Origin of the sequence: Limnohabitans sp. (assembly GCF_030158565.1) — a bacterium.
Classification (GTDB): Bacteria; Pseudomonadota; Gammaproteobacteria; order Burkholderiales; family Burkholderiaceae_C; genus Limnohabitans_A.
Genome location: NZ_JAOASQ010000038.1, coordinates 1 through 111,332 on the forward strand (window position 1 = coordinate 1; position 111,332 = coordinate 111,332).

Here is a 111,332-nt window from a genome sequence, read left to right on the forward strand (position 1 = left end):
ACCAGCAGCGCGAAGACTTCAAGCGCCTGGGCGTGCTGGGCGACTGGGAGCGCCCTTACCGCACCATGGACCCGGCCAACGAAGCGGGCGAAATCCGCGCCTTCAAGCGCGTGATCGAGCGCGGCTTTGTGTACCGGGGCCTCAAGCCCGTGTACTGGTGCTTCGACTGCGGCTCGTCGCTGGCCGAATTCGAGATCGAATACGCCGACAAAAAGAGCGACACGCTGGACGTGGCTTTTGAAGCCGACAACAACGCTGCGCTTGCCGCCGCCTTTGGCCTGCCCAAGCTGCCCGGCGAGGGCAGCAAAAAAGCCTTTGCCGTGATCTGGACCACCACCGCCTGGACGATTCCTGCCAACCAGGCGCTCAATGCCCACCCCGAGCTGGAATACGCGCTGGTGGACACGCCCCGTGGCGTGCTGCTGCTGGCCGCCAGCCTGGTCGAGAAATGCCTGGAGCGCTACAAGTTGGAAGGCACCGTGATCGCCACCGCTGTGGGCGAGAAGCTGCGCGGCCTGGTGTTCCGCCACCCGCTGCACGACACCGTGACCGCTGAAGAAGGCGGCCCCTACAGCTACCGCCGCACATCGCCGCTGTACCTGGCCGATTACGTGACCGCCACCGACGGCACGGGCATCGTGCACTCGGCCCCGGCCTATGGCGTGGACGACTTCAACTCCTGCGTGGCCCACGGCCTGAAATACGACGACATCCTGAACCCGGTGCAGGGCAACGGCGTGTACGCGCCCGAGTTGCCCTTCTTTGGCGGCCAGCACATCTGGAAAGCCTGCGCCCGCGTGATCGAGGTGCTGGGCCAAAGCGACCGCCTGATGTCCACCGTGGAAATCACCCACAGCTACCCGCACTGCTGGCGTCACAAAACCCCCGTGATCTACCGTGCCGCCGCCCAATGGTTTGTGCGCATGGACGAGGGCGAGGGCGTGTTCACCAAAGACAAGGCCCCCAAGACCCTGCGCCAGCTGGCCTTGGACGCCATCGAGCAAACCCAGTTCTACCCCGAGAACGGCAAAACCCGCCTGCGCGACATGATCGCCAACCGCCCCGACTGGTGCATCTCGCGTCAGCGCTCGTGGGGCGTGCCGGTGCCCTTCTTCCTGCACAAGGACAGCGGCGAGCTGCACCCACGCACCATGGAAATCCTCGATCAGGCCGCTGACATCGTCGAAAAAGGCGGCATCGAAGCCTGGAGCCGCGTGACGGTGGAAGACATCCTGGGCGCAGCCGATGCGCCCAGCTACACCAAGAGCACCGACATTCTGGAAGTCTGGTTCGACTCCGGCTCTACCTTCCGCCATGTGCTGCGCGGCAGCCACAAGGACGCCTATGGCGTGCCCCCCTTCCACGCCGAAGGGCCTGAGGCCGACCTGTACCTGGAAGGCCACGACCAGCACCGCGGTTGGTTCCACTCGTCGCTGCTGCTGGGCTGCGCGCTGGAAGGCCGTGCGCCCTACCGGGGCCTGTTGACCCACGGCTTTGCCACCGACGGCCAAGGCCGCAAGATGAGCAAGTCGCTGGGCAACACCGTCGAGCCGCAAACCATCACGTCCAAGATGGGTGCAGAAATCGTGCGCCTGTGGGTGGCCTCGACCGACTATTCGGGCGACCTGAACATCGACGACAAAATCCTGGCCCGCGTGGTCGACGCCTACCGCCGCATCCGCAACACCCTGCGCTTCTTGCTGGCGAACGTGAGCGACTTCGACCCGGCCACCGACACCGTGCCCGACGACCAGCTGCTGGAGATCGACCGCTTTGCCCTGGCCCGTGCGGCCCAGTTGCAAGCCGACATCCGCGCCCACTTCGACGCGTACGAATTCCACCCCGTGGTCAGCAAGCTGCAGGTTTACTGCTCGGAAGACCTGGGCGCGTTCTACCTGGACGTGCTGAAAGACCGCCTGTACACCACCGCGCCCAAATCGCTGGCCCGCCGTAGCGCACAAACGGCGCTGTACCGCATCACCCACGGCATGCTGCGCTGGATGGCGCCGTTCCTGTCCTTCACCGCCGAGGAAGCTTGGAGCAGCTTCGGCAGCTCCGAGTCCATCTTCATGGAGCAATTCAGCGACTTCGGCGCCCCCGACACTGCACTGCTGGCCAAGTGGGGCCGCATCCGCGACATCCGCGATCTGGTCAACAAGGACATCGAAGTGGTCCGCGCAGCAGGCCAAGTGGGCGCATCCCTGCAAGCCGACATCACACTGACGGCACCTGCAGATGACCACGCCCTGCTGTCCAGCCTGGGCGCAGACATCAAGTTCGTGTTCATCACCTCCAAAGTCACCTTGCAAGCAGGCGATACTTTGGCCGTGCAAGTGGCGGCCAGCCAGGCCGTCAAGTGCGAGCGCTGCTGGCACTACGCCGACGACGTGGGCCATGACGCCGCGCACCCCACCATTTGCGGCCGCTGCGTGAGCAACCTGCATGGCGCGGGTGAAACCCGCCAGATCGCCTGACCCTCAAGGAAGCACGCATGGCCAGCTCGAAAAAATTTGCCAAAAGCGGCTCAGGCCAAGGCTTGGTGCTCTGGCTGGGCATCGCCCTGCTGGTGCTGCTGATCGACCAGTTCACCAAGGTCTTGGTGCTGGGCGCTTTCCAGCTGGGCGACAGCACACCGGTCACCTCGTTTTTCAACTTGGTGCGGGTGCACAACCACGGCGCGGCGTTTTCCTTCCTGGCCGGTGCGGGCGGCTGGCAACGCTGGTTCTTCACAGGCATTGGCGTGGTCGCAGCCCTGTTCATGTTGTGGATGCTGCGCTCGCATGCCGGTCAGACCCTGTTTTGCCTGGCCATCTCGCTCATCCTGGGCGGCGCTGTGGGCAACGTGATCGACCGCCTGCTGCATGGCTACGTGGTCGACTTCCTCGACTTCTTCTGGGGCAGCTGGCACTTCCCCGCCTTCAACGTGGCCGACAGCGCCATCACGTTGGGCGCAGGCCTGCTGATCCTCGACGAAATTTTGCGCGTACGGCGCGGGCGTTGAAACGCATCGCACGCACCTTGAGCCCCACTGCGTTGGCCATAGGGCGGTGCGGATGGCCGATTTGCTGGCGCGAAGCGACTGATGAGGCCGTCTGCAGCGCCCTATGGCCAACACCCTCAACGTCCAGATCTCAGGTAAGCTCTTCCCCCTGATTGAAAAAACGGAGACGCCCATGCCTGGCTTGTTGCCCCACATCGACCCTGACGGTCTGCTCGAATTTTCGGTGGTCTACACCGACCGCGCCCTGAACCACATGTCCAAGCGCTTTGGCGGTGTCATGACCGACATCTCGCGCATGCTCAAGAACGTTTATGGTGCCCACTCGGTGGCGCTGGTGCCTGGCAGCGGAACCTTTGGCATGGAGTCGGTGGCCCGCCAGTTCGCCACGAACCAACACGTCATGGTGATCCGCAACGGCTGGTTCAGCTTCCGCTGGACACAAATCTTTGACATGGGCCAGATCCCCAAGAGCCACAGCGTGCTCAAGGCCCGCCGCATCGCGGCTGGCTCGCAAGCGGCCTGGGCACCTGCACCGATTGAAGAAGTCAAAGCCGCCATTGCCGCTGAAAAGCCCGCACTGGTGTTTGCACCACACGTGGAAACCGCCGCCGGCATGATCTTGCCCGACGATTACCTCAAGGCTGTGGCCGATGCCGTGCACGCTGTGGGCGGTTTGCTGGTGCTGGACTGCATTGCCTCGGGTGCCATGTGGGTGGACATGAAAGCCACCGGCGTGGACCTGCTGATCAGCGCGCCGCAAAAAGGCTGGAGCAGCTCGCCTTGCTGCGCCATGGTCATGATGAGCGAACGCGCCCGTCAAGCGATTGACGGCACCACCAGCACCACCTTCGCCATGGACCTGAAAAAATGGCTGCAAGTGATGGAAACCTACGAAGGCGGTGGCCACATGTACCACACCACCTTGCCCACCGATGCTTTGCTGCGCCTGCAAGAAGCCATGCTGGAAACCGAAGCCTATGGCTTTGCCAAAGTGCGCGAAGAACAAATGGCGCTGGGCCGACAGGTGCGTGCTTTGCTGCTGGAACACGGCTTCCCGAGTGTGGCTGCACCGGGCTTTGAAGCACCCGGCGTGGTCGTGAGTTACACCACCGACCCTGACATCCAGAGCAGCAAGAAGTTCCTGGCCCTGGGCTTGCAAACCGCCGCAGGCGTGCCGCTGCAGTGCGATGAACCGGCCGACTTCCGCACCTTCCGCATGGGCCTGTTCGGTCTGGACAAATGGCACCAAGTGCCGCGCACCCTGCAAATCTTGCGCGAAGCGCTGGAGACCATCGCACCCAAGGCCAAACTGGCCGCGTGATCGGACGCGCTGAGCGCCCACAAAAAAACCGCTGCCCTTGAGGGTCAGCGGTTTCTTTCATTCAGCGCCGTGTGGATGGGCATCCGGCGCCGAAGCGCCGACGCCCAAGGCTCACAACGTGATGATGGTGCAACCCGTGGTTTTGCGCGCTTCCAAAGCGATGTGCGCGTCCTGGATTTGTGCCAGCGGGAAGGTCTGGTCGATGTGGATCTTGACCTTGCCGCTGGTCACGGCTTCGAACAAATCGTCGGCCATCTCTTGCGTGCTTTCGCGCGTGGTGATGTGGCTGAACAAAGTCTGGCGCGTCACATAGATGGAGCCCTTGGGGCCGAGGATGCCCGGTGCAAACGGCGCCACGGCACCGGATGCGTTGCCAAAGCTGGCCATCAAACCAAAGGGGGCCAGGCAGTCGAGCGACTTGTCCCAAGTGTCTTTGCCCACCGAGTCGTAAACCACTTTGACGCCCTTGCCACCGGTGATCTCTTTGACCTTGGCCTGGAAGTCATCGGTCGAGTAGTTGATGCAGAACTCCGCGCCATTGGCCAAGGCCAGCGCGCATTTGGCATCACTGCCTGCGGTGCCAATCAGGCGCAAGCCCAGGGCCTTGGCCCACTGGCTGGCGATCAGGCCCACGCCACCGGCTGCGGCATGGAACAGCACAAAGTCACCGGCTTTGAGGCCGCCCTGGGGGAGTGTGCGCTTGAGCAAATATTGTGCTGTCAGGCCCTTGAGCATCATGGCCGCACCCGTCTCAAACGAGATCGCATCGGGCAGCTTGCACACGCACTTGGCGGGCATCACGCGCACTTCGCAGTAGCTGCCGGGCGGCTGGCTGGCATAGGCTGCGCGGTCACCGACTTTGAGGTGCGTGACGCCCTCACCCACGGCTTCGACCACGCCCGAGGCTTCCATGCCCAGCTTGAGCGGCATGGGCAAGGTGTACAGGCCGCTGCGCTGGTACACGTCGATGAAATTCAGACCAATGGCCTTGTGGCGGATGCGGATCTCGCCGGGGCCCGGTTCGCCGACGGTCACGTCGACGAGTTTCATGACTTCGGGACCACCGTTCTGGTCGATCTGGACTGCAAGGCTCATGGCTTTCTCCTGAAAGGGTAAAAACAAACGATGCGTGACTGTGCCACGAATTGCATGCCCGACAAGCGCACATGGACAGCTTGGCGACAACGGGAAAACCCGAATACCGATACAGTCGCCGCATGTCTCAAAAACTCTCTCCCGTCACGGCCTTGCTGTTGACCGTGCCGCCGCTGCTTTGGGCAGGCAATGCCGTCGTGGGGCGTATGGTGAATACCTTGGTGCCCCCCATCACGCTGAATTTCTTGCGCTGGGCTGTGGCCTTCGTGATCTTGCTGCCTTTGGCCGCTTGGGTTTTGCGCTCGGGCAGCGGCTTGTGGGCGCATTGGCGGCGCTTTGCGCTGCTCAGCCTCTTGGGCGTGGGCTGCTACAACGCCTTGCAATACCTGGCCTTGCAAACGTCCACCCCGCTGAACGTGACCCTGGTGGCCGCCAGCGGGCCCGTGTGGATGCTGGCCATCGGCGCATTGTTTTTTCAGGCGCCTGTGCGTCGCGCGCAAATTCAAGGCGCCGTGTTGTCCATTCTGGGTGTGCTGGTGGTGCTGTCACGGGGCGATTGGGCTCAGCTGATGGCTGTGCGGCTGGTGGTGGGCGACTTGTTCATCTTGCTGGCCACCGCCTTTTGGTCTTGGTACAGCTGGCTGCTCAGCCGCAAAGACGAGCCCGAAGCCATCCGACAGAACTGGGCCGCCTTCTTGCTGGCGCAAGTGGTTTTTGGACTGGGGTGGTCCGGTTTGTTTGCTGGCATGGAGTGGGGCTTGACCGATGCCCACATCACCTGGGGCTGGCCTTTGGTGAGCGCCCTCGCCTTTGTGGCCGTGGGCCCTGCGGTGCTGGCCTACCGTTGCTGGGGGCTGGGCATCCAGCAAGCCGGTCCTGCTGTGGCCGGTTTCTTTGCCAACCTCACGCCCTTGTTTGCAGCCATCTTTTCGGCCGCGTTTCTGGGCGAGTTGCCGCACGCCTACCATGCACTGGCGTTTGCACTGATCATCGGCGGCATCTGGGTGTCGTCAAGGCAGCGCTGAAACCCGCGGTGCCATGTCATCCCCGGCAAAGACCCGGGGCCGAATGCGACATATCACCCCGGGGGAAGACCCGGGGCCGAATGCCTGATGTCACCCCGGGCGAAGACCCGGGGTCCATCTCAATCTGCCGGCTTAGAAACTGCCCGGGTACGCGCCCCCATCGGCCAACACGTTCTGGCCCGTCATGTAAGCCGCATGCTGGCTGCACAAGAAGGCACAAATCGCACCGAACTCCTGAGGGTTGCCATAGCGCCCGGCGGGAATCTGCGCTTGCTGGATGGCACGCATTTCTTCCACGGTCTTGCCCTGCTTTTGCGCCATCGCAGGCAGCGTGGCGCGGATGCGGTCGGTGTCGAATTTGCCGGGCAACAGGTTGTTGATGGTCACGCCCTGGCCTGCGATCTTGCTGCGCGAGGCACCCGCCACAAAACCAGTCAGGCCGCTGCGTGCGCCGTTGGACAAGCCCAGCACATCGATGGGCGCCTTCACAGCGCTGGAGGTGATGTTGACGATGCGGCCAAAGCCGCGTGCGGCCATGCCGTCCACCGTGGCTTTGATCAGTTCAATCGGGGTGAGCATGTTGCCGTCGATGGCCTTGATCCAGGCGTCGCGATCCCAGTCGCGGAAGTCGCCGGGGGGTGGGCCGCCTGCGTTGGTGACCACGATGTCGTAGTCCTTGCCGGGGCCACCGGCCACGTTCCAGATGGCTTCGCGGCCCGCTGAGGTGGTGATGTCATGTGCCACCGCGATCAATTTCACCTTGCCGCCTGTTTCGGCGCGCAAGTCGTCGACGGCCTTGTCCAGCACCTCAGCGCCCCGCGCCACCATGACCACGTTCACGCCTTCGAGCGCCAAGGCGCGTGCGCAACCCCAGCCCAAGCCTTTGCTCGCGCCCCCCACCAAAGCCCATTTGCCTGCAATGCCCAAATCCATTTTGTTCTCCTGAAAATCAATTGCTGCGGCCGGCTGGCCGCGTCACAAAAAACACACCACTGACCACCAAAGCGGTGCCAGCGATGACCCACACATTGAAGGGCTCGTCCAAAATCAAAACGCCCATCAAAATCGTCGACATGGGGCCGATCATGCCCGTCTGCGCCGTCAGGCCCGGGCCAATGCGCTCGATCGCCATCATGACCAGCAACACCGGCAAGGCGGTGCAGGCCGTGGCATTGAGCAGCGACAGCCACAGCACCGGCTCGGCCACTTGCGCAGCGGCCCAGGGCCGCAGCAGGGCAAACTGCAACAAGCAAAAAAAGCAAGCGGCCGAAGAGGCCAACCCCGCCAGCCGCAAAGAACCCAAGCGTTGCACCATCTGGCCACTGTAGGTGAGGTAAACGGCATAGGTGAATGCGCTGGAGAACACCAAAAAGGCGCCCAAAGCGGCATGCGTGCCGGCCAGGCTGACTTCGTGCCCGAACACCAGCAAAACCCCGGAGTAACTGATGGCCATGGCCATGCCCTGGCGGGTGCTGATGCGCTTTTTGAACAAGAACCAACCCAGCACCAGCACCAGCGTGGGGTTGAGGTACAGGATCAAGCGCTCCAGCGAAGCGCTGATGAACTCCAGGCCCCAAAAGTCCAAAAAGCTCGACAGGTAATAACCGCTGAAACCCAAGCCGATCACACCCAGCCCGTCGCGCCCAGTCAACGCGGCCTTGCCACGCCCTGCCCACCAGGCCATCAGCAAAAACATGGGCAGCGCAAACAGCATGCGGTACATCAAAAGCGTGATCGCATCCACGCCATGGCGGTAGGCCAGTTTGACGATGATGGCCTTGCCACTGAAGGCGATGGCACCGGTCGCCGCCAGGATCAAACCAGCGGAGGCTTTGTGCGGCTGTCCCTGCACCATCAAAAGCCCACCGCCTGCCCGTCCCGGCGCGGGTCGCTGGCGGCCATATAACCCTCCACACCCGGATCGCCCATGCGCCAGATGAATTGGCCAGCGCCAAAGTCCTGGTAGGAGTCGTTGATGATGTCGAGCTGGTGACCGCGCTCGGTCAGTGCTTGCACGGTCTGGGCGTTCATCGCGGCTTCCACGTTGATGTTCAGGCCCGTGTTGTAGCGCCAGCGCGGCGCATCGCAAGCGGCCTGCGGGTTCTGCTTGTAGTCCAACATGCGCACCAGCGTTTGCATATGACCCTGGGGCTGCATGTTGGCGCCCATCACACCGTAGCTCATCACGGGTTGGCCGTTTTGGGTCAGGAAAGCCGGGATGATGGTCTGAAATGGCCGCTTACCGGGCATCACCAAGTTGGCCGTGTTGGGCCCCTTCGCGTTGGTGCTGAAGCCATGGCCGCGATTTTGCAAGCTGATGCCATAGGTCGGCTCCACACAACCGGAGCCAAAACCCATGAAATTGCTCTGGATGAAGCTGACCATCATGCCGCTTTCGTCAGCCGCCGTGAGATAAATCGTGCCGCCCTTGACCGGGTTGCCCGCCTGGAAATTTTTCGCCTTCTTCATGTCGATGAGCTTGGCACGGCTGGCCAGGTAAGCCGGGTCAAGCATCTGCTCGGGCGTGACTTCCATGTAGCGCGGATCGGCCACATAGCGGTACACATCGGCAAACGCCAGCTTCATGGCTTCGATCTGCAGGTGCTGCGAATCGACCCCGTCCACCGCGTGACTGGCCAGGTCAAAGTTGGACAAGATGCCCAACGCGATCAAGGCGGCGATGCCCTGCCCGTTGGGCGGGATCTCGTGCAGGGTGTAGCCCCGGTAGTCTTGCGCAATCGGCTTGACCCACTCGGGCTTGAAGTCGGCCAAGTCTTTGGCGGTGATGCTGCCACCGTTGTCTTTGGCAAAACGCTCAATCGCTTCGGCGATCTCGCCACCGTACAAGGCTTGGCCTTTGGTGGCGGCGATGGCTTTGAGACCTCGCGCCGCGTTCTTGAACTGGAACAACTCGCCCACCTCGGGCGCACGGCCCCAAGGCAAAAAGCTCTGCGCAAAGCCCGGCTGCGATTGCAGCTCGGGTGTGGCCGCCGCCCATTTTTGTTGCACCACCACTGGCACCAGATAACCGCGCTCGGCCACCTCAATGGCGGGCTCCAGCAAGTCGGCAAAAGGCAGCTTGCCGAAACGCTCACTCATGGTCACCCAGCCTGCGACGGCGCCTGGCACGGTGACCGAGTCCATGCCGCGCTTCGGAGGCGCGACCGCATCCGCGCCATATTTGCGGTGAAAGTATTCGGGCGTCCAGGTCGATGGCGCAGGGCCCGAAGCATTGAGCCCATGCAGCTGTTGCCCATCCCAAAGAATGGCAAAAGCATCAGAGCCCAGACCGCAGCTCACAGGCTCGGTCAAGGTGATCACGGCCGCAGCGGCGATGGCGGCATCGACCGCGTTGCCGCCTTTGAGCATCATGCGCAGGCCCGCTTGCGCCGCCAAGGGGTGTGAGGTCGACACCACATTGCGGGCAAACAAAGGCAAGCGTGTGCTGGTGTAAGGGTATTGGTTGTGAAACTGCATATCAGTCCGTAAGTCGCCAAAAATTCGTGGCCCAAGGCCAGCCAATCCTTGATTTTGTCAGAGCCGGCAAACCATGGTGCTAGCAGAGGTGACACGGGGGCCGCCATGAAAAACGGCCTCGCGAGGAGGCCGTTGGGATCAAGAAGACAAGCAGGGCTCAGTCTTCCACGAATGCTTCTTCGCGTTTGGATTTGATCGATGGCAAAGCCACGATGATCAGCAACAAAACAGCGGCAGCCAACAAACCAGCCGACAAAGGACGTGTCACAAACACACTCCAGTCACCACGCGAGAGCAACATGGCACGGCGCAGATTCTCTTCCATCATCGGGCCCAGGATGAAGCCCAACAGCAAAGGCGCTGGCTCCATGCCCAACTTGATGAAGGTGTAACCGATCACACCGAACATGGCCACCATCCAGATGTCCCAGGTGTTGTTGTTGGTCGAGTACACACCGATCGCGCAAAACAGCACGATGGCCGGGAACAACCAGCGGTAAGGCACGGTGAGCAATTTGATCCAAATGCCGATCAAAGGCAGGTTCAAAATCACCAACATGGCATTGCCAATCCACATCGATGCGATCAGACCCCAGAACAATTCGGGGTTGCTGGTCATCACCTGCGGGCCGGGCTGAATGTTGTGGATGGTCATGGCACCCACCATCAAAGCCATCACGGCGTTGGGCGGAATGCCCAAGGTCAGCAAAGGAATGAAGGATGTCTGCGAAGCCGAGTTGTTGGCCGACTCAGGGGACGCCACGCCACGGATGTTGCCTTGACCGAAAGGCACTTCGCCCGGACGCAACTTGGTTTTCTTCTCAATGGTGTAAGCCGCAAAAGCAGCCAGCAAAGCACCGCCACCAGGCAAGATACCCAGAGCGGAGCCCAGCGCCGTGCCGCGCAAGACAGCAGGCACCATGTTCTTCAAATCTTCACCTGTAGGCATCAGACCCGTCACTTTGGCGGTGAAGACTTCGCGCTCGTCTTCAGGCTTGGACAAGTTGGAGATGATCTCGCCGTAGCCAAAAACGCCCATGGCGATGACGATGAAACCCACGCCGTCTGTCAGCTCAGGAATATCAAAGCTGAAACGAGCCACACCGGAATTCACGTCGGTACCAATCAAGCCCATCAACAGGCCCAGCACAATCATGCCGACCGCTTTGATCAGCGAGCCTGAAGCCAGCACCACGGCGCCAATCAGGCCCAAGATCATCAGGGAGAAGTACTCGGCGGGACCAAATTTGAACGCCACCTCGGTCAAAGGCGCCGCAAATGCAGCCAAGATCAGGGTGCCTACGCAGCCAGCGAAAAACGAACCCAAACCCGCCGCCGCCAATGCAGGACCTGCACGACCTTTGCGAGCCATCTGGTAGCCGTCGATCATGGTCACCACCGATGAAGCTTCACCGGGCAGGTTGACCAAAATGGCCGTGGTCGATCCACCGTACTGGGCACCGTAATAAATACCGGCCAGCATGATCAGCGCAGCCACAGGGGGCAAGGCATAAGTAGCTGGCAGCAGCATGGCGATGGTGGCCACAGGCCCCACACCAGGCAACACACCGATCAGCGTGCCCAACAGGCAGCCAATGAACGCGTAAATCAGGTTCTGAAAGGTGAAAGCCACCCCAAAACCCAGCGCCAAGTTGTCAAACAATTCCATGTTCTGTTACTCCTCAACCGGTGATGAATGTGGGCCAAACGGGAAACTGCAACTTGAGCAGCAACACGAAAGCGGCATAGCTGCCGATGGACAGAATGCTGGACAAAACCAAGACTTCCTTGAGGTTGAAGGTCTCACCCGCAAGGCTGACAACGATGGTGGTGCCAAAGATGGCCATGATCAGACCCATGGCCGGGACACCCCAGCTGGGCAAGCCGCCCAACAAGATGCCAAACAACAAGTTGCCAGCGATGATGAAAAACAAAGGCTTCCAAGCCCATTTGCCAATCTTTTCGCCGTCTTGTGTCTCCACCGTCAAGGCCTTGAACATCACAAAGCCACCGATCACGGCCAATAAGATGCCCAATAACATGGGGAAGTAACCTGGCCCCATGCGGGCGCCAGAACCGATGCTGTAATTTGTAGCGCCATATGCAAAAGCTGCACCCGCTACTGTAAAAAGCAGACCTGAAAAAAAGTCTTTTTGACTCTTGATGTTCACGACATATCTCCTCTGATTGAGTTGGCATGATTTTGCGTGAAGATGCACTGCGGATGGATGTGGGTTACACCTATGTCCCGCAGAGGACAAATCGATGGTTTACCCTGATTTCAAGCGGCCATGCCAACGCATGGACCGCCTGTTTTGACTTCACTTGCTCAGCGGCTTGAACACCCTGAGCCATTTGGGTGCAGGCAGACCCCATTTGTCCTGGATGCGCTCGGCAGCCGCCAGCAACTCTTCGCGCTTGGGTCGGCTGCTGGTGCGCTGGGCCAGCACGATCGCATTGCCTTCGCGGGTGGGTTTGAAGGCCCACACCGCGTCTTCGCCAAAAGCCGCGCAAATCTTCTCGACGCTGGCCGGGTAGCTGGACGAGCGGCCAAACAGGTTGACCGTCATCACCCCTTGCGGGCTGAGCAAATCGCGGCAGTGGCGGTAAAAGTCGGGCGTGTCCAGCACGGGCGCGGCCGCGTGTTCGTCGTACAAATCCACCTGCAGCGCATCGACGGTGCCACGCCATTCGTCGGACTGGATTTCCAGCGCTGCATCGGCCAGCACCACGCGCAAACGTTCATCGTCTGGCGGCAAGCGGAACCAGCCACGACACGCATGGAGCACACCCGGGTTGAGCTCGATGGCGGTGGTGGTCATCTTGAGCTTTTTGTAGCAAAACTTGGTGATGGTGCCTGCGCCCAGGCCCAGCTGCATGGCGTGCGCACCCTTGACTTCGTCGTGCGAAAAAAACAGCAGCCAGCCGAACATGCGCTGCACATACTCCAGCTCGATGTCGTAAGGCCTGTCGAGGAACATGGAGCCCTGGATCCACTCGGTGCCCAAGTGCAGGTAACGGATTTCGCCGTCTTCAGAAAAATTGACTTCGGGCAGTTCGATTGCTTTTTTTCGGCTCATGCCATCATTCCATGGGTGTTCATCACCGCCTGCCAGGCGCTGAGTTTTTGTTCAAAAGTCCACGACGCATTGGCCGGACTGGTCGATGGTAGGCGATGAAGCGTCACACGCTCGGCCAAACCCGCGCTGAGCAGCGCTTTTTCGACCGCTTTGGCGTGTCGGAAGCTCTCGCCGCCGTTGTGCAAAATGCCGCGCAACTGCGGGCAACGCCCAAGCAGACCCGGGAAATCGTTCAGCTGCGCATGGCGGATTGCACTGTCCAGACTGCCTTCGCGCTCGCAATGCGCATACACATCCCACACACCCACGCCTTGGGCCAGCAAGCCTTGGCAGCGCTTGGCGTAATCGCCGTCAGCCGGCCAAGGGGCATCGGGCCACAGCGCCCGCATGATGCGCCAGAAATGGTTTTGCGGGTGCGCGTAATACTGCTGCGACTGCAAAGACTTCACGCTGGGAAAACTGCCCAACACCAAGATCCGGGTGCAGGCATGCACCAAGGGCGGCAAACCCTGCAAACGTTCGGGCTGTTGAGCATCGTTGGACAACCTCATCCCCCCGTCAAAGACAAGGCCGACAGCTTGGGCAAAACCCGCAGGGCATTGCTTGTGCTGGCTTGCGCGAGATCGTGGTGCGCCAGCCCACGCAAATCCGCCAGCACCTGCGCAATGCGCGGCAACTCGGCCGGACTGTTGCGGCCTTGCGCCTGGCCCAGCGCCCGCTGCTCAGCCGTCTGGTACAGCCAATGCGGCGGCATGTCGGGCGCATCGGTTTCCAGCACCAAAGCCGCAAGCGGCAAATCGCACGCCAATCGGCGCAATTGCAAAGCCCGCTCGTAAGTGAGCGCACCGCCAAAGCCCAGCGCGAAACCCATCGCCACAAAATGCCCGGCCTGCTGCGCACTGCCATTGAAGGCGTGCGCGATGCCAGACACCACCGGGCATTGGCGCAGGCCTTTGAGCAAGAGGTCGGCCGATCGGCGCACATGCAAGATCACCGGCAATTGGTGTTTTTGCGCCAGCATCAATTGGGCGGTGTAGAACCGCCACTGCCGCTCGCGCATGGCGGGCTCGCACAAGGCAGGCACAAAAAAATCCAGCCCTATTTCGCCCACCGCCACCAAGCGCGGGTCGCCCTGGCGCTCGGTCAAGGCCTGGTCCAGCGCCAGCACGTCTTCTTCACTGGCCTGGGGCACATACAAAGGGTGAATGCCCAAGGCATAGGCATCGCCTTGCTGGGCCGCCAGCTGCGCCACGGCCGACCAATGGGAGCGCTCCACCGCCGGGATCACACACAGCGCCACGCCTTGTGCGCGGGCCTGCGCCCGAACCGCACTGCGGTCGGCGTCAAACTCCGCCGCGTCCAGGTGGCAATGGGTGTCGATCCACATCGCAGCTCAAACAGCTGGTTGCAACACGCCTTTGACCAGATGCAATTGCCGGTCGCAGCGGGCCGCCAAGGCCTGGTCGTGCGTGACCACCACAAAAGCAGTGCCGCGCTCGCGCGCCAATTGCAGCATCAGCGCGAACACACCATCGGCCGTCTCGCGGTCCAGGTTGCCGGTGGGTTCGTCGGCCAGCACGCAAGCCGGATCGTTGACCAGCGCCCGGGCCAAGGCCACGCGCTGGCGCTCGCCGCCCGACAGCTCGGCTGGCCGGTGGTGCACGCGATCGGCCAGCCCCACGCGGGCCAACCACTGCGCCGCCACGGCGGCAGCCTGGGCGCGGTCCTGGCGGCGGATCCACAAGGGCATGGCCACGTTGTCCAGCGCGCTGAACTCGGGCAAGAGGTGGTGGAACTGGTAGACAAAACCCAGGTAACGGTTGCGCCACTGGCCTTGCTCGGCCGCGCTGAGCGCCGAGAGCAATTGACCCTGAAGCTGCACGCTGCCTAGCGTGGGCGCGTCCAGCCCACCCAGCAAATGCAAGAGCGTGCTCTTGCCCGAGCCCGAAGCGCCCACAATCGCCAAGGTTTGCCCCGCATGGACTTCCAGGTCCACGCCCTGCAAAACGGTCACATCCAGACGGCCTTCGGTGAAGCGCTTGGTCAGGCCCTGGGCTTTCAAGACAGTTTTATTCATAACGCAGCGCCTCGGCAGGGTTGACCTGGCTGGCGCGCCAGCTGGGGTAGAGCGTGGCCACAAAAGCCAGCACCAAAGAGATCAACGCGATCGGCACGATGTCGCTGGCCAGCGGCTCGCTGGGCATGCGGCTGATGAGGTAAATGTCGCGCGGCAAGAAGCTGGCATTGAACAGCTTTTCCAGCGCGGGCACGATCACATCGATGTTGAAGGCCACCAGCAGGCCCAGCAACAAACCGCTCACCGTGCCGATCACGCCCACCGTGGCGCCCTGCACCACAAAAATGCCCATGATGCTGCGGGGGCTGGCCCCCAGCGTGCGCAAGATGGCGATGTCGGCGCGCTTGTCGGTCACCGTCATCACCAGCGTGCTGACCAGGTTGAACGCGGCCACCGCCACGATCAGGGTGAGGATGATGAACATCATGCGTTTTTCCACCTGCACCGCGGCAAACCAGGTCTTGTTTTGCTGCGTCCAGTCGCGCACCCAAAAGCTGGCACCCAGTTGCAGTTGCAAATCACGCGCCACCCCACGGGCCTCGTGCAAGTCCTTGAGCTTGAGGCGAATGCCCGTCGGCCCCTCCAGGCGGAACATGCGGGCCGCGTCCTCCACGTGCATCATGGCCAGCGTGGAATCGTATTCGTAATGCCCGGAATGGAAGGCCCCGACCACCTGCATTTGTTTCATGCGCGGCACCACCCCAGCCGGGGTCACCTGACCCGAGGGCGAGACCAAGGTGACCGGATCGCCCAGTTGCACCCCCAGGCTTTGCGCCAAGTCTGCGCCCAGCACCATGCCAAACTGACCGGGCAGCAAGCGCATCAGGCTGGCGCGTTGTGCGTCCGAGGCCATGTCGGTCACTTCGGGCTCCAAAGCCGGATCGATGCCACGCACCAGCACGCCTTTCATGTCTTCGCCACGCGCCAGCAAGGCCTGCGCCGTGATGAAAGGCGCCGCGCCCACCACCTGGGGATGCGCTTTGAGCTTGGCCAGCAGCGCAGGCAGGTCCTGCACCGCACCGCCATCGGCGGCGTACACCTCGATGTGCGAAACGACGCCCAACATGCGGTCACGCACCTCTTTTTGAAAGCCGTTCATCACACTCAACACGATGATGAGCGCCGCCACCCCCAGCGCAATGCCCAGCATGGACACGCCCGAGATAAAGGAAATGAACCCGTTGCGCCGCGTCGCGCGGCCCGCACGCGTGTAGCGCCAACCCAGCACGAGTTCGTAGGGGATATTTTTGAAAAAAGACATAAGCCCCTATTGTGACCAATCGGCCCATGCCTCGTGAAAAGATGTGTGTCCTCAACTGGGTGGACAACGGGCTTTCAGCGGCTGGCCTTGTCCAGCGCCTGGTCGATGTCCCACAGGATGTCGTCCAGGTTCTCCAGACCCACCGAAATGCGCACCATGTCGGGCGGCACGCCGGCGGCCAGTTGCTGGGCTTCGTCGAGCTGGCGGTGCGTGGTGCTGGCCGGGTGGCTGATCAGCGTGCGTGTGTCGCCGATGTTGACCAGGTGGCTCATGAACTGGGCCGACTCGATGAACGTCACGCCCTGTGCCAAACCGCCTTTCACCCCAAACGACAACAGGCCAGACGCGCCGCGCATCTGGCGCTGCATCAGGGCGTGCTGCGGGTGGTCGGGCAGGCCGGGGTAGTTGACCCAGGCCACACGCGGATCGGCTTGTAAAAATTGGGCCACGCCCAAAGCGTTGTCGCAGTGCTTTTGCATGCGCAGCGGCAAGGTTTCGACGCCTTGCAAAATTTGCCAGGCACTCATGGGGCTGAGCGCCGCACCGAACACGCGCAGGCTTTCCATGCGGCAGCGCATGGTGAAGCCAAAGTCGCCAAAGGTCTCGTAAAACTTCACGCCGTGGTAGCCCTGTGAGGGCTCGGTCATGCCCGGGAACTTGCCGTTGTCCCACGGAAATTGGCCGCCCTCCACCACCAGACCACCCAAGGTGGTGCCGTGGCCCGCCAGGTATTTGGTGGCCGAATGCACCACGATGTCAGCGCCCAGCGCCAGCGGGTTGCACAGCAGCGGGCTGGGCACGGTGTTGTCGATGATGAGCGGCACGCCGTGCGCGTGGGCCACCTCGGCCACGGCGGCGATGTCCAGCACCACCATGCTCGGGTTGCCCAGGCTTTCGGCGTACACCGCGCGGGTGTTGGGGCGCATGGCAGCGGCAAAGGCCTCGGGCTTTGTCGCGTCCACAAAGGTGGTTTCGATGCCGAACTTAGCCAGGCTCACGGCCAGCATGGTGACCGAGCCGCCGTACAAAGCCCCGGCCGCCACCACATGGTCGCCCGACTGCAAGATGGTCATCAGCGCCATGGTTTCGGCCGCCATGCCCGAGGCACTCGCCACGGCAGCGCGCCCACCTTCGAGCGCGGCCACGCGTTCTTCGAGCACCGCCACCGTGGGGTTGCTCAGGCGCGAATACACATTGCCAAAGGTCTGCAGGTTGAACAGCGATGCCGCGTGCTCGGCGCTGTCAAACACAAAGCTGCTGGTTTGGTAAATCGGCAAGGCGCGTGCGCCGGTGGCCGCATCGGGAATCTGCCCGGCGTGGATGGCCAGGGTTTCGGGGTGGAATTGGCGGTCGGTCATGGTGTTCGGGTCATCAATTTGTTTCAAATGGCAAGGGGAAAGAAACCTTCACACCAGCCGCCGCGCCGAGATGATGCCGGTGTTCACACCCACCCAGTTCAGGCCGCCAAACAGACGGGCGTGTTCGATCTTCACGCAGCGGTTGGTGACCGAATCCATGCCCGCCAGCCGGGCCAGCGCATCGGCCTCGGGGTTGGCCACGCCCAGTTGCTGCCACAGGCAACGCGCGCCGATCTGCACCGCTTGCTCGGCAATGGGCAACACGTCTTCGGCGCGGCGAAACACGTCGACCATGTCCACCTTAAAAGGGATGTCGCCCAGGCTGGCGTAACAGGTCTCGCCCAGCACGGGCGTGCCCACATAGCGCGGGTTCACGGGCACGATGCGAAAGCCATGCGACTGCATGTACTTGGCCGCAAAGTAGCTCGGTCGGTGCCATTCAGCCGACAGGCCCACCACGGCGATGGTGGTGCATGTTTTGAGGATGCGCCTGAGCGCGTGCAAATCGTTGTGCATGGAGGTCCTTCTTTTTTGCCGTGCTGGTCTGTGGCAGCTTGGCGGATGGTCTATTTTCTGTGAGCGTTGGCCTGCAAGCGATGGCCGGTCAATAACGCGCCTGCCCACTGCGCTTCATTTGCCGCGAGGCCCAGGTGGCACACAGCGACAGCACGCCGCACACCGCCATCACCCCCAGGTAGTGGCCGCTGTGGTCAAACACCGCGCCCGCCAACACAGGCCCCAGCAAGTTCCCCAGAGCCGCGCCGCTGTAGAGCGTGCCCACCACGCTGGCCACCGATTTGCCGCCAAAGTAATCCATGCAAATGGCGGGCAAAAGCGACACGATAGAGCCATAACTCAGGCCAAACCAGAGCGCAAACAAGGCCAACAGCACATGCCCACCGGCCATGGCCCACAGCACATACGACGCGCCCATGGACAGCTGCATCAGCACCAGGGTTTGCGCCCGCCCCAGCCGGTCGGCCACCACACCGATGGCAAAGCGCCCGACCAGGCTGCCCACACCGATCAAGCCCACCAGGCCCACAGCCAGCGCCTCACTCAGGCCCAAATCGCGGGCCGATGCAGACACGTGCGCGAAAGGAATGAACATCACGGGCGAAGCCAGCACCGTGGCCAAGTAGAACCAGCGAAAGGTCGATGTGCGCAAGGTTTCACGCAAGCTCAGGCCCGAGGCTGAGCCGCCAGCGTCTGCTCCGGTGGCCGCAGGCGCACGTTTGAGCAAAGCCGCCGCCAGCAGGCCCAGCACCAGCACGCCCAACGCCAACACCCGCATGGCCTCGCGCCAGGGCATGGGGCCAATGGCCATGGCCACCAGCACCGGCACCAGCAAGGTGCCCGCGCCCACGCCCGAACTGGCAATGCCCCCGGCCAAACCGCGCCGGGTGGTGAACCAGGGCTGCACGCTGGCAATCGACGGGGTGTAGACCAGGGCAATGCCAGGCCCACCAGCAGGCCGTAACTCACGTACACCGCCAACAAAGACGTGGCCCAACTGGTAGCCAGCAAGCCCAGTGCAATCAAAGCCATACCGGCCGAGCACACGATGCGCGGGCCAAAACGGTCGGCCAGCATGCCGCCGCCAGCACCCATCACAAAATACACAAAGCCCGAAAGGCCAAAAATCCAGGACACATCGGCCCGCTGCGCCGAAAACTCACCCGCAAACGATTCAAAAAACGCCGCGAACGAATACGACACCCCAAAGATCAGCGCCAGGCACACAAACGTGGCCCAAACCACCACCCAGGCGTAGGGGGTTTCTTTCATGCGGTCTCCTGTCTTTGGGTTTTGAGGGTCATTGTGCCTTTGAACAGCCCCCTCAGCCTGCCAGGCCGTTCAGGGGCCTGCGACAATCATGCCCCATGCACCTGATCATTCCCTACGCTGCCAGCCACGCCCTAGCAGGCCCAGAGGCCTTGGCCGATTTGCAGTTGCCCCATTTACAAACCTTGCTGGCAGTTTTGCAGCGCCAGCCTGTGCAGCAAGACAGCGAGGACACGCCACTGCACATGCCGCACGAACGCTTGCACGCCCAAGCTTTGGGCTGGAATGATGGGCTTGCCGCCCTGCCCTGGGCCGCTTGGCAAACCGCGCAAACGGGCACGACACCACAGGCCTGGATGACGCCTTGCCATTGGCAGATCGGCATGGACCAGGTGGTCATGCTGGACCCGACCAGCCTGTTCCTGTCGGACGATGAATCGCAGCAATTGCTGCAGGCCATGCAGCCGTTTTTGCAAGAAGACGGTTTGCAGGTCACCTGGCACAGCGCACTCAAGTGGCATGTTCAGGGTGCGCTGCTGACGGACCTGGCCTGCGCATCGCTCGACCGGGTGATCGGCCAAAACATCAAACGCTGGATCCCCGAGAGTCCCGCCGCACGCCCCTTGCAGCGCCTGCAAAGCGAGATGCAAATGCTGCTCTACAACCACCCGGTGAACAATGCCCGCGATGCACGCCGGCAGATCTCGGTCAACTCCTTCTGGCTGCATGGCGCGGGCACACTGCCGACGGCTGCAGCCCCTGCCCGGCACGTGGCGTTGCCCGAAGCCCTGCGCCACAGCGCCTTGCGCGGCGATGTGCAGGCTTGGCGGCAAGCCTGGCAAGGGCTTGACGCCACCGCCGTGGCCGATTTGCTCACGCACTTCAAAGCCACAGGCCAGGCCACGCTCAGCCTGTGCAGCGAACACGCGGCCCAAACCTATGAGGCCGCCCCCGCCGCCTGGCACCAACGCATCACGCGACTGTTCAACAAGACCACACCTGCAGCGGCACTGGCCGCCCTGATCACCCCATGAATTTGCTCACCCGAGATGTGCCCCCCCGCAGCGCCTGGGCGCTGGAACAAGCGGGCATCCACCCCCTGCTGGCCCGCCTGTACGCCGCCCGTGGCGTGCAATCCAAAGACGAACTCGACGACGCGCTGAACCTGCTGTTGCCCCCGGCAGGCATGTTGGGCACGCAGGCAGCGGCCCAGTTGTTGGCCGACGCCATGGCAGACAACAAGCGCTTGTGCATCGTGGCCGATTACGACTGCGACGGCGCCACCGCCTGCGCCGTGGCGGTGCGCGGCCTGCGCATGCTGGGTGCGCAAAACGTGAGTTATCTGGTGCCCGACCGCGTGGTGGACGGCTATGGCCTGACGCCGCCGATTGCCCAGCGTGTGCATGCGCAAGGTGCCGATGTGCTGATCACGGTGGACAACGGCATCGCCAGCGTGGCGGGCGTGCAAGCGGCGCAAGCCCTGGGCCTGCAGGTGCTGGTGACCGACCACCATTTGCCCGGCAGCGAACTGCCCACGGCAGAAGTCATCGTCAACCCCAACCAGCCCGGCTGCAGCTTCACCAGCAAGTCCATCGCCGGTGTGGGCGTGATGTTTTATGTGCTGCTGGCCCTGCGCGCCGAGCTGCGCCAGCGCGGCGTGTTTGACGCCAGCACCCAGCCGCGCCTGGACGCACTGCTGCCCCTGGTGGCACTGGGCACCGTGGCCGACGTGGTCAAGCTCGACCCCAACAACCGCCGTCTGGTGGCACAAGGTTTGCGCCGCGTGCGGGCGGGCGCCCTGCCGCCCGGCATGGCGGCGCTGATGCGTGCGGCAAGCCGCGAAACCGCCAAGGCCACGACCTTTGACTTCGGCTTTGCCCTGGGCCCACGCATCAACGCCGCAGGCCGCCTGGCCGACATGACGCTGGGCATCGAATGCCTGCTGACCGACGACGCGGGCCGCGCCGACGAGCTGGCCAAGCAGCTGGACGCGATCAACCGCGAACGCCGCGTGATCGAGGGCGACATGCGCGAGATGGCCATGGAGATGGCCGAGTCGCTGTTTGACGAAGGCGACGAGCCGCCGCCGGCCATTTGCGTGTTCGACCCGGATTTTCACGAAGGCGTGGTGGGCATCGTGGCCTCGCGCATCAAGGACAAGCTGCACCGCCCCACCTTTGTGTTCGCGGCCAGCAGCGCGCCGGGCAAGGAGCATGAACTCAAAGGCTCGGGCCGATCCATTGCGGGCTTTCATTTGCGCGATGCGCTCGACCTGGTGGCCAAACGCGCCCCGGGCGTGCTGCTGCGCTTTGGCGGTCATGCCATGGCGGCGGGCTGCACGGTGGCCGAAGAACACCTCGATGTGTTCGAAGAAACGCTCAACCAAGTGGCCATGGAATGGCTGGACGCCGCCACGCTGCAGCGCCGCCTGGAAACCGATGGGCCATTGCCCGCCGAATACCGCCGGGTCGATCTGGTGGACATGCTGCACCACGAAGTCTGGGGCCAAGGCTTTGCGCCGCCCGTTTTTTGCGAAGAGATCGAGATCGTGTCACAGCGCCTGGTGGGCGAGAAACACCTGTCGCTCAAGATGAAGCACCAGGGCCAGCCGGTGGACGGCATCTGGTTTGGTCGCACTGAGCCTTTGCCCTCGAAAGTGAAGCTGGCCTACCGGCTCGATGCCGATGAGTGGCAAGGCCAAAAGCGGGTGCGCTTTCTGGTGGAAGGCGCCGAGGGCTGAAATCAGTCCGCGCTGGAGAGCTTGAACTCCAACGCGTTGAGCACAGGCGCAGAGACCAGGCCCGACACATCACCGCCGAGCTTGGCGATCTCGCGCACCAAAGTGCTGCTGATGTGTTGCACGTTCGCGCTGGTGTGCAAGAACACGGTATCCACAGCGGGCGCCAGGTGGCGGTTCATGCCCGACATCTGGGTTTCGTAGTCGTAGTCGGTCACCGAGCGCAGACCGCGCACGATCACTTGCGCCTTTTGGGCGCGCACAAAGTCCACGATCAAGCCATCAAAAGGCACCGCCTTCACATTGGCGCAATCGTGCAAGGCCGACTGCGCCAGGTGCAGGCGCTCGTCCAGGCTGAACAGGGTTTTCTTGTGGTGCGCAGTGGCCACCGCGATGATGACTTGATCGAACAATTGGGCCGCACGGCGCACCACGTCCTCATGGCCCAGCGTCAGCGGGTCGAAGGTACCGGAGTAAACAGCGATCACGGGGTGTTTCATGGTGGAGTCCTCGGTTCAGTCTGCACAAATTATGCAGTGCGTTTATGCCGTGCGCTGCAGCAAATGGGCGTGCACGGCACCGGCCTTCAGGTGACGCTCCAGCTTCAGACCCCAAACACCGAGCGCCTCGTCGGTCCAGGCCACGGGCGCTTCCAGGTACACCCAGCCGCCCAGCGGCACCGCGGCTGCGGCCGCCTTGAGCGCGGACTCGAACCAGGGGCCGTCAAACGGCGGGTCGATGAACACCAGATCCACGCTGCCTGCGGGCAGGCGTTGCAATGCCGCGATGGCATCGCCGCGCTGCACCTGGACCATGCCCGCCTGCAAGCGCAGCACATGGGCTTGCAAGGCGCTCACCAAGGCGGGGTCTTGCTCCAACATCAACACATGGGCCGCACCACGCGAAGCGGCCTCCAGCCCCAGCGCGCCCGTGCCGGCAAAGGCATCCACGCAGCGCCAGTCGCTCAGGTCTTGACCCAGCCAGTTGAACAAGGTTTCGCGCACGCGGTCGGGCGTGGGGCGCAGCCCGGGTTTGTCGATGACTTTGAGGCGTGTGCGGCGCCATTGGCCACCGATGATACGCACTTCGTGTGCGGCATGGCCTTTGGGCTTGCCTGCTTGGGCTGAAGGGGGCGCGGACGCACGCGCGGCCTGGCGCGGCGCAGGAGAAACTTTGGATGAACGCATGGGGCCAAGTGTAAAGGCCCGCCTGCGGCCCTTGCGGCCCTTGCTTCATGCTGGCACGCGCCAACGACACCCACCAACAAAGAAGCCTGCACAGGTGCAGGCTTCTCGTGGGGTGAAGCGCTGGCCGGACAAACTGTCCGGCTGGCGGGTATCACTTGCCTTGTGTCAGTTTGGCGTCGACCTTGGCAGCAGCTTTGTCGGTCATTTTTTCTGCGGCAGGGGCCACTTTGCTTTCAGCGGGGGCTTGTGCCGCTTTCGCTTCGGCCTTGTGGGCTGCTTTCTTTTCGGCTTTCGCAGCTTTGGCCTGGGCTTTGGCTTCGGCCTTGGCAGCAGGTGCTACGGCGGCTGCGGGTGCAGCAGCTGTCGCAGGCGCGGCGGGGGCTTGGGCGAATGCACCGGCAGCGAAGAAACCGGCGATCAGGGTGGCGAGCAGCTTGTTCATGAGAAGAGTCCTTCTTTCAGTTTTCAGTCCAACACCTTGTTGGACTTGCAACTACAACGCGGCCCGTCTGCGCCCTGATGACCCAAGTGCCGGGCCAGTTGTAACGGCATGTGTGTTGCGTGCGATCCACTCGCGCCGCACGGTGGACTGGATGCACATGACTTGCGTCAAACAAATCGCACACCGCACTTGGCGCAACCGCCCATGCGGCCTACAGTGAAACCATTCACTGAATGGAAAAGTCATGAGCCACAACACATCTGAAGCCCCCATCACCCATTTTTCCAATTGCCATGTGGGCATCTTTGCCCAGCTCGATCGCATGGGCGATTTGCCCGCGCTGCTGGGGCCTGCCGCGCAGGCGCGCAAAATTGCCGAGCAGTCTCTGGCCTTCTTCAGCACAGGCATGTACACCCACCACAGCGAAGAAGAAAAAGACCTGTTCACGGCCGTGCGCGCCAGCGCTCAGGCAGGCGCTGAACGCATGCAGGTGGACGCCCTGATCGAACAACTCACACAGGACCACCGCAGTCTGGAAAAGATTTGGGAATCGCTGGAGCCCAGTTTGCGCAAAGTCGCCAAAGGTCAAGATGCCATGCTGGACGTGAGCGCCCTGCAGGCCATGGTCCAGCGCTACCAGGCCCACGCCAAACTGGAGGAACAAGCCTTCCTGCCGCTGGCGCAAAGCATCCTGGGCCGCAACGACAACCACATGGCGGCGCTGGGCCTGACCTTGCACATGCGCCACGTGCCGCCTTTTGCGGCGCACATCTGAAGACTCAGGGCTGCGCGCCCAGCACCACCGTGACCATGCGCTCGGGTTGCAGCACCCGGGCCATGGCGCGGCGCACATCGTCGGCGCTCACACGCCCGACTTGTGCCGTCCAGGTGTCCAGGTAGTTCAGCGGCAAACGGTTCCACGCGATGTTGGCCACGTTGTCGAGCAGCTTGCGGTTGCTGTCAATGCGCAAGGCAAAGCCACCAATCAGGTTGGCCTTGGCCGCTTGCAACTCGGCTTCGGTGGGGCCGTCCTTGACGAAGGTCTGCACCACCTCTTGCGCCACGGCGATGGCCTGCGCCGCTTGGTCTGGCCTTGTTTGCAGGCCCACCGTGAAGGCCCCCGCATGCAGCCCCGGCGCGAAATAGCTGTACACGCTGTAACTCAGGCCCCGCTTTTCTCGCACCTGCTCGGTCAGGCGTGACACGAAGCCGCCACCGCCCAAAATGTGGTTGCCCACCAGCATGGGGAAAAAGTCCGGATCGTTGCGCTTGTAGCCGGGCTGGCCCATCAGCACATGGGCCTGTGCAGAATCGAAAGGCACGCTCACCGCTTGCGCGGCCTTCAAGGGCTGCACTTCAGCCACTGGCGGCATGTCCTGGCAAGCCGACATGGCCGGCCACAAGGCCAGCAAGCGCTTGACCAGCGCGTCAACTTGGGCGCGCGACAAATCACCCACCACGCTGACCGATGCATTGCAGGTGCGCAATGCTCGCGCGTGCAAGGCTTTCAGGTCAGCGGCCCCGATGCGCGACAAGGATTCGGGCGTGGTTTTGTAGCCATAGGGGTGGCTGCCATAGACGGCCGAGGCATAGCTGTTTTGCACCACCGTGCCAGGCTGCGTCAAAGACTCGCGGATGGCGGCGGACAAACGTTCGCGGTCACGCCCCCATATCGCTTCAGGAAAGGCCGGATGCGCCATTTGACGGGCCGCTAGAGCCACCGCCTTGTCCAGCAAGTCCGGGTAGCTCAGGCTGCGCAGCGAGAAACTCAAACGGTCTGCGCCAGCCCCGGCGCCAAAGCTGGCCCCCAGATCGGCCCAGGCTTCACCCAACTGGTTTTCGTCCATGGCCCGGGCATAGGGGCCTGCGCCTTGGGGATCGGCGCGCAAGCCACTGGCCATTTGCCCGGCCATGACCGAGGCCAAACCCGCCTGCGCGGCCGGATCGCGCCGGCTGCCAGCGTCCAGATCAATCTGCACATCGACCATCGGGATGGCATGGCTTTCCACCAGGTAAACACGGGCTCCGTTGGGCTGGGTCCAGTGCTGGATGGGCAAGGCCGCTTGTGCCCACGTGACCGCCAGCAAGGCAGCGCCCACACACGCTTGATGCAACATGTTCTTGACTTTCATGACCGCCCCTTCAGTGCCGCGCACCGGCAGCGGGCTTGCGTTTGACTTGGCCCGACAGGGGCTGTGGACGCAAAACCGCCACGGTGAGGCTGTCGTCACCAAAATACTTTTGCGCCACCGCCTGCACTTGCGCAGCGGTGACCCGGCGCAGACGCGCCATCAATTGTTCTCCGTGATCGGGCGGCAAGCCCAGCGTCCAGGCCACACCCAGTTCACGGGCTTGGTTGAAGACCGAGTCGAGTTTGTAGATTTCGCTGGCGACCCACTGGGTCTTCACGCGCTGCAGCTCGCTTTCGGCCACGCCTTCTTTGGCCACCTTTTGCACTTGTGCGCGCAAGGCGGCTTCCAGCGCCTCGGTGGTCTGGCCTTTGGCGGGCACACCTTCGAGGTAGAAAAATTGTGGCCCGCGCCCCATCAAGCCGTTGTAAGCGCCCACGCTGTCGGCCAGGCGCTGCTCACCTTGGGTCAAAGCGCGCTCCAGGCGGGCGCCGCTGTAACCGTCCAGCACAGCCGCCAGCACCGTGAGGGCCAGGGCATCGTCGTGCTCGGCAGAAGGCTGCAAACTGGCCAAGCGAGGCACTTTGAAAGCCAGCGCCACATACGACTGCTCGGCCGGGGCCTTGAATTCAAAGCGGCGCAGGCCTTGCTGCGCAGGCTCTTGCTGGGGCTTGCGATCGGCCACGCTGCGCGCGGGGATCGCGCCGTAATATTGGTCGGCCAAGGCTTTGACCTGCACAGGGTCCACATCTCCGGCCACGACCACGACCGCATTGCCGGGCACATACCAGCGGCGGTAAAAATCACGGGCATCTTGCGCCGTCATGGCCTCCAGATCGCTCATCCAGCCCACGATCGGGCGGCGATAGGGCGATGCAGACAAAGCGGTGGCCGCCAGCATTTCGTGCAGCAAGGCCCGGGGGTTGTCTTCGGTGCGCAAGCGGCGCTCTTCCTTGACGACCTCCAGCTCTTTGGCAAATTCCGCATCGGGCCACTGGTTGTTGGCAAAGCGGTCCGACTCCAGACGCATCACCGCCTCCAGCTGGTGCGCAGGGATCTGCTGGAAGTAACCTGTGTAGTCCTTGGAGGTGAACGCGTTTTCACGCCCGCCCAAAGCCGCCACACGCCGCGAAAACTCACCAGCCGCCAAATTGGGCGTGCCTTTGAAGAGCATGTGCTCCAGCACATGGGCCACACCGCTGGTGCCATCCACCTCGTCCATGGAGCCCACCCGCAACCACACCATGTGCACGGCCGTGGGTGCCCGGCGATCGGGCTTGACCCACAAGGTCATGCCATTGGCCAAGGTGTAGGTGTGCACTTGCGCTGCGGGCTTCACCATTGCGGCCTGGGCCGCAGGGGCCTGCGACCAGGTGGTCAAAGGCACACTCCAAAGCACGGCCAGACAAGAAATTCCCAAGAGAAAGTTCGGTTTCATAGAATGCATGATCCTTGAAATCCAGACCATGTTCAGTTTCTTCCGCAAAAAATCCCCGCCAGAGCCGGCGAAATCCTCCCCAACCGCCGAAAACACGGCCAGCGCCAGCACGCCTGCTGCGGTGCCCGCGCCTGAAGCCCCCGCCCGCCAGGGCTGGCTGGACCGCCTGAAAAACGGTCTGCGCAAGACCGGCTCCAACATCGCCACGGTGTTCACGGGCACGCGCATCGACGACGAACTCTACGAAGAGCTCGAAACCGCCTTGCTGATGGCGGACACCGGTGTCAAAGCGACCGAACACCTGTTGCAAGACTTGAAACGCCGCGTCAAGGAAGCCAAGGCCACCGAACCCGCGCAGGTCAAAGGCCTGCTGGCCGAGGCCATCGCCGACTTGCTGCGGGTCTTGCAAAAGCCCCTCGAAATTGGCGCCCACCACCCCACGGTGATCATGGTGGCTGGCGTCAACGGGGCGGGCAAAACCACCTCGATCGGCAAACTCACCAAACACCTGGCCGATGGCGGCCAAAGCGTCTTGCTGGCCGCAGCCGACACCTTCCGTGCAGCAGCGCGTGAACAGTTGGCCGTCTGGGCCGACCGCAACACGGTCGAGATCGTCAGCCAGGAAGGCGGCGACCCAGCGGCCGTGAGCTTTGATGCCGTGACCGCAGGCCGCGCGCGCGGCCGCGATGTGGTGCTGGTGGACACGGCAGGCCGCCTGCCCACCCAGCTGCACCTGATGGAAGAGCTGAAAAAAATCAAGCGTGTGGTGCAAAAGGCCGAGGCCACGGCACCGCACGAGGTGCTGCTGGTGATTGACGGCAACACCGGACAGAACGCCCTGGCCCAAGTGAAAGCTTTTGACGACACACTGGGCCTGACGGGCCTGATCGTGACCAAGCTGGACGGCACGGCCAAGGGCGGTGTGCTGTGCGCCATCGCCCGCGAAAAACCCATCCCGGTGTACTTCATCGGTGTGGGCGAAAAACTGGAAGACCTTGAAACTTTTGACGCCAGCGAATTCGCGCAGGCCTTGCTGAGCTGAAGCCATGACCACCGCCCGGCTGAACTCGCCGGGCCACAAGCTGGCCGCCTTCGCCCGCCACGGCGTTGACCAAGCTGCCGTGCTGGGCCGCGCCCCCTCAGGCCTGCTGATGGCGCACTGATCGCTCTACCTGTTACACCTGCTCACGGCTTCTGTGTTTCAGGTATTAGCACTCACTCTCAGGGAGTGCTAATATGTATGGATTGAAAGGAGTTCTGGTATGACTACTCAAACCATTTCCCCGGCCACCGCGGTGACACTGAGCAATCCATGGGCCGTGGTGCCTTCGCTGGGTCACCTTGACGCGTACATCTCTGCGGTCAACCGCATGCCCATGCTCACCCTTGAGGAAGAGCAAGAAGCCGCCCGCCAACTCAAAGCCAACGACGATTTGGAAGCTGCCCGCAAGCTGGTGCTCTCGCACCTGCGTCTGGTGGTGTCCGTGTCGCGCCAATACCTGGGCTATGGCCTGCCACACGGCGACCTGATCCAGGAAGGCAATGTGGGCCTGATGAAGGCCGTCAAGCGTTTCGACCCAGACCAAGGCGTTCGTCTCGTCAGCTATGCGCTGCACTGGATCAAGGCCGAAATCCACGAGTACATCCTGAAAAACTGGCGCATGGTCAAGGTCGCCACGACCAAGGCCCAGCGCAAGCTGTTTTTCAACCTGCGCTCCATGAAGCAAGGCTTCAAGGCCGAAGCCGAAGAAGGCACGCACCGCGACACCTTAACGCCCGAGCAGGTCGACTCGATGGCGCACAGCCTGAATGTCAAGCGGGAAGAAGTCATCGAGATGGAAATGCGCATGTCCGGCGGCGATGTGCTGCTCGACCCCGCGCCATCCGACGATGGCGAGCAGGCTTTTGGCCCCATTGCGTACTTGGCCGATGGCAGCCACGAACCCACCGCCATGATCGAAGCACACCAGCGCGACGTGATGGCCAGCGATGGCCTGGCTGCTGCGCTGAACGCGCTGGACGAACGCAGCCGCCGCATCGTGGAAGAGCGCTGGCTCAAGGTCAACGACAACGGCTCAGGTGGCATGACGCTGCACGACCTGGCAGCCGAGTACGGCGTGAGTGCCGAGCGCATCCGCCAGATCGAAGTGGCGGCCATGAAGAAGATGAAAAAGGCGCTTGTCGAGTTCGCATAAAACCCGATGACCCTGAATCACCGTACCCGGCCATGGCCGGGTATTTTTTTACATGCCCAGTCAATCTTTTGTCGTTTGCCAAGGCTTGCAGCGTCTGCGCTAAAGTGGCAGCTGTTGAGATGTTTTGGAGATCCCCTGATGCGCTTGCACACCCTGCCCTTTCTTTCCCGCCGTTCCTTGTTGAGCGCTGCGGCCCTGGCCTTCGGTCTGGGCACTGCCGTGGCACAGGCCGCTGGCGAGTGGCCCAGCCAGCCTCTCAAGCTGGTGGTCGGCTTTCCGGCTGGCTCCAGCCCCGATTTGACAGCACGCGCACTGGCCGAACCTTTGGGCAAGGCCTTGGGGCAAACCGTGATCGTTGAAAACAAAGTAGGCGCAGGCGGCAACATCGCTGCCGACTTTGTGGCGAAGTCCACCGATGGGCACACCGTGGGTTTGATGATCAACGGCAACATGACGATTGCCCGCATCCTCAATCCCAAAGTGCCTTACGACCCTTTGAAGGATCTTGCACCGGTGAGCCTGATCGGCACCGCCCCCCTGCTGCTGGCTGCACCGGCCAATGCCTCAGGCAGCACACCCGCCCAATGGCTGGCAGATGCCCGCCAAGCTGGCAACAAGCTGAGCTATGGCTCCCCAGGCGTAGGTACCGTGGCGCATCTGGGCATGGAGTTGCTCAAGGCGCAAACGGGCATTGACCCGGTGCATGTGCCCTACCCTGGTAACCCACAAATCATGAACGCCATGATGGGCGGTCAAATCCAGTTGGCGCTGCTGCCACCCGCCATGGCCCTGACACAGGTGCGCGCCGGCAAGCTGCGCGCCATCGGAACCACCAGCACCGGCCGCAGCACGCTGGCACCCGATGTGAGCAGCCTCGCCGAGATCGGCGTCAAGAATTACCAGCTGGAGATCTGGAACGCCGTGGCTGCGCCAGCGTCAATGCCGTCTGCCGTGCTGAACAAACTGTCGGCGACCGTGAGCGAGATCGTGCGTTCACCCGAGATGCGTGCGCGTTTGTTCCAGCAAGGCTGGCAGGTGGTGGGTTCATCGCCCGAGGGTTTGCGCAACCGCATTCAGGCCGACACCAAGGCACTGGGCGACATCATCGTGCGCCAGAAAATTCAGATCAATTGATCCGATCCGGGGCGCCAGCGCCCCGACAGTCACCTGACGTCACTTGAGCAAGATCTTGACGTCTTCGGCCAAGGCCGCTGCGCCGCTGCCATAACGGTTGTACAAGCGGACCCGACCTTGCGGGTCGAAGGTGAAGCTGCCTGCAGAGTGGTCCATGGTGTAGCTGGTGGGCGTTTTGCCTTCGACCTTCTTGTAGTAAATCTTGAAGTCTTTGGTGACCTTGGGCAATTGCTCCAAGGTTGGACGCAAAGCCACAAAATTCGGATCAAAGTTGGCCATGTAGGCCTTGAGCAGCTCGGCCGTGTCGCGCTCAGGGTCCACCGTGATGAACACGCCTTGCAGCCGCTCACCGTCCTTGCCCAGCAGGCGTTTGACCTCGGCCAGCTCCTGCATGGAGGTCGGACACACATCGGGGCATTGGGTGTAACCAAAAAACACAATCACGGCCTTGCCTGCAAAGTCCTTGAGCGTGCGGACCTGACCATTGTGGTCTGCCAGTTCCCAGCCTTGGGCATAGTCAGCGCCTGTGATGTCCACGCCGCGGAATGCGGGCTTGTCCTGACCGCAACCGCTCAGAGCCAGCACAGCTGTGAGCGCGAATCCGCCGAGCAATTGACGTTTGTTCATGGGTACTCAGAAAAGGTAGTGGTCCACCAAGAGCGCCGCGAACAAGGCGCTGAGGTGAATCAAGGAGAACCGGAAAGTCTTGCGGGCCAATTCGTCAGAATAAGCACGGAACAAGGCCACGGCATACGCGATGAAGCCGATGCTCAAGACCACCGCCACGATCAGGTAGAGCCAGGAACTCATGCCGTACACAAAGGGCATCAGGCATGCGGCCATCAAAACCACCGTGTACAAGAGGATCTGCAAACGTGTGAATTCGTTACCGTGCGTCACGGGCAGCATGGGCAGGCCCGACTTGCGATAGTCCTCGACGCGGTAAAGCGCCAGCGCCCAAAAGTGCGGAGGGGTCCACAAAAAGATGATCAAAAACAAGATCAGCGCTTCCGGGCCCACATCGCCGGTCATGGCGGCCCAGCCCAGCACCGGCGGCATGGCGCCGCTGGCGCCACCGATCACGATGTTTTGCGGCGTGAGCGGTTTCAGGATCACGGTGTAGATGATGGCGTAGCCCACAAAGGTGGCAAAGGTCAGCCACATGGTCAACGGGTTGACCATCAGGTACAAAATGGCCGAGCCCACCGCACACAGGGCAGCAGAAAACAACAAGGCCTGACGGTCGCTCAGCTCGCCTTTGGCGGTGGGACGCCAAGCGGTGCGCTTCATTTTCGCATCGATGGTTTTTTCAACCAGGCAGTTGAAAGCCGCCGCCGCTGCGGCCACCAACCAGATGCCCAGACAAGCCCAAAAACCCAACAACACCTCCGGTAAACGTGGCACGCCAGGCACCGCCAGCACCATGCCGATCAGTGCGCAAAAAACGATCAGTTGAATGACACGGGGTTTGGTCAGCGCGTTGTATTGGCGCCAGACGGAGGGAGAAGCAGTCGCAGCAGTCATGCAGCAGGCCTTGTGTCAAAAGAAGAACGCTCACCTGCGTCGGTGCGCGGTGAACTCACAGAAATATCTGAACGGCTGATGCCCAGCGCCCAGGTCAACACCAACACCAGGGCCGATGCCCCGCCGGTGTGCAACACCGCGGCCACCAAAGGCCAGTCCAACACCACATTGCTCAGGCCCGTGGCCAACTGCAATGCGGACAAAATCAACAAGGCTTGCGCCAAGCGCTGCATGCCTGCAACCCGACGCAGACGCCAGCCCACACTGATGAGCACCGCCAACACAAGCCAAGCTGCACTGCGGTGGATGAAGTGGATGGTGGTCAAAGCCGCAAAAGGCAAGACCTGCCCCTCCACGGTGTGGCCCAGATCGCGCCACAGCGCGAAGCCCTGCCAATTGAGCGAGGGCACCCAAGTGCCGTTGCAAAACGGAAAGCCTGTGCACGCAAGCACCGCGTAGTTGGTGCTCACCCAGCCGCCCAAAGCAATTTGCAGCCAAAGCAAGCAAAAGGCCAGCCACAGCCCACGGCGCAGTGCAGGTGACACCGCAAGGCTTTGCCAACCGTCATACCGCACCGCCTGAGCGGCCAGCAAAGCCAGCAAGCCGATGCCAAACAGCAAATGCAAAGTCACGATGGCAGGAAACAGTTTCATCGTCACTGTCAAGGCACCGAAAGCGCCTTGCAGGCAGACCCACAGCAAAGTGAACGTTGGCCAACCGGGGTTCACGGCTTGCGCTGGGTCTCGACGGCGCTGGCGCCAGGTCATCACCGCCAAGCTCAGGATCAAAACCCCCACACCTGTGGCCAGGTAGCGGTGCACCATCTCGACCCATGCCTTGCCATGCGTGACAGGGCCTGTGGGCATGGCCGATTGCGCCGCCTCGATGTGCAGCTGCGCACCCACCGGCGTGGCACTGCCATAGCATCCTGGCCAATCGGGGCAGCCCAGGCCCGAGTCGGTCAGGCGGGTGAAGGCACCAAACAAGATCAGATCGAAGGTCAGGAACAAGGTCAGCATGGTCAGGGCTTGCAGGCGCCGCCCTGCAGACGCGTGTCGATGGCGCAAAACCCACCACGCCAGGGGCAGCACAGCCAATGCCAGTCCGACACCCATCACTTGCAAGATGGGATTGAGGTTGTACAGGTCCACCGTGCTCATGTGCATCACCGGCCAGCTTTATCCCAGAAGGCTGAGGCACGCATCAAACGGTCCAAATCCTTCTTGGCTTTGGAGGCGCCCGCCACATCCATGTGCGCTGGAAAGCGCATCATGAAATGACCCATGGGGTCGATCACATACAAATGGTCTTCGACCGAACGACCTTCAGCGGGACTCAGCCAAGTTTTCACAACATCTGGCAGTACGCGAAGAACGTGGGCCTGATTCAAGGCGGGCAGCAAAGTAGCGTCCACCGGCGCGTCATCTGTGAGTACCCAGACACGCTCGAGCCTGTCCTTTTCCTTGCCCATGATTTCACGCAATTGCCGCTGAAAATAGAGGTTCTGTTTGCAGGCCTCTGCACAAATTGCCGAACTCACCGAGACCAGCAACCACTGGCCTTTCAAGGTGGACAAAGTGACTTCTTGCCCTTGCAGATTGAGCGCACGAGCGGTCGGCAGGTCAACCTGTGGCGTGATCAACTCGCCGTAATGCCGACGGGCCTCGGGTCGGACCACGTAATAAGTGAAATACGAAGCGATGACAGGCGCAGCACAGGCCAACAAAAGTGCCAGCATTTTCCAGCGGCCTGAATGGGTGCGCTGCGCATCTGCTTGCGCGACATCAGCTGGCAGCGGCAAAGCGTGCACGGTCATGCCCAAAGGTACATCAGACAATTCGTTTTTTTCTACGTGCTTGGACAATTTGAAACCAGACATAAAGTGATGCGATCAGGGCGCAAAGCCCGAACCATTGAAAAGCATATCCTTGGTGTTTTTCCACACCCGACGCCACCACAGGCCAATCACGCGCAAGCCCTTCGGAAGCTGTGCCAGTTTGGATCAGTGTGAAATTTTTCAGATCCAAACCAGTTTGCTGTCGAAAAGCGCCAAAGTCTAGATTTTGCCGTATGGCACCGGCTTCCACCCCGCCGAAATCGTACAGCCGTGACGGCCAAGGGGCCAATATCCCAGTGACTTCGACCATCCCCTCGGGCGTCTGCGTCAAAGGCAGTGCTTGTCTGTCATTGAAATCCCGTGGTGCCCAACCACGCTGCACCAGAACGACAGTGTCTGCTGAATCGAGCTGCATCGGCGTCATGACGTAAAAGCCAGCACGCCCGTTCATCTGTCGGTTTTCCAGGTACACCGTGTGCGCTTTGAGCCATCGTCCCCTGAGCACCATTGGTCGGTGCATCAGAGCGTTCAACTCTGTGGGCGAGATGGATGCGGAGAGACTGCGTCCATCGAGTACCGTCATGGCGCCGCGCTCGTCTTTGGCGGCCTGCAGCGCCAACTTTTCGGACCCACGGCCGACTTGCCACATGCCCAAGGAAAAGGTCAAAGCCATACCCAATGCGGCAGCCGCAAAAATCAAAATGCTTTGGAAAGCCGGTCGGGACAGAGTCATCGGATAATGCTGCTCATGAAAATACTGGTTGCACTCGCTTTTTTGGCCATCTTGGCCAGCCTCGTTTCCGCCCTGCTTTACATGATGCGCAGTGGCACCCCGCGACAAGAGGGGGAGCCAGCGCGCAAGGGCAGCATGGCCACCGCTTTGGCACTGAGGGTCGGCTTGTCGATTGTGCTCTTTATCTGCGTCTTGATTTCCTGGAAGATGGGCTGGATTCAACCCACAGGCATTCCTGCTGGCGCCTGATCCATTGAGGACTCAGCAACAAAAAAGCGCCCTGGGGCGCTTTTTTGTTGAGGCTGGAAGGCCTTACATCCAATAAACCAGGATGTACAGACCCAACCAGACCACGTCCACGAAGTGCCAATACCAAGCAGCGCCCTCGAAACCGAAGTGACGCTCAGGCGTGAAGTGGCCTTTTTGCAAACGCAAGGTGATGAACAAGAGCATCAACATGCCCACGAACACGTGGAAACCGTGGAAACCGGTCAACATGTAGAAGGTGGAGCCGTAAATGCCCGAGGACAACTTCAAATTCATGTCATTCCAGGCATGTGCGTACTCGTAGCCCTGGACAAACAGGAAAACAATACCCAGCAGCACAGTCATCCACATGAACTTGATGGTTTTACTGCGTTCACCATGTTGCATGGCATGGTGAGCAATGGTCAAGGTCACGCCTGAGGTCAGCAGCAAAGCCGTGTTGATGGTGGGCAGCCAAAACGGGCCCATCGTTTGGAAGGGCTCGACAATGCCCGCAGGAGAAGTGGTCGCACCTGCAACCATGCTTGGCCAAACCGCTTTGAAGTCTGGCCAGAGCAATGCGTTTTCAAGGCTGCCCAATGCAGGCACCGAGTGGGAACGAGCCCACCACAAAGCGGTGAAAAACGCACCGAAGAACATCACTTCAGAGAAGATGAACCAGGTCATGCTCCAGCGGTAAGACAAGTCGATCTTGCGACCGTATTGACCACCTTCGCTTTCAGCGATGGATTCTTTGAACCATTGGTACAAAACCGTCAACCACCAAATCAGGCCGAAAAACAGCGCATACATGCCCCAGCCTGAGCCGTTGATCCATTGGCCTGCGCCCAAGATCACGAAGAACAAACCAATGGCCGCCATCACCGGGTGACGCGACTCATGGGGTACGAAGTAATAAGGCGTAGTGCCGTGTGCTGTGGAACTCATACTGACTCCTGCTCTCTTTTCTAAATCGAATCTTGGGGTTTAAAGACCCGTGGGTTGAACCACGACCCAATTGACCAGGGCAACGAGCCCCAGCACAAACAACAAAGCGGCTGCAATGCCCACACCTAGGATGTGGAAGGGATTGAGCTTTTCAATGTCTTTTTGGTACTCCGCGTTTTTGCGGACACCGATGAATGACCACAACACGGCCTGCACCGTGCGGATCAAAGAGCCTTGGCGCTGTTCACTCATGAACCGGCTCCTGGCTGTTTGTTCACCACTGCGGCAACTGGTGCTGCAGGCGTCTTGCCGCCGACTTCAAAGAAGGTGTAGGACAACGTGATCGTGGTCACGTCTTTGGACAACTTGGGGTCGATCACGAAAGCCACAGGCCAACGTTTCTTTTCCCCGGGCTCGAGGGTGTACTGGTTGAAACAAAAACACTCGAGCTTGTTGAAATGGCTGGCCGCTTGATTCGGTGCATAGCTGGGAATGGCTTGAGCCGCCATGCGGCGATTCTGGACATTCTGGAATTCATACATCACGGTGTTGAGCTCACCCGGGTGCACCTGGATCGAGCGCTTTTCCGGCTTGAAATCCCAAGGACCCCGTGCATTCGCATCAAATTCGACCGTGATGGTGCGGCTCAAATCAACTTGTGTGTTGGCTGGTAATTTGACCTGCGAGCCTGCTGTGCCATTTCCAGGCACCATGCGCTCGGAAAGGGACAGGATGTTGATCCCGGTCATCTCACAAATGTGCTTGTAAATCGGAATCAGTGCGTAGCCGAAGCAGAACATGCCAGCGGTCACAACCACCAGCTTGCCCACCATCTTCAGGTTTTCACTGCGCAAGTTCATCAGATCAACTCAGCGTTGCAACAAGACCAGCTTGGCCACAAAACCGACCAGGATGGCCAATGCCACCGTGGCCAAAATCAGGCCCAAGCGCACATTGCTTTTCTTTTGTTCAGGTGTCATGGCCATGGTCGAATCAAGCAATCACGCGGGTCGCTGTGGCGTCCAGCTTGGGAGGATTCTCAAAAGTGTGGAATGGGGCAGGCGATGGCACTTCCCACTCCAGACCTTCTGCTGCTTCCCAGGGTTTCTGAGGCGCTTTCTCGCCTTGACCACGCATGGCAGGCACCACGATGAACAAGAAGAAGTAAACCTGAGCAAAACCGAAGAAGAAGGCACCTACGGATGCGATCATGTTGAAGTCGGTGAACTGCATGGGGTAGTCGGCGTAACGACGTGGCATGCCCGCCAGACCCAGGAAGTGCATCGGGAAGAAGGTGACGTTGAAGGAGATCAGCGACCACCAGAAATGCAGTTTGCCGCGGCCTTCGCTGTACATCACACCGGTCCACTTGGGAGCCCAGTAGTAGAAACCAGCGAACAAGGCGAACAAGGAACCGGCCACCAGCACGTAGTGGAAGTGGGCCACCACGTAATACGTGTCTTGCATCTGAATATCGATAGGTGCCATCGACAAAATCAGACCGGTGAAGCCGCCCATGGTGAACACGAAGATGAAACCCACTGCAAACAACATGGGCGTTTCAAAGGTCATGGAACCGCGCCACATGGTGGCGATCCAGTTGAAGATCTTCACGGCGGTCGGCACAGCGATCAGCATCGTGGCGTACATGAAGAACAGCTGACCGGTCACAGGCATGCCGGTCGTGAACATGTGGTGCGCCCAGACGATGAACGACAAAATCGCGATCGACGAAGTGGCGTACACCATGGAGGCGTAGCCGAACAGCTTTTTGCGCGAGAAGGCAGGCACGATCTGGCTGATGATGCCGAAGGCCGGCAAGATCATGATGTACACCTCGGGGTGACCGAAGAACCAGAAGATGTGCTGGTACATGACCGGATCACCGCCGCCAGCAGGGTTGAAGAAGCTGGTGCCAAAGTGGCGGTCTGTCAGCGTCATGGTGATCGCGCCAGCCAACACAGGCATCACGGCGATCAGCAGGTAAGCGGTGATCAACCAAGTCCATGCGAACATGGGCATCTTCATCAAGGTCATGCCAGGTGCGCGCATGTTCAGGATGGTCACGATGATGTTGATCGAACCCATGATGGACGAAGCACCCAGGATGTGCATGGCAAAAATACCAGCATCCATGGAAGGACCCATTTGCAGGGTCAAAGGTGCATAAAGAGTCCAACCGGCAGCAGGTGCGCCGCCAGGCATGAAGAACGAACCCACCAGCATCAATGCGGCAGGAATCATCAGCCAGAAGCTGAAGTTGTTCATGCGGGCAAAGGCCATGTCGGAGGCGCCCACTTGCAAAGGCAGCATCCAGTTCGCAAAGCCCACGAAGGCCGGCATGATCGCACCGAACACCATGATGATGCCGTGCATGGTGGTGAATTGGTTGAACAACTCAGGGTTGACGATCTGCAGGCCAGGCTGGAACAGCTCGGCGCGGATCAACAAAGCCAACACGCCACCCACCATGAGCATGGCAAAGCTGAACAGGAGGTACAGGGTACCAATGTCTTTGTGGTTGGTCGCGTAGACCCAGCGACGCCAGCCCGCAGGTGCGTGCCCGTGGTCGTCGTGGGCATGATCGTGATGGTCGAGAACGGCACTCATCTTGATTTCCTCTTATTTAATGCGGTACTGACTTACTTGCGTGCGGCCAACACTTCGGCTGGTTGCACGATCTGCCCGGTCTTGTTGGACCAGTTGTTTTTGGTGTACGTGATCACTGCAGCGATCTCGGTGTCCGACAATTGCTTCCATGCAGGCATGGTTCCATTGTTTTGACCGTTGAGCAAGACAGCAATTTGTTTGGCCTTATCGGCATCCAGAACAACGGCTGCTCCATCCAATGCCTTGATCGAACCAGCGCCCTTGCCGTTGGCTTGGTGGCAGGCGGCGCAGTTGGCGGCATACACTTTTTCGCCACGCTTGGCCAAGTCATCCAGGGCCCAGACTTTGGCTGGATCATCGGCTTTGGCGGCTTGTTTTTTCTTCTCGGCATCAACCCAAGCGGTGTAGTCAGCAGCAGACAGCACTTTCACGTGGATAGGCATGTACGCGTGCTCTTTGCCGCACAGCTCAGCACACTGACCGTAGAAATCGCCGGTCTTTTCGGCGCGGAACCAAGTGTCACGCACAAAACCAGGGATAGCGTCTTGTTTGATGCCGAATGCGGGCACCATGAAAGCGTGGATCACGTCGTTGGCAGTGGTGATCACGCGCACTTTTTGACCCACTGGCACCACCAAAGGATTGTCCACTTTGAGCAGGTAATTGTCGCCTTGTGGCTTACCGGCATCCGACATGGCGCGATGCGAGGAATCCAGGGTAGAGATGTAGCTCAGACCTTCGCCTTGACCCTTGATGTAGTCATAGCCCCATTTCCACTGGTAGCCCGTGACCTTCACGGTCAAGTCGGCGTTGGTGGTGTCTTTTTGGGCCACCAGCACCTTGGTGGCGGGCAGCGCCATCAAGATCACGATCAGGAAAGGCACAGCGGTCCAGACGACCTCCACGGTGATGGATTCGGTGAAGGTCGCAGGTTTGTGACCCACCGACTTGCGGTGCTTCCAGATGGAATAGAACATGACCGCGAAAACGGCGATGAACACCACGGTACAGATGATCAACATCATCCAGTGCAACCAGTGCTGCTCTTCAGCGATTTTGGTCGCTGGCGCTGCAAAGTTGAGCTGATTGACCGAAGGGCCACCCGGCAAGTCATTGACGGCATGAGCGGCAGTAGCCAGCCAAGCGCCTGCAAAAATGCCCGCGCGCGACAGCAGCGAAGCCAATTTGTTGGAAATGATCTTCATAGTTCTCACTAACTTCCAAGTCTCTGTTGAACCCACACCAGCGGCATGCCAAGCGACCGCCTGAAACGCCACAGGCCTCACGCGGTGCGCAAGGCCCTTCTGATTTCTCGCGCCAGCAATTGCCGGAGCTCCGGGCGTATGAAACGCCCCACCTGCACCGAACGACCCTGGCCTGACAACTCGATCAGACTGTGGTCGCCCGATTCAGGCTCGACCCTCACCCATTGACGCGCAAACTCTGCCCGCTCGCGCCGGCCTGCAGTTTCCAGCTCAACGACCAGATGGGGCCCTTGCAATGAAATCCACTCACCGTCGGTCGCGTGGCGGGCATAGGCCAGAAAAGCCCAACCCACCAGAATAAGCTCCAAACCCGCAAACGTCAGCACCAGCGTCGCCCCCTGAAACCAAAAGAATAAGCCAATGGCCAAGGAGACTGCACACAGAGAGCCGTAAAACCACCCCAACTGGGATGGCGTTACCGAACAATTGCGCCTGAGCCGCCAATCAATGGAAGGCCCGGACACCTGCGCGAACTGGTAAACCGGATTTGACACGCGTCAACTTTCAATAACCTAACGCGCCCAAGGGCGCGCAATTTGGCTAAATAACTGCGGATTTTAACCGAGTTACGAGGGGCTTTTGATAAAAATCAAACCTTATCGGACAAGTCAGAAGACCGGCGCAGCATTTGGCGCATCTGATCCAGCCCGATTTCCGTTTGCGCAGTCACCGCCGCATGCGGCTGAGGCTTGAGCGCATGGCCATAAACGATTTCAAAGCTCAAAGACAGACGCCCCGCATCCTCAGGCTTGGCCAAGGCCATCAGGGCATCGGCCAGTTGCTGGCGCCAACGCCGCCCACGCAAACCTGCAAAGCGCTGCGTGTTGAGGTTGCGCCCCAATTCGCGCAACTCGGCCAGCAAACGCTCGGGCGTTTCATACGTCAAAGTGATGCGTTCCATGTCCATGACCGGCTCGGCAAAGCCCGCCTGCACCAGCATGTCCCCCCAATCGTGCATGTCGGTGAACTCGTGCGCAGGCGCAGGCCAGCCTTGTTGCGCATACAGCCCACGCAATTCGCGCAAAGTGTCCGGGCCGAAACAGGAAAACATCAAAAACCCATCGACCGCCAACGCCTGGTGCCACTGCTTGAGCAAACCCTGCGGCGCAGGCGACGCGTGCAACTGCATATTGGCCCAGACCATCTGAACCGACGCTTCTGGCGGCAACCCCATGTGCACGCGCGGCCCCGTCCAGTGGGCAGGCTGCCACCAAGCGGCCTTCAGGGCGTCTTGCGCGGCGTTGGCCTCCGCCGCGAGGGCGCTGGTCAGCCAGACATCGCCCTCGCGGTAGCGTTGCTGCAAAGCCTTGTGCGCCTGCAGTCCGCCGCGCAAAGGCTCCCAATGGGCCCACCGGCGCGGTTGCAGCTTGATGAAATCCAGGCGCTCTTGCATGCGCGACGCCACCTCCTCATGCAACCAGGGCGATACCGAGGTCGCCACAGGATAGGCCGCCCAGCGGGCAGCGGCGACAGGATCAAGCGAAGGGGGACGTTCGGGTGCGGACATGGCCAGGGGAAAGAGAACTTCAAAGCCAAGAACACGCGCACAGGCAACCTGGCGCACTTGTCCTCAGGACGTTGGCGGCAGTATATTGATTAAATGTGGTCCAAGTTGTTCAAGGGGATGGCCTCACCGTTGGCCCTGCACCGGCCAGGCGGGGTTTGGCGCTGGCTACCCAGCCGCTGCGCTGTGTGCCGCAGCTGGCCGCAAGCGCCCTTGTGCGACACCTGCATCAGCCACTTTGCCCAGCCCTTGGCGCGGTGCGCAACCTGTGCCCTGCCCCTGACGGCCACCTCGGTGCTTCGGCCACAACGCTGTGGCGCGTGCCTTCAATCGCCTCCTCCGCTGGACCTGTGCCTGACCGCCACCGCTTATGCCTGGCCTTGGGTGGACCTGATCGCTCAGCTCAAATTTCACCAACAAGCTGGGTGGGCAGCGCCTTTGGCCACACTCATGCTGAGTGCGCCTTGGGTCGAAGACACGCTGGCCCAAGCAGACACCGTGCTGCCCATCCCGCTTTCACCCGAACGCCTGGCCGAGCGGGGGTACAACCAGTCGCTGCTGCTGGCGCGCCAGTTGTCCCCCGACAAAACGGACGATCGCTTGTTGCTGCGCACCCGCCACACCCCGTCCCAACGCAGCTTGCCACGCGCCGAACGACTGGCCAATTTGGTCGGGGCTTTTGCGGTGGACCCCCTGCGTGCCGCAGAGATTCGGGGGCAACGCATTGTGCTGGTGGACGATGTCATGACCAGCGGCGCTTCACTGCACACGGCCGCACAAGTTTTGCGCCAAGCCGGTGCGGCCCACATCAGCGCCGTGGTGTTGGCCCGCACCGAAGCCGACACGGCGTGAAAACCACTTGCCATCAACGGGCACAATACCGCCCATGTTTCATATCGTCCTGGTCGAACCCGAAATCCCGCCCAACACGGGCAACGTCATCCGCCTGGCGGCCAACACCGGCTGCACCCTGCATTTGATCGAGCCACTGGGCTTCTCGATGGACGACAGGCACATGCGCCGGGCGGGCCTGGACTACCACGAGTACGCCGCTTTGTGCCGTCACGAGAATTGGGAAGCTTTTTTGGCCAGCGAGCAACCCGTTGCCGATCGCATGTTTGCGCTGACCACCAAGGGCAGCCGCGTGGCGCACACGGTGGCGTTTCAGGCCGGTGACTGGCTGGTGTTTGGGGCCGAGACGCGCGGCCTGTCGCCCGAATTGCGCGAAACATTCCCCCTGGCACAGCGCATCAAGCTGCCCATGCGCGAAGGCCAGCGCAGCCTGAATTTATCGAATGCCGTGGCCGTGACCGTGTTCGAGGCCTGGCGGCAAAACGGCTTTGGCGGCGCCCTGTTGGACGCCCCCCACACTCAAACGTAAAGACGCGCCAGCGATTCGGCCACACACACTGGCTTGTCGCTGCCCTCGCGCTCGACCGTCACATTCCACTGCACCTGCAGCCCGCCCTCAATGGGTGTGGCCGAATGCAAATGCAGATGACCCCGCAAACGGCTGCCCACCAGCACCGGGGCCATGAAGCGGACCTTGTTCAGACCATAGTTGACACCCATGCGGGCTTCGGTCACTTCAACGGTCTTGTCAAAAAACTGGGGCAACAAAGACAGCGTCAAAAAGCCATGCGCAATCGGGCCGCCAAAAGGGCCTTGCTTGGCACGCTCCACATCGACGTGGATCCACTGGTGGTCGCCGGTTGCATCAGCGAACTGGTTGACTTGTTGCTGGGTGATCTCCACCCATTCGGTGGTGGCCACGTCCTGGCCGACGCAAGCGGCCAGATCGGCCATGGTTTGAAAGGTTTTCATGACACCCACTTTAGTCAGGCCTGCGCTTTCGGGCTGTCCAGGCTGTGACAGCCCTGCAGCACCGACCTCAGGACGCAGTTGCTGGAGTTGTTGGCGCAGCTGTTCCAGCTGATCGCGGTAATTCTGCGCATCGCCGTAATCCACAAAACCACTGTAATAAGGATGCGCTTGCATGACGCGGCGCGCATGTTTGATCGGGCACCAATACTGCTCGGTCAGACCCACCACCTCGCGCATGTAGGCCGCCAAGCCATTGCCATACGAGCAATAAGCGCAGTTGATTTTCTCCAGCACGTTCAGATAAGCCAGGTGCGCCCGGTCAAAGACAAAGTAATCCGAGCGCTTGACGCGTGGCATGCGGTACAGCGGAAAGCACACCCACTGGTACAACGTCACAAAAGCATCGAGCAGCAGCATCGGCAAGAGCACCGGGTAGATGAAAGGCACGATCAGCACATGCCGCCAGTCAGCGGTCAGCACATACTTGAACACCCCTTCCTTGAAGCGCCTTTGCTGCGCCAGAACTTCGGTTTCAAACCGGACCTTGCGGTTCTCAAAATCAGCCTGCAACTGCTGGCGCCGTTGCTGAAACTCTTGTTCGATCTGCGCCTCCAGCGCCCGGATGCGTTTGACAAATTCACCAATGTTGTCGTCCATGGTCGTCCTTTGAATCTCGGTTACCCGATGGCATGCATTTTCATGACCTGGGTCAAGCCCATCTGCGCAACACTGCGGCACATTGGTCAACAGCCACCATGACACAGAACCACCTTAACACCCTTGAGGGCCTGAGCACAGTGCAAGCAGCCACGCGCCTGGCCGAAGACGGCCCCAACGACATCACGCAAACGCCTCGGCGCTCTTTGCCAAGGCGCTTGCTGGACATGCTGCGTCAACCCATGTTCGCCCTGCTGGTGGCCGCAGCCGTGCTCTACATGGCACTGGGCGACTTAACGGAAGGTCTGACGCTGGGCGTGTTTGTGCTCGCGGTGCTGGTCCTGACTTTCTACCAGGAAGGCAAATCCGAAGCCTCCATCCAGGCGCTGCGCGACTTGACGCAAGCGCAGGCCCAAGTGATCCGATCAGGTCAAAAACTGCAAGTGCCTGCCCGCAATGTCGTGACGGGTGACTTGCTCGTCTTGTCCGAAGGTGACCGCGTGGCCGCCGATGGGCAATTGCTGAACGCCAACAACCTGCAAATCGACGAATCGCTGTTGACCGGTGAATCGGTGCCCGTCAACAAGTCCACCGACGACAGTGACAACGCGGTCCATGCGGGCAGCTTCGTCGTGCGGGGTCAAGGCCTGGCCCGCGTCACCGCCACCGGCCAACGCAGCCAGATCGGGCGCATTGGCCAATCGCTGGGCCAGCTGACATCGGGCACCACGCCGCTGCAGGCGCAAACCGCGCAGCTGGTGCAAAGGCTGGCGATCATCGTGCTCGTCTTGTGCATCACCATGGTCCTCACGCTGGGCCTGCGCTCGGGCCAGTGGATACCGGCCTTGCTCTCCGGCATCGCCTTGGCCATGGCCATCTTGCCTGAGGAATACCCGGTGGTGCTGACCATCTTTCCGGCACTGGGCGCACACCGCCTGACGCGTGAAGGCGTGCTGACCCGGCGCATCAACGCGATCGAAACGCTGGGGGCCACCACGGTGCTGTGCACCGACAAAACCGGCACCCTTACCCAAAACCGCATGACCGTGACAGCCATGGCGGTCGGATCGGCGGATGCGCCGCTGATCGCCTCGCTGGCCACGCCCACCACTGCACTGCCCCAGGCTTTTCATCCCCTGCTGGAACACGCCATCCTGGCCAGCGCACCCGAGCCCTTCGACCCGATGGAGACGGCCTTTCACAGCTCAGGACAAACCCACTTGGCGCAAACCCCGCACCTGCACGGCGACGACTGGCGACTGGTGCAAAGCTACGCCCTGAGCCCGCAACTCAAAGCCATGTCACACGTCTGGCAATTCGACGAAGGGCTGGACCGCGTCGTGTCCGCCAAAGGCGCCCCTGAAGCCGTGATGGACCTGTGCCACCTGAGCGAGGCCGATCAGCAAGCCTGGTCCCACACCATCGACAGCATGGCCGCACAAGGCCTGCGCGTCTTGGCCGTGGCACAAAGCCGATTTGAAGGCAATGACTGGCCCGAAACAGCCCACGCCTTCGCCTTTGAATGGCTGGGCCTGATTGGCCTGACCGACCCCTTGCGGCCCGAGATCCCGCAAGCCATGGCCGAATGCCAGTCGGCCGGCATTCGCGTGATCATGATCACGGGCGACTACCCGGCCACCGCACAGGTGATCGCCCAGCAAGCCGGTTTGCCGCCCGGCCAGACCTTGACCGGCGATGCACTCGATCAGCTCAGCGACGAAGCCCTGCACGCCTTGCTGCCCCAGGTCAGCGTGTGCGCCCGCATCTCGCCCCACCAGAAGCTGCGCATCGTGCAAGCCCTGCAAGCCCATGGCGAAGTGGTGACCATGACCGGTGATGGGGTCAACGATGCCCCGGCCCTGCAGGCGGCGCATGTGGGCGTGGCCATGGGCCTGCGCGGCACCGATGTGGCCCGCGAAGCCGCCGACCTGGTGCTGGTGGACGACAACTTTGCATCCATCGTGCGCGGCATCCGTGTGGGGCGCCGCATCTTTGGCAACCTGCAAAAGTCCATGCGCTACATCTTTGCCATCCACATCCCGATCGCCGGCATCGCCCTCGCTCCGATGGTAATGGCCTGGCCTGCCCTGATGCTGCCGCTGCATGTGGCCCTGCTGGAGCTGGTCATCGATCCGGCTTGCTCCATCGCCTTTGAAAATGAACCGGCCGATGCCAACGTGATGCAACGCCCACCCCGAGATACCCGCGCCGCGCTGTTTGGCGCGAAAGACATTGCTCTGGCTTTGGCGCAAGGCCTGCTGGTCCTGGCCTGCGTGGGCTTGAGCTACGCCTGGGCCAAGGGCTGGATCAAGGGCGGCGCCACGCCCGCATTGAGCGAAGAAGAAACCCGCGCCATGGTCTTCGTCACGCTGGTGTTGGGTTATGCCGCGCTGATCGTGGTCAACCGCGCACCACCTGGCCAGTTTCTGGCCAGCCTGCGCGTGCCAAATCCATCGGCCTGGGGCGTGATCTTGATGGCTTGGGCTTTGGTAGTGCTGGGCATGCAGTGGCCGTGGCTGGCCATGGCCCTGAAATTTGCGCCCTTGACAGTCTGGCCGTGGGCCGTCGCGCTGGGCTCGGGCGGGCTCAGCCTCTTGGCGATGGTGAGCCTGCATTGGCTCTTGGACCAGCACCAGGCCCGTCGGCCTTGAATGAAAAACGCCCAGACCGGGGAAGCCGGTCTGGGCGTCATGGATGCAGAACGCTCAGTGGCTTTTCGCCGTCACTTCGGGTTCAGCGTAAATGGTGCCGCCAAACTTCAAAGCTGAATGTTCACGCTTGGACTGGAGCAAGGGGTAAAACATCTGGTGGTACCAGCGCTCCTGACCAAACAGCTTGTCATCGATCAAGCCCACCTTGGCGGGGTATTGGCGTGTGATGTGGGCGCTGCCAAACAAGATGTCCCAAAAGAACAGCAGGTTGCCAAAGTTGCCTTTGTAGTGACCGATGCCATCGTTGTTGGTGATGGCGTGGTGCGCCCAATGCGTGGCCGGTGTCGAGATGGTGCGCTCCAACACCCACATGAGCGGATGCAAAGCACGGATGCGGTACAGCGGCTCGTCCCAACGCCATGCACAGTGGGCACCCAGAATCACAAACAACTTGACCGCGATGTACAGGGCATAAACCAGACCGCCAAAACCCAGGAACAGCAATGCACCGGCAAACCACAAGCCGGGCATCATCAGGTAATAAAAGAAGTTGTTGCGGAAGGTCACACGGATGCTCATGTACTCGGCCGAGTGGTGCGCGCGGTGCAGGGGCCACAAAAATGGCGAGTGCGACAGGCGGTGCCACCAATACTGCGTCATATCGTCAAAGATCAAGAGCACACCCACCATGCCCCACCAGGGCATGTCGGCCAAGACACCTTTGAACTCAGGGAAAAATGCATGCCCGAGCTTGGAGGTCACCAAAATGGCCAGCGGCTGCGTGACCGCCAGAACACTCAGGAACATCAGCACTTCAAGCTTGGTGTCATTGGTGGTGGCATTGACGTTGTGCTTGTAGCGTCGGCTCACGAACTCCATCATGGCAAAGCCCAAGATGGTGCAAACCACCAAGGCGTTTTGAATCTGCGCAGCAGTCATCGTCTGTTTCCTTTTGTAGGCTTTGACTGTTTAGACTTTCAACGGTCAAAGTATCACGAAGATAACCCTTTAGGCCCCAAGCATCCATTCGGGTAATCCCCGCGTATGCATGCGCAAGCTCAAACCATCTTTTGTGATGGATTCAAGGGACTGTGCGCGGCCACTGGCGAACAGGTCATACAAAGGCGAAGACGACAACACCGTCATACAACTGCCACAGTTTCGTCATCGCCATTTCATTCGAAAAGACGAAATTAAGCTTTTTGAATGGCACGTTGGCCCAAGACCATGCACCACCCCCATCAGATCAACGAAGACCAAATGCGCCAACTGCGCGAAGACCTGCTGGACAGTCTGGACGAAGAACTCGAACTGGAACTGGACGACCGCATCACGGAAAGCGGCGCATGCAGCCCCGAAAGTGTGAATACACGTGTGCGCTATTTCCGTGAATTGCTGCGCCTGCAATCTGAACTCGTCATGCTGCAAGACTGGGTGGTCAAAACCGGCCACCGCATGGTGATCCTGTATGAAGGCCGCGATGCCGCCGGCAAAGGCGGCGTGATCAAGCGCATCACGCAGCGCCTGAACCCTCGCGTGTGTCGCGTGGCCGCCCTGCCCGCCCCCAACGACCGCGAAAAAACCCAGTGGTACTTCCAGCGCTACATCTCACACTTGCCCGCAGCAGGCGAAATCGTGTTGTTTGACCGCAGCTGGTACAACCGCGCGAGGGTCGAAAAAGTCATGGGCTTTTGCAACGACGAGGAATACGAAGAATTCTTCCGATCCGTGCCCGAGTTCGAGAAGATGCTGGTGCGCAGCGGCATTCAGTTGGTGAAGTATTGGTTTTCCATCACCGACGACGAACAGCATGCCCGCTTTTTGGGCCGCATCCACGATCCGCTGAAACAGTGGAAATTGAGCCCTATGGACCTGGAAAGCCGCCGCCGCTGGGAAGACTACACCCAGGCCAAGGAGACCATGATCGAACGCACCCACATCCCCGAAGCCCCATGGTGGGTGGTGCAAGCGGTGGACAAGAAGAAAGCACGTCTGAACTGCATTGACCATTTGCTCGGCCAAGTGCCTTATCACGAGATCGAGCACCCCCAGATCAATCTGCCGGGTCGCGTGCGCAACCCGGACTACATACGTCACCCGGTGCCACAAGACATGATCGTTCCAGAGAAATACTGATCAGCGCAAGATCATCCCGCCTGGGGCTCCAGGCGGCTGACAGGCAAGACCAGCATGAAGGTCGATCCCTGCCCCACATGGCTTTCGATGCGCAACTCTCCGCCATGGCGTTGCGCCACATGTTTGGTGATGGCCAGACCCAAACCCGTGCCCCCCGTCTCGCGCGAGCGGCTGCGGTCCACCCGGTAGAAGCGCTCGGACAAACGTGGCAAATGTTCGGGCGCAATGCCCGGGCCCGTGTCGTTCACCGACAAGATGACTTGCTCGGCGTCACGTGTCCAAGCCACCCGGATCGTTCCCCCGGCTGGGGTGTAGCGCACCGCATTGCTCACCAGGTTGGAAATCGCACTGAGCAACTCCGACCGCACACCCAACAAAACCCATGCGGGAGCAGGCTCGAACAAGAGCTCGTGCACACAACGGCGTTGGTCACTGTCTTGCCCAGACAGCATCGCCGACAAAGCCTGTGCATCCGAAGCGACCTGGGTCATCATTTCCTGCACGGAAATTTTCTCATTCATGCCGGGCGGCAAACTGCCCTCCAGCTGCGACAAGGTCAGCAAATCGGCCACCAGACTTTGCATGCGGGAAGCTTGCACCGCCATCAGGTCCAGATAACGCTGACGCTCGTCCTCGGGCAAAGGGATCGATTGCAAGGTTTCCACAAAACCGCTCAACACCGTCAGCGGGGTGCGAATTTCATGCGATACATTGGCCACAAAGTCGCGCCGCATGGCATCGGCCAAGGCAATCGAAGTGATGTCCCGCGTGAGCAGCAACTGACGCCCCTCACCGTAGGCATGCAGCTGAACCGACAGCTTGACACTGTGTGCCACCGACTGAGAGCGGCCTTCAATCACCACCTCGGCATCGTGCTGGGTCTGCGCAAAATACTTGGCAAAAACCGGATCGCGCACCAGATGCACCACATGCTGCAAGCGGTCACGCCGGATGTCCAAGCCCAAATGTGCAGCGGCTGTGTCATTGAACCATTCAATGCGGCCCTGATCGTCCAGCAAGGTCACCCCATTGGGCGAGGCCTGAATGGCCTGCAGAAAATGCTGCAACCGTTGCTCATGCACCGCCACTTGTTTGTCGCGTTGTTTGATCAAACGCTGAATGCGTTGTGCAATCTCCAGCCAAAGGCCGCGCCACGCAACATCGCTGTTCAGATCGGGCCCAGCCAGCCAGCGCTCCAGCCTCTGCAACTTCCAGACCATCGCGCCAAAGCAGAGGCTGGCCGCAGCCAGCGCGGATGCAGCTGCGACGAATGCGCCCGACAGCCACCAGCCAAGGCCCGCGGCCAGCGCTGTCCAGAGCAGGAGTGAAAAAACCGGCATGAGCATGGCGAGATTCCCGATCAGACCGCTGGCGAACCGGTCAGGCGGTAACCCGCCCCACGGACGGTCTCGATCATGGCACCCGCCTCACCCAAAGATTCACGCAAGCGTTTGACGTGCACGTCCACCGTGCGCTCTTCGATGTACACATGGTCGCCCCAAATTTTGTCGAGCAACATGCCACGGGTGTGCACGCGTTCGGGGTGACGCATCAGGTACTGCAAGAGCTTGAATTCGGTCGGCCCCACCTTCAACGGCTTGTCTTGCCAGCTCACGCGGTAGGTGTCCGCATCCAGTTGCAACTCGGCGATCTTGACCAGCCCACCGGCAGACTCTGGCACACGGCGGCGCAAGACGGCGCGGATACGGGCCAGCAGTTCGCGCGGCGAAAAAGGCTTGACGATGTAATCGTCCGCGCCAGCATCCAGCCCGGCCACTCGGTCGGCCTCATCGCCACGCGCGGTCAGCATCAGGATGGGCACGGCCTTGGTGCGCGCCGCAGAGCGCCACCGACGTGCCAGCGCCAAACCACTCTCTCCGGGCAACATCCAGTCCAGCAAGATCACATCGGGCAAGACTTCATCCAGCTCACGCTGGGCGGACTCGGCGTCCATGGCCCACACCGGTTGAAAGCCGTTGTGGCGCAAGTTCACCGAGATGAGTTCCGCAATCGCCGACTCGTCTTCGACAATCAGAATTCTGGGCAGGCTTCTCATTTGACGGCTTGTTCAATGTCCGACAAAGCGGTGTGACGCACATCAGCGCCCTTGACCACGTAAATCACAAACTCGGCGATGTTCTTGGCGTGGTCACCGATGCGCTCGATCGCTTTGGCCACGAACAGCAAGTCCAGGCTGGCCGAGATCGTGCGAGGGTCTTCCATCATGTAGGTGACCAGTTTGCGCACAAAGCCATTGAACTCGGCATCGATCAGGTCGTCTTCTTTCAAGATCACCAATGCGGTGTTGACATCCAGACGCGCGAAGGCATCGAGCGACTTGCGCAGCAAGCCAGATGCCAAATCGGAGGCGATGCGCAGCTCGGACGATGGCAAATTGCGTGGGCTGCCCTGATCGAGAATCTGCTTGACCATGCGGGCAATGCGCTCGGCCTCGTCACCAGCGCGCTCCAGGTTGCCAGTGATCTTGGAGATCGCCATCAGAAGACGCAAATCGCGTGCGGTGGGCTGGCGGCGGGCGATGATCGAAGCCAATTCGGCATCGATCTCGACTTCCATGGTGTTGACCTGCTTTTCGCTGGCGATCACCTGATCGGCCACTTCGGCGCTGAACTGGGCCAGGGCGTAGACCGCGTGACGGGTCTGCGACTCCACCAAACCACCCAACTCCAGAACCCGCGAGGACACGTTGGTCAGGTCGGCATCGAATTGACTTGAAATGTGCTTGTCCATGTTTTGCTCCTGATCAGCCGAAACGGCCGGTGATGTAGTCTTCGGTTTCCTGGCGGGCGGGCTTCATGAAGATCTGTTCGGTCTGACCAAACTCCATCAACTCACCCAGGTACATGTAGGCCGTGAAGTCCGACACACGCGCCGCTTGCTGCATGTTGTGGGTCACGATGGCCACGGTGTGGTCTTTCTTCAGCTCGCTCACCAGCTCTTCCACCTTGGCGGTCGAGATGGGGTCCAGGGCCGAGGTGGGCTCGTCCAGCAAGATGACTTTGGGCTTGACCGCCACGGTGCGCGCAATGCACAAACGCTGCTGCTGACCACCCGACAAGGACAAACCGCTTTGCCCGAGCTTGTCTTTGACCTCTGTCCAGATCGCCGCCTTGGTCAGCGCCCATTCCACGCGCTCGTCCATGTCCGAGCGGCTCAAGTTTTCATACAAGCGGATGCCAAAAGCGATGTTGTCGTAGATCGACATCGGGAAGGGTGTGGGCTTTTGGAAGACCATGCCCACACGGGCACGCAGCAAGTTCAGGTCTTGCTTGCTGTCCAGAATGTTCTGACCATAAAAATTGATCTCGCCTTCGGCACGTTGACCGGGATACAGGCTGTACATGCGGTTGAGCGTGCGCAGCAAGGTGGACTTGCCGCAACCCGAAGGGCCAATGAAAGCGGTGACCTTGTTTTCGGCAATGTCCAGGTTGACATTCTTCAGACCCTTGAAGGCGCCATAAAAAAAGTTCAAGTTGCGGATTTCAATCGCGTTTTTCAATGGCAGGTTTTGCGTTGTGGGCATTGGAAATTCCATCCATTCAAAAAGATTAGCCTTGGGCTTTTTCGCGGAAAAACACGCGGGCCAAGATGTTCAGGATCAAAACTGTCAAGGTGATCAGCAAGGCGCCGCCCCAGGCCAGACGCACCCAGTTGTCGTAAGGGCTCATGGCGAACTGGAAGATCACCACCGGCAAGTTCGCCATCGGGGCGTTCATGTTGGTCGAGAAGAACTGGTTGTTCAAAGCGGTGAACAGCAAAGGCGCCGTCTCGCCGCTGATGCGGGCCAGTGCCAGCAACAAACCGGTCATCACGCCTGATTTGGCCGCACGCAAAGTGATGAAGGTGGCCACCTTCCAGCGCGGTGCACCCAAGGCAAAGGCCGCTTCACGCAAGCTGCCGGGCACCAGGCGCAGCATGTTTTCGGTGGTGCGCACCACCACGGGCACCGCGATCAAGGACAAGGCCAAAGAACCGGCCCAGCCCGAGAAGTGCTGCACCTGTGCCACCAGCACCGCATACACAAACAGACCCAACACGATGGACGGGGCAGACAACATGATGTCGGTCACAAAGCGGGTGAGCTCTGCGGTTTTGCTTTGGTCGCCGTATTCGGCCAGGTACACCCCGGCGAAGATGCCGATGGGTGTGCTGACAAAAGCCGTCACCAGCACCATCATCAAGCTGCCCACGATGGCATTGGCCAAGCCACCGCCTTCGGAGCCGGGGGCCGGTGTGGATTGCGTGAACATGGCCCAATCCAGTGCGGCCAAGCCATTGGACAGCAGCACAAACAAGATCCACAGCAAGACGAACAGGCCCAGGCCCATCGCCGTCAAAGACAAAGTCAAACCGATCCGGTTGGCCACTTGTCTGCGTTTGTAAATTTTCAGATCCATCGTATTTCTCCAGTGCGGGGCATCAGGTCTTGGTGCCCTTGGCTTTTTCTGCGCGGATCAACATGATCTTGGCAGCGCTCAAGACGATGAAGGTGATCACGAACAGCAAGAAGCCCAATGCGAACAAGGTGGACAAGTGAAAGTCCGCCGCTTCACCAAACTCGTTGGCCAAGGTCGAAGCGATGGTGGTGCCGGGCGAAAACAAGGAAGCGCTCAGGCGCTGCGAATTGCCAATCACGAAAGTCACCGCCATGGTCTCGCCCAAAGCACGGCCCAAGCCCAACATGACGCCACCGATCACACCCTTTTGGGTGTAAGGCAAGACGATGCTGCGCACCACCTCCCAGGTGGTGCAGCCCAGGCCATAAGCCGACTCGCGCAAGATGGGCGGCACGATCTCAAACACATCGCGCATGACGGCGGCGATGAAGGGCACGATCATGAACGCCAGCACAATGCCCGCGGCCAAAATGCCCACACCGTTCATGGCACCACCAAACAGGCTGCCGATGATGGGCATCTGACCCAGCGTCGATTGCAAGGCGGGTTGACCATACTCGGCAAACAGCGGCGCAAAGATGAACAGACCGAACATGCCGTAAATGATGGACGGCACGGCCGCCAGCAACTCGATGGCCGTACCCAATGGACGGCGCAAATAAGTCGGGCAGGTTTCGGTCAAAAACAAGGCAATGCCAAATGACAAGGGCACGGCAATCAGCAAGGCGATCAATGCGCTGACCAAAGTACCGAAGATGGCAATCGCGGCGCCAAACTCTTCATTGACGATGTCCCACTCGACACGCCAGATGAACTGGAAACCGAATTTGGCCAATGCCGGCCAGGCATTGATCAGCAAGGAAATGATGATGCCCATCAGGGCAAACAAGACCAGCAGAGAAAAACTCAGGGTGATCTTGTGGAAAAAGAAATCCTGGATGCGTTGACGCTTCACGACGGACAGCATGTTGTGATCGGGCGCATGGCTGGCCTGTTCGATCGGGTCCATTTGAATTCCTTGTGACAACTGCATGGTGTTTACCACTTTGAACAAAAACCCCTCACCCCGGAAGGTGAGGGGTCAGGGGGCCGGACACCCGGCCTCCAGAACACATCACTTGATCTCGGTCCAGACCTTGCTGCGGATCTGGCTTGTGAGACTGTCTGGCAGCGGCACATAGTCCAGGTCAGAAGCCATCTTCTTGCCGTTCTTGAAAGCCCAGTCAAAGAACTTCAGGACTTCATCCGAAGAAGCTTTGTCGGCAGGCTTTTTGTACATCAAGATGAACGAGGCGGTGCTGATGGGCCAGCTGTCATTGCCCTTGGCGTTGACCATCGACACACCCATGCCTGGCACGCTGAACCAGTCGGCGCCGGCAGCGGCAGCCGCAAAAGTCAGGTCGTCAGGGCTGACGTATTTGCCGGAGGCATTGAGCAACTGCAAAAAGTTCATGTTGTTTTTCTTGACGTAGGCGTATTCCACGTAACCCACAGCGCCTTTGACGCGGTTGACGTTGGCAGCCACGCCTTCGTTGCCCTTACCACCCACAGAAGAGTCCGCTGGCCACTTGACCGCAGCGCCCTTGCCCACTTTGTCGGACCAGTCTTTGCTGACCGCGCTCAGGTAGTCGGTGAAGTTGAAGGTGGTGCCCGAGCCGTCGGCGCGGTGCACCACGGTGATGGCTTGGTCAGGCAAGCTCTTGCCAGGGTTCAAGGCAGCCAGTTTGGCATCGTTCCATTTGGTGATGGTGCCCAGGTAAATGTCGGCCAGCACAGGGCCGCTGATGCGCAGCTCGCCTGGCTTGAAGCCTTGCAGGTTCACCACAGGCACTGTGCCGCCGATGATGGCCGGGAACTGCACCATGCCGTCTTTGTCCAGATCGGCACCCGACACGGGGGCGTCAGACGCACCAAATGTCACCGTTTTGGCACGGATTTGCTTCAGACCGCCCGAAGAACCAATCGATTGGTAGTTCAAGCCTGTGCCCGTGGCGGCCTTGTAAGCCTCCGCCCATTTGGCGTACATGGGGTAGGGGAAGGTGGCGCCAGCGCCGGTGATGTCGGCAGCCCAGCTGGTGGCGGCCAAAACGCTCAAGCCCACGGCGGCAATCACGGATTTCATTTTCAACATTTCAACTCCTGGTTCAGGGTCATCAAAAGACAGGAGGTCAGGAATTTGACCGCCCTTTCATTCATGGAATCGAATTTAACGGTCGATTGTGACAAGAATGTGTCAAACAAAAAACGGCTGTGTTTCAGCGCACGGAAGCCAAGGGCGGTCATCGCCATGATGGCCTTATATGCCGAGCACCCCGGTCCACGGCCCAAGCCATTGCGTATTTTTGGATTCAAAACATGTCATGCTGACGCTCGTCGACCCTGCAGCACTCATCCCACTTTCTGTGGCATTGGGCATCGGTCTGCTGGTCGGCACGGAAAGAGAGCGCCACAAAGGCAGCGGTCCCCACCGCCGTTCCGCGGGCATCCGGACCTTCACAGGCGCGGCCATGCTGGGCTTTGCAGCGCAAAGTCTGGACGCGCCGTGGTTGGTGAGCGCGGCTTTGCTGGCCCTGGGCGCCCTGACCATGAGCGCTTACCAGCAATCGAGGCAACACGATCCGGGCCTGACCTCGGAAGTCGCCATTTTGCTGACCTGTCTGTTGGGCGCACTGTCGGGCGCATCCCCCGAATTGGCGGCCATCATGGGCATCGCCCTGGCGGCCATCTTGGCCGCGCGTGAGGAAATGCACCGCTTTGTGCACCAGGTCATCACAGAACAAGAGCTCAAAGACGTGATCATTTTCCTGGCAGCGGCCATGATCTTGCTGCCGCTGAGCCCAGACCATGACACGGGCCCTTTTCAAGCCATCAACCCGCATGACCTGGCGCGCTTTGTGGTCGCGGTCATGAGCATCAGCGCCTTGGGCTACATGGCCAAACGCATACTGGGCATGCGGGCTGGCATGGCCCTGACCGGTTTTGCCGGTGGTTTCATCTCCAGCACGGCCACCATCTTGGCCATGGGCCAGGCCGCCCAACGCGAGCCACACGTGCTGCATGCCGCCGCCATGGGCGCGGTGCTGTCCACGGTCTCGACCATGGTGCAGCTGGGCTTGTTGCTGGCCCTCTTTTTGCCCAGCCTGCTGCCACACATGCTTTTGCCCATCAGCCTGGGCTGCTGCACGGCGGGTCTTTATGCGCTGTGGCTGTACAAAGCCCATGAACCGGAATGCATGCCACCGAATCTGGACCTGAGGGGGCATGCCTTTGAGCACAAGACCACCTTGATCCTCAGCCTGGCGGTGCTCAGCATCACCGTCATGACCGCCGCCTTGAACCACTGGCTGGGCGAACCCGGCGTGCTCATCGCCAGCATGCTCGCAGGCCTGGTGGACGCGCACTCCAGCGTGGCCTCCATGAGCAGCTTGGTCCACCAAGGGCACGCCTCACTGTCCCAAGCACAGCTGGCCATTTTGTTGGCCGTCAGCACCAACAGCCTGAGCAAGTCCGCCGTCGCCATCGGTGCTGGCGGCAAAGCCTTTGCAGTCTTGATCCTGCCCGGTCTGCTGCTGGTGATCGCAGCAGTGTGGCTGGGCGCATGGGCCAAGCTGTGGCTCGCCAGCACCATCGGACCACTTTGACAAGGAGAAAACGCATGAGCCACATCGACTGGTCCGACTGGCGCGTGTCCGCCGGGCACCCTGTGAATTTGTCCGACAGGCCCACTTGGCCCGCCGCGCACACGGAGGCCGAAAAGCCACTGTGGCCCGCACGCATGGCCGAACTGGCAGACCAGCTCAACCGGCTGCAAGCCACGCTTCATGCCAGCAAAACACGCGCATTGCTCTTGGTGCTGCAAGGCATGGACACCGCAGGCAAAGACGGCTGTATCCGCAGTGTCTTTGCACACATCAGCCCCTTGGGCGTGCGGGCCGAGGCTTTTGGCGTGCCCCAGGCGCTGGAACAACAGCACGATTTCCTTTGGCGCATCCATGCCAAAACCCCGGCACTGGGGGAGATGGTGATTTTCAACCGCAGCCATTACGAAGATGTGCTGGTGCCCGTTGTGCAGGGCACCCTGCAGCGTGCCCTGTGTGAAAAAAGACACCACCACATCCGGCACTTTGAAGCCTTGCTCCACGACAGTGGCGTTGCGGTCGTCAAATGCTATTTGCACATCTCCAAACAGGAACAGAAAAAGCGCCTGCAAGCCCGACTGGACGACCCTTTGAAACACTGGAAAGTCCAAGCCTCTGACTTTGAAGACCGCCGGCACTGGCGGGCCTACATGCACGCGTACGAAAACGCCATGCAAGCGACCTGCAGCGACGAAGCGCCTTGGTATGTGGTGCCCGCCGATTCGAAGCCTTACCGCGATCTGTTGGTGGCCGAACTGCTGGTGCATACCCTGCAGGGCATGTCCTTGGTGATGCCCAGACCGAAGCTGGATCTGGCCGATTTCAAAATGAGGTGACCCATGCCGCACAGCACACGGGCCAAAAGCAGGGCCGTTCAGAACCTGCTGCCCAACCCAGAACAACAAGCCTGGTGGTTTGTGAAACACCTGCTGCGGACCTCGCTGCAAGACACCCGGTCTTTGCTCCTGACCTGGACGCACACCCGGCAAACAGAAACCTTGCACCAGGCACGGGTGGCGTGGCGGCGTCAAAAATCCCTTTTGAAGTTTTACAGGCCCCTGCTGCCTGAACCGCCTCAGCGCCACAACGATGCGCTGCAAACTTTGTGGCGCCTGACGGGGCAGCTGCGCAATCTGGATGTGGCGCTGGAATGCACCCTGCCCGCCTGGCGCCATGCCCACCCGGATGCGTGCACCCACGAGTGGGCAGGCCTGGTGCAGCAACTGCACCAAGATCGTCAACTGGCGCGGCATGCATTGGCCAAGGAAATAGCAAGACCCCGCACCGCCGCCAGGTTCCAGCAACTGCGCACCTGGATGAAACGCTTGGACAGCGTCACCCTGAAGGTTCGGCGCAAATCCTTCGAGCAATGGGCCCAACACAGGCTGCGGCGTTTGCATCAAAAGATCAAGTCCCAACAGCATCCCTTCACGCCTGAGCGACAGCACCGATGCCGCATCCTCCTCAAGCAAGAGCGGCATGCCCTGGAGAGCCTGCTGGCGAACCACCCCGACAAAAAACGCCGTGCGCGGCTCAAGCGCAACAGAAAAAAACAAATAGTGTGGGGCCACGACCAAGACATGCAAACGGCGCTGGAGCTGATCGAAGGGCTGGGGCACTGCCCTGAATTGACAAAGGCTTGGCGTGCATCGATGTGACCCTTTGGATTTCATGCGTGAAAAGGCTTGTCATCAATTTTTCAAATATCCGTCACATAATCCGGGCCACTGCTGCCACCGACTCCACCATGCAAACCCAATCCCTCTTCGCCGCCATTGATCTGGGATCCAACAGTTTTCGTCTTGAAATCGGTCAACTGGAGGCGGGGCACCTGCGGCGTGTGGAATACCTCAAAGAAACAGTGCGCCAAGGCAATGGCCTGGATGCAGAGCGCCATTTGAGTGACGCCGCCATGCAACGCGGCTGGGACTGTCTGGCCCGATTTGCAGAACGGATTGCGGGCTTCCAGCCCCACCAAGTGCGCGCCGTGGCCACACAGACCATGCGCGAAGCCCGCAACCGAGAGGTTTTCTTGGCCAAAGCCAAAGACATTCTGGGTTTTCCGATCGAGGTCATCGCGGGACGCGAAGAAGCACGCCTGATTTACCTGGGCGTTTCACACCTCTTGCCCCAATCCACAGAGCGCCGACTGGTGGTGGACATTGGCGGGCGCTCGACCGAATTGATCCTGGGCCAAAACGTCCAAGCCCAGACGCTGGAGTCTTACCGCGTGGGCAGCGTAGCCTGGTCGATGAAATACTTTCCCGACGGGCAATGGACCAACTCGGCATTCAAGGCGGCAGAGATTGCGGCCAAAGCCATTTTGGACGAGGCGCAAATGCTCTACCCGCGTTCAAGCTGGGACACCTGCTACGGTTCATCCGGCACCGTGGGCGCGGTGGCCGATGTGCTGGCTCTGGCGGGTTGGCCTGAAGGCCTGATCACACGCGATGGGCTGGACTGGCTCAAAGACAAACTGCTCAAGGCACAAAAACCTGAGCACCTCAAAATCGAAGGCATCAAAGAAGACCGCCGTCCGGTCATCGGCGGCGGCTTGGCCGTCTTGCGTGCCGTTTTTGATCTGCTTCAAATTGACGAGATGGTGGCCGCACAAGGCGCCCTGCGCCATGGTGCCTTGTACGACCTGCTGGACCGCGAAAGCCCGCAAGACGATGTGCGAACACACATGGTGGACTGGCTCACACAACGTTTTGGATCTGATCTGGTGCAGGCTGAACGCGTATCACGCACAGCTCAAACATTGCTGACACACATGCTGGGCCAAGACAGCGATGACAAGGAAGCTGTGCGCCATTTGCGCAAAGTGGATTGGGCCGCCCAACTGCACGAAGTGGGCATGCGCATCTCGCACAGCGACTACCACAAGCACGGCGCCTACATTTTGGACAACACCGACTTGCCGGGTTTCACGATCGACGAATTGCACCGCCTGAGCCAGCTGGTGCTGGGCCACCGCGGCAAGCTGCGCAAACTCGATGCGCCTTTGCAAGACCCCTTATTTGTTCAGCAGCTCATGGCCTTGCGCATGAGCGTGATCCTTTGCCATGCCCGCCGCGACCCGGACACCTCGTCGATGACGCTCCATGTGGACACGGCCAAACAAATCGCACGACTCAAAATCAGCGCACCATGGGCAGAGCAATGGCCACAATCGACCCATTTGCTGCGCGAAGAATGCATGGCCTGGCTCAAAACCGGCTGGGAGCTCAAGGTGCAATTCATCTGAGAGACAGCGCACACACGCCAACATGGCGGTCGTTGATTTCCTTTCATCAACGGTATAAACTGTATGCACTGTTTTTCAAGGAAGCCCCATGACCGCCTCATCCGTAAAAAGCCGAACCACAACGACGGCCAAAGCACCCGCCAAGAAAACCAAACCATCAGCAACTCGCAAGACACCACCAAGTTCCGTCAAGCCTTCGGCCAAACCCCTCCAGGCCACGCCGGTTGAAGTGCCCCTGGCCACCACTGAAAAATCCAAGCCCGCCAAAGAGAAAAAAGTGAAAGTCGTGCGCGACAGCTTCACCATTCCCAAGACCGAATTCACGCAAATCGCCGACATGAAAAAACGCGCCATGGCGCTGGGCGTCGAGATCAAGAAAAGCGAATTGATCCGTGCCGGCCTGCAAATCATTTCGGGTTTGCCAGACGCCAGCTTCAAAAAAGCGTTGGCTGCCATTCCTACGGTGAAAACAGGCCGCCCCAGCAAGGCTTGAGGGTTTACAGCCGATCAGGCACGGTGACCGACATGATCACCGTCTGGTCGACGCCGTCGCGCAGGCGGCTTCGCAACCACCAGACGGCACCCTTGCGAACAGGGCAAGGAGACTCTCCCATCTGCAACAAGCGGGAAGCCACCGCACCCAGTGCAGGCTGGTGCCCCACCAAAACCACCGGGTATTTGGCATGGGGCCAGCCTGCCGTTTCCAGCAAGTCATCCACCGATGCCCCCGGCGACAAGGCATCGCGCACTTTGTACCGGCGCCCCAAAGCACGCACCGTCTGTTCGGCCCGCACGGCAGGGCTGCTGAATATCCGCACGCCATCGGGCAGCTGGCGATCGAGCCAGACCGCCATCCGCGCGGCATGCTTTTCACCACGCGTGGTCAAAGCCCTTTGCATGTCATCCTGACCGGCCTCGGCATCGTGGGCTTCGGCGTGTCGCCACAAGATCAAGTCCATGCACTGCACTCCTAGGCTGCTGCGCTGTAGCGCGCCATCAAAGCGTTTTGTGCGCCATGCCCCGGAGCGTTCAGACCCACACGGTGGTAACGACCATCGGGGGCCAGATCCCAGGCATCCTTGCTGTCATGCAAATAGGCCAGCAAGCATTCATCGATGATGCGTTGGCGCAAGATGGGGTCATCGACTGGCCAAGCCAATTCAATGCGCCGCATCATGTTGCGACTCATCCAGTCGGCACTCGACAAATACAAAGACTCTGTCTCACCCGCACGGAAATAAAACACGCGCGAGTGCTCCAGAAAGCGCCCAATCACCGAGCGCACCCGGATGTTTTCACTCACCCCGGGCACGCCCGCAGGCAACATGCAAGCACCGCGCACAATTAAATCAATCTTCGCGCCTTGCTGACCTGCCGCCAGCAAGGCTTCGATCAGAGGCACATCGGTCAAGGCATTCATCTTCAGGACGATGCGGCCACCCCGGCCAGCTTTGGCCGAAGCACCCACCGCACGAATGCGCGAGAGCATGTCGGCGTGCAGGGTGAAGGGCGCCACCAGCAAGCGTTTCATCTTGGGCAAGCGACTTTGGCTGGCCAAATGGCCAAACAGCTGGTCCATGTCGGCCGTGATGGCGGGATCGGCCGTGAGGTAACTGATGTCGGTGTACAGCTTGGCAGTGCGCGGGTTGTAGTTGCCCGTGGACAAATGCCCGTAGCGCCGCAGTGAGCGGCCTTCCCGACGGGTGATCAGCAGCATCTTGGCGTGGGTCTTCAGGCCCACCACACCATAGACCACCTGGGCGCCGATCGACTCGAGCTGCTCGGCCCAGTTGATGTTGGCTTCTTCGTCAAAACGGGCTTTGAGTTCCACCACAGCAGTGACCTCTTTGCCCTGACGCACGGCTTCACACAGCAAATCCATCATGGCCGGGTCACTGCCCGTGCGGTAAATGGTCTGTTTGATGGCCAGCACGTTCGGGTCCGACACCGCCTCGCGCAAGAACGCCAGCACACCGTCAAAACTTTCAAAGGGCTGATGGAACATCACATCACCCTGGCGCAGCCGCGCCAGAACCGAGCCGTGGCTGGGCAACTGTGCCGGAAAGCTGGCCTTGTAAATCGGGAACAACAAATGCGGCGCCTGCGCCAGATCGATCAGCTGCATCAGGCGCACCAGGTTCACCGGGCCATTGACACGGAACACCGACGGCTCTGGCAACTGGAATTCTTTGCGCAAGAATTCGGCCAATCGCAGCGAACAATCGGACGAGACCTCCAGCCGCACCGATTGACCGTAGTTCCGGTGCTGCAAGCCTTCTCGCAAAGCCGTGCGCAAGTTGCCGATGTCGTCTTCATCGACCGCCAAATCCGAGTGGCGCGTGACCCTGAACTGCGAGAACTGCCCCACCACACGGCCTGGAAACAGCTCACTCAAATGGGCACGGATCACGCTCGACAAGAGCACAAAAGAAGTGGCGCCATCGCACAACTTGGCCGGCAGTGGAATCAATCGGGGCAAGACCCGTGGAACCTTGACGATGGCGATCTCGTTGGAGCGGCCAAATGCATCCTTGCCAGACAACTGGACAATGAAGTTCAAGGACTTGTTGGCCACCTGCGGAAAGGGATGAGCGGGATCGAGCCCCACCGGCACCAACAAGGGCTGCACTTCGCGGTGGAAATAACTGCGCACCCAGCGGCGTTGCTCGGCATTGCGCTCGCCGTGCGAGAGGATGCGAAAGCCCTGACGCTCCAGTGCGGGCAAGAGATCGTCGTTGTACAGCGCGTACTGCCGCGCCACCATGGCATTGGCTTGCTCGGTGATGGCCGCCAGGCTTTCGTGTGTGTAAGGGCCAGAACGCAAACCCTGCAAGGCGCCCATCACATGCGGCTCGGCACGCACTTCAAAAAACTCGTCCAGGTTGGACGAGACAATGCACAAATAGCGCAGGCGCTCCAGCACAGGCACATCGGGCCGGTGCGCCCAATCGAGCACGCGCTCATTGAAGGCGAGGATGCTCAGGTCGCGGTCCAGCAGGGATGACTGGACCTTCTCGCTCAAGTTTGCAGGGAATTCAGAACGCATGTGTTTCTTTCCAACTCTATGGGTTCTGATGTTAGAAATCACTCAAGTCAGCTTGATGACAATTATGTGAACGTAGCGTGTCCGGCTTCTGTGCCCTGACGCACATTGACGAGATGGGCTGCAAAGCTTTGGGCCGTCTGCGGCCAATCAAAGTGCATGGCGCGCTTGCGGGCTTCGTTTCGCGGCACCTGCAAAGCATGCGTCACGGCATGCCCGAGGTCTTCATGCAGCACACCACCGGCCACACCCGCTTGGTCTGCACCCAAGACCTGCAAGGGACCATCCACCGGATAAGCCGCCACCGGCGTGCCGCAAGCCATGGCTTCGAGCATGACCAGCCCAAAGGTTTCGTTTTTGGAAGGAAAAACAAACACATCACTGGCCGCATAAATTTTGGCCAACTCGGGGCGTGGCAACACCCCCATCCAGACCACATCCGGAAAGCGCTGACGCAAGTTGTCTTCCAGCGGCCCCACCCCACACACGATGCGGGTGCCTGGCAAGTTCATGGACAAAAAGGCTTCGATGTTTTTTTCATAGGACACCCGCCCCACAAACAAGGACAAGGGCCTTGGCAAATGGGCCAAAGCGGGCAAGTCCAGCGGCTGCTCGTGGTATTCGAACAAGCCCAAGTCCACCCCATGGGTCCAGGGCTTGAGCTGGGCAAACCCTCTGGCCTTGAGCATGTCGAGCACACCTTGCGTGGGCACCATCACCCCCGCAGAAGGCCGGTGAAAGTGGCGAAACAAGGCATAGCCCCAAGACAGTGGAACCCGCAAAGCGGCATGCAAAATTTCCGGGAACTTGGTGTGAAAGGCCGTGGTGAAGGCCCATTTGTTCTTGCGGCAATAACGCCGCGCTGCCCAGCCCAGCGGGCCTTCGGTGGCCAGGTGGATCGCATCGGGCTGCAATCTGTCCAACATCTCGGCCAAGGGCTTGGCGGGGCGCACCGCCAGATCAATGCCCTTGTAGCCCGGACAAGGCTTGTTGCGAAACAGGCCGGGATGGATCACTTCCACCTGCACGCCCAAGGGGGCCAGGGCCACCACCAACTCTTGCAAGGTGGTGACCACGCCGTTGATTTGCGGATGCCACGCATCGGTGATCAAGGCCAGTTTCATGCGAGCGCCTCCGTGACATGCATTTCACGCACAGTGACCGCTGCACCTGCGCCCCAATGCACGATCTCCAGGCGCCCGTCCATGTGCTCCACCAAGGCCGTTCGGCTTTCGACCCAATCGCCGTCGTTGCAATACAGGATGCCGTTGACATCACGGATCTCGGCGTGGTGAATGTGGCCACACACGGCACCGTCATAGCCTCGGCGCTTGGCCTCCTGTGCCACCGCCACTTCAAAGTCGCTGATGAAGTTCACGGCTTTCTTGACCTTGAGCTTCAAATAGGCCGACAAAGACCAATACCCCAAACCCATGCGGGCACGCCAACGGTTAAGGTAGCGGTTGAGCTTCAATGTCAATTCATACAACCAGTCCCCGACATAAGCCAGCCACTTGGCACACTGGATCACACCATCGAAATGGTCACCATGGATGACCCACAGCTTGAGACCGGTGGCCGTGGTGTGCACCGTGTCATGAACCACCTCGACGCCGCCAAAAGCATGCCCCACAAAGTGCCGCGCAAACTCGTCGTGGTTGCCCGGCACATAAATGACGCGGCAGCCCTTGCGCGCACGACGGAGCAACTTCTGCACCACATCGTTGTGGCTTTGAGGCCAGAACCATCGGCGGCGCAGTTGCCAGCCATCGACGATGTCCCCCACCAGATACAGCGTGTCACAGCGGTGGTGTTTTAAGAAATCCAGCAAGGCATCGGCCTGAAATCCGGGGGTTCCGATGTGCAGGTCTGAAATGAAAATCGCCCGCAACCGTGGGCGGTCTGCAGGCGAATCGTCCTCTTCGAGCGGTGCGCCAACGTCGGCGGGCACATCGGCCACAGCACCGGCAAGCGGTCTTGTGGCCATGGGCGATGCCTCAAACAGCAAGGCCGTTTGCAGGTCTGCGGTCGGCACGCGCATCAAACGCTCCCCGAGAAGTGACGGCGGTAGCGCGCTGGGATATCGGCGGTTTGCATCATCATGGGCAAATCGGCCGTGTTGAAATCCGGGTCCCATGCGGGCGCCCCCAAAATCTTGGCCCCCAAGCGCAAATAACCTTTGATCAGCGCTGGCGGCTCGATCGACAAGTCATGTTCCAGCGCATCCACCGGCAAGGGCAGACGCGGGCGCACATGGTATTGGATAGATGCCAGATGCGTTTCGCGCAGCTGGTGCCAAATGCTGGCCGCCGCGTGGCCAGTGACCAGGCCGTTGTGCAACATGGGGATGCTGGCGCAACCGATCATCACATCCAGCCGGTTGCGCTCCATGAATTCGAACAAGGCCCCCCACAGCGCCATGATCACGCCCCCCTGGCGGTGCTCGGGGTGCACACAGCTGCGGCCCAGCTCCACCATGCGGCTGCGCATGTCGCGCAAGCGGGTCAAGTCAAACTCGGTGTCGCTGTAGGTGCTGCCCGCGCGCTTGGCCTGCTCAGGGGTCAACACGCGGTAGGTACCGATCACTTGACCAGTTTCAGATTCGCGCACCAACAGGTGCTCGCAATAGTCATCGAACAAGTCGATGTCATGCCCGGGCACCTTGGTGGACAAACGGGCACCCATCTCGGTGCCGAAAATATCAAACCTCAGCCGCTGTGCTTCGCGGACTTCGTCTTGATGTTTTGCCCAACTGACCTCAATAGCGCTTTGGGCGCGGCGAGGCAGGAAATCCACAGCGGAGTTGGACTGCGCCGGATGAAGTGACCCCCTGGGCAAATTCAGCGGGGACAGTGCGAAGGTGGGGTTAGGCAACTCTTTCATGAGAACTCTCCTTTGGGTCTGCTCTCCATGGTGCGAGGAGCGCGTGACACCCAAAAGTCGAACGCGTGAAATTTTCATGACGATGCGGCCAGCATCAACTTCTCCAGGTACTGCAATGCATCTTCTCGACTGTCTTCAAACCAGGCCTTCTTTTTGCCCAGATCGTCCCAGACGCGAAGCTTGAGGGCGTCCTTGAAGTACGGCTTCGATTCGAACCCAGCACATTCTTGTGCTGACATGGGCCCTCCCTGAAGACTCAAGCTCCGGGATGAGTCCTGAGAAAGTTTGGCCGCATAGGCCGGGTTGCTGGCGACAAGATAACGTTTGGCCTGGACATGCAAGCGCACAGGCTCTGCCACCGCCTGACCAAACACAGGCGCCAAAAGATCAGCCGCCAGCACTTCATGCAAATCATCTTCTCCGCGCAAGGTCGGTGTGCCAGGACTGTTGACCCAAAGGTGCCCCAGATCATGCAACCAACTGGCCAATTGCAAGGCGGCATTGGCGCCCGACTTTTCAGCCAACCGACCACACTGCCATGCGTGCTCCAGTTGGGTGACGGGCTCACCCGCATACATGCGATCACCGTTCTCGCGGTAGAGGTCCAAAATGGTTTTATGGAGTGCGTGCATTCGCACATGATGGTGTCAGCCCATGAAATTTTCATGACGAAACAAAGCTTGATTGCCATGGATTTTTCATGAAAAAGTCAAACCTTCGCCACATGAATTCTTCAAGATACTTGACATGCTTGTCACACCTTCAGCGATCCGCGTGCTCAACGCGTCCAAATCATTTAGAAAATCCCACAAGGCATTGAATGGGATCAATCTGAGCATTGCCCAAGGCGAATGCGTGGGCCTGCTGGGTGCATCCGGCTCAGGCAAATCCACTTTGTTGCGCAGTCTCTGTGGGCTGGAACGCCTGGACGGCGAGCAAAGCGAAATTCAAATCGGGGGGGGATTCACTGCAAAAATCGGGGCACTTGAGCCCCAAAATCCGTTCATTGCGCAGGCACATTGGCATCATTTTTCAGCAGTTCAACCTGGTGGGACGCATGGATGTGCTAACCAATGTGATGACCGGCTTGTTGCTGCAAATTCCTCCTTACAGAAGTCTTCTTCGCAGATTCGCGGCTTAAGAACGACTCCTCGCTCCACAAGCACTCCATGCTGTTCGGCTCACGGATCAAGCATTGCATCGCGCGTCCACATTGTCAGGATGACAACAACATTCGGTCCTTCGCCCTTGCCCTTTTGGCTTCAGCGGCCCCGGCTTGCAGCTACTACGACCTCTGCTGACTTCTAGCTCCGGCAAAGCCGTCTTCCTTTCAGAAACAAAGCGAGATCTCCCCAGGTAAGGGGCGCACACCTTCATCGCACTTTCCGCCGCAACTACGCCACTTCGCCTTGGTCACAAGAGCTTCTTGGTCTTCGGCCCTCTCGCCCTGCTTGACAGCGCCTTCTATGCGGATCTTATTCATCGACTCGCGATTTATGCTCCGCTCTCTTACCACGCTCGGTCATCCTCACGCAGTTGCGCAAAACTCAAGCTCACTGTGACCAGCTCGCAGCGAGACTTGCGCCCGCATGTGTGCGCCCATGCTGGGCGCACCAAAAACAAAGCCTCCACGGTTCAAGACCCTGGAGGCTTGTTTCTGCAGGGTAATGGTTAGACTCGAATCGCCCCCTACCCACAAAGCACCCACAATGTTTGACCGCGCCATCTGCACAGTCTTCCACACGGTTCACTACGAAAACCCGCTCAATGTGGTGGTCACAGTGCCGTGGCTGGGCGACAAGGTCTTGCTGTGCAAACGCAACATCGAGCCGCGCAAAGAAAAATGGACCTTGCCAGCAGGCTTCATGGAGCTGGGCGAATCCACTTCACAAGGTGCAGCACGAGAAACCTCCGAAGAAGCAGGCGCCCAGTTCATCATGGAAGACCTGTTCACCGTGATGAGCGTGCCCCGCGTGGGCCAAGTGCATTTGTATTACCGTGCCCGGCTGACCAGTGACCAGTTCGACCCTGGCCACGAAACCATGGACGCGCGCTTGTTCAGCGAGCAAGACATTCCATGGGAAGATTTGGCCTTGCGCACCGTCAAGGAAACCTTGTTGCATTACTTTGCGGACCGGCGCGAAGGTCGTCGCGTCACACACGCCTTCGATATCGAGTGATGCACGCATGACGCCCTGAGCTTCATGGTGCGTCATCAATTCTTCATATAAATTTCATGCAGACGTCATGTCAGGAACAGAAACTTCACGTGTTCTTTACATGGAGTCTGAACAATGAAATTCTCGAAAACCTTCATCGCTGCAGCCACACTCTTGGCCATGGCCCCCTTGGCCCAAGCCGAAGTCAAAGCCGACGGCCTGCTTGAAATCTACGGTCGCGCCAGCTTCTCGGTCGACCAGTTGGACGACGGCGCCAGCTACAACCGCAACAACCTGTCCAGCAACGCTTCGCGTCTGGGCTTCAAAGGCAGCAAGAAGATCGGCAACCTGACCGGCATCTGGCAAGTCGAACAGGAAATCCAGATCAACCTGAGCAACGGCACCAGCCCCGTCGGGATTGACGACAAAGACACCAACAACCGCTTGGCCTCACGCGACACCTTTGCCGGCTTGCAGGGCGATTTCGGCACCGTGCGCGCAGGCAAGTTCGACACCCCGTTCAAGACAGCACGTGAGCCCTTCAACCTGTTTGGCGACCAGTTGGGCGACATGCGCAACCTGACCCGCGTGGGTGATGCCAAGTTCGACGAGCGTCTGAACAACATGCTCGAGTACCAGTCGCCCGTGATGAACGGCTTCCAAGCCAAGGTGGCGTATTCGTTCCATTCCGGCACCAGTGCCACCACCACCAGCGGTGTGGACAAAAAAGAAGATGCGACCAGCGCCTCTTTGGGCTACAAAGCCGGCGGACTGGAGGCCACACTGGCATTCGAGAACTACGGTGCCGATACCGCCACCACAGGCAAGCGCGAAGCCACCCGTGCAGCCGTGAGCTACAAGCTTTCACCTGAGTTGCGTGTGATGGGCTTCTACCAGACGGCTGATTCCAAGACAGGCAATACAGACCAGGGCGCCGATGTGACCGGTCTCGGCTTGGAATACATGATCACCCCCACAGTGGCCCTCAAGGGTCACTACATGGACCGCAAGGCCAACGCAGCCAACTCGGACGCCAGCATGTACACCCTGGGTGCCGAATACCGCTACGACAAGGCCCTGCGTTTTTACGCCAGTTATGCCAGCTTGGACAACGGCACTGCTGTGAAACTGGTGCCTTGGAAAGAAGGCCGCACTGCCGCACCTAGCGCTGGCAGCAACGGCAAAACCACGTCTGGCGTGTCCATCGGCATGCGCTACGACTTCTGATCGGTCTGACGCATCACCGCCCAACTGGGCGCCCGGTGCTCTCCAAGGCAAAGGAGGCCCTTGCAAGGGGCCTCCTTTTTTTCGTTCAGACGTTGATGGCCGCAGCCGACCCCGCCTGTTTGCGCAATTCAAACTTCTGAATCTTGCCCGTGCTGGTCTTGGGCAGCTCACCAAACACCACGGCACGCGGCACCTTAAAACTCAATAATCTGCAGCTTTGGGATCCATATTGACGTCGAAGTTGTATTCGCTATCTTTGATCAGGGCATTGCGACGACCAAATGTCGCGTCGCCCAGCCAACACTCAGGCCCACAATGCCCGTACGTATCTTTATGGCTTGAGTTTCCGTGCAAGGATCGACTTCAAATTCCATCACGACATTGGCTTTCAAACCGCTTGCAATCTCGCGCTCACCTTTGAAACCCACACAGCAGGCAGAAAGACCGTTGGTGATGAAAAGGGAGCCAAGGGCAAGAGCACCAAAGAGCTTGCAAAGTTGCGCATCCAGGTATTTGAAAAACATGGTGCCAATCAAGATTCCGCACAGGGCAAAGAGCAGCATGAAACGCAGCAAGCACTTGTCTAGGTCTTTTCTGTAGGCGACTATGCCCAGCAAAAGCACGGCGGGCACGGACGCGAAGTAAAAGAAGGGATCGGTGTTGAAGGGCAAGTCCACAGCAAGCTTTCAGATGGGGCATCTTAGCGGGCTTGTGGACATGGCCAGCCTTCGTTCAAAGCGTGGCTTGTTTGACCCTTTGAGACAAGGCTTCGGCGGATTCTTTGCGCTCGCTGTAACGGTCCACCAAGTAGGGGGCGACATCACGCGTGAGCAGGGTGAACTTGATCAACTCTTCCATCACATCCACCACCCGATCGAAATACGCCGAGGGCTTCATGCGACCAGCCTCGTCAAACTCCAAAAACGCTTTGGCCACAGAGCTTTGGTTGGGGATGGTCAGCATCCGCATCCAGCGCCCGAGGATGCGCATTTGGTTGACGGCATTGAAGGACTGAGAACCGCCACTGACTTCCATCACTGCCAGGGTTTTGCCTTGTGTGGGTCGCACCGCGCCCACCGACAAAGGGATCCAATCGATTTGGCTTTTCATGATGCCCGTCATCGCGCCGTGGCGCTCAGGCGAACACCAGACCATGCCTTCGGACCACGCCGCCAAAGCCCGCAGCTCTTGCACCTTGGGATGGCTGTCTGGCGCAGCATCGGGCTGGGGCAGGTCCAGCGGATCGAAGACCTTGACCTCGGCCCCCATGGCTTGCAGCAAGCGTGCGGCCTCCAGCGTCAACAGCTTGCTATAGGAGCGCTCGCGCAAGGAGCCGTAGAGCATCAATATTTTGGGTGGGTGCGTGGATGCATTGGCGGGGCGCAGCAAAGTTTGCTCAGGCAAGCGCCAGCAAGCCGTGTCTACCTGGGGCAGCGATTCTGTGCTCATGGTCAATCCTTGTGTTCTTCTGAAGACCGCGATGTCAGCAGGGCGTGCAGCCCCAAGCCCACACCGGCCCCCACCAGCTCGGCCACGATGAACTCGGGCGCATCGGCAGGCCGGATGCCCGCAAAAGTGTTGCTCATCATGCGACCGAAGACCGCTGCAGGATTGGCAAAAGAAGTGCTGGCGGTGAACCAATAGGCAGCGCCGATGTAGCAGGCCACCAAGCCCGAGGCCTTGCCTGCAGGCGAACGCAAGACCACGAACAACAAGCCCGCCGTGGCCACCGCCTCGGCCAGCCATTGGCCGCCACCGGTGCGCACCTTGCTGGACCACTGAAAGAGGTCCAGACCAAACATGGCGTGCGCCAACCAGGCCCCCAAGGCGGCACCGGCCAACTGGGCCAACACATAGCCCGGCAAACGTTGGACAGGCAGCTCACTGCGCCAGGCCATGACCAGAGACACCGCCGGATTGAAGTGCGCACCACTGACTGGGCCCAAGACCTCGATCAACACATACAACGCAAACACCGTGGCCAGCGTGTTGGCGATCAAAGCCACCGCGGTGTTGCCGGCCGAGAGGTTCTCGGCCATGACGCCCGAACCAATGACCGCACACAGCAAGGCCGCTGTGCCCAAGCACTCGGCGACAAATGAACGCCCTGCCCTCATGACGCGGCCAAGCCGCGTGCCGTGTTTTGCAGCACCATTTTGTCCAGGCTGGCTGCGGGCAGGTTGATGAACATGTCCAAGCGGCGCTTGATCTGCAACAGGGTTTGCATGAAGGCTTCGAGCTTTTCGGCTTCGCTGCCTTGCTTTTCTGAAGGGTCTGCATAGCCCCAGTGCGCGGTGGCGGGGTGGCCTGGCCAGATGGGGCAGACTTCACCGGCGGCGTTGTCGCACACGGTGATGATCAGGTCCATTTGCGGCGCATCGGGCAAGGCAAAGTGATCCCAGCTCTTGCTGCTCAAGCCGTCGATGGCGACGCCTGCTTTTTGCAGTGTGACCAACGCCAGGGGGTTGGGGCTTTGGTTCTCACGCGGGCTGCTGCCCGCCGAATAGGCCTTGAAACGGCCACGGCCCATGTGGTTGAGCATGGCCTCGGCCAAGATGCTGCGGGCAGAGTTGTGGGTGCACAAAAAAAGCACGTTCAAAGTTTGGGGATCGCTCACGGCAGATTCTTTCTGAGTTAACAAGTGGTACAAAGCGTGCCCGGCGAGACTTCGCAGTCAGCGCCTTGGCAGCAGTTTTGGGTCAGGAAGGCCAACACGGCCTGCATGCGGTCGAACTGGGCCCGGTAGATCAGGTGGCGCCCACTGCGCTCTTGGGTGATCAGGTCTGCATGCATCAACGCTTTGAGGTGAAACGAAAGCGTGTTGGCCGGCAAGCCCATGGACTCGGCCAGCATGGCAGGGGTCAGGCCATCAGGGCCTTTGACGACAAGCGACCTGAAGATCTGCAGGCGGTTGGGCTGCGCCAAGGCGGCCAAAGCTTGGATGATGTGTTTTTCTTCCATATTTCAATTTTAGTGGAAGTGTGTGACGATCCGATGACGGCGATCGCCTCAAGGCTTTGCCTTCACTCGTCGAAGTCCCAGATCCTGTGCAGGTCCAGGTTCATCAGGGCCCAACTCTCCACCAGTTCCAGCTGCAGCCTTTGACGCTCGCGCAGGCTTTCTTGCGCCAACCTGCGGTTCTGGATCAGCTCCGTCATGCTGTGCTCGCCCATGGCAAAGGCCTTGAGCGATTGCGTCACCGCCGTCGCCTGTGTTTGCGCAGCCAATTGCAAACTCGTCAAAGCCTGCCTTTGCATGTGCAAGTTCAACCAGCGCGCCTCAAAGGCCGCACCCAAATCCAGCGTCATTTGCTGCAGCTGTTCTTCGAGCTGGTTCGCCTCGGCCAAGGCGGCGGCCGCATGGGCCTGCCGCGCCGAGCCAGGCAAGGCAAACCCCAGCGACACCCCCACAATGCTTTCGGCCCCCGCACGTTCGCGCGCGGCATACACGCCCAGCACCGGATCGGGCAGGCGGTCGCGGTCCATGCGCTCGGCTTGCAAACGCAGGCGCTGCACTTCGGCGCGGCGCAAATTCAGCTCGTGGTGGTTTTGCAAAAACTCTTGAACCAGCGGCTGCATGGCGGGCAGCTCAGGCACATCGCCAGGCAAGGCGGGCCAGGCCGGTTCGGGCAAACCGGGGTAGCGCTTTTGCACCTGCGCCCAGGCCGCCGTCCACTGCGCTTGCGACACGGCCACCGCCGCCTGTGCGCGTTGCAGCTCGGCTTGGGCCAGGCTCGCGTCCAGTTGCGAGATGTCGCCTTGCTTCAAGCGCAGCTGCGCTTGGCGATGCAGTTCTTGCGACAGCTGGGCTTGCGCACTGGCCGCCTCGCGTGCCAGCGCCAGCTGGTGCAGCGCAAACCATTGGCGCATCAGCTCACGGCTGGCCTCGTGCAAGGCGTCGGCATAACCGATGCTGGCCACCTTGCGGCTTTGCTCGGCCAGGTTCGCATCCAACCCCGCCTTGCCCCACCAGCGCACAGGCCGCTCCAGGCTGACCAGTTGTTCGTTGAAGCGGCCACCGGGGTCGATGACCCGGCGGTTTTGCTGGCTCATGCGCAGGTTGAATTCGCCCGTGCCCGCTTCGGTGGCGCGTGCCCTTTGCAGTTGCGCCGCTTGCTGCGATTGCGCGGCCAAAATGCCGTGGCTGTTTTTCACGATGGTCTGCACCCGATCGGCAGGAGGCAGCCACACCCCCAAGGTGTCTTGCGCCTGCACACGCAGGCCCAGACACAGGCCACCCACGATCAGGGCCATGCTCAGTTTGTTCATGAGGCGCTCCTGTCTTGACGTTGAGGCTGACGGATGTGGGCCCAGACTTCGGTGAGGCTGCCCAAGGCGCCCCAGCGCTCAAAAATCAAGGGCAAGAGCAACAGGGTCAAAGCTGTCGAGCTGATCAAACCGCCCGTGACCACAATCGCCAAAGGTTTTTGGATCTCGGAGCCAGGCCCCGTGGCAAACAGCAAGGGGATCATGCCCAGCGCGGTGATCAGGGCCGTCATCAGCACCGGCCGCAAACGGCGCTCGGCGCCCAGGCGCACCACCTGCGCCAGGGCCTCGCCGTTTTGCAGGCGCTCGTTGAAGTGCGTGACCATCACCACCCCGTTGAGCACCGCAATGCCCAGCAAGGCGATGAAGCCCACCGAGGCCGGCACCGACAGGTATTGGCCCGAGATGGCCAGCGCCACCACACCGCCCACCAGCGCAAACGGGATGTTCAAAAAGATGATGCCCGCCTGCACCACCGAGCCGAAGGTGAAAGTCAGGATCAGAAAGATCAGGCCCATGGCCGCCGGGATCACCACGCTCAAACGCGCTGCGGCCCGTTGCTGGTTTTCAAACTGGCCTCCCCACACCACCTGGATGTCCTTGGGCAGTCCGAGCGCGGCCACCGCTTGCTGGGCATCGGCCACAAAGCCGGTCAAATCGCGGCCTTCGACCGAGACCTGAATCGTCGTCAGGCGCTGGCTCAGTTCATGGTCGATGCGGATCGGGCCGTCCACCACGCGGATGTCGGCCAAGGCGCTGGCCGGCCAGGCGCGGCCATCGGGCGCGGTGATCGGCAGGTTGCGAAAGGCCTCGGGGCTGCTGCGCACCGTGTCGTTGCCCCGCAAAGTCAGGGCCGTGCGGATGCCCCGGTCCAGCACATGGCCCACGGTTTCGCCCTCCAGCTGCTGGCGCAAGGCCTGCTGCACCGAGGCCACGCTCATGCCCGACTGGCCCACCGTGTGGCGGTTCACCGCCACGCTCAGGTACTGCATGCCTTCGGCTTTGGGCGCGATCACTTCGGCAGCGCCGTCGATCTTGCGCACCGCCTCGGCCACTTGCTGGGCGGTCCGCCCCAGCTGCGTCAGGTCGGCGCCAAAGAGCTTGATCGCCACATCACCACGCGTGCCCGTGAGCATTTCCGAGATGCGCATCTCGATCGGCTGGGTGAAGCCATACACCAGGCCCGGAAAGCCCTCCAGCACTTCGCGCAGCGCGGTGATGATGTCTTCCTTGCTGCCGCGCCATGTGCTTTTGGGCTTGAGCACCAAGAAGGTGTCGGTCTCGTTCAGGCCCATCGGGTCCAGGCCCAATTCGTCTGCACCCGCGCGGGCGATCACGGCCTGCACCTCGGGCACCTTGGCCAAGATGGCTTGCTGCACACGGGTGTCGATCTCCAGCGACGCTTCAAGCGAGATGGACGGGATTTTTTGCAGCTGCACCAGGATGTCGCCTTCGTCCAAGGTGGGCATGAAGGTCTTACCGATCTGCGTGTACAGACCGCCTGCCAGCACCAGCGATGCCAGCGCCACACCCACCAGCCAGCGCGGGTGCCGCCAACTGGCATCGCGCCACTTCACATAGGTGCGCAGCAGCTTGACCATCACCCAAGGCTCGTGCGCGGTTTGCGGCTTGAGCACCCAAGACGCCAGCGCAGGCACCACCGTGAAAGCCAGCACCAGCGAAGCCGACAAGGCCATGATGATGGTCACGGCAACGGGCGCAAACAGCTTGCCCTCCAGCCCCTGCAGCGTCAGCAGCGGCAAGAACACCACGCCAATGATGAGCACGCCCGCCCCCACCGGCTTGAGCACTTCGCGCACCGCGTGCAGCACGCGTTCGGTGATGGTCACGTCGTGGCCCGCAGGCGCATGGGCCAGCTGGGTTTCCACGTTTTCCACCACCACCACAGAAGCATCGACCAACATGCCCAGCGCAATCGCCAAGCCCCCCAAGCTCATCAAGTTGGCGGTGATGCCGGTGTAGCGCATGAGCAAAAAGGTGGCCAACAAAGACAGGGGCAGCGACACCGCCACCACCAGCGCAGGCCGCAAGCCCCCTAAGAAAACATAGAGCACCACGCACACCAGCACCGCCGCTTCGGCCAGTGCCTTGATCACGGTGTTGGCCGCGCGCGTGACCAGCTCGCCCCGGTTGTAAAACGTCTTGATCGTCATGCCCTCGGGCAGGCGTTTTTGCAAGTCGCGGATATTCAGGTCGATGGCGTCGACCAACTCGCGCGCGTTCACACCGCGCAGGCCCAGCACCAAGCCCTCCACCGCTTCGCCGCGCCCGTCTTGCGTCACCGCGCCATAGCGGGTGAGCGCACCGTGGCGCACCACGGCCACATCGTCGAGCAAAATCTTCTGGCCCGAGCGCGGCTGCTCGATGCGGATGGCGCGCACATCGTCCAGGGTTTTGACGGCGCCTTCTACACGCACCACCAGCGACTCTTCGCCGGCCGTCATGCGGCCTGCGCCGTCGTTGCTGTTGTTGTCGGCCAGGGCCTCGCGCAGGCTGGCCATGCTCACGCCCAATGCGGCCATGCGTTCGGTTTTGGGCAGCACCTCAAAGGTCAGCACCTCACCGCCCAGGGCGTTGACTTCGGCCACGCCCGCGATCGTGCGCAGCTCGGGGCGGATGGTCCAGTCCAGCACACGGCGCTTGTCGGCCAAGGAGAAGTTCTCACCCTCAACGGTGAACATGTACAGCTCGGACAGCGGCGTGGTGATGGGTGCCAGCCCACCGCTCACGCCCGCAGGCAAGTCGCCCATCACGCCGTTCAGCCGTTCGGACACCTGTTGGCGCGCCCAGTAAATGTCCACGCCTTCGTCAAAGTCGAGTGTGATGTCGGCGATGCCGTATTTGGAGACCGAGCGCACCATGCGCTTTTTCGGGATGCTGAGCAGCTCTTGCTCGATCGGCTTGACCACGCGCTGCTCGACCTCTTCGGGCGTCATGCCCGGGATCTTCAGGATGATCTTGGCCTGGGTCGGCGAGATGTCGGGAAAGGCGTCAATCGGCAGTTGTTGCCAAGCCTGCAGGCCTGCCAAAGTCAGGATGACAGCCAGCAAAAGGGTGAGTAGGCGGTAACGCAGCGCCCAGCGGATCATGGCGTCCATGCTCATTCGTCCTTTTGCAGCAGGGCGCGCAAGGAAGCCAGGCCTGTCGCGGCCACTTGGCTCTTCTCGCTCAAGGCACCGCTCACCACCGTTTGCTCGTCGTTGCTCGACAAGACTTTGACCGGCGTGGGCACAAAGCCCTTGGCGCTGGCCACGAACACCCAGCTTTGCGTCTGGTGGCTGATCACGGCGCGCGCGGGCAATTGCCAGGCTGCTTGTGTGCTGGCACGGGCCGGGTGCAATTGCACGGGCAGCACTTCGCCTGCGTTCAGGCTGCCCGCCTCGGTCACCCGGGCACGCGCCTGCGCTTGCTGCGTGGCGTCCACCGCGCGTCTCACGCCCACCAGCACCGCTTTGGCCTGGCGCGATGGCACGCTCACGGCGTCGCCCACTTTGAGCTGGGCCGCCTTCTCGGGCGAGAGCACCAAGTCCAATTGCAGTTGGCGCGTGTCGGCGACTTTGAACAAAGGCATGCCCGCGTCCACCCGCTGCCCCACCGTGACCAGCGACTGCACCAGCCTGCCGTCCAATGGCGCGGTCAAACTGGCCACGGCGTAATCGGCGCCGCCCACGCCCGCGCCCGATGAGCGCAACTCGGCTTGCTTGGCTTGCAGCGCGGCTTGCGCTGCATGGAATTTGTTCTGGCTGATCTGCAGCCGCGCCGCCGGGATGATGCCATCGGCCAGCATGGCCTGGTCACGCGTCAGCGCGGCCTGGGCGTTTTGCACATCCAGCTGTGCCTCGCGCATCTGGCGCCTTGTATCGGCCAGCTGTGGGCTGCTCCACTGGGCCAGGGCCGATCCGGCTTTGACGGCATCGCCCAGCCCCACATCGATGCGGGTGATGACACCCGCATAGGGCGCAGCCACCGTCACCTCGCGGCCTGGCGGCACCGACACCGTGGCCGAAGCCAGCAAAGCGCCCGCTTGCGCCGCCTGCACGGGCGCCACGCGCACACCCAGCGCGGCTTTTTGCGGCGCATCGAGCAACAACTCGGCGGGCACTTGCGCCCAGGCCGCAGCCGAGCCCATTGCACTCACGAACAAAATGGTTTTGAGCAGTCCTGTCATGACCGACTCTCCTGAAAAAATTCAACAAGGGAAAATCACCGCCCAGCGGTGCGCCGCATCGGCGCACAGGCCGAGGGTTCAGACAAGGATCAAAGCGGGGGCGCCAAAGCGGGCGGAGGCCAGCCGGGCGGGTAAATGCTGGGCGCAGATGCGGGCCATGAGGGCATGCGGCGCACACGGTGGGCCAGCACTTTTTCGGCCAGCCAAACCCACAGCAAAAAACCGACGATGGCCGTGGCCAGCTGCACGTCATCGCCCGTCTGCGGCAAAGAGACCGACACCCCGAGCGCCGGGGATTCTTCTTCCGATGCAGCATGGGCCGACACCAGCGCCGGTGCTTCGGTCAGTGCTTCGGCGCCTTGCGCGCTGTGGCTCAAATCGAGGCCATCGACATGAAAACCGCTCACATGCGATGCCCCGAGGTGCCCGTGCAGAAAAGGCGCCAAGGCAAGCAAAGCCATGAGGACGATCACGACCCCTTGACGAATGCCTGCGATGAAAACGTTCTGGTGCACCTGTTCATTCTAGTTGGCGAATGTGACAGTTGGCGCCGTCAGTTGCCACGCAGCGCCTGACTGAGCTGGTCCACCCGCTGCGACCAGTCGGTGTCCTGCAGCAAGGACTCGCGCAGGAACGCCGCTTGTGCAGGCGTCCAGAACGGCGCATCGGGCAAGGCAATGTGCCCCGCCAAGGGCCGATGGGTTTTCAAGAACCCGGCAATGCCCGCTGCATCGCAAGGCAGGCCCAGCTGGGCAAACAGCTCGTGAAAAGGGTGGTTGGGCTGGTCCATGTGCAGTCCTTCATTTTTGCAACACATACGTCCCGGGTGCATCGCACAGGGGCACCAGGCCGGCATCGGGCGCCCCCATGGCAGGAGGAGCGCACCCAGGACCCGAATGGGCTTACAGCCACCGCACCCAATGCGGCCACCAGGACCCTTCGTGCTGAGGTGCAGCCTGCAACCAAGCCTCCGGGTCAAGATACCGCCCATCATGGGCACGCGTCAAGGCCTGAAAGCTGCGCCCGGCCACGCCGGGCGGGTTGACGATGCCCACGTTGTGCCCGCCCGATGTCAACACAAAGGTGGTGTCCACATTGGTCAGCAGGTGCAGCTTGTGCACCGAACGCCAAGGGGCCACGTGGTCTCGCACGGTGCCCACGGCATAGATGGGGCACTGGATCGCGGTCAAGGCCACCGGCTTGCCACGCACCGGGTAACGGCCACTGGCCAGGTCGTTGTGCAAGAACATGCGGCGCAAATACTCGGTGTGCATGCGGTAGGGCAGGCGCGTGCCGTCGGCGTTCCAGGCCATCAGATCGCTCATGGGTGCCCGCTCGCCCAGCAAATAGTCCTTGAGCAAACGCGACCAGATCAGGTCGGTGGAGTTCATCAGCTGGAAGGCCCCGGCCATCTGACGGCTGTCCAGATAGCCCTTGTCCCACATGGTGTCTTCCAGGTGCGCGACCTGGCTGTCGTCGATGAACAGCTGCAGCTCACCCGGCTCGGTGAAGTCGGTTTGCGCCGCCAGCAAGCTGACGGTGGCCAGGCGATCATCGCCATCGCGCGCCATGGCTGCTGCTGCAATCGTGAGCAAGGTGCCGCCCAGGCAATAACCCAAGGCATGCACCCGGGCTTGGGGCAGCACGGTGCTGATCACCTCCAGCGCGTCCATCACCCCCATGTGCAGGTAGTCGTCCATGTCCAGGTCGCGGTCATCGGCCTGCGGGTTGGCCCAGGACATGGCGAACACCGTGTGGCCCTGATCGACCAGGTATCGGATCAGCGAGTTGTGCGGCGACAAGTCGAGCACGTAGTACTTCATGATCCAGGACGGCACCACCAGCACCGGCTCGGGCCTCACCTGCGCGGTGGTCGGTGTGTACTGGATGAGCTCAATCAGGTGGTTGCGGTAAATCACCTGACCGGGCGTCACCGCCACATCACGCCCGACCTGATAGGCCTCGGTGCCCTTGGGCGGGCTGTTGGTGCGCAAGGCCTGCACGTCTTCCAGCCAGTTCTGAAAACCCTGTTGCAAATTGGCGCCTGCGGTTTTGGCCGTGCGGTCCAGCACCTCCGGGTTGGTCAGCACAAAGTTGGCAGGTGACACCGTGTCCAGCATTTGCCGGAAGGTGAAGGTGAGCACCGACTCGTGGTGCGGCGCTACCCCGCGCACGCCGGTGCTGGCGCAATGCCACCATTGCTGCGTGAGCAAAAAGCTTTGGCTCATCAGGTTGAAGGGCCAGGTTTTCCAGCTCGGGTGCACAAAGCGGGTGTCATGCACCATGGGCTCGATGCAGGGCGCGCAATGGGTTTCGTGTGCCCGTGTGGCGTAGTCAGCCATCTGCTGCGCGCCTTGCAGCGCTTTTTGCACCAGATCGAGTTGCTCGGCCGGGTTGAAAGCCAGGTGGGTGAGCCAGTCGTCAAAGGCCATGCGCAACGATGCGGTCGAGATCCCCAGCGTCCAGGGCGACAGCTGGGCATGGGCCCAGCGGTCCAGGCCAGGACCGGGCAAATGGGGCAAGTGCGAAGCGAAGTCAGAGGCAAGGTGTTTCACCCCTCCATGCTAGGAACAGACGCCACCCCGCGCCATTGACCCAAGGATCAATTTGCCTTGACCGAAAGGTCTGCACCGAGCCCGTGTCTGATAATCCACTGCATGAATGGGATTCAACATTGGGGCGAGACCCTGCGCTTGCTGGTCGAGCTGTCGGCCACCGCCGCCTTTGCGCTGTCGGGCCTGATGGAGGCTGCACGCAAACAGCTCGATGCGGTGGGCGTGTGCGTGGTGGCCTTTTTGGCCGCCTTTGGTGGCGGCACCCTGCGCGACTTGCTGCTGGACCAGCGCCCCTTCTTCTGGGTGCAGCACGTCGAGGTGCTGTGGGGCGTGATGGCCCTGTGCGTGCTGGCCATGCTGTTCATGCGCCAGCGCCATTTTGAAGTGACCGAAAAAGCCATCCTCTGGCCCGATGCGCTGGGCCTGGGCCTGTTCACCGCCATCGGCGTCCACCAAGCACTGCAGGCGCTCATGCCTGCGGTGGTGGCGGTGCTGATGGGGCTGATTACCGGCGTGTTTGGCGGCGTGCTGCGCGACATGGTGTGCAACGAAATCCCCACCGCCTTCAAAGACCACAGACCCTACGCGGTCTGCGCTTTTGCAGGGGGCTGGGTCTATGTGGCGCTTTGGCAATTCGACGCGCCGGGCTGGCTGGCCCTGCTGGCCTGCCTGACCGTGACGGTGGGCTTGCGCGTGCTGGCCGTCTGGCGCAACTGGCGACTGCCTGCCTGGCGCACCTGATATCAGCCATGTGGGCAGGCGTCTTCTTTTCTCTGGCCGCCGGCATGATGTGGGGCCTGGTGTTCGTGGGCCCGCTGATGCTGCCCGAATACCCGGCGGCCCTGCACACCTTTGGCCGTTACCTGGCATTTGGCGTGATCGCGCTGCCACTGGCCTTTCTTGACCGCGCCGAGTTGCGGCGCCTGACGCGCGCCGACTGGCTGGCCGCCTTGCGCCTGGCGGCCATTGGCAATGTGCTGTATTACCTGTTTCTGGCCAGCGCCATCCAGCGTGCGGGCGGGGCGCTGCCCACCATGGTCATCGGCACCTTGCCGGTGGTGATCGCCGTGTCGGCCAATGTGCTGAACCACCAGCGGGATGGACGTTTTCCGTGGCGCAAGCTCACACCCGCACTGGCGCTCATTTTGCTGGGCATCGCCTGCGTCAACCATGTCGAATGGACCGCTCTGCTGCAAAACCCGCAGGCCGACACGGGCCGCTACATCACAGGCGCTGTGCTGGCGCTCGGGGCCGTGGCCTGCTGGACCTGGTACCCCCTCAAAAACGCCGACTGGCTGCGCGGCCACCCCGAGCGCAACCCCCGCGTTTGGGCCACCGCACAGGGCTTGGCTACCCTGCCCTTGGCGCTCATGGGTTATGGACTGTTCTGGATCTGGCAAGGGCTGACCGAAGCGGCATTTCCCATGCCCTTGGGCCCGCGCCCGCTGGCCTTTGCAGGCTTGATGATGGCCATCGGCTTGTTTGCCTCATGGCTGGGCACCCTGTGCTGGAACGCCGCCAGCCAACGCCTGCCCACTGCACTGGCGGGCCAGCTCATCGTGTTTGAAACCCTGTCGGCACTGGCCTACGCCTTCATGCTGCGCGGGCAGTGGCCAGCACCCCTCACGCTGGCCGGGATTGCGCTGCTGGTGGCGGGCGTGATCGCTGGGGTGCGCGTCAAGGCCGCAGATCGTTGAGCTTTCAGCGCGGATGGGTTGCAGCCGAACCCTGCGCCAGACGCGATCAGATGCCTCATGAATCTTGAAGCTTTTGAACCGGTGAATCAAAAGATACAGATCAAATGCCGTGGCTTTTATATCCGTGGGTGGATGGACTGTAGCTTTTAAGCCTACTAAAAAGAACACTTGCACCATGCCAGTTGTTCGCAGCAAAACCACCCAAAGTCTCCGCGACGATCTCGCGGCCAATGTGCGGCGTTACCGCGCCCTCAAAGCCATTCCACCCGCCAAGCCGGTGTCTCAAGAGCGCTGCGCTTGGGAAGCGGGCATTGACCGAACCATGATGAGCAAGATCGAAAGAGCCAAAACCAACCCCAGCCTGGAAACCCTTCTGAAGCTGGCCAATTATCTGAATGTGAGCGTGGCCGACCTGTTGGCCGAACGCAGCTGAACCCGGAGGGATTGACCGATGAACCCCATGCTCAAATGGCTGCGCAGTTTCGCCATGGCACGACCGTGCCGCAAGGTGCGCGCATGAACTTCACACCCGTCGCCAACTTGTACGGCCAGTTCCTTCAGCTGGCCCGATCGGTGGGCACCCTGCCTGCCGACCTGGCACTGAGTCCCCTCGAAGCAGTTTTGCTTGAGGAAGTTTTCTTGCACAGCCGCGACAAGCGCCCCCTGACAGTCAAAGAAGCCATTGAACTGAACCACCTGGCATCTCCCTCGACGCTGCACAAAAGAATCACGCACTTGCGCAAGCTGCAATGGCTGCAGACCGAGCACCATGACGGTGATCACCGAACCAAGTATTTGGTCTTGACACCCCAGGCCATGGAACATTTCCATGCATTGGGGCTGGCCATGCAAAAAGCCTTGCGCATGCAAGCAACGGCCTGATCATCGAAATTCGAAAAACGAATATTGGGTATTTATTTGTTTTACAGGTACGAAAACGTTCTGAAAAACCACCTCGTCAGCGCCGCCAAAATTTGCGGCCTCAAAGTGGATGTGCTCGACACCCGGTCCGCTTTCAGCCTAAACCCGACAAACCACATCACTTTTTAAAAGCTTCTCTTCGCCCGAAGCATCCACAACCACCTTCACAGAAATTCTCATAAAAAAACGCAGCCACCGGTCACCCGAAACGCTGCGTTTTCTAATGCAAGCCCTCTCGGGCCTGCCACTCAATACACCGGCTGGTGCTGCTTCAAGCTGGCAATCACTTCCGCCGTCAGCACAAACCCCGCCCCATACTTCGCCGCCAGTTCCGCGCAACGCTTGGCAAACGCGTCCACGCCCTGGCCATAGATGAACTGCAGCGCGCCACCCGTCCAGGCTGAAAAGCCGATGCCGAAGATCGAGCCGATGTTGCCGTCGTGCACCGAGGTCAGCACGCCTTCTTGCAGGCAGCGTGCTGTCTCCACGGCCTGGCGGTACAGCAGGCGGTCTTTGATGTCTTGCTGGCTATAGGCCACATCGGCTTTTTCAAAACGGGTTTTCAGTTCAGGCCACAGCACTTTCTTTTGCCCTGCGGGATAGTCGTAAAAACCACCGCCTGCGGCGCGGCCGGGGCGCTTGAGTTCTTTGACCATGCGCTCAACAAACAGCTCACCGGGCGTGGCGGTGTAGGTCTTGCCTTCTTTGGCAAAGTCTTCACGCGTTTGGTCCAGCACATGCACCGACAACGACAGCGCGGTTTCGTCCAGCACGGCCAGCGGGCCGACCGGCATGCCCACTTGCATGGCCAGGTTTTCGATCACGGGGGCGGGGATGCCCTCGCCCAGCATGGCCGCGCCTTCCATCACAAAGGTGCCAAAGGTGCGGCTGGTGTAAAAGCCACGCGAGTCGTTCACCACAATCGGCAGCTTGCCCAGCGCCTGCACGTAGTCGTACGCACGGGCGATGGTTTCGTCGTCGGTCTGCGCACCGCGAATGATTTCCACCAGCTGCATCTTGTCCACTGGGCTGAAGAAGTGGATGCCCACGAATTTCTCTGGCTTGGCGCTGGCCGTGGCCAGGCCGCTGATGGGCAAGGTGGAGGTGTTGCTGGCAAAGAACCCGCCTTCGGCCAACATCGGTTCGTCCTCTTGCGTGACCTTGGCCTTGAGTTCGCGGTTTTCAAACACCGCCTCGATGATCAGGTCGCAACCTTTCAGGTCGGCGGCGCTGGCCGTGGGCTGGATCAGTGACAACAGCGCTTGCTGCTTGTCTGCGGCCATGCGGCCTTTGTCCACGCGCTTTTGCGTGAGCTTGTGGCTGTAGGCCTTGCCTTTTTCGGCGGCTTCCAGGCTCACGTCTTTCAGCACGGTGGCGATGCCCCGGCTGGCTTGCGCATACGCAATGCCCGAGCCCATCATGCCCGCGCCCAAGATGCCCACCTTTTGCGGCTTGTAACGCGGCGCAGCTTTAGGGCGGCTTTGGCCGCCCTTGATGCTGTTCATGTTGAAGAAGAAGGTGTTGATCATGTTGCGCGCCACCTGGCTGGTCATGAGACCCGCGAGGTAACGGCTTTCGATGCGCATGGCGGTGTCAAAGTCCACCATCGCGCCTTCGACCATGGCGGCCAGCGCCGCTTCGGGTGCGGGGTACAGGCCGCGTGTTTTTTGCTTGAGCACGGCCGGGGCAACGCTCAGCATGCCCGCGATCTTGGGGTTGCTCGGCGTGCCGCCGGGCATTTTGTAGTCCTTGCGGTCCCACAGGTGCTGGGCCGCTTCGGGCTGGCCCTGGCTTGCGGCGATGTGGGCAAAAGCGCGGGGGCGCAGTTGATCGTCAGTTGCCACGATCTCGTGCACCAGGCCCAGCTTTTGCGCTTCTTCGGGGCCAAAAAGTTTGCTCTCCAGCACGTAGGGCTGCGCGGCCAGCAGACCCAGTTGGCGCGTCATCTTGGTGATGCCGCCGCCACCGGGAATCAAACCCAGCGTGACTTCGGGCAGACCGAATTGCGTTTTGGGGTTGGCCGTGGCGATGCGGTGGTGGCCGATCAGTGCCACTTCCCAGCCGCCGCCCAGCGCCGTGCCGTTGAGGCAGCTGACCACCGGCACGCCCAGCGTCTCGATGGTGCGAAAAGCTTTCTTGATGCCTTCGATCTCGGCAAAGACACGCGGGCCGTCCGAGGCTTGCGAGCGCATCACGCCCTTGAGGTCTGCCCCTGCAAAAAAGGTCGACTTGGCCGAGGCCAGGATGACGCCCTTGATTTGGGCTTTGTCTTTGACGACTTGCTCGGCCGCCTGGGCCAGATCGGCCTGCCATTGCAGGCACATGGTGTTGACCGGCGAGCCCTGCTCGTCAAAGGTGATGGTGGCGATGCCGTCCGCCAGTTCGTAGCGCAGTGTTTTCAAAATCATTTTGGTGTCTCCCCTATCAAACGCGTTCAACGATGGTGGCGATGCCCATGCCGCCGCCCACACACAAAGTGGCCATGCCGTAACGCAATTGGCGGCGGTGCAACTCGTCGATCAGGATGCCCATGATCATCGCGCCCGTGGCCCCCAGCGGGTGACCCATGGCGATCGCGCCGCCGTTCACGTTGACCTTGTCATGCGGCACACCCATCTCTTGCATGAACTTCATGGGCACGGCGGCAAAGGCTTCGTTGATCTCGAACAAATCGATCTGGTCAATCGTGAGGCCCGCCTTGGCCAGCGCCTTGCGGGCGGCAGGCATGGGGCCAGTCAGCATGATGGTGGGGTCAGCGCCCGACAAGGCCACCGACACGATGCGGGCACGCGGCGTGAGGCCGTGGGTTTTGCCAGCCGCTTCTGAGCCGATCAACACCGCCGCTGCGCCGTCCACGATGCCGGACGAGTTGCCCGCGTGGTGCACATGGTGGATGCGCTCGACCTGCGGGTAGCGCTGCAAGGCCACGGCATCAAAGCCCATTGCGCCCAGTTGTTCAAACGAGGCTTTGAGGCCGCCCAGTGTTTCCACCGTGGTGCTGGGCTTGATGAATTCGTCTTGCGCCAGGATGACCTGGCCCAGCTTGTCTTTGACCGGCACGACCGAGCCATCGAAGTAGCCCGCCGCACGCGCGGCTGTGGCGCGCTTTTGCGACTCGACCGCAAAGGCGTCGACATCGTGACGCGAGAAACCGCTCATGGTGGCGATCAGGTCAGCGCCAATGCCTTGCGGCACAAACAGCGTGGCGCTGTTGGTTTCGGGGTCTTGCGCCCAGGCACCGCCGTCCGAGCCAATTGGCACGCGGCTCATGCTTTCCAGGCCACCGGCCACCACCAGGTCTTCCCAACCGCTGCGCACTTTCATGGCGGCCATGTTGACGGCCTCTAAACCCGAGGCGCAAAAGCGGTTGAGCTGCACGCCCGAGCAGCGCCAGTCCCAGCCTGCGGCCAGCGCGGCCACTTTGGGGATGACCGAGCCTTGCTCACCAATGGGCGAGACCACGCCCATGACCACATCGTCCACCGCTGCGGTGTCGAACTGGTTGCGGCTTTGCAGCTCACGCAACACGCCCGAGAGCAAGCTGATGGGCTTGACTTCGTGCAGGCTGCCGTCTTTTTTGCCTTTGCCACGCGGTGTGCGTATGGCGTCATAAACAAATGCTTCGCTCATGCTGTCTCCTGGGGGTCATCAAGGGGTTTGCCCGGTGTTTGCGGGATGCGTTAAACAGTATAGACTTTTACCAAGCAAACGCTTTGTAAAAATACCAACCCTGAAGTCTTATAGGTGACACCCATGATCGAACGCACACTTTTCAACGCCGACCACGAAGCTTTTCGCGACAGCTTTCGCCGCTTCATGGACAAGGAAATCGCCCCCCACCACGAGGCCTGGGAAGAGCAAGGCTATGTGGACCGCGCCGTCTGGGACAAGGCCGGTGAAAACGGCTTTTTGTGCATGACGCTGCCCGAGGCCTATGGCGGCTCGGATGCCGACAAGCTGTATTCGGTGGTGCAGATGGAAGAACTTGCCCGCGGCGGTTTCAGCGGCATTGGCTATGGCCTGCACAGCGAAATCGTGGCCCCTTACATCCTGCATTACGGCACTGAGGCACAAAAGAAAAAGTACCTGCCCAAGCTGGCCAGCGGCGAGATGGTGGGCGCGATCGCCATGAGCGAACCGGCGGCGGGCTCGGACCTGCAAGGCGTGAAAACCACCGCGCTCCTGCAGCCCGATGGCACCTACCTGATCAACGGCAGCAAGACCTTCATCACCAACGGCTGGCACGCCGATCTGGTGATTCTGGTGGCCAAGACCGACCCGGCCGCAGGCGCCAAAGGCACCAGCCTGTTTCTGATCGAGCGCGGCATGCCCGGCTTTGAAAAAGGCAAGCGTTTGAAAAAACTGGGCCTCAAAGCCCAAGACACCTCCGAATTGTTCTTTGACAACGTCAAGGTCAGCGCCGACCAGCTGCTGGGCGGCACGGCCATGCAGGGCAAGGGCTTCATTTGCCTGATGGAGCAGCTGCCCTGGGAGCGCCTGCAAATCGCCATTGGCGGCATTGCGGCAGCGCAAGCGGCCATCGACTGGACGGTGCAGTACGTGAAAGACCGCAAGGTGTTTGGCCAGGCCGTGGGCAATTACCAAAACACCCGCTACACCCTGGCCGAGTTGCAAACCGAGGTGCAGGTGGCGCGTGTGTTTGTGGACAAGTGCTCTGAACTGTTGCTGCAAGACAAGCTGGACACCGCCACGGCCAGCATGGCCAAGTACTGGTGCTCGGACCTTCAATGCAAGGTGATGGACGAATGCGTGCAGCTGCACGGCGGCTACGGCTACATGTGGGAATACCCCATCACCCGCGCCTATGCCGACGCCCGCGTGCAACGCATCTACGGCGGCACCAACGAGATCATGAAAGAAGTGATCTCGCGCAGCATGGGTTTGGCGGGTCGCTGAAGCCAATACCCCGTGCCACACCCTTCAGCTGTCACCCCGGGCCTGACCCGGGGTCCATCCCCCAACGCACATGGATGCCGGATCAAGTCCGGCATGACACCTCAAAAATGATCAGCTCTCCTACCCTTGTTGCGCCCAAACGCGCACGCGGTCGGCCGCGTAAAACCGAGCATGAGCGCGACGATGGCAACCGCCGTCAGGCGCTCATCTCGGCAGCGGCGCAGCTGTTCAAGCTGCAGGGTTACGACGCGACCAGCACACGCGAGATTGCGGCCAAGGTCGGCATGCAATCGGGCTCGCCCTTCTACCACTTTGGCAACAAGCAGGACCTCTTGCTGGCCGTGATGGTCGAAGGCATGAAGCAAGCCATTGCCCGCCAGCTGGCCGCCTGCGGTCAAGCCACACCCAATCAAAGCGCCCGCGAGCGCCTGCGCAGCCTGATCCGTCACCACTTCGATGTGCTGCTCGGCCCGGACAGTGATTTCATCCCGGTGATGCTCTACGAGTGGCGTTCGCTGGCGCCTGCACAACGCAAGGTCATCACCGAACTCAAAGACGATTACGAAGCCGCCTGGATACCGGTGCTGCAAGCCTTGCAAGACAGCGGCCAATTGCAAGCACCGGTGGGGCTGGCGCGGCTGATGATTTTTGGCGCCCTGAATTGGTCGGTGCAGTGGTACGAAGCCCCGCGCCAAAGCGGCAAGGCCAAGCGGGCTTCGCTGGACGACCTGACCGACACCGCCCTGCAACTTTTTTTACGAGACACCGCATGAACACCTCGCCCCCTGCAGCCCATTACCGATCGGTCTTTTCCCCCGGCCTGCTGCGCGGGCAAGTCATCCTGGTCACCGGCGGCGGCTCGGGCATTGGCCGTTGCACCGCGCACGAGTTGGCCAGCCTGGGCGCGCATGTGGTGCTGGTAGGCCGCAACCCCGAGAAATTGACCGCCACTGCGCAAGAGATCACAGGTGACGGTGGGCAAGCCAGCTGGCACAGCTGCGACATCCGGCGCGAAGACGATGTGAAAGCCATGGTCGGGCAGGTGGTGCAGCAGCACGGGCGCATCCACGGCCTGGTCAACAACGCGGGCGGGCAGTACATCTCGCCGCTGGCCAAGACCAGCGCCAAAGGCTGGCAAGCGGTGATCGACACCAACCTCACCGGTGGCTTTCTGGTGGCGCGTGAGTGCTTCAACCAAAGCATGCAAGCACACGGCGGCGCGGTGGTCAACATCGTGGCCGACATGTGGGGCTCGATGCCGGGCATGGGCCACAGCGGCGCGGCGCGGGCGGGCATGGTCAGCTTCACCGAGACTGCCGCGTTGGAGTGGGCCGCACAAGGGGTGCGCGTGAACGCCGTGGCACCGGGTTACATCGCCAGCAGCGGCATGGACCACTACCCGCCCGAGGCCGGTCCCATGCTGCGCGAGATGCGCAACACGGTGCCGCAAGGCCGCTTTGGCACCGAGGCCGAAACATCCGCAGCGATTGTGTTTTTGCTCTCGCCTGCGGCCAGCTTTGTGAGCGGCACGGTGCTGCGCGTGGACGGTGCCCGCCCGCAAATGCGCATGGGCTGGCAACAAGCCGTGGCCAAGCCCGATGTGCAAGAACGCGATGCCGTCAAACCCTTTGACGGCTTTCACCGCGCCGTGACTCCAAAGGTATTCCAATGAATTTCGAATCCACCTGGAACCCGCACAGCCCCGTAGCCCAGCAGCGGCGCGAAGCCGCACTGGCCCGCTTGGCGCAGTGGCATGCTTTGCAAGACCGCGCAGCGCTGGCCTCAGCCCAATCCAAACCAGTCTTCGACAAGCGCGGGCAACTGCTGCCGCGTGAACGTGTCGCTTTGCTGCTGGACCCGGGTGCGCCCTTCTTGCCGCTGTGCGCGCTGGCGGGCTTCATGCAGGACACGCCGGACCCTACCAAGTCGGTGCCCGGCGGCGGCATGATCGCGGGCATTGGCTTCATCAGCGGTGTGCGCTGCATGGTGGTGGCGAGTGACTCGGGCATCGAAGCCGGGGCGATTCAGGCGCGAGGCCTTGAAAAGATTTTGCGTGTACAAGAACTCGCACTCGAAAACAAACTGCCTTTTGTGCACCTGGTCGAAAGTGCCGGGGCCAACCTGATGCAATACAAGGTCGAGGGGTTTGTGCTGGGGGGCAGCCTGTTCCGAAACCTCGCCCGTCTGTCGGCGGCGGGCTTGCCAGTACTCACGGTGCAACACGGCTCAGGCACGGCAGGCGGGGCCTACATGCCGGGATTGAGTGACACCGTGATCATGGTGCGCGGCCGATCGCGGGCCTTTTTGGCGGGGCCGCCATTGCTCAAAGCCGCCACCGGCGAAGTGGCGACCGAAGAAGAACTGGGCGGGGCCGAGATGCACACCAGCGTGTCGGGCCTGGGTGAATACCTGTGCGAAGACGACCGCCACGCGCTGGGCACGGCCCGCGATGTGGTGGCGCGTTGGGACTGGGCTGCGCACAGCACGCAGCGCAATGAGAACAACACGTTCAAGCCCCCGCGCCTGGACGCCGAAGAACTGCTGGGCCTGATGCCCGCCCACCACCGCGAACCCATCGACATGCGCGAAGTTATCTTGCGTCTGGTCGATGACTCGGATTTTCTGGAATTCAAACCCCTGTTTGGCGCGGCCACGGTGTGTGCCCATGCACGCATCGGCGGTCATGCGGTGGGCATCATCAGCAACAACGGGCCCATTGATGTGGCTGGGGCCAACAAGGCCACACACTTCATCCAGTGGATGTGCCAGTTGGGTCACCCCATCGTCTATTTGCAAAACACCACCGGCTACATGGTGGGCAAAGACAGCGAGCAAGGCGGCATGATCAAGCACGGCTCCAAGATGATCCAGGCCGTGACCAACGCCACCGTGCCGCAAATCACCATCCAGTGCGGGGCCTCCTTTGGTGCGGGCAACTACGGCATGTGCGGGCGAGGTTATGCGCCGCGCTTTTTGTTCAGCTGGCCGGGGGCCAAGACGGCGGTGATGGGTGGCGAACAAGCCGCCCGCACCATGCAGATCGTGGCCGAGGCCGGCATGGCCCGCAAAGGCATCACGCCCGACCCCGACAAAATGCAGGCCCAGTTCGACAAGATCGTGGCCCTGTTTGAAGCGCAGGCGGATGCCTTCTACACCAGCGGCTTGGTGCTGGACGACGGCGTGATCGACCCACGCGACACCCGCAGCGTGTTGAGCTTTTGCCTGGACACCTGCTTTGAAGCTGCAGCCCGTCAACCCCGCGCCACAAGCTTTGGCGTGGCCCGCATGTGAGGATGTTTCATGCCTGACATTTCGCGCACGCCACCCTCCGTCGTCACGCCGGGCATGACACCTTCCCTCGCCACCTTGGGCATGACACCTTCCCTTGTCACCCCGGGCTTGACCCGAGGTCCATCTCCCTTCATGCATGGATGCCGGATCAAGTCCGGCATGACAAGTTTTTGTGTCACCCCTCACACGACACTCTTCTCTGTCACCCCGGACTTGACTTCCCCTTCTGTCACCCCGGGCTTGACCCGGGGTCCATCCCCCTTCACGCATGGATGCCGGACCAAGTCCCGCATGACAAGCTTTTATGTCACCCCGCACACGACACTCTTCTCTGTCACCCCGGGCTTGACCCGGGGCCCATCCCCTTCACACATGGATGCCGGATCAAGTCCGGCATGACAAATCAACAAGCAACCGGCATGACAAACACCACAAGCAACTGACACACCAGGAGACACACCATGCGATACACCCACGAACACCGCGAGATCCAGAACACGCTCAAGCGTTTCATCGAAGCCGAGATCAACCCCCATGTGGACGAATGGGAAGCGGCCGAGATTTTTCCGGCGCACGAGGTCTTCAAGAAGATGGGCAATTTGGGCCTGCTGGGCCTGACCAAGCCCGAAGCTTTTGGCGGTGCGGGGCTGGACTATTCCTACAGCATGGCCATGGCCGAGGCGCTGGGGCACATTGACTGCGGCGGCATCCCCATGGCGATTGGCGTGCAAACCGACATGGCCACGCCCGCTTTGGCGCGCTTTGGCAGCGATGAATTGCGTGCGCAGTTTTTGGCCCCGGCCATTGCAGGCGACATGGTGGGCTGCATCGGCGTGAGCGAGCCGGGTGCGGGCAGCGATGTGGCGGGCATCAAGACCGTGGCGCGCAAGGACGGTGACGACTATGTGATCAGCGGCCAGAAGATGTGGATCACCAACAGCTTGCAAGCCGACTGGATGTGCATGCTGGTCAACACGGGTGAAGGACCCATCCATAAAAACAAAAGCCTGGTCATGGTGCCCATGCGCGAAAACGGCAAACTGCTGCCCGGCATCGAGGTAGGCAAAAAGATCAAGAAGATCGGCATGAACAGCAGCGACACCGGCCTGATTTATTTTGACGAGGTGCGGGTGCCGCAACGCTACCGCATCGGCGCCGAAGGCCAGGGCTTCATCTACCAGATGCAGCAGTTCCAGGAAGAGCGCCTGTGGTGCGCGGCCAGCACGCTGCAGTCGCTGACCAACTGCATCCAGTGGACGGTGGAATGGGCGCAAGAGCGCAAGCTGTTTGGCAGCACACTGGCCGACCAGCAGTGGGTGCAGTTCAAGCTGGCCGAACTCAAGGCCGATGTGGAAAGCCTGCGCGCCCTGACCTACCAAGCCTGCGAGCATTACATCGCGGGCGAAGACGTGACCGAATGGGCCACCATGGCCAAACTCAAGGCCGGGCGCCTCAACCGCACGGTGCCCGACACCTGCTTGCAGTTTTGGGGCGGCATGGGCTTCACCTGGGAAAACAAGGTCTCGCGCATGTACCGCGACGGCCGTCTGGCCTCGATTGGCGGCGGGGCTGACGAGGTCATGCTGGGCATCCTGTCCAAGATGATGGGCATTGCCAAGCGGCCGCAAAAATGAGCAGCGCTTTGTTGATCGAACGTCAGGGCGCGGTCGAGACCTGGACGATGAACGACCCGGCCACGCGCAACGCCCTGAGCGATGCGGTGGTGGCCGGCTTGCTGCAAGCCTGTGCGCGTGCAGCGCAAGACGCCACACTGCGCATCGTGGTGCTGACCGGTGCTGGCGGTGCCTTTTGCGCGGGGGGCAGCTTGGGCGGCTTTGCCAGCCTGATCGGCCAGCCCTTGCAAGCGGGCCAAACCGACCCGCTGGTGGCCATGAACCGTGGCTTTGGCGACCTGCTGCACGCCCTCTCTGCCCTGCCTCAGCTGCTGGTGTGCCGGGTCGATGGCGCAGCCATGGGCGGCGGATTTGGCCTGGTGTGTTGCGCCGACCATGTGGTGGCCACAGCACGATCGGTGCTGGGCACGCCCGAGGTCACGCTGGGCCTGCCGCCTGCGCAGATTGCGCCGTTTGTGTGGCAACGCTTGGGGGAGAGCGCGGCACGCCAATGCCTGCTGCAAGGGCTGAGCTACACCGCAGCGCAAGCGCTGCAAGTGGGCTTGGTGAACGAGGTGATCGAACAGGGCAGCGATGAAGCTTGGCAACAAACACTGACGCGCCTCATGCGCGCTGCACCCGGCGCAGTGGCCAGCACCAAGCAACTGCTCAGGCAGCTGCGCGGGTCGGTGCCTGATTTGCGCAATGCCGCAGCCCAAGCTTTTGCACAAGGCCTGCGCAGCGCCGAAGCGGCGCAAGGTTTGGCCGCGTTTGCGCGCAAACAGCCTGCACCTTGGACACTTTCTGGCAAGGACGCCACATGACATCTACCTTGTCCACAAAAGTCACCCGCCTGTTGATCGCCAACCGGGGCGAAATCGCCCGCCGCGTGATCCGCACCGCCCGCCACATGGGCATTCAGACGGTGGCTGTTTATTCAGATGCCGACCGCAACGCCTTGCATGTGCACGAAGCCGACACCGCCGTCGCTTTGGGCGGCACGCTGTCCGCTGACTCGTATTTGCGCATCGACAAACTGCTGGCGGCCGCACAGGCCACCGGTGCCAATGCGGTGCACCCGGGTTATGGTTTTTTGAGCGAGAACGCCGAGTTTGCGCAAGCGGTGATCGACGCGGGCCTGACCTGGGTTGGGCCACCGCCTGCGGCCATTCGCGCACTGGGCAGCAAATCAGCCGCCAAAGCGCTGGCCTTGAAACACGGTGTGCCCTGCCTGCCGGGCTACTTTGGCGCGGACCAAAGCGATGCCACTTTCACTGCACAAGCGCAGCAGCTGGGCTTGCCGCTCATGGTCAAAGCCGTGGCTGGAGGAGGCGGGCGCGGTATGCGCTTGGTGACCGACATGGCGCAACTGCTGCCCGCGCTGCACAGCGCCCGCTCCGAAGCGCTGGCCGGGTTTGGCAACGGCGACTTGCTGATGGAGCGCGCTTTGCTGCGCCCCCGCCACATCGAGGTGCAGATCATGACCGACGCGCACGGCCACTGCATCCACCTGGGCGAGCGCGACTGCTCGGTGCAGCGGCGGCATCAAAAGATCATCGAAGAATCGCCCAGCCCCGCAGTGACGCCTGCGCTGCGCGAACAACTCGGCAAAGCAGCCATTGCGCTGGCGCAATCGGCAGGCTATGTGGGTGCAGGCACGGTGGAGTTTTTGCTGGACGAGGCCCAAAACGACAAGCCCTTCTATTTGATGGAAATGAACACCCGCTTGCAGGTGGAACACCCCGTCACCGAAATGCTGACGGGGCTGGACTTGGTCGAGTGGCAACTGCGCATTGCACGCGGCGAGCCGCTGCCACTGGAGCAAGCCGATGTGCAGCTGCACGGCCACGCGATCGAAGTGCGCCTGTGCGCCGAAGACGAACACTTCACACCGCAGACCGGCACGGTGCAAGCCTTTGCAGCGCCTGGGGGTTTGCGCTTTGACCATGCCTTGCAGGTGGGCAGCGTGGTCACACCGCACTACGACGCGATGCTGGGCAAGCTGATCGCCCACGCGCCCACACGCGCAGAAGCCATCGACCGGCTTTGCAGCGGTCTGGATCAGACGGCCGTGCTGGGCCTGCCCACCAACCGCGCCTTTCTGGCCGCGTGCTTGCAGCACCCGGTGTTCCATGCTGGTGAGGCCTTGATCCCCTTCCTGGCTGAAGAAGCCGATGCGGTGCGCCAAAGCCTGCAAGCCACGAGCGAAGCACGCACCGCGGCCGCGCTGGCCGTGCTCTATGCCAGCCAAGCGCCCGCCGCCGCGATGCCCAGCCCATTCATGCGGCCAGTGCGCATGCGCCTGGGTTCAGAAATTTTTTCGCTGAGCGTGCAAGAACTGGGGCAGGGCCAAGTGCGCATCCAAACAGGTGATGTCACACACCAGGCCCGTGTGGAGCGCAACGGCGAATGGCTGCACATCGACTTGAATGGCCAGCGCTGGCAAGCGCGTGCCGCGGCATGCCGGGATGCGGGCACCGCCATGCGTTGGCATGTGCAACTGCAAGGCCCAACGTGCTTTGAGCTGTGGCTCAGCGACCAAAGCCACAACGCACCCAGCACAGGCGCCAGCGCGCAAGCTGTGCAGTCTTTGCGCGCGCCCTTCAACGGCAAGCTCATCGCGCTGCATGTGCAAGAGGGCCAAGCGGTCAAACAGGGCGATGCCGTGCTGGTGATCGAATCCATGAAGCTCGAACACATCTTGTGTGCCCCACGCGATGCGGTGGTGCACAGCCTCTCGGCCAGTGTGGGCCAGCAAGTGGGCCCCGGCCAGGTGCTGGTGCAATGGAAAGACGCCGCATGAACACCGCTGAATTCACACCCGATTTCACAACAGAAGACCTGCAAAGCCTGCAGACCACGGTGGAGCGCTTTGCCCGCCAGGCCATCGCCCCGCATGTCCCCGCCTGGGAAGAAGCGGGTCAATTCGACCGCAGTCTCTACACGCAAGCTGCCGAGCTAGGCCTGTTGGGCTTGGGCTACCCAGAACATTTGGGCGGCACACCCGCGCCCTGGCGCGCACGCAACGTCCTATCGAAAACCCTGGCCCGCTACGGTGGCAGCGGTGGCGTGATGGCCAGCTTGTTCTCGCTCAACATCGGCCTGCCGCCGGTCATGGCGCATGGCAGCGCCGAGCTGCAAGCCGAAGTGGTGCCCCCTGTGCTGCGCGGCGAACGCATCGCGGCCTTGGCCATCACCGAGCCCGGCGGCGGCTCGGACGTGGCCAGCCTGCGTACCACCGCCCGTGCTGACGGCGCGGACTATGTGATCGACGGCGAAAAAGTCTTCATCACCTCGGGCCTGCGCGCCGACTGGATCACCCTGGCCGTGCGCACCGACCCGGCCAGCAAAGGGGCCAGCGGCATCTCGATGGTGGTGGTGCCGGGCGACACGCCGGGCATCACGCGCACGCGATTGCACAAGATGGGCTGGCACAGCTCGGACACCGCTCAGCTGCACTTTGACAGCGTGCGGGTGCCCCAGCGTTATCGGCTGGGTGAAGAAGGCGCAGGTTTCAAGATGATCATGGGCAACTTCAATGGCGAGCGCCTGGCCATGTCGGCCATGGCACTGGGCTTTGCCCAGGCTTGTTTTGACGAAGCGCTGGACTGGGCACGCCAGCGCCAGACCTTTGGCGCGGCCCTGATCGAGCGGCAGGCGATCCGGCACAAGTTGATGGACATGCAAATGCGCATCTCGTCCACGCAAGCTTGGGTGGATACCGTGACGCAGCAAGCCGATGCAAGCCAGACCGGTGCCGAGTGGGTGGCCCAGGTGTGCCTGCTCAAAAACCACGCCACCCAGACCATGCAGTTTTGCGCCGATGCCGCCGTGCAACTGCTGGGCGGCATGGGCTTCATGCGCGGCACCGTGAGCGAACGGGTTTACCGCGAAGTCAAGGTGATGATGATCGGCGGGGGGGCCGAAGAGATCATGAAAGAGCTGGCCGCCAAGCAGTTGGGCATTTGAATGCTTCCATGAAAAAACCGCCAGGCCCTTGCGGGCGCTGGCGGTTTTTTTCATGCAGCTTGCGCTGCAATGATCACTTGGCCTTGGGGTAGTCAGCCACAACTTTCCAGCGACCTTCCTGGATCTGCGACATGCGCGAGATGTTGTTGCCCAAACGCTTGGTGGGGCTGAACGTCATCTCGGGGCTGCCGAAGATGTCCGAAGGAATCTTCATGGTGTCCATGGCTTTGATGAAGGTTTCGGTGGTCAGGTTGGCACCGGCTTTTTCAACCGCACGCAGGTACGAATCCACGGCGCCGTAGCCATAGGCCGAGAAGACGGTGGGGTCTTCGTTGAACATGGTTTTGTACTTGTTGGCCCAGAAGCGGATGGGCTGCGAGGCCTCGTCCAGATAGGGGTGCTGTGAGGTCATGGTGGCATAGAAACCATTCATGGCGGGGCCACCCAACTTGTGGATCAAGTCGGTGTATGCCGCGCTCGAACCGACGAAAGTGGGGTTGAATCCCAGACGACGTGCGGTGGCGATGCCGCCGATCGTTTCACGGATGATGGTGCCCATGACCACGAAGTCGCACTTGGCGGAGGCCAGCTTTTGCATCTGCGATGCAAAGTCGGTCGCGCCGCGCTTGTAGGTGGTGACTTCAGCGAACTGCAAGCCGGCTTCCTTCAAGCCGGCTTCCGCACCGCGGAAGACTTCCAGACCGAATTCATCGTCCTGGTACATCGCACAAATTTGCTTGGCGCCTTTTTCCTTGATCAGGGTTGGCACGGCCTGGCGCATCTGGTCGTAATACGTGGCGGCGAACGAGTACTTGAGCTTGTGGAAGGGCTCGTACATTTCACGCGCTGCGGTCACAGGGAAGAAGTTGACCACGTTCTTCTGGAACTGCACAGGCATGGCGGCCATGTTCTGCGCGGCGCCAATGTGGGCCACCATGGCAAAGATCTTGTCTTGGTTGACCAGTTTTTGTGCAGCCAGCACAGCGCGACGCGGGTCATAACCCGAGTCTTCGACCAAGAGCTTGATCTTGCGACCATTGACGCCGCCTTGCTCGTTGACTTCGTCCACACGCAGCATCATGCCCAGGCGCACCTGCTTGCCAAAACCTGCCAAGGGTCCGGACAAGTCCTGGATGGAGCCAATGACGATTTCGTTTTTGCTCACGCCCTGCGTTTGGGCCGAGGCGCTGCCTGCGGCCAGTGCCATCGCTGCGGCGATCAGACTGAGTTGGATTTTCATGGGGCTTGTCTCCTGTTGTAAGTGAAAGGTGAATCGGTCAGCGGTACATCGCTTCAATTTGTGGCGCGTACTTTTGTTGAACCAGTTTGCGCTTGAGCTTCATGGTGGGCGTCAGCTCTTCGTCTTCGGCCGTGAGTTGCGTCTCCAGCAGCCAGAATTTCTTGATTTGTTCGACGCGTGCGAATTTCTTGTTCACGCGCTCGAGCTCGTTTTGGATCAGGTCTTGCACCTCGGCAGCGCGGGTCAGGCTGGCGTAGTTGGAGAAAGGCACATCGTTGTCCTGTGCGTATTTCTCCACGTTTTCCTGATCGATCATGATGATCACTGTGAGGTAAGCCCGTTTGTCGCCAATGACCACCGCGTCGGTGATGTAGGGCGAGAATTTCAGTTCGTTTTCCAGTTCGCTCGGGGTGATGTTCTTGCCCCCAGCCGTGATGATGATGTCTTTCATCCGATCGGTGATGCGGAAAAACCCTTCCTCATCGACCACACCCACGTCGCCGGTGTGCAGCCAGCCGTCCGCGTCAATGGTCTCGGCTGTTTTCTCGGGCAGGTTCAGGTAGCCCATGAAGACGTTGATGCCGCGCACCAGGATCTCACCGGTCACCGGGTCCAGACGCACTTCGTTGAAGTCGGCGGCAGGGCCAATGGAGCCGGGCTTGATGTGGTCGGCTGGCACGCCGGTGGCCGCGCCACAGGTTTCGGTCATGCCCCAGACTTCCAGCATGGGCAGGCCCAAAGCCAGATACCAGCGCACCAGATCGGGCGAAATAGGCGCTGCACCGGTGACCAGAAAGCGGGCGCGGTGGATGCCGATCATCTTGCGCACATTGTTCAGTGCCAGCCAGCGCGCCACATGAAAGCGCAGCTTCAAATGCGCTGGCACGGGCTTGCGCGCCAGCACCAAGACGGCCACCTGCTGGCCCACGCCGATGGCCCAGCCATACACAGCTTGCTGGAAGCCACCAGCCTCTTTCAGCGCGATCATCACGCCTGAATAAAACTTCTCCCACACGCGCGGCACACCGGTGAACACGGTGGGCGCGATCTCGCGCACGTTCTCGGGCACGGTTTCGGGGTTCTCAACAAAGTTCAACTTGGCGCCGGTGTAGAGCGAGAAATACTCGCCGCCCATGCGTTCGGCGATGTGGCACAGGGGCAAGAAGCACATGCACTCGTCGGTCTCGTCACGCGCGATCAGCGTGTTGTAGCCGCGCACGCTGTGCACCAGGCCCCGGTGGTTGTGCATGGCGCCCTTGGGCTTGCCGGTGGTGCCCGAGGTGTAGACCAAAATGGCCAGGTCTTCGGCGCGGCAGGCCTGGGTGCGCTGCGCCAGCATGTCGGGCTGGGCCTTCAGGTGCTCACGGCCCAAGGCGCGCAAGTCATCCAGGCTGATCACCTGCGGGTCGTGGAACTCGCGCAGACCGTCCATGTCGAACACGACGATTTTTTTGAGCAGCGGCAATTTATCGCGCACGGCCAAAGCTTTGTCGAGTTGCTCATCGTCTTCGACAAACAACACGGATGTGCCCGAATCTTCACTCAGGTAATGCACTTGTTCGGCCGCATCGGTGGGGTAAATGCCGTTGGCCACGCCGCCGGCACTCAGCACCGCCAAGTCGCACAAGACCCATTCGATGTTGGTGTTGGACAAAATGGACGCGGTGTGGTGGGCCTCAAAGCCCAAGGACATCAATCCGTGGCCGATCTCGCGCACGGCCTGAGCGGTTTCGTTCCAGGTCCAGCTGCGCCAGATGCCCAGTTCTTTTTGGCGCATCCACACCTTGGGGCCTCGGGCGGCTACTGCGTTCCAGAAAATCGCGGGAATGGTTTCGCCCGCCATGACGATGTTTTTGTTGGGCGCAATGCCCGAGACGTCCCAGAGGTTGCTCATCTCTTATCTCCAGGTTTTCTTCTTTTTCCAGCGGCGGTCGGCGCGCACGCCTTCTTCCTTCATGCCCAGGTAGAACTCCTTGATGTCGTCCTTTTCGCGCAAGCGGGCACAGCTGTCTTCCATCACGATGCGGCCGTTTTCCAGCACATAACCGTAGTCCGAGGCATTGAGCGCCATGTTGGCGTTTTGCTCGACCAGCAAAATGGTGGTGCCGCGCTCGCGGTTGATGCGCACCACGATCTCGAAAATCTCTTTGGTCAGCTTCGGGCTCAGACCCAAGCTGGGTTCATCCAGCAAGATCAGAACGGGGTTGGCCATGAGGGCCCGGCTGATCGCCAGCATCTGCTGCTGACCGCCCGATAGCAGACCAGCGTCTTGCGCTGCACGCTCGCGCAAAATGGGAAAGTAGTTGAACACCGCTTCCATGTCGCGGGCCACGCCATCGCGGTCGTTGCGGGTGAAAGCACCCATCAGCAAGTTGTCGCGGATCGACAGCAGCGGGAACACCTCACGGCCTTCAGGCACATGCATCAGACCGCGTTGCACGATGTGCGCCGGGTCCATGGCGGTGATGTTCTGGCCTTTGAATTCGACCGAGCCTTTACGCGGATCGATGATGCCGCTGATGGTTTTGAGGATGGTGGTTTTGCCCGCGCCATTGGAGCCGAGCACGGTGGCGATTTCGCCCTTTTTGACCTCCAGACTCACGCCCCGGATGGCCTTGATCGGGCCATAGGCGCTTTCCACGTTGAGCAGTTTGAGGACGATGTTGTCTTCGTTCGCAACGGTGTTCATGCGGCCTCCGCTGTGTGGTTTTCGCGGCGCAGCGCAGACACATCGTCCACCGAACCCAGATAGGCCTCGATGACGCCGGGATCGCTTTGCACCTGGCTGGGCGTGCCGGTGGCCAGCTCCTGGCCCTGGCTCATGGCCAGCACGCGGTCAGACACTTTGGACACCAGGCCCATGTCGTGTTCGACCATCAGGACCGAAATGCCCAACTCGTGTTGGATGTCGGAAATCCAGAAGGCCATGTCTTCGGTTTCTTCAACGTTCAGGCCCGAAGAAGGCTCGTCCAGCAAAAGCAGCTTGGGCTCGGTGCACAGGGCACGGGCCAGCTCCACCACTTTGCGCACGCCGTAAGGCAAGCCTGCAACCATGGAATCGCGGTGGTGTTGCAGGTCCAGGAAGTCGATGACTTCTTCGACCTTTTCACGCGCTTCGATTTCGGCCGCACGGGTTTTGGTGCTGAAAAACATTTCGCTCCACAAACCGGTTTTGCGGTGCGTGTGGCGGCCGATCAACAGGTTTTGCAACACGGTGGCGTGCTCGAACAACTCGATGTTCTGGAAGGTGCGCGCAATGCCCAGCCCGGCAATGTTGTGCGCTGGCTGGTCCGTCAGGCGCAGCGTACCCTCGGGGCCTGCGTAGTCGATCGTGCCCGTGGTGGGCGTGTAGATGCGGCTGATCAGGTTGAACACCGTGGTTTTGCCCGCGCCGTTGGGGCCGATCAGGGTGAACACTTCGCCTCGCTTGACGTCGAAGCTGACGTTGTTGACGGCCAGCACTCCGCCAAAGCGGACGCTCAGGTTCTGAGCAGAAAGGAGGATGTCGTCGTTCATTTGAGGCGGTCCGACTTCTGGAAGGATTTCTGGCGTTTGAACATGCCACGGCGGTAGAACGGGAACAGCTGGAACCAGGTGCGCACCTTGAGCCAGCGACCGTACAGGCCCATGGGTTCAAACAACACAAAGGCGATCAGCACGATGCCGTAGACCGTGCCTTGCAGGCCGGTGGCACCGCCAATGGCAGCAGGCAAAAAGTCTTTGCCCATGGCAATCAGCTGCGGCATGACGATCAAAAAGATCGCGCCCAAAAACGCACCGTGCACCGAGCCCAGACCACCGATCACCACCATCAAGAGCAAGTCGATCGACTGAATGATGTTGAACTGATCGGGCGAGAGGAACTGGATTTTGTGCGCGTACAGAGCGCCGCCAATGCCCGCCAGCGCGGCCGACAAAGCGAACGACAAGGTCTTGTAACGGGCCAGGTGGATGCCCATGCTTTGAGCCGAGATCTCGGAATCGCGGATGGCCACAAAAGCCCGACCGGTGGACGATCGCAGCAAGTTGAGGATGGCCAGCGTGGCGCCTACTGTCACCACCAAGCAGAGGTAATAGAAAGACTCGGTGCTGTCCAGTGTCCAGCCCATCATGGCCGGTGGATTGACACTCAGGCCAGCGTTGCCGCCGGTCATGTGTTCCCAACGCGCAATGCCTTCTTCGACGATGAAGCCAAAGGACAAAGTGGCCATGCCCAGGTAAATGCCTTTGACGCGCAGCGCAGGCAAGCCCACGATGACACCCGCGATGGCCGAGAACAAACCGGCACAAATCAAGGCCAAGGGAAAGGGCACCCCGGCATTGACCATCACCGCTTCGGTGTAGGCGCCCACGCCCAAAAAGGCCGCATGCCCCATGGAGAACAAACCGGTGAAACCGGCCAGCAGCATCAGGCCCAAGCCCACCACCGCGTAGATCAACACAAAGGTCAATTGCGCCAGCCAGTATTCAGCCACCACCCAGGGGGCGGCGATCAGGAACAGCGCCAGCAAGCTGTACCAAAAGACATGGCCGCCGTGCTTGGCCAGCGTGATGTCCTGGTTGTATTGGGTTTTGAAAATGAATCGCATGCTAAGGCCTCAGACTTTCTTGCGCAGTTTTTCGCCAAACAAGCCGTTGGGCTTGAGCACCAGCATGAGCAAGACCACGATGTAAGGCGCAATGTCTTTCACACCTTCAGGCAAATAGAAACCGGCCATGGACTCCACGATGCCGATCACCAGACCGCCAACGATGGCGCCCGGCAAACTGCCAAAGCCCCCGACCACCGCGGCCGGAAAAGCCTTCAGGCCAATGAAGCCCATGTTCGCGTGCACAAAGGTGATGGGCGCCAACAGCAAACCCGCCACCGCCGCCACACCTGCGGCCAGGCCCCACACCAGGCCGTTGAGGCTTTGCACCGGGATGCCCATGTAATAGGCGGCCAACTGGTTTTGCGAGGACGCCTGCATGGCGATGCCCAGCTTGCTGTACTTGAACATGGCAAACAAGCCCAGACAGAGCACCGTGGTGAAGGCGATCACCACCAGCTGCTCAGCCGCCACCACCAGCGCGCCCATCTGCAAGACCTGCCCGGCGTAGGGCACGGGCATGGTGTGGGTGTCGGTGCCCACATCGGGGATCATGGTGATCAGGCCGCGCAGCACATAGCCCACACCGATGGTCAGCATGACGATGGAGAAAGCGGGTTGCCCCAGGATCGGGCGGATGACCAGGCGTTCGAGCAAAGCGCCAAACACGCCCATGGCGATGATGGCGGCGGGCACCGACAGCCAAAAGGGCATACCCAGCCAGGTCATGGCGGCCAGGCCCGCAAAGGCGCCGACCATCATCAGGTCGCCTTGGGCAAAGCTCACCGTTTCGGTGGCCTTGTAAATCAGCACGAAACCCAGGGCAATGAGTCCATAGATACAGCCCTGAGCCACACCGCTGATCAGCAGTTGCAGCACTTGCACGCTTGTCTCCTTGTTGTACTTCTGTCGTCCTGCGCCAGTCCGGATGGAACCTGTGGTTCATGCCCAGACCATTTGCGAACGGTCGTGCGATTGTGTATGTCTTTCACGAGACTGACCCTAGGGGTTGTCCCCCATCCACAGTCACGTGCGGCGCAGCAAGATGGGCCCATGACGCAATCCATACGCATTGGCTCAGGGCTTGGTTTTTATGGTGACAACTGGGAGCCCGTGGCCGCCAGCATTGAGCGCGGCGATGTGCAGTACATCGCCAGCGACCACCTGGCCGAACTGACCCTGGCCATCTTGCAAAAAGACCGGCAACGCGATCCCTCGCTGGGCTATGCCCGCGATGTGGTGCCCATGCTCATGCGCCTGTGGCCCTTGATGCAAGCGCGTGGCGTGAAGTTCGTGTGCAATGCGGGCGGCCTGAACCCCATGGGGGCGGCACAAGCTGTACAAACGGCGCTGGCCGCCAAAGGCTGGCACCCGCGCATCGCCGTGGTGTCGGGCGACGATGTGCTCGACCTCTTGCAGGACGAACACACACGCTTTGACCACCTGATGAACGGCGGCGATGTGGGCACGGTGCGTGAGCGCCTGGTGTTTGGCAATGCCTACCTCGGTGCGCAGCCCATCGTGGATGCACTGTCGCAAGGCGCGGACATCGTCATCACCGGACGCGTGGCCGATGCGGCCTTGTTTCTGGGCCCCTTGGTGCACGGCCTGGGCTGGAAGCTCTCGGATGCCCAAACGCCCGAAGACTTCAACCGCCTGGCCCAGGGCCTGACGGTGGGGCATTTGCTGGAATGTTCGGGCCAAGGCAGCGGCGGCAATTTTGGGGACCAGGGTCACTGGCAAAACATTCCGGATCTGGGCCACATCGGCTACCCGATCGCCGAGGTGCATGCCGACGGCACCGCCATCATCACCAAAGCACCCGGCACAGGCGGGCTGGTGAACTTTGACACCGTGCGCCAGCAACTGCTGTACGAGGTGCACAACCCGCACGCGTATTTTTCACCCGATGTGGTGCTCGACATGGGTCAGATCCAGTTGCACGACGAAGGCCAGCACCGTGTGCGTCTGACCGGGGCACAAGGCACGCCACCCACCGAGCAGCTCAAGGTGGTGGCGGGCTTCAGGGACGGCTTCAAGGCCGACATCACCTGGGGCTTTTCATGGCCCGACGCTTGGGACAAGGTTCAAGCGGCCGAACGCATCGTGCGCGAACAATTGTGCGAGCGAAAAATTCCTTTCGACGAATTGTTTGTGGAATACCCCGGCCTGAACTCGGCACACGGGGCCTTGGCCCCCTTGCCTGCCGCCGCCGAGCTCAATCAACGCAACGAGATCTGGGTGCGCATGGTGCTGCGCACGCCGAGCAAAGCCGCAGCCGATAGCTTTGGCCGGCTGTTCCCCTGGATGGCCTTGAGCGGCCCCGCTTACACCTGTGGATTTCAGGGCCTGAACAACACCAGCGAGCTGCTGGGCATCTGGCCGACCTTGATTGCGCGTGAGCAGGTACACGCGCGCGTTGACATGCTGGAGGTGCAGCCATGAGCTCAACACTGCGTATCCCCTTGGTGCAACTGGCCCACGCCCGCAGCGGCGACAAAGCCGACTGGGTGGACTTCGGCCTGTTCGCCTGGAACGAAGCGGGCTACCGCATCCTCGAACGCGAGGTGACGGCCTCCAAAGTGCAAGCGCACTTTGCGCCCTGGTTGCCCGGCCATGTCGATGTCTGGCCGCTGCCCAACATCCTGGCCATCAAGCTGGTGCTGCATGGTGCCCTGCAAGGCGGCGGTGCGCGCAACCTGCGGCTGGACAACCTGGGCAAAGCCATGGGCGCAGCGCTTTTGCGCATGGAGATCGAGCTCAGCGCCGAAGAATTCGAGCAGGCGCAAAAAAGCCCCCGAAGGGGCTGGTGGCCTGACGCTTAAAACGTGTCGATCTTCAGCGCACTGCCAAACGCGCCAGACTGCCTCATTCAGAAATGGGCAGTCCCACCAATTGCTGCAACTGGGCCAAATCCAGGCCATCCACCTTGTCCACAAGTTTCAAGCCTTGTGGGGTGCATGCCAGTGTTGCCAAGTCGGTGTAAATGCGTTTGACGCAGCCAATCGCGGTCAGGGGGTAAGTACAGGTCTGCACCAACTTGCTCTCGCCTGCCTTCGTCAGCAGGTCCATCATCACCCAGGTTTGCTTGGCCCCAACCGCCAGGTCCATCGCGCCGCCGACAGCCGGAATGGCCCCGGCCTCGCCCGTGCTCCAGTTGGCCAAATCGCCTGTGGCCGAGACCTGAAAAGCGCCCAGCACGCAAATGTCGAGATGCCCGCCGCGCATCATGGCAAAGCTGTCGGCATGGTGAAAAAATGCCCCACCCGGCAACAAGGTCACGGGCTGTTTACCAGCATTGATGAGGTCGTAATCATCCTCGCCATCGGCGGGTGCCGGGCCCATGCCCAGAATGCCGTTTTCGCTGTGCAAGATGACCTCACGCCCCGCCGGGATGTGGTTGGCCACCAGCGTGGGCATGCCGATGCCCAGGTTCACACAAGCGCCATCGTGGATGTCTTGCGCCACGCGCCGGGCCAGTTCATCCTTGCTGCGGCGTTGGTAAGAAGTGTTCATGTTCATCAGGCCGCTTTCTTGAATCCGCCACCCTGGGTGGCCACACGGTCGATATGCAACACACGGCTCACATGGATGCCCGGCGTCACGATGGTTTCAGGGTCCAGCGCGCCCAGCGGCACCACCTCGTGCACCGTGGCCACCGTGTGCTTGGCCGCTGTGGCCATCACAGGTCCGAAATTGCGCGCCGCCTTGCGGTAAGTCAGGTTGCCCCAACGGTCACCACGCTCTGCCTTGATCAGTGCCAGATCACCGTAGATCGGATATTCGAGCACATACTGGCGTCCTTGGATTTCACGGGTTTCCTTGCCACGTGCCAGCTCGGTGCCAAAACCGGTGGGGGTGAAGAAAGCGCCAATGCCCGCGCCCGCAGCGCGCAGGCGCTCGGCCAAATTGCCCTGCGGCACGAGTTCCAGCTCGATCTGACCACTGCGGTACAAACTGTCGAAGACATGCGAATCGGTCTGCCTCGGAAAACTGCAGATGATCTTGCGCACGCGCCCGGCCTTGAGCAAAGCGGCCAGACCAGTGTCGCCATTGCCAGCGTTGTTGTTGACCACGGTGAGGTCCTTGGCGCCTTGCGCAATCAAGCCGTCGATCAATTCATTGGGAATACCTGCGGTGCCAAATCCACCAATGAGCACCGTCGAGCCATCGGCCACCGGCCCCAGTGCATCGGCCATGCTTAAAGCTATCTTGTCGATCATGTTTGCACTTCAAAAGCGTTGAGGGTCATGCACGCAAGTATCTACCAAGCAGGCATGTCCGCAGAAATGAATGGGAGATTTGCCGATACCGATCAAACGGGACAAGGCGTGCCTTGGTGTGCCAGCATTCGCAGGCCTTGCGGCCCCTCTGCTCCAGACTCGGGCATCCACACCGTCATGAACAAGCTGCGCACCGCCTTGGACTGACCGTCTTTGCTGACCTCGGCCGACATGCGCCCGGTCACCACATGGCCCGAGCCTGCCGCATGCACTTGCAAGTCTTCAAAAGACAAGCTCAGGTACTTCAAGCTGCCACTGGCCAATTTGGCCAGATAGGTGGTCTTGCTATCGCGCGCCCCCGTGGAATGCACGTAGACCAAACCATCGGACAGCAGCCCATCCAGGGCCGCGACGTCACCGTTCAGCATGGCTTGGCGGCGTTGCTCTTCAGCGATCAATGCGCTCATTTGCTTGATTCCATTTTGATGTTCGAGCGGGGCACCTCAGCATGAAATCGCTCTACTTGCGCTGACAGCCATGCCGCAGGCCACCACAGACCCTCACTGTCCCGGGCATCCAACAGCAGATCCAGCCTGTGCAAAAGCCATCGAAGCGATCACATCACGCACAGGCATGTTGCGCAGCAACGGTTTGACAGGCCAGGGCACCCGACAACCGTCAGGGCCCTTAGACTCACCGCCCCGATCGTCTGGATGAGACGCCGCCGGGTCTTCTTGCGCTCAGTCCAGCTTCACGCCGGCCTTGCGAATGGCCGGGCCCCACAGGGCATCGTCTTGTTTGAGAAAGGCTGCAAATTCGGCCGAAGTCTGCCCCTTCAAGTCACCGCCGTAAGAACGCCACTTGGCGATCAACTCGGGATTCTGCGCGGTGGCTTTTTGCATGGCCTCGCCCAGTTTGGCCACCGCGGCTGCAGGTGTGCCTGCAGGCGCAAACAAACCGATCCAGGCAGTAGGGCTGTAGTCAGGCAAACCCGCCTCGGCAAAGGTGGGCACATCCGGGAAGTTGGGGTGACGCGTCTTGCCCGTCAGCGCCAAAATTTTGAGCTTGCCCGCCTTGACGTTGCCAATGGCAGCGGGCAAGGCGTCAAAAATCACGTTGACCTGACCGGCCACCAGATCCGCATAAGGGCTTGAGGTGTTGTAAGGCACAAAATCGATCTTGACCCCGGCGTTCGAGGCGAACCACTCACCGGCCAGATGGGAGTAGCTGCCCACACCCGATGTGGCCGCTGTCAACGAGCCTGGCTGTCTTTTCAAACGCTCGATCAGCTCCTTCGCATTTTTCTCGGGCACGCTCGGATGGGCCGTCAGGGCCGTGTTCAACAGCCCGACAACGCTGATGGGCACAAAGTCGCGCTCCACTTTGTAAGGCACCTTGGCACCATAGGTATAGGGCAACACCGACATCGAGGTGGTCGAACCCATCACCAAGGTGTAGCCGTCGGGTGCGGCTTTGGCACCGGCCTCCATGCCAATCATGGTGGACGCGCCCGGACGGTTTTCCACCACCACCGATTGCCCCAGGGCTTTGGACAACTCCAGCGCAATTTCGCGGGTGTTGGCGTCCGGGCCTGTGCCCACGGGGAAAGGGGCAATGATCTTGATCGGTTTGTTCGGATAGTCCTGCGCCATGGCGGGCAAGGCACTGAACAAAGCCAAGGCCAAAGTGGCCAGGCCCATGCGGCGGGTGGTGCGATTCATGCGAGTGTCTCCTGTTTGTGGATGTTCAAGACCATGGGGTCTGACAGCATTCTTTCAAATCAAATAAATTCTCACTATGGGATAAACCATTAGTTTTTTATTCATCAATCAAAATAGAATCAATGAAGTTTTCGCAAACGGAGTGAGCATGTCGAACCCTCTTGGTCAGAAAAATTCCCTGTCTTTCAGCCACATGGGCTTCTATGTGCGTGACCTCGAACGCATGGCCCGCTTTTACAAAGAGGTGATGTGCTTCTTCGAAACCGATCGCGGCGACTTAGGGCCCGTGCAACTGGTGTTCCTCAGCCGGGACCCTTGCGAACACCACCAGATCGTGCTGGCCACGGGCCGTCCTACAGACCTGTCGTTCAGCGTGATCAACCAGATTTCGCTGCGCGTACCCGACCTGGCCACACTGCGCACGGTGCGTGACCGGGTGACCGCCGACCCCGATGTGAGCGATCTGGTCTGCGCCACCCATGGCAATGCGGTGTCGATCTACTTTCGCGACCCCGAAGGCAATCGACTGGAGGTATTTCTGGACATGCCCTGGTACTGCGAGCAACCTCTGCGCGAGCCGATCGATCTGGACCAAAGCGATGAAGCCGTCATGGCTGTCGCCGAAGCCCTGGCACGCAGCCGCCCCAAATTCCGCAGCCGCACTCAGTGGATCACGGAAATGCAAGTGCTCATGGGGTACAAGGCATGAACCAGACGGTGTTTGACGTCGCCATCATCGGCTATGGCCCGGCGGGTGCCACGCTGGCCAACTTGCTGGGGCAATACGGCCTGTCGGTGTTGGTGCTCGAGCGCGAGGCCGAGATCTACCCTCTGCCCCGCGCCATCCATTTCGACGGTGAAACCATGCGCGTGTTCGAGACCGCTGGTTTGCGCCCACAGGTCGAGACCATCTCGCGCCCGGGCCTCAAGGGCATGTACTTCAACAACGCCGCGGGCGAGACCTTGCTGATCCGCGCGGGCACCCAAGAACGCGGCCCCCACGGCTGCGCCACCAACCACTACTTTCACCAACCCGAGCTCGAAGCCGTGTTGCGGTCTGGCTTGCAGCGCTACCCACACGTGCAAGTGCGCACCCGCCACGAAGTCACCGCCATCCAAGACGACACTGACGTCGCCACACTGCAAGTCACCGACCTGCAAACACAGGAAAGTCATACCGTGCAGGCCCGCTATGTGGTCGGCTGCGACGGCGCACGGTCCATGGTGCGCAAAGTGCTGGGCACCCGCATGCGCGATCTGGGCCTGCACCAGCCCTGGCTGGTGTTCGATGTGCGGCTCAAAACCGATGTCCCCGGTCTGCCCGACCACACGGTGCAGCACTGCGATCCGGCCCGCCCCATGACGTATTGCAACGTGACCGGCAACCGCCGCCGCTGGGAAATCATGCTCATGCCCGGCGACGATCCGGCGCAACTGGTCCAGCCCGAAACACTGTGGAAGCTGGTGCGTAAATGGGTCACGCCAAGCCAAGCCGACATCGAACGCGCCGTGATCTACACCTTCCACTCGGTGATCGCCGAGGGCTGGCGCCAAGGCCGCTTGATGCTGGCCGGTGACGCGGCGCACCAGACACCACCCTTCTTGGGCCAAGGCATGTGCGCGGCCATTCGCGATGCGTCCAACCTGGCCTGGAAGCTCAACGCCGTGCTGCGTGGCCGCGCAGACGATGCGCTGCTGGACACCTACGAAAGCGAACGCTCCCCGCATGTGCAGGCCTTCATCGACCTGGCCGTCAAGTTGGGCGACATCATCCAGACCACCGATCCGCAGGCGGCTCTCGAACGCGATGCCAAGTTCAAAGCCGGTCAGCCCGAGATCTTCCAGTTCCCGGCGCCGCGCCTGGGCCCTGGCGTCTGGCAAGGCGAGCAGGCAGCTGTGGCCCAGGTGTTCCCGCAACCCACGCTGGCCGATGGCCGCCTGCTCGACGCCGTACTGGGCCTGCAGTTTGCCGTGATCGGTGACGAAACAGTGCTGAACGCCACCAGCGATGACACCCGCGCCCACTGGCAGGCACAAGGCGTGGTCGTATTGCCCGCACGCGACCCCGAGCTGCAGACTTGGCTCACGCAACAAGGCGTACGCGCCGTGCTGTTGCGCCCGGACCGCTACATCCTGGGCGTGGCGCAAACAGGCGCCGAGCTCGACAGCATCAGTGCTTTGTTGCCCGCTGCGGCAGCCCTGACCCCCTGATGTTTTTGAATTGCCCATGACCGACAAAACCGACACCAGCCTCGCCCGCATGCTCAGCGTGCTCGACCTGTTCTCCGACCAGCGCCTGCACTGGAGCGCCGAAGACATCAGCGAGACGCTGGGCGTGTCCCTGCCCACCAGCTACCGCTACCTCAAGACCCTCAGCGATGCGGGCCTGCTGCGGCGTGGCAGCGATGCCCAATTTGCGCTCGGGCCTCGCATCGTCGTGCTGGACCACTTGATACGTCAGGCCGACCCGGTGCTGCAATGCGGCATCCCGTTCATGAAAGAGCTGGTGGCCCAGACCGGTTTTGACTGTGTGGTCTCCAGCTTGCATGGCGACCAGTTGCTCGATACGCACCGCGAACTGGGCTCCATGCCGGCCAGTCTGAGTTATGGCCGTGGACGCCCGCGCCCCTTGTTTCAAGGGGCTGCGCCCAAAGTCATCCTGGCGGGCTGGACGCCTCCGGCTTTGCACAAATTGTTCGACAGCCACACCGAAGACATTGCCGCCGCAGGCTTGCCCAGCGATTGGTCGGCGTTTCGCCGCTACTTCAGTCAAATCCGCAAAAACGGCCACTACTTCTCCGATGGCGAACTCGAATCCAATCTGGCCGCTGTGGCCGTGCCGTTGCACCA

The 111,332-nt window shown here is 61.0% G+C and carries 112 protein-coding genes (1 of these 112 running past the window's edge); 41 read left to right on the forward strand and 71 right to left on the reverse strand.

Annotated features, from left to right (window positions below):
- The 3 genes from ileS to Q1W40_RS07800 all read left to right on the forward strand — a co-directional run.
- A partial coding sequence (gene ileS / locus Q1W40_RS07790) for an isoleucine--tRNA ligase (protein WP_300710713.1) occupies nt 1–2,474 on the forward strand: 2,474 nt, incomplete at its 5' end.
- A 17-nt stretch (nt 2,475–2,491) separates the two neighbouring features.
- Nucleotides 2,492–3,001, forward strand: a complete 510-nt coding sequence (lspA, locus tag Q1W40_RS07795; protein ID WP_300710715.1) for a signal peptidase II — start codon at nt 2,492–2,494, stop codon at nt 2,999–3,001.
- A 172-nt stretch (nt 3,002–3,173) separates the two neighbouring features.
- The gene (locus Q1W40_RS07800) at nt 3,174–4,322 is read left to right on the forward strand and encodes an aminotransferase class V-fold PLP-dependent enzyme (protein ID WP_300710971.1); all 1,149 of its coding nucleotides are present in this window, start codon (nt 3,174–3,176) and stop codon (nt 4,320–4,322) included.
- A 111-nt stretch (nt 4,323–4,433) separates the two neighbouring features.
- On the opposite strand, the gene Q1W40_RS07805 is transcribed toward Q1W40_RS07800, so the two are convergent.
- Complete coding sequence (locus Q1W40_RS07805) at nt 4,434–5,417, reverse strand: quinone oxidoreductase (protein WP_300710717.1); 984 nt, start codon at nt 5,415–5,417, stop codon at nt 4,434–4,436.
- 122 nt (nt 5,418–5,539) lie between these two features.
- Here Q1W40_RS07805 and Q1W40_RS07810 point away from each other — a divergent pair, with 122 nt between their 5' ends.
- Nucleotides 5,540–6,442, forward strand: a complete 903-nt coding sequence (locus tag Q1W40_RS07810) for a DMT family transporter (RefSeq protein WP_300710719.1) — start codon at nt 5,540–5,542, stop codon at nt 6,440–6,442.
- Between the two features lie 132 nt (nt 6,443–6,574).
- Here Q1W40_RS07810 and Q1W40_RS07815 read toward each other — a convergent pair whose 3' ends face one another.
- The 13 genes from Q1W40_RS07815 to Q1W40_RS07875 form a co-directional block, all read right to left on the reverse strand.
- Nucleotides 6,575–7,375 (reverse strand): SDR family oxidoreductase, encoded by an 801-nt coding sequence (locus Q1W40_RS07815; RefSeq protein WP_300710721.1) that lies wholly within the window; start codon nt 7,373–7,375, stop codon nt 6,575–6,577.
- 16 nt (nt 7,376–7,391) lie between these two features.
- Nucleotides 7,392–8,297 carry a DMT family transporter gene (locus Q1W40_RS07820; protein WP_300710972.1) on the reverse strand — a complete coding sequence of 302 codons (906 nt, stop codon included), beginning with the start codon at nt 8,295–8,297 and terminating at the stop codon, nt 7,392–7,394.
- A complete protein-coding gene (locus Q1W40_RS07825) occupies nt 8,297–9,919 on the reverse strand; it encodes a gamma-glutamyltransferase family protein (RefSeq protein WP_300710723.1) in 1,623 nt (540 codons plus the stop codon). Before Q1W40_RS07825 ends, Q1W40_RS07820 begins: the two co-directional genes overlap by 1 nt.
- Nucleotides 9,920–10,076: 157 nt before the next feature.
- Nucleotides 10,077–11,588 carry a tripartite tricarboxylate transporter permease gene (locus Q1W40_RS07830; RefSeq protein ID WP_300710725.1) on the reverse strand — a complete coding sequence of 504 codons (1,512 nt, stop codon included), beginning with the start codon at nt 11,586–11,588 and terminating at the stop codon, nt 10,077–10,079.
- Nucleotides 11,589–11,601: 13 nt separating this feature from the next.
- A complete protein-coding gene (locus Q1W40_RS07835; protein WP_300710727.1) occupies nt 11,602–12,090 on the reverse strand; it encodes a tripartite tricarboxylate transporter TctB family protein in 489 nt (162 codons plus the stop codon).
- 150 nt (nt 12,091–12,240) lie between these two features.
- Complete coding sequence (locus Q1W40_RS07840; protein WP_300710729.1) at nt 12,241–12,999, reverse strand: spermidine synthase; 759 nt, start codon at nt 12,997–12,999, stop codon at nt 12,241–12,243.
- Nucleotides 12,996–13,550 (reverse strand): DNA-deoxyinosine glycosylase, encoded by a 555-nt coding sequence (locus Q1W40_RS07845; protein WP_300710731.1) that lies wholly within the window; start codon nt 13,548–13,550, stop codon nt 12,996–12,998. The genes Q1W40_RS07840 and Q1W40_RS07845 overlap by 4 nt, the downstream gene beginning before the upstream one ends.
- Nucleotides 13,547–14,386, reverse strand: coding sequence for a TatD family hydrolase (locus Q1W40_RS07850; RefSeq protein WP_300710733.1), 840 nt, complete (start codon nt 14,384–14,386; stop codon nt 13,547–13,549). Before Q1W40_RS07850 ends, Q1W40_RS07845 begins: the two co-directional genes overlap by 4 nt.
- 6 nt (nt 14,387–14,392) lie before the next feature.
- Nucleotides 14,393–15,076 (reverse strand): lipoprotein-releasing ABC transporter ATP-binding protein LolD, encoded by a 684-nt coding sequence (lolD, locus tag Q1W40_RS07855; RefSeq protein WP_300710735.1) that lies wholly within the window; start codon nt 15,074–15,076, stop codon nt 14,393–14,395.
- Nucleotides 15,069–16,337, reverse strand: a complete 1,269-nt coding sequence (locus Q1W40_RS07860; RefSeq protein WP_300710737.1) for a lipoprotein-releasing ABC transporter permease subunit — start codon at nt 16,335–16,337, stop codon at nt 15,069–15,071. The genes lolD and Q1W40_RS07860 overlap by 8 nt, the downstream gene beginning before the upstream one ends.
- 74 nt (nt 16,338–16,411) lie before the next feature.
- Nucleotides 16,412–17,695 carry an O-acetylhomoserine aminocarboxypropyltransferase/cysteine synthase family protein gene (locus Q1W40_RS07865; protein ID WP_300710739.1) on the reverse strand — a complete coding sequence of 428 codons (1,284 nt, stop codon included), beginning with the start codon at nt 17,693–17,695 and terminating at the stop codon, nt 16,412–16,414.
- Nucleotides 17,696–17,743: 48 nt separating this feature from the next.
- A complete protein-coding gene (locus tag Q1W40_RS07870; RefSeq protein ID WP_300710741.1) occupies nt 17,744–18,211 on the reverse strand; it encodes a CoA-binding protein in 468 nt (155 codons plus the stop codon).
- An 88-nt stretch (nt 18,212–18,299) separates the two neighbouring features.
- Nucleotides 18,300–19,208, reverse strand: a complete 909-nt coding sequence (locus Q1W40_RS07875) for an MFS transporter (protein WP_300710743.1) — start codon at nt 19,206–19,208, stop codon at nt 18,300–18,302.
- A gap of 370 nt (nt 19,209–19,578) precedes the next feature.
- Between Q1W40_RS07875 and Q1W40_RS07880 the strand changes: the two genes are divergently transcribed.
- On the forward strand, nt 19,579–20,514 hold the full coding sequence (locus tag Q1W40_RS07880) for a hypothetical protein (protein WP_300710745.1): 936 nt from the start codon (nt 19,579–19,581) through the stop codon (nt 20,512–20,514).
- On the forward strand, nt 20,511–22,220 hold the full coding sequence (gene recJ, locus Q1W40_RS07885; protein ID WP_300710747.1) for a single-stranded-DNA-specific exonuclease RecJ: 1,710 nt from the start codon (nt 20,511–20,513) through the stop codon (nt 22,218–22,220). The genes Q1W40_RS07880 and recJ overlap by 4 nt, the downstream gene beginning before the upstream one ends.
- Before the next feature lie 2 nt (nt 22,221–22,222).
- On the opposite strand, the gene coaD is transcribed toward recJ, so the two are convergent.
- The 3 genes from coaD to Q1W40_RS07900 form a co-directional block, all read right to left on the reverse strand.
- A complete protein-coding gene (coaD, locus tag Q1W40_RS07890; protein ID WP_300710749.1) occupies nt 22,223–22,717 on the reverse strand; it encodes a pantetheine-phosphate adenylyltransferase in 495 nt (164 codons plus the stop codon).
- 42 nt (nt 22,718–22,759) lie between these two features.
- A complete protein-coding gene (rsmD, locus tag Q1W40_RS07895; RefSeq protein ID WP_300710751.1) occupies nt 22,760–23,404 on the reverse strand; it encodes a 16S rRNA (guanine(966)-N(2))-methyltransferase RsmD in 645 nt (214 codons plus the stop codon).
- 151 nt (nt 23,405–23,555) lie between these two features.
- Nucleotides 23,556–23,846 (reverse strand): hypothetical protein, encoded by a 291-nt coding sequence (locus tag Q1W40_RS07900; protein WP_300710753.1) that lies wholly within the window; start codon nt 23,844–23,846, stop codon nt 23,556–23,558.
- A gap of 244 nt (nt 23,847–24,090) precedes the next feature.
- Between Q1W40_RS07900 and Q1W40_RS07905 the strand changes: the two genes are divergently transcribed.
- Nucleotides 24,091–24,621 carry a hemerythrin domain-containing protein gene (locus Q1W40_RS07905; protein WP_300710755.1) on the forward strand — a complete coding sequence of 177 codons (531 nt, stop codon included), beginning with the start codon at nt 24,091–24,093 and terminating at the stop codon, nt 24,619–24,621.
- Nucleotides 24,622–24,625: 4 nt separating this feature from the next.
- On the opposite strand, the gene Q1W40_RS07910 is transcribed toward Q1W40_RS07905, so the two are convergent.
- Both Q1W40_RS07910 and Q1W40_RS07915 read right to left on the reverse strand, forming a co-directional pair.
- On the reverse strand, nt 24,626–25,963 hold the full coding sequence (locus tag Q1W40_RS07910) for a pitrilysin family protein (protein WP_300710973.1): 1,338 nt from the start codon (nt 25,961–25,963) through the stop codon (nt 24,626–24,628).
- A 25-nt stretch (nt 25,964–25,988) separates the two neighbouring features.
- Entirely contained in the window at nt 25,989–27,413 is a 1,425-nt protein-coding gene (locus Q1W40_RS07915; protein WP_300710757.1) for a pitrilysin family protein, read from the reverse strand.
- Nucleotides 27,414–27,441: 28 nt separating this feature from the next.
- On the opposite strand from Q1W40_RS07915, the gene ftsY reads away from it, so the two are divergent.
- The 3 genes from ftsY to Q1W40_RS07930 all read left to right on the forward strand — a co-directional run bounded on the left by ftsY (nt 27,442) and on the right by Q1W40_RS07930 (nt 30,742).
- On the forward strand, nt 27,442–28,455 hold the full coding sequence (gene ftsY, locus Q1W40_RS07920) for a signal recognition particle-docking protein FtsY (protein WP_300710759.1): 1,014 nt from the start codon (nt 27,442–27,444) through the stop codon (nt 28,453–28,455).
- Nucleotides 28,456–28,675: 220 nt separating this feature from the next.
- Nucleotides 28,676–29,608 carry an RNA polymerase sigma factor RpoH gene (gene rpoH / locus Q1W40_RS07925; RefSeq protein ID WP_108325745.1) on the forward strand — a complete coding sequence of 311 codons (933 nt, stop codon included), beginning with the start codon at nt 28,676–28,678 and terminating at the stop codon, nt 29,606–29,608.
- 138 nt (nt 29,609–29,746) lie between these two features.
- Nucleotides 29,747–30,742, forward strand: a complete 996-nt coding sequence (locus Q1W40_RS07930) for a tripartite tricarboxylate transporter substrate-binding protein (protein ID WP_300710762.1) — start codon at nt 29,747–29,749, stop codon at nt 30,740–30,742.
- 39 nt (nt 30,743–30,781) lie between these two features.
- Here the strand turns inward: Q1W40_RS07930 and Q1W40_RS07935 are convergent, their stop codons facing one another.
- Genes Q1W40_RS07935 through Q1W40_RS07955 form a run of 5 tightly spaced genes read right to left on the reverse strand, consistent with a single transcriptional unit; the run spans nt 30,782 to nt 34,836 of the window.
- A complete protein-coding gene (locus Q1W40_RS07935; RefSeq protein WP_108325740.1) occupies nt 30,782–31,369 on the reverse strand; it encodes an SCO family protein in 588 nt (195 codons plus the stop codon).
- A 6-nt stretch (nt 31,370–31,375) separates the two neighbouring features.
- Nucleotides 31,376–32,266 (reverse strand): heme o synthase, encoded by an 891-nt coding sequence (gene cyoE / locus Q1W40_RS07940; RefSeq protein ID WP_108325737.1) that lies wholly within the window; start codon nt 32,264–32,266, stop codon nt 31,376–31,378.
- Entirely contained in the window at nt 32,263–33,426 is a 1,164-nt protein-coding gene (locus tag Q1W40_RS07945; protein ID WP_300710768.1) for a COX15/CtaA family protein, read from the reverse strand. Before Q1W40_RS07945 ends, cyoE begins: the two co-directional genes overlap by 4 nt.
- Before the next feature lie 5 nt (nt 33,427–33,431).
- On the reverse strand, nt 33,432–34,145 hold the full coding sequence (locus tag Q1W40_RS07950) for a hypothetical protein (RefSeq protein ID WP_300710770.1): 714 nt from the start codon (nt 34,143–34,145) through the stop codon (nt 33,432–33,434).
- Nucleotides 34,096–34,836, reverse strand: coding sequence for an SURF1 family protein (locus Q1W40_RS07955; protein WP_300710772.1), 741 nt, complete (start codon nt 34,834–34,836; stop codon nt 34,096–34,098). The genes Q1W40_RS07950 and Q1W40_RS07955 overlap by 50 nt, the downstream gene beginning before the upstream one ends.
- A 15-nt stretch (nt 34,837–34,851) precedes the next feature.
- Between Q1W40_RS07955 and Q1W40_RS07960 the strand changes: the two genes are divergently transcribed.
- Complete coding sequence (locus Q1W40_RS07960) at nt 34,852–35,085, forward strand: twin transmembrane helix small protein (RefSeq protein WP_300710774.1); 234 nt, start codon at nt 34,852–34,854, stop codon at nt 35,083–35,085.
- A gap of 63 nt (nt 35,086–35,148) precedes the next feature.
- Here the strand turns inward: Q1W40_RS07960 and Q1W40_RS07965 are convergent, their stop codons facing one another.
- The 8 genes from Q1W40_RS07965 to Q1W40_RS08000 form a co-directional block, all read right to left on the reverse strand.
- The gene (locus Q1W40_RS07965; RefSeq protein ID WP_300710776.1) at nt 35,149–36,030 is read right to left on the reverse strand and encodes a cytochrome c oxidase subunit 3; all 882 of its coding nucleotides are present in this window, start codon (nt 36,028–36,030) and stop codon (nt 35,149–35,151) included.
- Between the two features lie 39 nt (nt 36,031–36,069).
- Nucleotides 36,070–36,282: a DUF2970 domain-containing protein gene (locus Q1W40_RS07970; RefSeq protein ID WP_300710778.1), complete on the reverse strand. Its 213-nt coding sequence runs from the start codon at nt 36,280–36,282 to the stop codon at nt 36,070–36,072.
- A complete protein-coding gene (locus tag Q1W40_RS07975; protein WP_300710780.1) occupies nt 36,279–36,890 on the reverse strand; it encodes a cytochrome c oxidase assembly protein in 612 nt (203 codons plus the stop codon). The genes Q1W40_RS07970 and Q1W40_RS07975 overlap by 4 nt, the downstream gene beginning before the upstream one ends.
- Before the next feature lie 9 nt (nt 36,891–36,899).
- On the reverse strand, nt 36,900–37,010 hold the full coding sequence (locus Q1W40_RS07980; protein ID WP_233250119.1) for a cytochrome oxidase small assembly protein: 111 nt from the start codon (nt 37,008–37,010) through the stop codon (nt 36,900–36,902).
- A gap of 13 nt (nt 37,011–37,023) precedes the next feature.
- Nucleotides 37,024–38,640, reverse strand: coding sequence for a cytochrome c oxidase subunit I (ctaD, locus tag Q1W40_RS07985; RefSeq protein WP_300710781.1), 1,617 nt, complete (start codon nt 38,638–38,640; stop codon nt 37,024–37,026).
- Nucleotides 38,641–38,672: 32 nt separating this feature from the next.
- Nucleotides 38,673–39,845 (reverse strand): cytochrome c oxidase subunit II, encoded by a 1,173-nt coding sequence (gene coxB, locus Q1W40_RS07990; RefSeq protein ID WP_300710783.1) that lies wholly within the window; start codon nt 39,843–39,845, stop codon nt 38,673–38,675.
- A gap of 77 nt (nt 39,846–39,922) precedes the next feature.
- Nucleotides 39,923–40,399, reverse strand: coding sequence for a DUF2244 domain-containing protein (locus Q1W40_RS07995; RefSeq protein ID WP_300710784.1), 477 nt, complete (start codon nt 40,397–40,399; stop codon nt 39,923–39,925).
- Nucleotides 40,400–40,494: 95 nt separating this feature from the next.
- On the reverse strand, nt 40,495–41,412 hold the full coding sequence (locus Q1W40_RS08000; protein ID WP_300710787.1) for a biotin synthase: 918 nt from the start codon (nt 41,410–41,412) through the stop codon (nt 40,495–40,497).
- A 93-nt stretch (nt 41,413–41,505) separates the two neighbouring features.
- On the opposite strand from Q1W40_RS08000, the gene Q1W40_RS08005 reads away from it, so the two are divergent.
- Both Q1W40_RS08005 and trmL read left to right on the forward strand, forming a co-directional pair.
- On the forward strand, nt 41,506–42,261 hold the full coding sequence (locus Q1W40_RS08005; protein ID WP_300710789.1) for a ComF family protein: 756 nt from the start codon (nt 41,506–41,508) through the stop codon (nt 42,259–42,261).
- A gap of 34 nt (nt 42,262–42,295) precedes the next feature.
- Nucleotides 42,296–42,790, forward strand: coding sequence for a tRNA (uridine(34)/cytosine(34)/5-carboxymethylaminomethyluridine(34)-2'-O)-methyltransferase TrmL (gene trmL, locus Q1W40_RS08010; RefSeq protein ID WP_300710791.1), 495 nt, complete (start codon nt 42,296–42,298; stop codon nt 42,788–42,790).
- Here the strand turns inward: trmL and Q1W40_RS08015 are convergent.
- On the reverse strand, nt 42,781–43,233 hold the full coding sequence (locus tag Q1W40_RS08015; protein ID WP_300710974.1) for a MaoC family dehydratase: 453 nt from the start codon (nt 43,231–43,233) through the stop codon (nt 42,781–42,783). The genes trmL and Q1W40_RS08015 overlap by 10 nt on opposite strands.
- A gap of 755 nt (nt 43,234–43,988) precedes the next feature.
- Here Q1W40_RS08015 and Q1W40_RS08020 point away from each other — a divergent pair.
- Nucleotides 43,989–46,541: a cation-translocating P-type ATPase gene (locus Q1W40_RS08020; RefSeq protein WP_300710793.1), complete on the forward strand. Its 2,553-nt coding sequence runs from the start codon at nt 43,989–43,991 to the stop codon at nt 46,539–46,541.
- 54 nt (nt 46,542–46,595) lie between these two features.
- Here the strand turns inward: Q1W40_RS08020 and Q1W40_RS08025 are convergent, their stop codons facing one another.
- Nucleotides 46,596–47,480, reverse strand: coding sequence for a sterol desaturase family protein (locus tag Q1W40_RS08025; RefSeq protein ID WP_300710795.1), 885 nt, complete (start codon nt 47,478–47,480; stop codon nt 46,596–46,598).
- Between the two features lie 288 nt (nt 47,481–47,768).
- On the opposite strand from Q1W40_RS08025, the gene ppk2 reads away from it, so the two are divergent.
- Nucleotides 47,769–48,677 (forward strand): polyphosphate kinase 2, encoded by a 909-nt coding sequence (gene ppk2, locus Q1W40_RS08030; RefSeq protein ID WP_300710797.1) that lies wholly within the window; start codon nt 47,769–47,771, stop codon nt 48,675–48,677.
- 11 nt (nt 48,678–48,688) lie between these two features.
- Here the strand turns inward: ppk2 and phoR are convergent, their stop codons facing one another.
- The 8 genes from phoR to Q1W40_RS08070 form a co-directional block, all read right to left on the reverse strand.
- Entirely contained in the window at nt 48,689–50,023 is a 1,335-nt protein-coding gene (gene phoR / locus Q1W40_RS08035) for a phosphate regulon sensor histidine kinase PhoR (protein ID WP_300710799.1), read from the reverse strand.
- Nucleotides 50,024–50,037: 14 nt separating this feature from the next.
- Complete coding sequence (gene phoB, locus Q1W40_RS08040; RefSeq protein ID WP_300710801.1) at nt 50,038–50,733, reverse strand: phosphate regulon transcriptional regulator PhoB; 696 nt, start codon at nt 50,731–50,733, stop codon at nt 50,038–50,040.
- A complete protein-coding gene (phoU, locus tag Q1W40_RS08045; protein WP_300710803.1) occupies nt 50,730–51,428 on the reverse strand; it encodes a phosphate signaling complex protein PhoU in 699 nt (232 codons plus the stop codon). Before phoU ends, phoB begins: the two co-directional genes overlap by 4 nt.
- Before the next feature lie 13 nt (nt 51,429–51,441).
- Nucleotides 51,442–52,221 carry a phosphate ABC transporter ATP-binding protein PstB gene (gene pstB / locus Q1W40_RS08050; RefSeq protein ID WP_300710805.1) on the reverse strand — a complete coding sequence of 260 codons (780 nt, stop codon included), beginning with the start codon at nt 52,219–52,221 and terminating at the stop codon, nt 51,442–51,444.
- A gap of 25 nt (nt 52,222–52,246) precedes the next feature.
- The gene (pstA, locus tag Q1W40_RS08055; RefSeq protein ID WP_108326190.1) at nt 52,247–53,095 is read right to left on the reverse strand and encodes a phosphate ABC transporter permease PstA; all 849 of its coding nucleotides are present in this window, start codon (nt 53,093–53,095) and stop codon (nt 52,247–52,249) included.
- Between the two features lie 22 nt (nt 53,096–53,117).
- Nucleotides 53,118–54,104 carry a phosphate ABC transporter permease subunit PstC gene (gene pstC / locus Q1W40_RS08060; protein WP_300710808.1) on the reverse strand — a complete coding sequence of 329 codons (987 nt, stop codon included), beginning with the start codon at nt 54,102–54,104 and terminating at the stop codon, nt 53,118–53,120.
- A gap of 105 nt (nt 54,105–54,209) precedes the next feature.
- A complete protein-coding gene (pstS, locus tag Q1W40_RS08065; protein ID WP_300710810.1) occupies nt 54,210–55,226 on the reverse strand; it encodes a phosphate ABC transporter substrate-binding protein PstS in 1,017 nt (338 codons plus the stop codon).
- Nucleotides 55,220–55,384, reverse strand: a complete 165-nt coding sequence (locus Q1W40_RS08070; RefSeq protein ID WP_300710812.1) for a hypothetical protein — start codon at nt 55,382–55,384, stop codon at nt 55,220–55,222. The genes pstS and Q1W40_RS08070 overlap by 7 nt, the downstream gene beginning before the upstream one ends.
- A gap of 71 nt (nt 55,385–55,455) precedes the next feature.
- On the opposite strand from Q1W40_RS08070, the gene Q1W40_RS08075 reads away from it, so the two are divergent.
- From Q1W40_RS08075 to Q1W40_RS08095, 5 genes are all read left to right on the forward strand, one after another.
- The gene (locus Q1W40_RS08075) at nt 55,456–56,736 is read left to right on the forward strand and encodes an MgtC/SapB family protein (RefSeq protein WP_300710814.1); all 1,281 of its coding nucleotides are present in this window, start codon (nt 55,456–55,458) and stop codon (nt 56,734–56,736) included.
- A 14-nt stretch (nt 56,737–56,750) separates the two neighbouring features.
- On the forward strand, nt 56,751–57,569 hold the full coding sequence (locus Q1W40_RS08080) for a PPK2 family polyphosphate kinase (protein ID WP_300710816.1): 819 nt from the start codon (nt 56,751–56,753) through the stop codon (nt 57,567–57,569).
- Nucleotides 57,570–57,572: 3 nt separating this feature from the next.
- On the forward strand, nt 57,573–58,391 hold the full coding sequence (locus tag Q1W40_RS08085; protein ID WP_300710818.1) for a CHAD domain-containing protein: 819 nt from the start codon (nt 57,573–57,575) through the stop codon (nt 58,389–58,391).
- Between the two features lie 89 nt (nt 58,392–58,480).
- Nucleotides 58,481–59,980, forward strand: a complete 1,500-nt coding sequence (ppx, locus tag Q1W40_RS08090; protein ID WP_300710820.1) for an exopolyphosphatase — start codon at nt 58,481–58,483, stop codon at nt 59,978–59,980.
- 88 nt (nt 59,981–60,068) lie between these two features.
- Complete coding sequence (locus tag Q1W40_RS08095; protein ID WP_300710822.1) at nt 60,069–60,473, forward strand: hypothetical protein; 405 nt, start codon at nt 60,069–60,071, stop codon at nt 60,471–60,473.
- Nucleotides 60,474–60,477: 4 nt separating this feature from the next.
- Here the strand turns inward: Q1W40_RS08095 and Q1W40_RS08100 are convergent, their stop codons facing one another.
- The 6 genes from Q1W40_RS08100 to Q1W40_RS08125 form a co-directional block, all read right to left on the reverse strand.
- Nucleotides 60,478–60,939: a histidine phosphatase family protein gene (locus Q1W40_RS08100; protein WP_300710824.1), complete on the reverse strand. Its 462-nt coding sequence runs from the start codon at nt 60,937–60,939 to the stop codon at nt 60,478–60,480.
- A gap of 11 nt (nt 60,940–60,950) precedes the next feature.
- On the reverse strand, nt 60,951–63,026 hold the full coding sequence (gene ppk1, locus Q1W40_RS08105; RefSeq protein WP_300710826.1) for a polyphosphate kinase 1: 2,076 nt from the start codon (nt 63,024–63,026) through the stop codon (nt 60,951–60,953).
- A 62-nt stretch (nt 63,027–63,088) separates the two neighbouring features.
- Nucleotides 63,089–64,147, reverse strand: coding sequence for a glycosyltransferase family 1 protein (locus tag Q1W40_RS08110; protein ID WP_300710828.1), 1,059 nt, complete (start codon nt 64,145–64,147; stop codon nt 63,089–63,091).
- Nucleotides 64,144–65,064 (reverse strand): UDP-2,3-diacylglucosamine diphosphatase, encoded by a 921-nt coding sequence (locus Q1W40_RS08115; RefSeq protein WP_300710830.1) that lies wholly within the window; start codon nt 65,062–65,064, stop codon nt 64,144–64,146. The genes Q1W40_RS08110 and Q1W40_RS08115 overlap by 4 nt, the downstream gene beginning before the upstream one ends.
- Nucleotides 65,064–65,906 carry a GNAT family N-acyltransferase gene (locus tag Q1W40_RS08120; protein ID WP_300710832.1) on the reverse strand — a complete coding sequence of 281 codons (843 nt, stop codon included), beginning with the start codon at nt 65,904–65,906 and terminating at the stop codon, nt 65,064–65,066. The genes Q1W40_RS08115 and Q1W40_RS08120 overlap by 1 nt, the downstream gene beginning before the upstream one ends.
- Before the next feature lie 74 nt (nt 65,907–65,980).
- Nucleotides 65,981–66,316, reverse strand: a complete 336-nt coding sequence (locus Q1W40_RS08125) for a hypothetical protein (RefSeq protein ID WP_300710834.1) — start codon at nt 66,314–66,316, stop codon at nt 65,981–65,983.
- On the opposite strand from Q1W40_RS08125, the gene Q1W40_RS08130 reads away from it, so the two are divergent.
- The 4 genes from Q1W40_RS08130 (at nt 66,311) to Q1W40_RS08140 (ending at nt 69,292) form a co-directional block, all read left to right on the forward strand.
- The gene (locus tag Q1W40_RS08130) at nt 66,311–66,610 is read left to right on the forward strand and encodes a hypothetical protein (protein WP_300710836.1); all 300 of its coding nucleotides are present in this window, start codon (nt 66,311–66,313) and stop codon (nt 66,608–66,610) included. The two genes, Q1W40_RS08125 and Q1W40_RS08130, sit on opposite strands and share 6 nt — an antisense overlap.
- A gap of 43 nt (nt 66,611–66,653) precedes the next feature.
- On the forward strand, nt 66,654–67,214 hold the full coding sequence (locus tag Q1W40_RS15140; protein ID WP_366146333.1) for an ATP-binding cassette domain-containing protein: 561 nt from the start codon (nt 66,654–66,656) through the stop codon (nt 67,212–67,214).
- Nucleotides 67,215–67,615: 401 nt separating this feature from the next.
- Nucleotides 67,616–68,086 (forward strand): NUDIX domain-containing protein, encoded by a 471-nt coding sequence (locus Q1W40_RS08135; protein ID WP_300710838.1) that lies wholly within the window; start codon nt 67,616–67,618, stop codon nt 68,084–68,086.
- 114 nt (nt 68,087–68,200) lie between these two features.
- Nucleotides 68,201–69,292, forward strand: a complete 1,092-nt coding sequence (locus Q1W40_RS08140; RefSeq protein ID WP_300710840.1) for a porin — start codon at nt 68,201–68,203, stop codon at nt 69,290–69,292.
- A 260-nt stretch (nt 69,293–69,552) separates the two neighbouring features.
- On the opposite strand, the gene Q1W40_RS08145 is transcribed toward Q1W40_RS08140, so the two are convergent.
- The 11 genes from Q1W40_RS08145 to Q1W40_RS08195 form a co-directional block, all read right to left on the reverse strand.
- On the reverse strand, nt 69,553–69,969 hold the full coding sequence (locus tag Q1W40_RS08145; RefSeq protein WP_300710842.1) for a hypothetical protein: 417 nt from the start codon (nt 69,967–69,969) through the stop codon (nt 69,553–69,555).
- Between the two features lie 55 nt (nt 69,970–70,024).
- Nucleotides 70,025–70,741 (reverse strand): arsenical resistance protein ArsH, encoded by a 717-nt coding sequence (arsH, locus tag Q1W40_RS08150; RefSeq protein ID WP_300710844.1) that lies wholly within the window; start codon nt 70,739–70,741, stop codon nt 70,025–70,027.
- A 2-nt stretch (nt 70,742–70,743) separates the two neighbouring features.
- A complete protein-coding gene (locus Q1W40_RS08155; protein WP_300710846.1) occupies nt 70,744–71,409 on the reverse strand; it encodes an MIP/aquaporin family protein in 666 nt (221 codons plus the stop codon).
- The gene (locus tag Q1W40_RS08160; protein WP_300710848.1) at nt 71,406–71,909 is read right to left on the reverse strand and encodes an arsenate reductase ArsC; all 504 of its coding nucleotides are present in this window, start codon (nt 71,907–71,909) and stop codon (nt 71,406–71,408) included. Before Q1W40_RS08160 ends, Q1W40_RS08155 begins: the two co-directional genes overlap by 4 nt.
- A gap of 17 nt (nt 71,910–71,926) precedes the next feature.
- Nucleotides 71,927–72,253, reverse strand: a complete 327-nt coding sequence (locus Q1W40_RS08165) for a helix-turn-helix domain-containing protein (protein ID WP_300710850.1) — start codon at nt 72,251–72,253, stop codon at nt 71,927–71,929.
- A 62-nt stretch (nt 72,254–72,315) separates the two neighbouring features.
- On the reverse strand, nt 72,316–73,560 hold the full coding sequence (locus Q1W40_RS08170) for a TolC family protein (protein WP_300710852.1): 1,245 nt from the start codon (nt 73,558–73,560) through the stop codon (nt 72,316–72,318).
- Entirely contained in the window at nt 73,557–76,682 is a 3,126-nt protein-coding gene (locus Q1W40_RS08175; RefSeq protein WP_300710854.1) for a CusA/CzcA family heavy metal efflux RND transporter, read from the reverse strand. Before Q1W40_RS08175 ends, Q1W40_RS08170 begins: the two co-directional genes overlap by 4 nt.
- Entirely contained in the window at nt 76,679–77,746 is a 1,068-nt protein-coding gene (locus tag Q1W40_RS08180) for an efflux RND transporter periplasmic adaptor subunit (RefSeq protein WP_300710856.1), read from the reverse strand. The genes Q1W40_RS08175 and Q1W40_RS08180 overlap by 4 nt, the downstream gene beginning before the upstream one ends.
- Nucleotides 77,747–77,835: 89 nt before the next feature.
- Nucleotides 77,836–78,261, reverse strand: coding sequence for a hypothetical protein (locus Q1W40_RS08185; protein ID WP_300710858.1), 426 nt, complete (start codon nt 78,259–78,261; stop codon nt 77,836–77,838).
- Between the two features lie 38 nt (nt 78,262–78,299).
- Complete coding sequence (locus Q1W40_RS08190) at nt 78,300–78,536, reverse strand: DUF2789 domain-containing protein (RefSeq protein ID WP_300710860.1); 237 nt, start codon at nt 78,534–78,536, stop codon at nt 78,300–78,302.
- Nucleotides 78,537–78,648: 112 nt separating this feature from the next.
- Complete coding sequence (locus tag Q1W40_RS08195) at nt 78,649–80,301, reverse strand: alpha/beta fold hydrolase (RefSeq protein ID WP_366146332.1); 1,653 nt, start codon at nt 80,299–80,301, stop codon at nt 78,649–78,651.
- A 102-nt stretch (nt 80,302–80,403) separates the two neighbouring features.
- Here Q1W40_RS08195 and Q1W40_RS08200 point away from each other — a divergent pair, with 102 nt between their 5' ends.
- The 4 genes from Q1W40_RS08200 to Q1W40_RS08215 all read left to right on the forward strand — a co-directional run bounded on the left by Q1W40_RS08200 (nt 80,404) and on the right by Q1W40_RS08215 (nt 82,880).
- A complete protein-coding gene (locus Q1W40_RS08200) occupies nt 80,404–81,042 on the forward strand; it encodes a trimeric intracellular cation channel family protein (protein ID WP_300710862.1) in 639 nt (212 codons plus the stop codon).
- Between the two features lie 8 nt (nt 81,043–81,050).
- Nucleotides 81,051–81,998: a DMT family transporter gene (locus tag Q1W40_RS08205; protein WP_300710864.1), complete on the forward strand. Its 948-nt coding sequence runs from the start codon at nt 81,051–81,053 to the stop codon at nt 81,996–81,998.
- A gap of 175 nt (nt 81,999–82,173) precedes the next feature.
- Nucleotides 82,174–82,431 (forward strand): helix-turn-helix transcriptional regulator, encoded by a 258-nt coding sequence (locus Q1W40_RS08210; RefSeq protein WP_300710866.1) that lies wholly within the window; start codon nt 82,174–82,176, stop codon nt 82,429–82,431.
- Between the two features lie 35 nt (nt 82,432–82,466).
- Nucleotides 82,467–82,880, forward strand: a complete 414-nt coding sequence (locus Q1W40_RS08215) for a hypothetical protein (protein WP_300710868.1) — start codon at nt 82,467–82,469, stop codon at nt 82,878–82,880.
- 287 nt (nt 82,881–83,167) lie between these two features.
- Here Q1W40_RS08215 and Q1W40_RS08220 read toward each other — a convergent pair whose 3' ends face one another.
- A complete protein-coding gene (locus tag Q1W40_RS08220; protein WP_300710975.1) occupies nt 83,168–85,321 on the reverse strand; it encodes a 3-hydroxyacyl-CoA dehydrogenase NAD-binding domain-containing protein in 2,154 nt (717 codons plus the stop codon).
- A 22-nt stretch (nt 85,322–85,343) separates the two neighbouring features.
- Entirely contained in the window at nt 85,344–86,549 is a 1,206-nt protein-coding gene (locus Q1W40_RS08225; RefSeq protein ID WP_300710870.1) for an acetyl-CoA C-acetyltransferase, read from the reverse strand.
- Nucleotides 86,550–86,672: 123 nt separating this feature from the next.
- On the opposite strand from Q1W40_RS08225, the gene Q1W40_RS08230 reads away from it, so the two are divergent.
- The 8 genes from Q1W40_RS08230 (at nt 86,673) to Q1W40_RS08265 (ending at nt 96,709) form a co-directional block, all read left to right on the forward strand.
- The gene (locus Q1W40_RS08230) at nt 86,673–87,836 is read left to right on the forward strand and encodes an acyl-CoA dehydrogenase family protein (RefSeq protein ID WP_300710872.1); all 1,164 of its coding nucleotides are present in this window, start codon (nt 86,673–86,675) and stop codon (nt 87,834–87,836) included.
- 107 nt (nt 87,837–87,943) lie between these two features.
- Entirely contained in the window at nt 87,944–88,609 is a 666-nt protein-coding gene (locus Q1W40_RS08235) for a TetR/AcrR family transcriptional regulator (RefSeq protein ID WP_300710874.1), read from the forward strand.
- Entirely contained in the window at nt 88,606–89,508 is a 903-nt protein-coding gene (locus Q1W40_RS08240; RefSeq protein WP_300710876.1) for an SDR family oxidoreductase, read from the forward strand. The genes Q1W40_RS08235 and Q1W40_RS08240 overlap by 4 nt, the downstream gene beginning before the upstream one ends.
- The gene (locus Q1W40_RS08245; RefSeq protein ID WP_300710878.1) at nt 89,505–91,127 is read left to right on the forward strand and encodes a carboxyl transferase domain-containing protein; all 1,623 of its coding nucleotides are present in this window, start codon (nt 89,505–89,507) and stop codon (nt 91,125–91,127) included. Before Q1W40_RS08240 ends, Q1W40_RS08245 begins: the two co-directional genes overlap by 4 nt.
- Before the next feature lie 461 nt (nt 91,128–91,588).
- Entirely contained in the window at nt 91,589–92,761 is a 1,173-nt protein-coding gene (locus Q1W40_RS08250; RefSeq protein WP_300710880.1) for an acyl-CoA dehydrogenase family protein, read from the forward strand.
- Nucleotides 92,758–93,564 carry an enoyl-CoA hydratase-related protein gene (locus Q1W40_RS08255; RefSeq protein WP_300710882.1) on the forward strand — a complete coding sequence of 269 codons (807 nt, stop codon included), beginning with the start codon at nt 92,758–92,760 and terminating at the stop codon, nt 93,562–93,564. Before Q1W40_RS08250 ends, Q1W40_RS08255 begins: the two co-directional genes overlap by 4 nt.
- Nucleotides 93,561–95,543 carry a biotin carboxylase N-terminal domain-containing protein gene (locus Q1W40_RS08260; RefSeq protein ID WP_300710884.1) on the forward strand — a complete coding sequence of 661 codons (1,983 nt, stop codon included), beginning with the start codon at nt 93,561–93,563 and terminating at the stop codon, nt 95,541–95,543. The genes Q1W40_RS08255 and Q1W40_RS08260 overlap by 4 nt, the downstream gene beginning before the upstream one ends.
- A complete protein-coding gene (locus Q1W40_RS08265; RefSeq protein WP_300710886.1) occupies nt 95,540–96,709 on the forward strand; it encodes an acyl-CoA dehydrogenase family protein in 1,170 nt (389 codons plus the stop codon). Before Q1W40_RS08260 ends, Q1W40_RS08265 begins: the two co-directional genes overlap by 4 nt.
- 73 nt (nt 96,710–96,782) lie before the next feature.
- On the opposite strand, the gene Q1W40_RS08270 is transcribed toward Q1W40_RS08265, so the two are convergent.
- The 6 genes from Q1W40_RS08270 to Q1W40_RS08295 are packed head-to-tail and all read right to left on the reverse strand — an operon-like array spanning nt 96,783 to nt 103,423.
- Nucleotides 96,783–97,949 (reverse strand): ABC transporter substrate-binding protein, encoded by a 1,167-nt coding sequence (locus Q1W40_RS08270; protein ID WP_300710888.1) that lies wholly within the window; start codon nt 97,947–97,949, stop codon nt 96,783–96,785.
- Between the two features lie 37 nt (nt 97,950–97,986).
- Nucleotides 97,987–99,843: a long-chain fatty acid--CoA ligase gene (locus Q1W40_RS08275; RefSeq protein WP_300710890.1), complete on the reverse strand. Its 1,857-nt coding sequence runs from the start codon at nt 99,841–99,843 to the stop codon at nt 97,987–97,989.
- 3 nt (nt 99,844–99,846) lie between these two features.
- Complete coding sequence (locus tag Q1W40_RS08280) at nt 99,847–100,638, reverse strand: ABC transporter ATP-binding protein (protein WP_300710891.1); 792 nt, start codon at nt 100,636–100,638, stop codon at nt 99,847–99,849.
- Nucleotides 100,635–101,465, reverse strand: coding sequence for an ABC transporter ATP-binding protein (locus Q1W40_RS08285; protein ID WP_300710893.1), 831 nt, complete (start codon nt 101,463–101,465; stop codon nt 100,635–100,637). Before Q1W40_RS08285 ends, Q1W40_RS08280 begins: the two co-directional genes overlap by 4 nt.
- Nucleotides 101,462–102,538 (reverse strand): branched-chain amino acid ABC transporter permease, encoded by a 1,077-nt coding sequence (locus Q1W40_RS08290; protein WP_108326294.1) that lies wholly within the window; start codon nt 102,536–102,538, stop codon nt 101,462–101,464. Before Q1W40_RS08290 ends, Q1W40_RS08285 begins: the two co-directional genes overlap by 4 nt.
- 9 nt (nt 102,539–102,547) lie before the next feature.
- A complete protein-coding gene (locus Q1W40_RS08295; RefSeq protein WP_300710896.1) occupies nt 102,548–103,423 on the reverse strand; it encodes a branched-chain amino acid ABC transporter permease in 876 nt (291 codons plus the stop codon).
- Nucleotides 103,424–103,591: 168 nt separating this feature from the next.
- Here Q1W40_RS08295 and Q1W40_RS08300 point away from each other — a divergent pair, with 168 nt between their 5' ends.
- Together Q1W40_RS08300 and Q1W40_RS08305 are read left to right on the forward strand one after the other, a co-directional pair.
- Complete coding sequence (locus Q1W40_RS08300) at nt 103,592–104,983, forward strand: acyclic terpene utilization AtuA family protein (RefSeq protein WP_300710898.1); 1,392 nt, start codon at nt 103,592–103,594, stop codon at nt 104,981–104,983.
- Nucleotides 104,980–105,363 (forward strand): hypothetical protein, encoded by a 384-nt coding sequence (locus Q1W40_RS08305; protein WP_300710900.1) that lies wholly within the window; start codon nt 104,980–104,982, stop codon nt 105,361–105,363. The genes Q1W40_RS08300 and Q1W40_RS08305 overlap by 4 nt, the downstream gene beginning before the upstream one ends.
- A 43-nt stretch (nt 105,364–105,406) precedes the next feature.
- On the opposite strand, the gene Q1W40_RS08310 is transcribed toward Q1W40_RS08305, so the two are convergent.
- The 4 genes from Q1W40_RS08310 to Q1W40_RS08325 all read right to left on the reverse strand — a co-directional run bounded on the left by Q1W40_RS08310 (nt 105,407) and on the right by Q1W40_RS08325 (nt 108,482).
- Nucleotides 105,407–106,054 (reverse strand): 3-oxoacid CoA-transferase subunit B, encoded by a 648-nt coding sequence (locus Q1W40_RS08310; RefSeq protein ID WP_300710901.1) that lies wholly within the window; start codon nt 106,052–106,054, stop codon nt 105,407–105,409.
- 5 nt (nt 106,055–106,059) lie between these two features.
- On the reverse strand, nt 106,060–106,761 hold the full coding sequence (locus Q1W40_RS08315) for a 3-oxoacid CoA-transferase subunit A (protein ID WP_300710903.1): 702 nt from the start codon (nt 106,759–106,761) through the stop codon (nt 106,060–106,062).
- 92 nt (nt 106,762–106,853) lie between these two features.
- A complete protein-coding gene (locus tag Q1W40_RS08320) occupies nt 106,854–107,228 on the reverse strand; it encodes a nuclear transport factor 2 family protein (protein ID WP_300710905.1) in 375 nt (124 codons plus the stop codon).
- A gap of 273 nt (nt 107,229–107,501) precedes the next feature.
- Nucleotides 107,502–108,482 (reverse strand): tripartite tricarboxylate transporter substrate binding protein, encoded by a 981-nt coding sequence (locus Q1W40_RS08325; protein ID WP_300710907.1) that lies wholly within the window; start codon nt 108,480–108,482, stop codon nt 107,502–107,504.
- Between the two features lie 148 nt (nt 108,483–108,630).
- Here Q1W40_RS08325 and Q1W40_RS08330 point away from each other — a divergent pair, with 148 nt between their 5' ends.
- The 3 genes in view from Q1W40_RS08330 to Q1W40_RS08340 are tightly spaced (at most 16 nt apart) and all read left to right on the forward strand, a layout consistent with a single transcriptional unit that may run on beyond the window.
- On the forward strand, nt 108,631–109,191 hold the full coding sequence (locus Q1W40_RS08330; protein WP_300710909.1) for a VOC family protein: 561 nt from the start codon (nt 108,631–108,633) through the stop codon (nt 109,189–109,191).
- Nucleotides 109,188–110,693 (forward strand): bifunctional 3-(3-hydroxy-phenyl)propionate/3-hydroxycinnamic acid hydroxylase, encoded by a 1,506-nt coding sequence (locus Q1W40_RS08335; RefSeq protein WP_300710911.1) that lies wholly within the window; start codon nt 109,188–109,190, stop codon nt 110,691–110,693. Before Q1W40_RS08330 ends, Q1W40_RS08335 begins: the two co-directional genes overlap by 4 nt.
- Nucleotides 110,694–110,709: 16 nt before the next feature.
- Nucleotides 110,710–111,332, forward strand: the 5' portion of a protein-coding gene (locus tag Q1W40_RS08340) for an IclR family transcriptional regulator (RefSeq protein ID WP_300710913.1). Its footprint extends 130 nt past the window's final position; 623 of the gene's 753 nt are visible here — the first part of the coding sequence; the start codon lies at nt 110,710–110,712; its stop codon lies off the right edge, out of view.

Bases quoted from the DNA above. Each gene is read 5' to 3' on its own strand.
- Q1W40_RS08155 (WP_300710846.1), bottom strand. From the start codon at position 71,409: ATGAGGGCAGGGCGTTCATTTGTCGCCGAGTGCTTGGGCACAGCGGCC.
- Q1W40_RS08080 (WP_300710816.1), top strand. From the start codon at position 56,751: ATGAGCCACATCGACTGGTCCGACTGGCGCGTGTCCGCCGGGCACCCT.
- Q1W40_RS07860 (WP_300710737.1), bottom strand. From the start codon at position 16,337: ATGTCTTTTTTCAAAAATATCCCCTACGAACTCGTGCTGGGTTGGCGC.
- pstS (WP_300710810.1), bottom strand. From the start codon at position 55,226: ATGTTGAAAATGAAATCCGTGATTGCCGCCGTGGGCTTGAGCGTTTTG.
- Q1W40_RS08165 (WP_300710850.1), bottom strand. From the start codon at position 72,253: ATGGAAGAAAAACACATCATCCAAGCTTTGGCCGCCTTGGCGCAGCCC.
- Q1W40_RS07960 (WP_300710774.1), top strand. From the start codon at position 34,852: ATGAAAATACTGGTTGCACTCGCTTTTTTGGCCATCTTGGCCAGCCTC.
- Q1W40_RS08330 (WP_300710909.1), top strand. From the start codon at position 108,631: ATGTCGAACCCTCTTGGTCAGAAAAATTCCCTGTCTTTCAGCCACATG.
- Q1W40_RS08140 (WP_300710840.1), top strand. From the start codon at position 68,201: ATGAAATTCTCGAAAACCTTCATCGCTGCAGCCACACTCTTGGCCATG.
- ctaD (WP_300710781.1), bottom strand. From the start codon at position 38,640: ATGAGTGCCGTTCTCGACCATCACGATCATGCCCACGACGACCACGGG.
- Q1W40_RS07900 (WP_300710753.1), bottom strand. From the start codon at position 23,846: ATGAACAAGCTGCTCGCCACCCTGATCGCCGGTTTCTTCGCTGCCGGT.
- ftsY (WP_300710759.1), top strand. From the start codon at position 27,442: ATGTTCAGTTTCTTCCGCAAAAAATCCCCGCCAGAGCCGGCGAAATCC.
- Q1W40_RS08315 (WP_300710903.1), bottom strand. From the start codon at position 106,761: ATGATCGACAAGATAGCTTTAAGCATGGCCGATGCACTGGGGCCGGTG.
- Q1W40_RS07945 (WP_300710768.1), bottom strand. From the start codon at position 33,426: ATGAGCACGGTGGACCTGTACAACCTCAATCCCATCTTGCAAGTGATG.
- coaD (WP_300710749.1), bottom strand. From the start codon at position 22,717: ATGAAACACCCCGTGATCGCTGTTTACTCCGGTACCTTCGACCCGCTG.
- Q1W40_RS08275 (WP_300710890.1), bottom strand. From the start codon at position 99,843: ATGAGCAACCTCTGGGACGTCTCGGGCATTGCGCCCAACAAAAACATC.
- phoU (WP_300710803.1), bottom strand. From the start codon at position 51,428: ATGGACAAGCACATTTCAAGTCAATTCGATGCCGACCTGACCAACGTG.
- Q1W40_RS07955 (WP_300710772.1), bottom strand. From the start codon at position 34,836: ATGACTCTGTCCCGACCGGCTTTCCAAAGCATTTTGATTTTTGCGGCT.
- Q1W40_RS08230 (WP_300710872.1), top strand. From the start codon at position 86,673: ATGATCGAACGCACACTTTTCAACGCCGACCACGAAGCTTTTCGCGAC.
- Q1W40_RS08190 (WP_300710860.1), bottom strand. From the start codon at position 78,536: ATGGACCAGCCCAACCACCCTTTTCACGAGCTGTTTGCCCAGCTGGGC.
- arsH (WP_300710844.1), bottom strand. From the start codon at position 70,741: ATGAGCACAGAATCGCTGCCCCAGGTAGACACGGCTTGCTGGCGCTTG.
- recJ (WP_300710747.1), top strand. From the start codon at position 20,511: ATGAATTTGCTCACCCGAGATGTGCCCCCCCGCAGCGCCTGGGCGCTG.
- ppx (WP_300710820.1), top strand. From the start codon at position 58,481: ATGCAAACCCAATCCCTCTTCGCCGCCATTGATCTGGGATCCAACAGT.
- Q1W40_RS08130 (WP_300710836.1), top strand. From the start codon at position 66,311: ATGCAAATCATCTTCTCCGCGCAAGGTCGGTGTGCCAGGACTGTTGAC.
- rsmD (WP_300710751.1), bottom strand. From the start codon at position 23,404: ATGCGTTCATCCAAAGTTTCTCCTGCGCCGCGCCAGGCCGCGCGTGCG.
- ppk2 (WP_300710797.1), top strand. From the start codon at position 47,769: ATGCACCACCCCCATCAGATCAACGAAGACCAAATGCGCCAACTGCGC.
- Q1W40_RS08025 (WP_300710795.1), bottom strand. From the start codon at position 47,480: ATGACTGCTGCGCAGATTCAAAACGCCTTGGTGGTTTGCACCATCTTG.
- Q1W40_RS07865 (WP_300710739.1), bottom strand. From the start codon at position 17,695: ATGACCGACCGCCAATTCCACCCCGAAACCCTGGCCATCCACGCCGGG.
- Q1W40_RS15140 (WP_366146333.1), top strand. From the start codon at position 66,654: ATGCTTGTCACACCTTCAGCGATCCGCGTGCTCAACGCGTCCAAATCA.
- Q1W40_RS08135 (WP_300710838.1), top strand. From the start codon at position 67,616: ATGTTTGACCGCGCCATCTGCACAGTCTTCCACACGGTTCACTACGAA.
- Q1W40_RS08250 (WP_300710880.1), top strand. From the start codon at position 91,589: ATGCGATACACCCACGAACACCGCGAGATCCAGAACACGCTCAAGCGT.
- Q1W40_RS08115 (WP_300710830.1), bottom strand. From the start codon at position 65,064: ATGCGCGTGCCGACCGCAGACCTGCAAACGGCCTTGCTGTTTGAGGCA.
- Q1W40_RS08240 (WP_300710876.1), top strand. From the start codon at position 88,606: ATGAACACCTCGCCCCCTGCAGCCCATTACCGATCGGTCTTTTCCCCC.
- phoB (WP_300710801.1), bottom strand. From the start codon at position 50,733: ATGAGAAGCCTGCCCAGAATTCTGATTGTCGAAGACGAGTCGGCGATT.
- Q1W40_RS07850 (WP_300710733.1), bottom strand. From the start codon at position 14,386: ATGTGGATCGACACCCATTGCCACCTGGACGCGGCGGAGTTTGACGCC.
- rpoH (WP_108325745.1), top strand. From the start codon at position 28,676: ATGACTACTCAAACCATTTCCCCGGCCACCGCGGTGACACTGAGCAAT.
- ppk1 (WP_300710826.1), bottom strand. From the start codon at position 63,026: ATGCGTTCTGAATTCCCTGCAAACTTGAGCGAGAAGGTCCAGTCATCC.
- coxB (WP_300710783.1), bottom strand. From the start codon at position 39,845: ATGAAGATCATTTCCAACAAATTGGCTTCGCTGCTGTCGCGCGCGGGC.
- Q1W40_RS08270 (WP_300710888.1), bottom strand. From the start codon at position 97,949: ATGAAAATCCAACTCAGTCTGATCGCCGCAGCGATGGCACTGGCCGCA.
- Q1W40_RS07820 (WP_300710972.1), bottom strand. From the start codon at position 8,297: ATGGTGCAGGGACAGCCGCACAAAGCCTCCGCTGGTTTGATCCTGGCG.
- Q1W40_RS08305 (WP_300710900.1), top strand. From the start codon at position 104,980: ATGAGCTCAACACTGCGTATCCCCTTGGTGCAACTGGCCCACGCCCGC.
- Q1W40_RS07810 (WP_300710719.1), top strand. From the start codon at position 5,540: ATGTCTCAAAAACTCTCTCCCGTCACGGCCTTGCTGTTGACCGTGCCG.
- Q1W40_RS08175 (WP_300710854.1), bottom strand. From the start codon at position 76,682: ATGAGCATGGACGCCATGATCCGCTGGGCGCTGCGTTACCGCCTACTC.
- Q1W40_RS08180 (WP_300710856.1), bottom strand. From the start codon at position 77,746: ATGACAGGACTGCTCAAAACCATTTTGTTCGTGAGTGCAATGGGCTCG.
- pstB (WP_300710805.1), bottom strand. From the start codon at position 52,221: ATGCCCACAACGCAAAACCTGCCATTGAAAAACGCGATTGAAATCCGC.
- phoR (WP_300710799.1), bottom strand. From the start codon at position 50,023: ATGCTCATGCCGGTTTTTTCACTCCTGCTCTGGACAGCGCTGGCCGCG.
- pstA (WP_108326190.1), bottom strand. From the start codon at position 53,095: ATGGATCTGAAAATTTACAAACGCAGACAAGTGGCCAACCGGATCGGT.
- Q1W40_RS08005 (WP_300710789.1), top strand. From the start codon at position 41,506: ATGTGGTCCAAGTTGTTCAAGGGGATGGCCTCACCGTTGGCCCTGCAC.
- Q1W40_RS08325 (WP_300710907.1), bottom strand. From the start codon at position 108,482: ATGAATCGCACCACCCGCCGCATGGGCCTGGCCACTTTGGCCTTGGCT.
- Q1W40_RS08085 (WP_300710818.1), top strand. From the start codon at position 57,573: ATGCCGCACAGCACACGGGCCAAAAGCAGGGCCGTTCAGAACCTGCTG.
- Q1W40_RS07845 (WP_300710731.1), bottom strand. From the start codon at position 13,550: ATGAGGTTGTCCAACGATGCTCAACAGCCCGAACGTTTGCAGGGTTTG.
- cyoE (WP_108325737.1), bottom strand. From the start codon at position 32,266: ATGACTGCTGCGACTGCTTCTCCCTCCGTCTGGCGCCAATACAACGCG.
- Q1W40_RS08020 (WP_300710793.1), top strand. From the start codon at position 43,989: ATGACACAGAACCACCTTAACACCCTTGAGGGCCTGAGCACAGTGCAA.
- Q1W40_RS07815 (WP_300710721.1), bottom strand. From the start codon at position 7,375: ATGGATTTGGGCATTGCAGGCAAATGGGCTTTGGTGGGGGGCGCGAGC.
- Q1W40_RS08255 (WP_300710882.1), top strand. From the start codon at position 92,758: ATGAGCAGCGCTTTGTTGATCGAACGTCAGGGCGCGGTCGAGACCTGG.
- Q1W40_RS08110 (WP_300710828.1), bottom strand. From the start codon at position 64,147: ATGAAACTGGCCTTGATCACCGATGCGTGGCATCCGCAAATCAACGGC.
- Q1W40_RS07930 (WP_300710762.1), top strand. From the start codon at position 29,747: ATGCGCTTGCACACCCTGCCCTTTCTTTCCCGCCGTTCCTTGTTGAGC.
- Q1W40_RS07910 (WP_300710973.1), bottom strand. From the start codon at position 25,963: ATGTTGCATCAAGCGTGTGTGGGCGCTGCCTTGCTGGCGGTCACGTGG.
- Q1W40_RS08200 (WP_300710862.1), top strand. From the start codon at position 80,404: ATGAATGGGATTCAACATTGGGGCGAGACCCTGCGCTTGCTGGTCGAG.
- Q1W40_RS08215 (WP_300710868.1), top strand. From the start codon at position 82,467: ATGGCTGCGCAGTTTCGCCATGGCACGACCGTGCCGCAAGGTGCGCGC.
- Q1W40_RS08335 (WP_300710911.1), top strand. From the start codon at position 109,188: ATGAACCAGACGGTGTTTGACGTCGCCATCATCGGCTATGGCCCGGCG.
- Q1W40_RS08280 (WP_300710891.1), bottom strand. From the start codon at position 100,638: ATGAACACCGTTGCGAACGAAGACAACATCGTCCTCAAACTGCTCAAC.
- Q1W40_RS08265 (WP_300710886.1), top strand. From the start codon at position 95,540: ATGAACACCGCTGAATTCACACCCGATTTCACAACAGAAGACCTGCAA.
- Q1W40_RS07880 (WP_300710745.1), top strand. From the start codon at position 19,579: ATGCACCTGATCATTCCCTACGCTGCCAGCCACGCCCTAGCAGGCCCA.
- Q1W40_RS07965 (WP_300710776.1), bottom strand. From the start codon at position 36,030: ATGAGTTCCACAGCACACGGCACTACGCCTTATTACTTCGTACCCCAT.
- Q1W40_RS08000 (WP_300710787.1), bottom strand. From the start codon at position 41,412: ATGTCCGCACCCGAACGTCCCCCTTCGCTTGATCCTGTCGCCGCTGCC.
- Q1W40_RS08290 (WP_108326294.1), bottom strand. From the start codon at position 102,538: ATGCGATTCATTTTCAAAACCCAATACAACCAGGACATCACGCTGGCC.
- Q1W40_RS08100 (WP_300710824.1), bottom strand. From the start codon at position 60,939: ATGGACTTGATCTTGTGGCGACACGCCGAAGCCCACGATGCCGAGGCC.
- Q1W40_RS07840 (WP_300710729.1), bottom strand. From the start codon at position 12,999: ATGAGCCGAAAAAAAGCAATCGAACTGCCCGAAGTCAATTTTTCTGAA.
- Q1W40_RS08070 (WP_300710812.1), bottom strand. From the start codon at position 55,384: ATGGCGATGACCGCCCTTGGCTTCCGTGCGCTGAAACACAGCCGTTTT.
- Q1W40_RS08300 (WP_300710898.1), top strand. From the start codon at position 103,592: ATGACGCAATCCATACGCATTGGCTCAGGGCTTGGTTTTTATGGTGAC.
- Q1W40_RS08245 (WP_300710878.1), top strand. From the start codon at position 89,505: ATGAATTTCGAATCCACCTGGAACCCGCACAGCCCCGTAGCCCAGCAG.
- Q1W40_RS07825 (WP_300710723.1), bottom strand. From the start codon at position 9,919: ATGCAGTTTCACAACCAATACCCTTACACCAGCACACGCTTGCCTTTG.
- Q1W40_RS07970 (WP_300710778.1), bottom strand. From the start codon at position 36,282: ATGAGTGAACAGCGCCAAGGCTCTTTGATCCGCACGGTGCAGGCCGTG.
- Q1W40_RS07915 (WP_300710757.1), bottom strand. From the start codon at position 27,413: ATGAAACCGAACTTTCTCTTGGGAATTTCTTGTCTGGCCGTGCTTTGG.
- Q1W40_RS07805 (WP_300710717.1), bottom strand. From the start codon at position 5,417: ATGAGCCTTGCAGTCCAGATCGACCAGAACGGTGGTCCCGAAGTCATG.
- Q1W40_RS07870 (WP_300710741.1), bottom strand. From the start codon at position 18,211: ATGCACAACGATTTGCACGCGCTCAGGCGCATCCTCAAAACATGCACC.
- Q1W40_RS07830 (WP_300710725.1), bottom strand. From the start codon at position 11,588: ATGGAATTGTTTGACAACTTGGCGCTGGGTTTTGGGGTGGCTTTCACC.
- Q1W40_RS08095 (WP_300710822.1), top strand. From the start codon at position 60,069: ATGACCGCCTCATCCGTAAAAAGCCGAACCACAACGACGGCCAAAGCA.
- Q1W40_RS07950 (WP_300710770.1), bottom strand. From the start codon at position 34,145: ATGTCTGGTTTCAAATTGTCCAAGCACGTAGAAAAAAACGAATTGTCT.
- Q1W40_RS08235 (WP_300710874.1), top strand. From the start codon at position 87,944: ATGATCAGCTCTCCTACCCTTGTTGCGCCCAAACGCGCACGCGGTCGG.
- lolD (WP_300710735.1), bottom strand. From the start codon at position 15,076: ATGAATAAAACTGTCTTGAAAGCCCAGGGCCTGACCAAGCGCTTCACC.
- Q1W40_RS07975 (WP_300710780.1), bottom strand. From the start codon at position 36,890: ATGAACTTGCGCAGTGAAAACCTGAAGATGGTGGGCAAGCTGGTGGTT.
- Q1W40_RS07905 (WP_300710755.1), top strand. From the start codon at position 24,091: ATGAGCCACAACACATCTGAAGCCCCCATCACCCATTTTTCCAATTGC.
- trmL (WP_300710791.1), top strand. From the start codon at position 42,296: ATGTTTCATATCGTCCTGGTCGAACCCGAAATCCCGCCCAACACGGGC.
- Q1W40_RS07980 (WP_233250119.1), bottom strand. From the start codon at position 37,010: ATGACACCTGAACAAAAGAAAAGCAATGTGCGCTTGGGCCTGATTTTG.
- Q1W40_RS08210 (WP_300710866.1), top strand. From the start codon at position 82,174: ATGCCAGTTGTTCGCAGCAAAACCACCCAAAGTCTCCGCGACGATCTC.
- Q1W40_RS07935 (WP_108325740.1), bottom strand. From the start codon at position 31,369: ATGAACAAACGTCAATTGCTCGGCGGATTCGCGCTCACAGCTGTGCTG.
- Q1W40_RS08225 (WP_300710870.1), bottom strand. From the start codon at position 86,549: ATGAGCGAAGCATTTGTTTATGACGCCATACGCACACCGCGTGGCAAA.
- lspA (WP_300710715.1), top strand. From the start codon at position 2,492: ATGGCCAGCTCGAAAAAATTTGCCAAAAGCGGCTCAGGCCAAGGCTTG.
- Q1W40_RS08320 (WP_300710905.1), bottom strand. From the start codon at position 107,228: ATGAGCGCATTGATCGCTGAAGAGCAACGCCGCCAAGCCATGCTGAAC.
- Q1W40_RS08120 (WP_300710832.1), bottom strand. From the start codon at position 65,906: ATGAAAGAGTTGCCTAACCCCACCTTCGCACTGTCCCCGCTGAATTTG.
- Q1W40_RS08015 (WP_300710974.1), bottom strand. From the start codon at position 43,233: ATGAAAACCTTTCAAACCATGGCCGATCTGGCCGCTTGCGTCGGCCAG.
- Q1W40_RS08170 (WP_300710852.1), bottom strand. From the start codon at position 73,560: ATGAACAAACTGAGCATGGCCCTGATCGTGGGTGGCCTGTGTCTGGGC.
- Q1W40_RS08075 (WP_300710814.1), top strand. From the start codon at position 55,456: ATGCTGACGCTCGTCGACCCTGCAGCACTCATCCCACTTTCTGTGGCA.
- Q1W40_RS08310 (WP_300710901.1), bottom strand. From the start codon at position 106,054: ATGAACACTTCTTACCAACGCCGCAGCAAGGATGAACTGGCCCGGCGC.
- Q1W40_RS08260 (WP_300710884.1), top strand. From the start codon at position 93,561: ATGACATCTACCTTGTCCACAAAAGTCACCCGCCTGTTGATCGCCAAC.
- Q1W40_RS07800 (WP_300710971.1), top strand. From the start codon at position 3,174: ATGCCTGGCTTGTTGCCCCACATCGACCCTGACGGTCTGCTCGAATTT.
- Q1W40_RS08285 (WP_300710893.1), bottom strand. From the start codon at position 101,465: ATGAACGACGACATCCTCCTTTCTGCTCAGAACCTGAGCGTCCGCTTT.
- Q1W40_RS08205 (WP_300710864.1), top strand. From the start codon at position 81,051: ATGTGGGCAGGCGTCTTCTTTTCTCTGGCCGCCGGCATGATGTGGGGC.
- pstC (WP_300710808.1), bottom strand. From the start codon at position 54,104: ATGGACCCGATCGAACAGGCCAGCCATGCGCCCGATCACAACATGCTG.